Below are 115,343 nucleotides of genomic sequence, written 5' to 3'. Positions count from 1 at the left end.
ATGCGAATAAGCCGATCGGCACCGGCCCGTTCATCGTCGCGGACTACGAGAAAGGCACGCTCATCAAGTTCGTCGCCAACCCGCATTACTGGCGCGGCCCGCCGAAGCTCAAGGAGATCGACTTCCGCTTCATCGGCAACGACAACACCGCGCTCGCGGCGATAAAGTCGCACGACGTCGACTTCTATTATCGCGCCGCACAGTCGCTCGCGCCGAGTCTCAAGGGCATCCCCGGCACGCGAATCGTCCTGTCGCCGTTCACGCGCTTCGCCGATCTTGGCTTCAATGCAGACGTGCCCGCGCTTTCGGACGTCCGCGTCCGACGAGCGCTCGCGTACGGCACGAATCGGGACGAGCTCATCGCGAAGGTGACGGAGGGTGTCATGATGCCCGCCGATAGCGACCAGCCGCCATACTTATGGGCGCACGATCCGGACGTGACGAAATATCCGTACGACACGGCCAAGGCGGATGCGCTGCTCGACGCTGCGGGCTGGCGACGCGGGCCGAACGGGATGCGTGCGAAGGCCGGTGTGCCGATGCAGTTGACGCTCGTCGGCTTCACCGGTTCTGCGGTCATGACCGGCGTCGAGACCCTCGTCCAAGCGCAGTGGAAGCAGCTCGGCATCGACGTCGCGATCAAGAACTACCCGTCGGACGTGCTCTACGAATCGAAAGCGTCCGGCGGCATCGAACAGAACGAGAAGTTCGACGTCGCCGTGGAGCAATGGGCCAACGGCATCGACCCGGACGAATCGATCCTCTTCAAGTGCGATCTTGCGCCGCCGAACGGCTGGAACATCTACGCATTTTGCGATCATGCGCTCGACGCTGCCGAAGACGATGCCCTCGTGCAATACGATCAGAACCGGCGGAAAGCGGACTACGCGAAAGTGCAGGAGATCCTGACGAGCCGGGTGCCGATCCTCGTCTTGTGGTTCGAGCGCGATCAACACGTCATCAACACCGACTTCAAGAACTTCAAGCCCGCGCACGCCTCGACGCCGTTCTGGAACACGTGGGAATGGGAGATCTAGCGTCCGGCGCATGAAGCGAGCGACGGTACCCATCGCTTTGACGCTGCTGCTCGTGGCAGCGACGATCCCGCACACGGCCGAGGATTTCCGCTACGGCGAGTTCGCGCGATTCGGCGTGCCGACGTCGGTCGCGGCCGGCGCGCTCATCATCGTCTATGCGCTGCAGCTCAGCGGTATCGTGTTCGCCTGGCGCGGGATGAGCGTGGGGTTTTGGCTCTTGGCAGCAGGCGGGCTCGTGTGGTGTATCGGTGCGATCGCCGTCCACGGATCGGAGTTGTTCGCGAGCGAGCCGTACCGCAACGGCCTTGAGTCAAAGGCGCTTATCATCGCGATCATCGTCCTCGGCGCCGCGGTGGCTGTCGCCTCATCGATGCGCCCCCGCAGATGATGACCATAGGACACGGCACGCATTCAAGCGATGCGTTGATCGAACTGCTCCAACGCAACGGGATGCGCGTGTTGGTGGACGTCCGAGCCTTCCCACGCAGTCGTCACAATCCGCAATTCGACCGCGCAACCGTCGCCAAATCGCTCGAAGCGACCGGCATCGCCTACCGCTGGGCGCAGGCCCTCGGCGGGCGCCGGACGTCCACCGGCCCGTCACCGAACGTGGCTTTGCGGCATCCTGCATTTCGGGCTTACGCAGACTATATGCTCACAGCAGAGTTTCGACTCGCGCTGGACGACGCCATGCGCGAGGACGACGGCGCGCACACAGCCGTCATGTGCTCAGAGAGCGTCTGGTGGCGCTGTCATCGCCGGCTCATCGCGGATGCGGTGGTCTTGCTACGAGAACGGCCGGTCGCGCATATCATGCCCGATGGGAAGGTCGTCGCGCACCGGCCAACGCCTGGCGTGCGAAAAAACGAAGACGAACTGATCTACGACGTGGAAAGCCGATCGGCGGACTGACGTCCGCCGATCGGCTTTGAGAGCCGAGCTTCGCTCGGCCTACTACATCCAGTTTGACTAGGAGCGCCGCTTGCGCGCCGCCGCCGATTTCTTCTTGCGGCGCACGCTCGGCTTCTCGTAGTGCTCGTGGCGGCGAGCCTCAGCGAGCACTCCGGACTTCTGGCACATCTTCTTGAAGCGCTTGAGCGCGCTTTCGATCGATTCGTTCGGTCCGACTCTCGTTTCCATGGTTGAGGTCACCCCCTTTGCACTCGGTCTCGGACGCGAGATGCGGGCCGCATCGTGCCCGCACCTAGTCGCCTCGTAGACTCTTCCGGCGGCGCCGTCGGCCGCGATTTTCAACCCTGACGAGGGTTTTCGCCGAGACCGGTATCCCACCTATCTTGGGCATCGGCAGGCGGTTGCGACGGTGGTAGCGGCAGCCTCGCAACGGGACAAAATGCCGGAGGTCGATTGTGCGGGACGAGGGCGGGCGAGCGCGGAAGTGGGCGCACCGGGGGAATGCTGCAACGTCGACCATCGACCGGTTGAACGCCGATCTCAAAGACGCGATGAAGGCGCGCGACGCAGAGCGCACCGGCACGCTTCGCATGGCTATTTCCGCCATGAAGTATCGAACCATCGAACGCAACACACAGCTTTCCGATGAGGAGCAGCTCGACGTGTTGCGCAAGCAAGTCAAGCAGCGCAACGACTCGATCGAGGAGTTCACGAAGGCCGGGCGCCTCGATCTTGCCGACAAAGAACAGCGCGAACGCACGATTCTCGAAGAGTATCTGCCTGCGCGCATGTCGGGCGAGGCGCTGCAAGCGGCCGTCAAGTCGGCATTGGCCGGGCTCGCCGCCGATGCGAAATTCGGCGACGCGATGAAGGCCGCAATGGCCGCGCTGAAGGACCAGGCCGACGGCAAGGCCATCCAGGAAGCGGTCAAAGCAGAGATGAGCGCGAGGGGCGCGGCGTGATGAAGCGCGCGCGCAGGCGCGAGCGAGGCGCCAAGATGCGGGCTGCGTTCTTTGCTGCGTGTATCGTATTCGGTTCGGCGGGTCTGTTCGTGTCGGCCATCCACGGCCAACGCGCCTCTGCAGCCGACTCGCAGGCGTCCGTCGTCTCCGTCGACGTCGACGGTACGATCGACGCCGGCATGGCGCATCGTATCGAAGGCGCGATAGACCAGGCGAAGTCCAGCGGTGCACAGGCGGTGCTCCTTCGCATCGCCACCAACGGCGGATCGGTCGACGACGCGAACGCGATCAAAGACGCGCTCGAGGGAGCCGGCATCAAGACGATCGCGTTCGTACCCGATCGCGCGTGGTCGGCCGGCGCGCTCATCGCGCTCGTGTGCGATAAGATCATCATGGCGCCCGGATCTAGCATGGGGGCGACGCTGCCGATCGAGCTCGGTCCGAGCGGCGAGACACCGGTCGACGCGAAGATGATCGCCGCGATCCGCAGCGAGATGGAATCGCTCGCCGAGCAACACCATCGCGATCCGCAGATAGCGGCCGGCATGGTCGATCCGAACGTCGTCATTCCCGGGCTGAAGAAGAAGGGCGATATCCTATCGCTCACGCCGGCCGAGGCTATGGCGCATCACTTCATCGACGGCGTTTCGTCGACCGACGAAGGCGCTCTCGCCATCGCGGGCATCAAGGACGCGCCGGTCGTCGCATACGCGCCGACGCTTGGCGAGCAGATCGCTCAGTGGGCATCGGACCCGCTCATCTCCGGCCTGCTCCTCTCGATCGGCTTCCTCGGTTTGTGGATCGAGCTCCAGACGCGCTACTTCATCGCCGGGCTCATCGCCGTGCTCGCATTCGGCCTGTTCTTCGGTGCGCACATCATCGCCGGTGCATCGACGATAGTGATCGTCGGCCTTTTCGTCCTCGGCGTCATCGGGGTGCTATTCGAGCTCCACGTCTTGCCCGGCCACGGCGTCGGAGGAATCGTCGGCTCGCTTCTCATCATGGCGAGCATCGTGCTCGCGTTCGGGGCGGCGTATTGGCTGCTCGGCGTAGGCGTCATGGCCGCGGCGCTCGTCGTATCCATCGTCATCTTCGTCATCTTGCTGCGCTGGCTGCCGGAGAGCGAACTTCTCAAAAGGCTCGCATTCGCCAGCGCGCAGTCGACTTCGGAAGGATACGTCGCCGCGCCGACCCTTTCACACCTCATGGGGCGTGAGGGCGTATCGATCTCGCAGTTGCGGCCTGCCGGTTTCGCCACGATCGACGGCCAGCGCTACGAAGTGCAGACCGAAGGCGACTTCATCCCGGCGCAGACCACTGTTCGTGTGGACCGTGTAGCCGGTTCCAAGATCTTCGTCAAACGCACTTAAGGCAAGGGAGAGGGCATGGATCTCGTCGGACCCTTCGTAATAGTCATCGCTTTTGTCGCGATCATCGCGTTCTTCGTGTTCATCTACTACTTCCCGTTCGGGCTTTGGATCAGGGCGAGGGCCGCAGGCGTGCCGCTCGGCATCTTCAGCTTGGTACGGATGCGGCTCATAAGGATTCCGCCATCGGTGATCGTCGACGCCCTCGTCACTGCGAACAAGGCCGGCCTGCACATCAACGTCGACCAGTTGCAGGCGCACTACCTCGCAGGCGGGCACATCGACAACGTCGTGCTCGCGCTCATCGCAGCCCAGCGCGCTCAGATCCCGATGGAGTGGCAGCGCGCGACCGCGATCGACCTCGCCGGACGTAACCCGCTCGAGGCGCTGCAGACGTCGGTCAATCCGAAAGTCATCGAGACGCCGACATTCCAAGGCGTCGCGAAAGACGGCATCCAGCTCAACGTCAAAGCGCGGATCACCGTGCGCGCGAGCGTCGACCGGTACGTCGGCGGCGCGGGCGAGCCGACGATCATCGCACGCGTCGGCGAAGGCGTCGTCGCGGCGGTCGGCGGCAGCGCCGACTACAAGGAAGTCCTCGAGAACCCCGATCACATCAGCAAGACGGTGCTTTCGAAAGGGCTCGACGCCGGCACGGCGTTCGAGATCGTATCGATCGACATCGCGGACGTCGACGTCGGACGCAATATCGGCGCCGAGCTGCAGACGGCCCAGGCGGAAGCCGACCGGCGCGTCGCGCAAGCGAAGGCCGCCGAACGTCAATACGCGGCGCAAGCGCAAGAGCAGGAGATGAAGGCGCAGACGCAAGCGATGCGCGCGAAGGTGACCGAGGCCGAAGCGCTCGTGCCGACCGCAATCGCCGACGCGTTCCGCAGCGGCAATCTTGGTGTCATGGACTACTACCGCATGCGCAATGTCCTCGCGGACACCGACATGCGCAATTCCATATCGCAGGCGTCGGGCGGCGGTCAAGCGCCGACCACGCCGCCGCCGTCCGGACCTGCGCCGCCGCAGGGAACGTAACGCGCGATGCTCGCTGTCGCCGCCGCGATGCACTTAGCAGACTTCGGGAACTTTATCCCGTTCCTGTTCATCCTCTACGTCATCTACGCGATTTTCACGTCGGTGTCGAAGGCGATCAGGCAAGCGGCGCAATCGCAGCAGGCGGCGAGCTCGAGCGACACGTCGACTGCGTTGCAGATGACGGCGGCGGACGTACGCCTGGCGCTCCAGCGCCGACTGACGGCAGCCGCCGCGGCCCGCGCACAGGCGACGGCCGTACAAGCGGCTCAGAGCGCGCAGCCCGTCGCGCGGCCGGCGCCGATCGTTTCGATTTCGGCATCATCGACGTTGGCCAATCTCGGCTCCGGCGGCGACGCCTCGCAGATGCAATCCCCGCCCGACTTGTCGTTGCTGTTCGCGCCGACGCACGTGAACTTGTCGACGCTGCTCGCGAGCTTGCCGCCGGCGGCGCAAGCGATCGTCGCAAGCGCCGTCATCGGTCCGTGCGCGGCGCACCGCGGCGGCGGTCACACTCCTGAAGACTGGTGACGCAGACACGGGTCAGCATCGCCGACCTTGACGATCGGATACGGCTGTTCGGCGAATTCGACGGCGTGCTTCACGCCGTCGAGCGAGCGACCAACGCGGCGATCCACGTCGAGGGCGATGAGCTGGTGATCGCGGGCGCGCGCGATGCGACGGACAAAGCATCGAGCATCTTGCGTCGTTTGATCGACGCGGCCGACGCGGGCGAATTCTTGACCGCTGACGACGTCACAACAATGTCGACAAACGACGCTCAAACGCCCGACGATCCGCGCGATAAAGATGGGGAGCGGTCGAGATTTATCTCGACCGGAAGCGTGCTCGCGACGACGCGGCGCGGTCGCGCGGTCCGACCGCGTACAAACGGCCAGCGCGCATTCGTCGATGCCGTCACTTCGCACACGCTGACGTTTGCCGTCGGTCCCGCTGGCACGGGCAAGACGTTTCTCGCCGTGATCATGGCGCTTGCCGCCCTGCGTGCCGGCGAAGTCCAGCGAATCGTGCTGTCGCGTCCGGCCGTCGAGGCGGGCGAGAACCTCGGCTTTCTGCCGGGCGATTTCCAAGCCAAAGTCGATCCCTACTTGCGTCCGCTGTTCGATGCGCTGGGCGAGATCATGGAGCCGAATGCGATCGAAAGGGCGGTGGAGCGTGGCCAGATCGAAGTCGCCCCACTCGCGTATATGCGCGGCCGCACGCTCGCCGATGCTTTCGTCGTCCTGGACGAAGCCCAGAACGCGTCGCGCGACCAGATGAAGATGTTCCTCACTCGCATCGGCGCCAACTCGCGCATGGTCGTCTGCGGTGACGTGACGCAGATAGACTTAGTGCGTCGAAACGATTCCGGTCTCGTCCACGCGGCGAAACTATTCTTAGACGTCAAGGACATCGCGATCGTCGAACTGACCGAGGCAGATGTCGTACGCCATCCGCTCATCCGCGCGATCATCGCGGCATACTCGCTTGCGGATCGCTGAAATGCCGTGGCGCGAGGGGGTCGCCTTAAGCGGGCGTTCTGAGGCCGCGAAAGCGGCCGAAGACAGCGGCGGAAGGCAAGTATTTCCCGAATCGCCGCGTGCCCGCGAAGGCGACTCCCCTCGCGCCAAGGCGAAGACGACGCCAACTGCTGCGGTGCGCGGTGCGGCAAGATGGCGGATCGACGTCAAGCCGCTCAAGGCCGCGGTGATCGCGACGCTGAGGAAGGCGGCACCGCATATCGTCGGAGAGGTCGCCGTCATATTGACCGGTGACAAAGAGATCCGGCGCTTGAACAAGCGATATCGCGCCAAAGATAGCGCGACCGATGTGTTGTCGTTCGACGTCGACGACGGACTCAGCGCGGGCGAGCCTTTTGGCGACGTCGTCGTGTCGGTGGAGACCGCGCGGCGTCAAGCGCGCGCGTACGGCGCGCCGCTCATCGAAGAGATGCAGCGTCTGATCGTGCACGGCACGCTCCATCTGTGCGGATACGACCATCACGAGCGCCGCGAGGCGGCGCGCATGCACGGTCTGACGCGCCGGCTAATGCGAGATCTCACAGCGGAGGACGATCATCGCTAAACGGAGCTTCGCGAACGCGTTCGCCGATGCGATCGACGGGATCCGGCAAGCGTTTGTCGACCAGCCGAATTTTCGAAGGCAGCTCGGGCTCGCCGTCGTGGCGATCGGGCTCGCTGCGCTGCTCCGTTTCGACGCGATCCACTGGCTCGTGCTCTGCGCCGCGATAGGTCTCGTGCTCGCCGCGGAATTGTTCAACACGAGCCTCGAGCATATCGTCGATCTCGTCCAGCCGGACGATCATCCGCTGGCCCGTGCGGCGAAACACGCGGGCGCCGGCGCGGTGCTCATCGCGAGTTTGATGGCGGTCGCCGCGGGAATCTATCTGTACGGCGGCGCCGTGCTCTTGAGACTGGCGGGGCGGTGAGCGCCAGCTGTCGAAACGGTTGTGCATATGACCCTCGGGCACGTACGTTGAGCGATTCGTCGGGCAGTAGTCAGACCGGCGAAACGCCGGTCGATTTTTGACGATGATCTCGGACCCTCGTACGACCGCGCTGGTCGTCGTCGCCATCCTGGTCCTGCTCGCAGCGTGCTTCGCGGCATCCGAAGGCGCGTTGCTCGCGCTTTCCAGACTTCGACTGCTGCAGCACCGGCAGGGCGAGGACGCGAAAAACCTCGAGCGACTCGTCACCCACCGCAACGACTTTCTGACGACGATCCTCGTCGGCAACACGATCATCTTGCTCGCGTCCGATTCGCTCGCGACTTGGGCCGCGATCCAATACGGCATCTGGAAACCGGTGCTCGTGGCAACCGCCGCCATGACCGCCGTCATGCTCGTCTTCGCCGAAGTGCTGCCGAAGATGATCGTCGTCCAAGACCCGACGCATTGGGCGCGGCGCTTGGCGCCATTCCTCAACATCATGGCGCGGCTGCTCAGGCCCATCACGTGGGCACTCGTCGGCTTTACGAATTTCCTCATACGTCTGTTCGGGGGCGACCCGAACGCGCCGGGACCCTACGTCACGGAAGAGGACATCAAGGCGCTCGTAAGCGTCGGGGAGACGCACGGCGCGCTCGAAGAAGAAGAAAAGGAGATGATCCACTCCATCTTCGAGTTCGGCGATACGGTCGTCCGCGAGGTCATGACGCCGAGGACGGACATGATCTGCGCCGATGTCGAAGACCCGGTGAGCCGCGGTGTCGAGCTCGTCATCCGGGAAGGCTATTCGAAGCTCCCGGTCTACGAAGAGAACATCGACCACATCGTGGGAGTCGTCCACGATCGCGAACTGTTGCTCGCCGTCTCGCGCGACGAGGAGCATACGCTCTTGCGTTCGATTATGCGTCCCGTCAAAGCGATTCCCGAGAACAAGCCTGTGGATGAACTCATGCGCGAGATGCAGGCGGAGAAAGTCTCGGTCGCGATCGTCGTCGACGAGTACGGCGGGACTGCGGGACTCGTGACGATGGAAGACCTGCTCGAAGAGATCGTCGGCGAGATCATGGACGAATACGACGCGGAACAGCAAGACCTCCCGCCGGAGATCAAGGAAGCCTCGAACGGCGACGTCATAGTCGACGCGCGTATGAACATCGATGATGTGAACGAGAAGCTTGGACTCAATCTTCCGACCGAGGACTTCGAAAGCATCGGCGGATACACGTTCGGTCTCTTCGGGCGTGTCCCGATGCCGGGCGAACATCTCTCGATAGACGGCGGTCTTACGCTCGTCGTGGAAAAGACATCCGGCAGGAGGCTTTTGTCCGTTCGAATCAAGAAGCCGAGCGTCGACGCCGCCGGCGGTCAACACGGTCGGGAGGAAACGCGTGCCTAGACTTGACGATCCGCAACTCGAAACGCTGGCGATGCATGCGTGGGAGGCGCGGATGAACGCGTACGCCCCGTATTCGCAGTTCCACGTCGGCGCTGCCGTGTTGTCGGCCGACGGTCGCACGTTCACCGGCGCGAATGTCGAAAACGCATCGCTCGGTCTCACGATGTGCGCGGAGCGCGTGGCGCTCGGCGCCGCGATATCTGCGGGCGTGCGCTCGATCGTTGCGGTCGCGGTCGCCGGCGAAGGCCCGACAGGCATTCTGCCGTGCGGCGCTTGCCGTCAGGCATTGCTCGAATTCTCGCGCGGTGCGGTCGTGCTGCGTTGCCGGCCCGACGGCACGCACGAAGTGACGAGCCTATCAGCGCTGGATCCATCACCGTTCACCGGTGGGGTGGTCGAACTCGCAGGCATCTGATCCGCAGGCGGCACGCGATGCCGCTCGTCGTCTCCCGTCATGAGAACCTATTCCGTCGACGCCTTCGTCCTCCGTATGCGCCCGCTCGGCGAGGCGGATCGCATCTTGACGCTTTTCTCGGCCGAGCACGGCAAGCTGACGGCGGTCGCCAAGGGCGTCCGCAAGACGCAGAGCAAGTTCGGCGCGCGTCTCGAGTTCATGGCGCGCTCGGCCTTGACGCTCCATGCCGGTCGCAGCCTCCACGTCATCACGAGCGCCCGCCTGATCAGCACGGCGTGGGAGCGTGTCGTCGAGCCTGAGTTGTACTCGCTCGCGTCGTACATCGCCGAGGTGATCGACGGGCTTTGCGAACCCGACCTCGCGGTACCCGAACTTTTCGATTTGCTCATCGAGTTCCAAAGCGCGACCGCACAGCCGGCCGGAGAGGACGCGTCGTCGACGCGCTCGCTCGACGCGCTGCGCGTCGTCATGGAACTGAGGATATTGAGCGCGCTCGGATTCGCGCCGGAACTCGACGCGTGCGCGCGCTGCGGCACGCCGCTCGGGAGCCGGCCTTTCGCCGGCGGTAAGGCGGCGCTTTCACCGGAGGCGGGCGGACTCGTGTGCCGGCGTTGTCTCGACCTCGGATCGAGCGAAGAGGGCGACACGCGGCGATCGTTCCTCATCGTCAAGCTGACGAGCGCGCAGTTCGAGGCGCTTCGCGCGGCGCGTGATGCGTCGCTCGAGGAAGCGCTTGTGACGCCGGCGTTCGCCGCGCCCGAGCGCGCGACGCAGGCGTTCGTCCAACATCATCTCGGCCGAGCGTCGAAAGCGCTCGCCGCGGCCGGCGGACGGAGATGAGCGATGCGATCATGGCGCTGGATCTGGGCGCCGCTCGCATCGGGGTCGCAGTGGCCGAGCGTTTCGACTTGCCGGCGCTGCCGCTGGCGACGATCGCGCATACAAATCGCGAGGCCGACATCGGCGCTATCACGGCGCTCGCGCTCGAGCGCGACGCGACGACGCTCGTCGTGGGATATCCGCTCAGACTCGACGGGACTCGCGGGCCGGCAGCCGAGCGAGTCGATCGTTTCGTCGACGCGTTGCGTGCCCGCTTCGCGGGCGAGGTCGTGCTCGTCGACGAACGTCTGACGACCGCGGCGGCGACGAAGCGTTTGTCCGAGAGCGGCGTCAAGGGGTCGAGGCAGCGGCGCGTCGTCGATCGCCTCGCGGCGGTCGAGATACTCGAATCCTATCTTGCGAGGCGACGCGCGTGAAGAACGTCTGGCAGACGGTCGCCGCGATCGTCGGCGTCATCGTCCTCGTCGTCGCGGCGTTCGGCGCGGGGATCGGTTGGCTCGTCTACGGCGATACGCAGCGGCCGGCGGCTCCGGCAGACGTCCTCATCGGCAGCGGAAGCGATGTCGCGCAGATCTCGGCGCAGCTTCAATCGCAAGGCGTCATCGGCAGCTCGACGCTCCTCGACTGGTACTTCCGCATCCACGGCGGCGGCGACCGTATCGAAGCGGCGGAGTACCAGTTTCCCGCACATCAAACGCTTGCCCAAATCGCCGATCGGCTCGAGACGGGCGGCCGGTCGCCCACCGTATGGATCACGATTCCGGAAGGTTTCACCGCGACGCAGATCGCGCAAAAGCTCGGAGCCGCCGGGCTCGTGCCGCCTGTGCTCTTCGTGCGTGAAGCGCAGACGCGTACACTCGAACTCGGCGGTACGACGACGAACGGGCTTGAAGGCTATCTCTTTCCCGACACCTATCAGGTGCCGCGAGGTGCAGACGCCGACGAAGTCATCGACATGATGACGAAGCAGTTCGAAGCGGAGCTGCCGCCAGGCTATCTCGCATCGGCTCGCAAGCTCCGACGGACGGTGCCGGAGATCGTGACGATCGCCTCGATGATCGAACGCGAGGCGAAGGTCGACTCCGAGCGGCCGCTCATCGCCAGCGTCATCTACAACCGTTTGCGGATCGGGATGCCGCTCGAGATCGATGCGACGATCGAGTACGCGCTGCCGCAGCATAAGACGGCGCTCTCTTACGCCGATCTCGCGATCGACAGCCCGTACAACACGTACAAGCACACCGGATTGCCGCCCACCCCGATCAGCAACCCGGGGAAGGCGTCGCTCTACGCGGCGTTCCATCCGGCCTCGACGCCGTTTCTCTATTATGTGTACAAGGGCGAAGGGCACCACGCGTTTTCGACGACGCTGCAAGGGCAACAAGAGAACGAACGGCGGTATTTGCGCTGAGCGCGGCGGGCGGCGCGGCGTCCCAGGGCGAGGAAGCGTCCGCGCCGAATGAGCGGTCCCGGGAAGTGCCCCAGAGGAGAGCGCGCCGGTTTGAGCATCGAGAGCGGTAACGAAAGTCGGGCGACGCGCATCGAGCTGCAAGATCGGATCGTGCTCGAGACGCGCCCGCAGACGGCACCCGCCGGGGCGCCCGCGGAGCATTACGAATTCGAAGTCGTCGGCATCGTCGAAGACGCGCAATCCGCGACGCAGTACGCGGTGTGCTATAGTGAACGAGCCGACGAGTTCATCGTGACGAGCGAGAACGGCGAGCTGCTCGAGGACGACCAGCTCGCGCAAGAGATACTCGGCGATTTCCTCGACCAAGCGACGGACACGGAGGACGACGGCTCATAGTCATCCAGGTCGACGAGGCGCGCTCCGCAAGAGCGAAGGCGACGCGCAACATCCTCTTCCTGTCTGCAAGCGTCGGAGAGGGCCACACCGCGGCGGCGTGCGCCGTCCGCAGTGCGTTGGCGGACAAACTCCCGAACGCGAGGAGCGAGGTCGTCGACTCGTACCGGTATGCATCGCACGTCTTCCACCGCGTCGCGAGCAACGGCTACATCGGCATGGTGAAGCTGCTGCCGCAGCTGTACAAATATATCTACGACCAAGCCGAGCGCGCGACGAAGGTGTCCGCGTTCAAGTCGTGGCTCCACCACTATACGGCGCTCAACTTGCGCCAGTACGTCTCTGCGCTCGCTCCGGATGTCGTCGTGTGCACGCACGCGTTCCCGTGCGGCGTCATGTCGGAATACAAGCGCGAGTTCGCCGACGCGCCTCCGGTCGTCGGCATCGTCACCGATTTCGTCGTCCACCCGTTTTGGATCCATCGGAACATCGACGGCTACGCCGTCGCGACGGCGGAGATGCGGCAGGCGCTCATCACCCACGGCGTCACGCCGGATCGGGTCGAGGTCACGGGCATCCCGATCGACGGCCGTTTCGGCGGGCATCAGACGAAGGCCGAAGCGCGGCGCGCGATCGGCGTCGACCCGCATAAGACGACGCTGTTGCTCATGGGCGGCGGCCTCGGCATCGGGCCGCTCGAGAAGGCTCTGGCGCGCATCGATTCGCTGCGGCACGACGTGCAGACGGTCGTCGTCGTCGGCAAGAACTCGCGGCTCGAGCAGCGGCTCGCCGATGCGGCGCGGCGTATGCGAAAAGATGTGACGGTCGCGGGATTCGTACCGAACGTCTACGATTACATGCGCGCCGCGGACGTGCTCGTGAGCAAGCCCGGCGGGCTGACGAGTTCGGAAGCGCTCGCCGCGGGTCTGCCGATGGTCATGCTTCGTCCGCTGCCCGGCCAAGAAGAGCGCAACGCGCGATATCTGCAGGAGAGCGGCATCGGCGTTCGCGCGCAGACGTCGCGCGATCTCATAGACGTACTCGATCGTCTCTTGGCGGAGCCGATCCGAATGCAGCGGATGGCGCAAAACGCTCGGCGAATGGCGCTCCCGCACGCAGCCGGTGCGGTCGCGACGATGTTGGAGAACCTCGTCGTCGAATGATCCCGGCAGGCGGGATTTCACCCGCTGTGGTACACTAGCTAAGTCTTGTGGAGAGATGGCCGAGCTGGCTGAAGGCGGCGGTTTGCTAAACCGTTATAGTGCTATAAAGGCGCTATCGAGGGTTCGAATCCCTCTCTCTCCGCCACCGATCCAAAATAGCGCGCGCTCGTAGTTCAGTTGGATAGAATGCCAGACTACGAATCTGGAGGTCGGGGGTTCGAATCCCTCCGAGCGCGAGTGAAAAGCAGCCGCCGTCCCAAAGGCGGCTGCTCGTTTTACAGCCGAGCCTAAGATTTGTCCGCCGGCTAAATGGGAAACCTCCAGCGTGGAGCATTTCCCCAAGGGCCGAGAGTCCGAACATGCGGCGCGCAGACGCGTCCTCGCGTTTGTGGCCGGCGTCGCGATCGCGATCGTCGGCGTTTGCGCAGCTCTCGCTCTAGCATTTGCGCTGCCGAGCACACGCGCGCTAGTGGTGCGCGCGATCGCTTCGACGTATCTGTCGCTCAAGGGCTTCCATCTCGAGCACGCAGACGTCACGATGAACGACGGCGTCTTCGACGCGCGCGACATCGTGGTGACCGACGGGTCGCGCCCGTTCTTCGACACCGCCGAGCTGCGGATCACGTACGGCGAGTACGGACGCGCGCTCGGCATATCGAGCATCAGGGTCGTGCAGCCTCGCGTATTCATCCACCGCGCTGCCGACGGCTCCTACGATGTCGCGCGGCTTGCGGGCGGGGGCGGCACCTCGAACAGCACATCGCGGGGCTCGCCGTTTCGAGCGAAGGTCGACCTCGTCGCCGGTTCGGTCTACGTGGTGAGCGATGCGGCGCCGACCGCCCGTGTCGTCGAATTACGCGATGTCGCTTTCGCGGCGAACGTCGACCAGGGTGGGCGTTCAAGCGGCAAGGCAAGCCTCTCGTTCGGCGGTTCGACCTCGCCCTCGGGCGTGACGGCTGTGTTCGAGCAAAACGATATCGCCCGCATCGCGCGCGCGCACTTAGTCGTCCACGGAGCGCCGCTCGGGCCGCTTGTCGACGTTCCGGTGTCGAGCAGCGCGTTCGTCGTCGAGCGTGGCGTCGCAGATATGAAACTCGATGCGTACGCGGTCGGTTGGGATCCGTCGACGGGGCCGCAGTGGCGATTCATAAGCGCAGGCAGCGTGCACGACGGAGCGCTACGCACCCTGCCGCTTGCGAAGCCGATAACCGGCGTCGCAGGCCGGTTCTCAGTGTTCGACGGCACGCTCGAGTTCGAAGGCCTGCGCGGTTCGACGGGTGGCGTGCCGCTTGCCGCGGCCGGCTCGGTAGAATTGTTCCCCGATCTCCTGCTGGGGTTGAGGGCGCGTGCGGATGGTCCGTTGGAGGGCGTCCGGCAGTTGCTCCCATTCTCGTCGAAGCTGCCGCTGGCGGGTAAGGTCGCGATCGGCGTCGCGATCGATGGCCCACCGGCGAATCCGCACGCCAACATCGAGCTCAAAGGACTGAGACGGGTAAGGTACGGCGGGGTCCCGATCGACGGTCTCGGCTTGAGCGCATACTATCACGACGGACACGTCGCGCTGCAGAGCATGACGGCGCGTTATGACGGGTCGACCATAGGCGGCGACGGCGACATCGATCTCACCGCCGCTCCGGTCACGGGCCAATTCGTCGTTGTCGCTCGCGCCCCGTCGCGCGAGATTCCGTTTGTCGCGGACATCGACACGCGAGGCACGACGAGCGCACTCGTCGCGTTCGATGGTCCTCTCTTGCGGTTGTCCGGAAGCGGTTTCGCCGCGACGACCGGCGGCGAGCAGCGTATGCGCGCTCAAGTCGCCGCTGGGCCGGATGGGCTCGCGTTTTCGTCACGGCTCGAGGATCGCGCGGGCGGTGAGCTCGTCGCGCTCGGCGAGCTCGGCCATGATGTCGCTTCGCCGGCGGCGATCGACATCTACGCAACGCGCTACCACGCCCGGCTGAACGGCCATGCGGTCGCACCCGTAGGCTTCACGACGCATCCGATCGGTTTGCCGAACGCGGCCGCGACCGTGAACGGATACGCGGTTATGCGAGGCGCCGAGTCTATGCCCGGCGCCGCCGTTCGGATGTCGGCCGACTCACTTAAAATCGCGGGCACCTCGCTCGGACGCGTCGCCGTTGATGCGTACGGGCAGAGCGGCGCGCTGCGGATCGATCGCCTCGCGATCGACGGTCCGGGGATCCATGCCGCATCGGCGGGCGTCGTACGCTTGGCACCTGAGAAGGCGAACGGCATAGGCGTCGCGGCCGCCCTTCAGGGTCGTGCTCATGGCGATCTCGGTCGCATCGGCGGGAACAACGCCGCGCACGGCAGCGTCGACGGAGCGTTCAGTGCGATCGCTCACGGCTCGACGTGGATAGCCGACGTGACGGCGACGTCACCGGATCGTTCCGTCGAGGTGATGGGCGTGCCGGCCGAAAGCGTCCGCGCCCTGTTCGGCGGTGAAGGCGATCGGTTCGTCGTCTATGGGGCCGGCGCCGATGTCGCGGACGGACACGTGGACGTGCAGGGCACGGTGCCGGGTCGTGAGCGCGGGTCGCTTACCGTCGCCGTCCGCGGCATCGATCTTGCGCACCAGCACGCGATCGCGCTGCCGATCGCTTCCGGCGCGGTCGTCGCGATCGGGGTCGTCGGCGGAACCGCGAATGCTCCGGTCGCGTCAGGTGACGCGGCGGTTGCGAACAGCGACTACGCCGGCATGCCGCTCGACGCCGATACCGGTTTGACGTATAGCAGCGGCTCGCTCGACGTACGCGCGGCGCGGGTGGTCGGTGCCGGAAGCGTCGCGGAGATGAACGGCCGCATCAACGGGTTGAACTCCCGCGCACCGCAGGTCTCGATGGAAGCGTCCCTGCCCGCTGCGGATCTTGGGGTCTTGACCGGTGCATTCGCGCCGTCGTCGTCGCTCGGCGGCATCGGCACCGGGCGATTCCGGGCGAGCGGCGCGCTCAGCGATCCGACCGTCATCGGCGATTTCGACGTCGGTGCGGGAGCGGTACGCGGCGTCGGCTTCACGGACTTGCATGCGGGCATAGATGCGACCCGAGGCTCTGTGGCTGTGAATGACGGAGCCGTGACCTTCGGTTCGTCACGGATCGCGCTGTCGGGAAGCTTTAGCGGCTCCGGAACGGCGCTGCACGCGTCGAGCGCACACGTCGACCTGAACGACTTCAACGATTTCTTCAACGGAAAGGATGTGCTCGAGGGCCATGGTGCGCTCGACGTCGCGATCTCGAACGTTATCGGCGACAATGACGCGTCTGGCTCGTTCTCGCTCGCCGACGCGCGCGTGTCCGGCGTGCCACTCGGCGTCGTCGAAGGCCGCGTCAGTCGCGCCGGCGGAGATCTCGCTATCGCGATGACCCAGAACAGCGCCGTTTCCACGAGCAAGCTTGCGGTGCTGCTGCCGCCGCAATCGGGCCGGTTACCTGTCGTCGCGGTGCGGGGCGATGTGCAACGACTCGATATCGGAGCGCTCGCACCCTTCGTCGGCCTCGAGGACGACCGATTGCGCGGCATCGCGCACGGCGCGTTCTCCGGTTCGGCTTCGTCGGGCGACGTCCGCGGCGGGCTGACGTTCGGCGTGTCGGACGCGTCCGTACGCGGCGTCGCGATCCAAGAAGCATCGGGCGGTGTTGCAGTCGCCCATCGAGCGGTGGCGGTGCACGACCTGCGCGTCGCAATCGACGGCGCGAGCGCGACCGTCAACGGATCGGTCGACCAGCATCGGGCGATACGAGCGCATGCCGATGTGGCGGTGACGGACTTGAGCAAACTAGCGGCATTCGCGCCGCACCCGATGCCCGTGAGCGGATCCGCGACCGCGTCGATCGACGCGAACGGCGGGCTCTATCAACCGGACCTTCGTGTTCGCATGAGCGCCTCGCGGGGACAAGTGCGCCACGTTCGATTCGACTCGGTCGGGGCGGTCGCTATGTTCGAGCGCGGCATGTTGACGACCAGCGGATCGGTACAGTTGTCGAAGGGTCGCGGGACCGTGTCATTCGGCGGCTCGGTGCCTATCCAAACGAAGCCGTTCCGGATCGGGCCGAACGACAAGACGATCGCTTTCGATGCGCGACTCGACCGTATCGGCATCGGCGCCCTCGACTCGCTGTTCGCGGGCTCGGTCGCGGCAGGCGGACGTGCCGACGGAGATTTGAGGGTCCGAGGCACCGCAGGCAAACCGACGGTTGCGGGATCGCTCCAGCTTCGCAACGTCAGCGTGTCTTCCAAGTTCGACCGCGTACCGCTCACAGGGCTCGGCGCGGACGTAGACTTCTCGAATGACAGCATCGTTCTCAAAGCGCTTCACGCCGCCGTCGGATCGGGCACGGTCGACGCGCGCGGAAGCGCGCACATCGTGCCGGCGACCGCGATCCGGCGCTACGCTTCGCTCCAATACGCTTTCGGCACGCAGTTGCATGGCGCGCAGGTAGATGTGCCTGACGTGCTGACGGGGACCGTCGATGCGCAGCTCGGCATCACGAAGTCTGGCCCGGTGCCGTACCTGTATGGCGGCATGCAGTTCTCGCACACGACGATTCCGTTCACGACGATCGTGGCGCTCGCGTCGAATCACACGGCTGCTTCAGGGAATTCGGCGGAGGTGCCCGGACTGCCGCCTGTGCGGCCGCACCACATCGTCGTGTACGGCGGATCGGTCTTCGGCGACGATCTCGATCACGTCGAACGGCCGACTCCGCCGCCGGCGACTCCGTCGGCTATCGCGGTTGTGCCGTCGAGCGTCGGTTTGAACGTCCGCGTCATCGCCGGTCAAGACGTCGGCGTCAGCGGCATTTTGAACGTCACCGGCAAGGGCGAGGTCGATGTCGGCGGCACGACGTCGGCGCCGACGCTCGACGGCGTTCTCACCGCCGTGCGCGGTCAAGCGGGTTTTCTCAACACGAACTTCGAGCTCGTGGACGGGCGCGTTATGTTCAACAAGCGGCGTGGGCTGCTGCCCGATGTCTCAGCGGATGCGATCACGCACACGGAAGATGCCGACATCACGATCTCGACGTACGGCCGCGTCGACAATCTCCATACCGACATGACGTCAGACCCGCCGATGGATCGCGGCGCGATAGTCGCGACATTGCTCCACGTGCCGCAGATCAACTCGGCGCTCGCATCGTCGCACGGTGAAGAGCAGTACGCGCTCGGCGTTTCCCCGGGTAATCTCGTATCGGGGGCGATCGCGGGGCAGATCCTCAGCGCGCTCAACATCGGACTCGAGCAAGTGTTCAACCTCGAAGAGGTCGACTTCGGGCTCGACCCGTTCGGCCGGCCGACGCTTGAGGTGCGCAAGCAGGTGTCGCCACGCGCCTACACGCTGTATCGGACCACGTTCTCCGTGCCGCCGGCGCAGGCGCTCGGCATAGCGTATCAGGTGCGGCGTGCGCTTCAGGTGGAGTTGACGCAGTCGCAAACGACGCCGGGGATCCTCGGCACCTACGCGCTACCGCAGACGTCGCTTTTGGTGAAGCTGACGTTCCACTAAGGACGGCCTAGACGCGTTGTTTCAGCGCAACGCGGGTATACTATCGGCCATCACCACCGACCGATAGGAGGGGACTTGCATGGGAGATGACGTCAAAAAAACTGTCGACGACGCGAAAGACGCCGCGAGCGAGATCAAGCACCGCTCGGAGGCAGAGATCGAAAAGGCGAAACGCGACATCGCCGGCGACGACATGACGACAGGCGAGAAAGTGAAGTCGGTCGTGCATGAGGATGTCGAGCGGACGAAGGCCGACGTCGACAAAGCGAAGAGGGAAGTCCGCGACAAGATATAGTCGTTTGTCGCACCCGTAAATGCAACTCGACCGGCTGACCTCATGGTCCGCCGGTCATGTTTATGGTAAGGATTTTCGAGGCGGGGCGCGAAACGAGCGCTTCCGGCGCCTCCGTTCCTCTCGTCGTCATGCCTCGGTAGCTCAGTGGTAGAGCAGGGGACTCATAAGCCCTTGGCCGCAAGTTCAAATCTTGCCCGAGGCACCATTTCTTCGCAGGTCGATGGTGCGTTGGGGCCGTTTCTCGCAGACGCGTTCGACCGCGCGGTTACCGCAACGATCGAGAACTGGAAAATCGGCATTATCGCGTGCCTAGTAGTTGCTTCGGTGAGGCTACTCGACGACTCCACGAGGTATCACCTCGCATCACTCGGCGTCGCGCTCCTATCCGCGGCACCAGCTGTCGTGGTGGCCGGGAGGGCGATAGGTAATCGAGCGCCCGCCGCCGCTGGGAGTGTCATCCGGTTCCTTTGGTCGTATCTCGCGTGGTCTGTAATGTTCTTCGCTTCGTTGATCATGTTTTTTGTGGTCTTTGCGGGCGGTGTTATTCTTGCGGCCCTTTCGCACGGTGCGGCAGGACAGGCCGATTTCACGTCCTTGCCGGCAACCGTCTTTGGTGCAGTGCTAGCGTTTGTGGCCGTACTCGCGACAACGGCGTTGTTGAGCCGTTTGCTCCTCGCTCAATTTGCGGGCTTCGTCGAAGGGCTGGGCGTGCGCGCGGCCTTCCGTCGAGCGCTCGTGCTCACGCGGGGTTTGTACTGGAGAAACCTAGCGGTCGTTCTCGTCACAGTGGTCGCGACGGCATTGCCCGATTTGATCGCGTTCGGTATCGCTATCTTGACGTTCCGTATTTTCGGCAGCCCTTGGACAGAGGCTACCGATCAGTCACACATCCGCCTTGCGGCCACAATTGCATTACCCGCGAGATGGTATGGGATTGTCGCCTTCTTCGTCGCGATGTTGCGGTACTATGAGCGGTTGCGCGCTAGGCACGCCGAGGTGACGACCGGGGCCTGAGCGAATCGCAGATTTCCGTGCCTGCGCCCGTAGCTCAATTGGATAGAGTGTCGGCCTCCGAAGCCGAAGGTTGGTGGTTCGAGCCCACTCGGGCGCGCCATGGATGACGAATCCTACATGCGCCGGGCGCTCGAACTCGCTGCGGTCGCAAAGTCGCGTGGGGACGTGCCGGTTGGCGCGTTGCTCGTGCGCGACGGCGAGATCGCCGCTGTCGGCTTCAATCAAAAGGAAGCCGCGCACGATCCGACGGCGCACGCGGAAATCGTCGCGATCCGCCAGGCGGCTGCGCGATCGGGCGGCTGGCGCCTGAGCGGCTCGACGCTGTACGTGACGAAGGAGCCGTGTGTCATGTGCGCGGCGGCGTGCGTGGCAGCGAGGATCGACCGGATCGTGTATGGATGTCCTGATCCGAAGGGCGGCGGCGCGGGATCGGTCGTGAACCTCGCAAGCCACGAAAAGTTGAACCATCGGGTGACGGTAGAAGGAGGAGTGCTCGAAGAAGAAGCCGCGCAGATGCTGCGTGCGTTCTTCAAAGAGCGACGAGCGGAAGAATTGTCGTGAGATGCACGACGCGGTGTGGAGAGGTGGCAGAGTTGGTTGATCGCGCTCGCCTCGAAAGCGAGTAACGGCTTATACCCGTTCGTGGGTTCGAATCCCACCCTCTCCGGATCGGCTCAAAATAATGCAATTCTTGATCGCGTGTCTCGCCGCTTTCGTGATCGCTCCAACTCCTGCGGCTCAAAGCGCATCGTCGCCCCCACCCGACCTTAAGAACATGATGGTCTACGGGGAGGGGTTTGCGTTCTGGGTGCGTGAGCCGGATGGATGGGTAGGGCACGCACCATCCGACGTCGGTGTCGGAAACGCATCGTTCTACAAGTCTGGCGAAACCGCGAGGAACGCGACGACGATCATCTGGGTTCAGGTTATGGATTATGACGGGCCCGATGTTGCCGGCGACCTGACCGCAGACATGGGAAAATGGAAGACGAAGTACCCGAATATCTCGTTTGAAGACTTCGCGGCTTCGAATCCTGAATACAAGACGTTCGCCAAGTTGTATCTCATCCCAGGCGAAGACCCGAGCTATGCTGTCTACGTCGATCCCGGGCCCGCAGTAAAGCTATACTTCATCGTTTCGATGCAGCCAATAAAACGTCGAGCGATACCGGACGAGATGGCAGCGCTCGAAGAGGTCGTGGCTTCGTTGCGGTGGATGAGTTCCACCGTCTACCACTAACGCTACAGGAATGACGGGCGCATCGACCTGAAATTGCACCTTGCGAAACTCTGGAGAGGTGCTGGAGTGGTCGATCAGGCACGCCTGGAAAGCGTGTAGGCGCTAAAACCGTCTCGAGGGTTCGAATCCCTCCCTCTCCGTTCGCATGGGAGGCGATGACGGTCAGGACCCGCGCGACGAAAACCCGCTAATCCCGTCAGGACCGGAAGGTAGCAGCGGCGTGTGGGACCTTTCGGGTGCCGCGGCTCGTCCTGACTCGAGCCTCCCCTTATGACGTGTGTCGCTCGACGTGTCGCACCATGTGAGCGGGACAAAAGGACAGGTGTACTTCGGTGCGAACCTCGGGCACACCATCGTCATGACTGACGGTTGGCAGGCGTTCGTGAGCGGTTTGGCGCCCGCCGCAACGTCAGCGACCTTTGTACTGAGCGCCATCTTCACAATCGCCGCGCTCGTCGTCTATCACGTGACGACCGCGCGGTCCCGATCCGGTGGGGCGTCTTCGCGCCAGGGCACGCTACCCGTCGCGACGCCGCCGGATTTGTCGGATGTACGCCGACGGCTCGCCGCGCTCGAAGCGGCCACCGACGGCTCATTGCAAAACGTCGGGTTCGTCCGGTTCAATGCGTTCCCCGACGTCGGGTCGGAGCTGTCGTACGCGTTAGCGGTCGTCGACGGCAAGGGCGACGGATTCGTGGTCTCGAGCATCTACTCGCGCGAAGAGGTTCGCACGTATGCGAAGGCCGTGAGCGGATACGAGACCGACAAAGAGACGAGCGAGGAAGAGCGCAAAGCGCTCGGCATCGCCAAGGAGAGGTCCGGTCGGCCGCGCCAGCGCGGCTGAGGGCATGGAAGCCCGCGGAACTCGGGAGCGCCGAATCGGGCGCACGTCCAGCGGGGGAGAGAAGTGCTTAAGGAGCTGTTCTCGTCGACGAAGCGGATCGTCATCAAGATCATCCCGCACAGCTCGGAATCGATCTATAAGCTCGAGCTGTCGCACCGCCACCTGGCGGTGATCGCAGCCGGGCTTGTCGTTTTCCTCGCGGCGATGACGACCTTCCAGTTGGGTGCGGTGAGCGCCGCGAACGCGCAAGTGCGTAAGCTCCAAGCCGCGGATGCGCAGCAGCATCGCCAGCTCGCAGCGTTCACGAAGCAAACGCACGATATGATGAACCGTCTGAGCGTGTTGCAGCGCAACGAACGTGAGATCCGCAAGCTCGCTGTGATCGCATCCGGTGGGAAATCCTCGAGCACATCGAACGCGTCGACGAGCAAACCAGCGAAAGCTGCGACGGCGCCCGTCATACACGCTGCGGCGCCGCTGGCGGGAAGGCCGTCAGCCTCGGGGCCGGTTTCGTTTTGGGCCGGAGTGCGTTCGTGGTTGGCAAGCCGAAGCGCCGATGCGGTGACGTTCGCGAACGAGTCGACCGCGCTCGCATCGCTCAACGTGAAGCTCGAGAGCGCACTCGCGGAATCGCGCGACCTTGAGGCCAGAGCGACTGAGGCTGCGCAAGCGAAGGTCGCTGCCGATCTCGCACGTCAGCGCTTCTTGGATGCGATACCATCGATGTGGCCGACGGACGGATACGTCTCGTCGGGTTTTGGTTATCGCAACTACCCGGATACGGAATTCCATCCGGGGCTTGACATCGTCAACGACTACGGATCGCCGGTCTATGCGACCGCTGCGGGAGTCGTCGAAGAAGCGGGTTGGGATTACGGCTACGGATACAAGATCGTCATCGATCACGGCAACGGCTACGAGACCTGGTACGCGCACAATTCGCGGATGCTCGTGAGTCCTGGTCAGTCCGTACGCAAAGGCGAGCAGATAGCGGAGATCGGCACGTCCGGTTTTGCCACGGGGCCGCATTGCCACTACGAGATCGTGCTTTGGGGCAAACCGATCGACCCGACTCCGTTCCTGAACGGCATCCCCGCACAACTCGCGACGCGCTAGCGCCCGCGCTCATCGCGCAAAGGTCGAGCGCCCCGCCCAACGAATCCGTCGAACATGTCAACCCGCGCGGCGTCGCAGCGCACGAACGCAAACGTGCGCAATTTCTGCATCATCGCCCATATCGATCACGGCAAGACGACGCTGTCTGACCGGCTGCTCGAGCTGACCGGCGCGCTCGCCGCGCGTGAGATGCAAGAACAGACGCTCGACTCGATGGATCTCGAGCGCGAGCGCGGCATCACGATCAAGGCGCACCCGGTGACGCTCCAATACCGGGCGCTCGACGGCGAGATATACGAGCTCAACCTCATCGATACGCCGGGGCACGTCGATTTCACGTACGAGGTATCGCGCTCGCTCTCGGCGTGTGAGGGAGCGCTCCTGGTCATCGATGCGGCGCAAGGCATCGAGGCGCAGACGCTCGCGAACTATCATCTGGCAACCGAAGCGAAGCTCGCGATCATCCCGGTCATCAACAAGATCGATCTGCCGTCCGCCGATCCCGACGGCGTCATCCGCGACGTCGAGGACACGCTGCTCATCGAGCGCGAGCGTTGCATCAAGGCGTCGGCGAAGGAAGGCATCGGCATCCGCGAGATCCTCGAGGCGATCGTGGCGCACATCCCGGCGCCGATCGGACGCGAGGACCATCTGCGAGCGCTCGTCTTCGATTCGCATTACGACGCGTATCGCGGCGTCATCTGCTACGTGCGAGTCGTCGACGGGATGCTCCAAGCCGGTTCGCGGATCCGCTCGATGGCGCAAGATCGCGTATTCGAGGTGTTGGAGGTCGGCACGTTCCGGCCGGATATGCGGCCGGTTCCGCGGCTTGACGTCGGCGAGGTCGGCTACGTCATCGCGAATATCAAGAGCGTGTCTGAGGTCGCCGTCGGCGATACGGTGACGGGCGCGGATTCGCCGGCCCACGTGCCGCTGCCCGGTTATCGTAAAGTGACGCCGATGGTGTACTGCGGGCTGTATCCGAACGAGGGCGTCGACTACACCGACTTGCGCGAGGCGCTCGAAAAGCTCAAGCTCAACGATGCGGCGTTGTCCTTCGAGCCAGAGTCGTCGATCGCGTTGGGGTTCGGTTTCCGCTGCGGTTTTCTAGGGCTGCTCCACATGGAGATCGTCCAGGAGCGGCTCGAGCGCGAGTATACGCTGTCGCTCATAGCGACGTCGCCGTCGGTCGTCTATCATGTCTTCACGACGGCCGGCGAAGAATTGTGGATCGACAATCCCGCGAAGCTGCCGCCGGTGCCGAACATCCGGCGCATCGAAGAGCCGTACGTCAAGTGCTCGATCATCACGCCGGCCGATTACATCGGGCCGATCATGGACTTGTGCCAGACGCGTCGCGGCACGATGATCGCGATGGACTATATCTCGCCGGCGCGCGTCATCTTCACGTATGACCTTCCGCTCGCGGAGATCATCATCGATTTTTTCGACCAGCTGAAATCGCGGACGAAGGGCTACGCGAGCTTGGACTACGAGCTCATCGGCTATCGAGAGGGCGACCTCGTGCGTCTCGACATCCTGTTGAACGGCGAATCGGTCGACGCTTTGTCGTTGATCATCCACCGCGATAAGGCGTCTACGTGGGGCCAGCGGCTTGCCGAGCGACTGAAGGAAGTGATCCCACGCCAGATGTTCGACGTGCCGATCCAGGCGGCGATCGGGAACAAGATCATGGCGCGAGAGACCGTCAAAGCGATGCGCAAGAACGTCCTGGCGAAATGCTACGGCGGCGACATCTCGCGGAAGCGCAAGCTGCTTGAGAAGCAAAAAGAAGGCAAGAAGCGCATGAAACAAGTCGGCAACGTCGAGCTGCCGCAGGAAGCGTTCATGGCGGTCTTGCGCCTCGACCGCGACTAGTGCCTGGTTTTCTCGATCCTGCTATTGCCATTCTGATCGCCTCGCGCAACGAAGATAAGGCGCGCGAGCTCATCGAGTTGTGGGGTCCGGTGCCGCCGCGCCTCGCATTGCCGCCGCCGGCGTATCCCGATGTTCCAGAAACAGCCGGTACCTATGAGGGCAACGCGCTCTTGAAGGCGCGTGCGCTTGCGGATCTGTGCGGCGGACCGGCGTTGGCTGATGATTCGGGGATCGAGGTCGAGGCGTTGGACTGGGGGCCGGGCGTGTTGTCCGCGCGTACGCCGTCGCCTGAATCGACATGGGCAGAGCGCAACAGGTATTTGATCAAAGCGGCAGATGCTTATGAGTCGCGACGAGCTCGCTACGTGTGCGTGTGCGTTCTGGCCATCCCCGGCTTTGAGCCCGTTGTCGCACGCGGCCAGGTCGAGGGCTTGATTGCCGATGCGCCTCGCGGCTCAAATGGATTCGGCTACGATCCCATCTTCGTGTATCCGTCCTATGACGGTAATACCTTTGGCGAAGTCACGTCGGCGATGAAGCATGCGGTCTCTCACCGCGGCCGTGCACTACGTGCCTTGCGCGCGGCGTTGGTGCCCCGATCGGACCGCTGAGAAATTTCCGTATCCCTCTTAGTATCGGGCTAGACAATCGAACATGTGCGCGTGATGTGCAAGCATGAAACAGATGGTCTTGCTTTCGGTGGTCGCGCGGGTAAAGCGGTGCCCGAAGTGCTTGAAAGATAAGCCTTTGTCGGCTTATTCCAGCCGTACCATAGCTAACCCGCAGCCCTGCTCCTATTGCATCCCCTGTCAGCGCAGCTACTCGAGAGCGCATTATGCACGAAACAAAGAGCTCCACAACTCTCGACGATACGCGCGAAATAAGGCTTCACGTCGATCGATAAGAGAGTTCATAGTCGACTACCTGTCTCAACATCCTTGCGTCGACTGTGGCGAACGAGACTTGATCGTCTTGGAATTTGATCACGTCCGAGGCGTCAAGCAAGGCGACATCAGCCGCATGATCAACAACCGCGTCTCGATTTCGCAGGTCGAGATGGAGGTGGCAAAATGCGACGTTCGCTGCGCGAACTGTCATCGGCGAAGAACCGCAAGGCAACGGAATTGGCAATTGCGAATACGAGGAAATGTCGGGCGGTAGCTCAGCCTGGTAGAGCGCTCGCCTTGGGCGCGAGAGGCCGCACGTTCAAGTCGTGTCCGCCCGATGGCAATATGTCAGAGACAAAACGGGTAAACTGATACTCGCATGACGTTCAGGCATTTCGGCATTTACGCAACTCTCGCGCTAGCGACCATGGCCGGTGCCGCCTCCGCGGCGACGACGAATATGCTCGCCAACCCGGACTTCGCCCAGGTCAGCACGTCTGGCGAGCAGACAGTCTTGAACGGCGCCGGAGCGACCGGTGATTCAGCGGCTGCCCACTGGACCGTATACAACACCGGAAACGGGAGCACGACGACCGAGCTCATGCCTTCGACGCGCGGCGGTGGCAAGTCGATGATCCATGTCGTGACAACCGACGACAAACCGAATAGCGGTAGCGGACTAGTTCAAGCATTTCTCCCGATTGGAACCGGGCCGGGGCACGTGACTTCGAGTGCCTGGGTCTTCGTCAAGACCGGAACGGTCTTCATCGGCACGGGTAACGGCGGCAACACCGGCATCGACGCGCGCAGTTCCGTCACCGGCAAGTGGATCGAGTTGAAAGCGCGCAACGGTGTATCGCCGGCAAACATGTTCATAATCTACGGGCAGAGCCCGGGCGCGGATTTCTATGTCGACTCGGCGGCCGTCGAGGCGCTTGCGCCCGGCACGCCGACATCGGTCAGGGTGACGAAAGCGTACCTCGAAGCGGATCCGATCGAGTACGTCGGCCACTGTCCGACGACGATCCATTTCTATGGAACCGTTACAGTCAACGGACCTGTGACCGCACTGTTCTCCTTCAGGCATAGTGACGGCTCGCGCGTTGCGCTGCCACCATTCAAGTTTCACGACTCTGGCAGTTACGCCGTACAGACGGAGTGGCGTGTCGGCAACTACTACGCGCCGTCGCACGTTTATCCGGGGTGGGTCGAGATCGAGATCGCTCAACCGAACGCGCTGACGTCGAACAAGGCGAGATTCTCGGTCACGTGTAAGAATTCGTAGTTGGGCGCCCGTAGCTCAGTTGGATAGAGCACCCGCCTTCTAAGCGGGTTTTGTCGGGAGTTCGAGTCTCCCCGGGCGCGAGTCACCCTCGACCAGGGCGCAATTCGCGCCGCAACGAAATCCCTCGCTTGGCTCGTCTGGTGAATGTAGCTCAGCTGGTTAGAGCGTCGGTCTGTGGCACCGAAGGTCGCGGGTTCGACCCCCGTCATTCACCCCACGCGTCCGTCGCCCGTGCGCCTGTAGCTCAACTGGATAGAGCATCAGCCTTCGAAGTTGAGGGTTGGCGGTTCGAGCCCGTCCAGGCGCGCAGCGTGCCCCGTTAGCTCAGTGGTAGAGCATCCGGCTTTTAACCGGTTGATTCGAGTTCGATTCTCGGACGGGGCATTTTCACACGACGGACAACGCGAAGCGCGGATAGGAATCGCCGCGCGGAGCGGTCGAATGCAGTGCGCCGCATGCGTCGTTAGCTCAACTGGTAGAGCAGCAGACTCTTAATCTGTTGGTTGGGGGTTCGATTCCCTCACGACGCACCAGAGCATAAAACGTGGATCGGCAAGTCGCCGGTCCACGTCTTCCATATCAGGATCGCGGAGCAAACGACGCGATGAAGCTCGCTCGTTTTTGGGCCAGGCAGTCCGCGGACGCGACCGACCGGCGGGGTCGGCGAATCCGCGCGGCAGCGCGCGGCTGGTCGAACGAGAGCATTGAGGGCGCGGCCGCGATGGCGCTGCAAACCGCGCAGCGCGTTGTCGCCATCATCGCAGACGGTCGTACCAAACTGCAGCGATATCAATACGGCGACCGGCCGATCCCCGAGCCTATCATCCAGCAATTGGGTGGTGCGTCGACGGCGATCGTGACGCGGAACGTGTACGGCGCGCTTGTCCTCAACACGAATGATCTGATGTTCATCGATGTCGACTCCGACGACGCGCCGCCGAAGCCCGTCACGACGATAGCTTCGGGCTTGATGTCGCTGTTCGGCAAGAAGCAGCAACCGGTGGTTCAGCAAGCGAGCACGCCGATCGAGGACTCGATAGCGCAAATCGCTGAGACGAAGGGTCTCTCGCTCCGCCTCTACAAAACCGCTGGCGGCTATCGCTCAATCGTCACGAACCTTGCACAAAGCGCTACGGACGAGACATCCATCGCCCTGCTGCGCGAGTTCGGATCCGATCCGATCTACGTGCACCTATGTAAACAACAGGAATCGTTTCGCGCGCGCCTCACGCCAAAACCCTGGCGCATGAAGATGTGGGAACCGCCGGTCACCTATCCGTTCCAGACGCCGCAAGAGCAGCAGCGCTTCGACCGCTGGAACGCGGGCTACACCACGGCGAGCGCGCGCTTCGCGTCCTGCCGTTTCATCAAAGCGATAGGCAACGGCGAACCCGTGCCCGGATTCCAAGAATTGATCGAGTTCCACGACACACAGACCAAAGCCGAGATCGACCTCCCGCTCGCCTAAGCAAGCGACCCGCCAAACGCGGGAGAACCCCGACTCGCCCCGAAACACCGTGGCGACCATGCAGAAACTCGCTTGGGGCATTCTCGCCGCAGCGCTCCTCGGATCGGCGACCGGCGTCGCGGCAGCGCCGCGGCAAGCACGCGTCGCGCTCAAGCGCCGCACCGTAGCGAACATCGGCTCGCTACTCGGACGCTATCAACGCTGGGTGAACGAGTCGCGCGTCGACGCGGTGCTCGCGACCGACAACCTCAAGACCGCGATCGGCGGCGATCCGAACCTCGGCAAGCGGCGCATCTGGGTCGACGCGCACGGCGCGACCATCCTATTACACGGCGTCGTGGAGAACGACGCGGAGTGGCGCTTCGCCGACAAGCTCGCGCGAGCGGCATCACCCGACGGTTCGGTGCGCAATCTGCTTCAAGTACGTCCGCACTCCACTGGCGTGTGATTGGGGAGGCCGTCTCCGGTCGAGCAAAAGCTCGACCGCTGTAAGTTCGGTCGAGTTGTAAAAGTGCGATGGGCAAGTGGCGGAACTGGCAGACGCGCTGGATTTAGGTTCCAGTGGGGCGACCCGTGAAGGTTCGAGTCCTTTCTTGCCCACACCGACCAAACGAAACGGCCGAACTCAGTGGCCGTGATCCTCGGGGTATTTGTCCGGGCCGAGCGCGCGCACACGCGCTTGTGTGATCCAAGCGAACACTGCGACATATAAGGCGCCGCCGATCACCAAGACCGTGCCTAACATCGCCCCGCCCGTCATGTGTGCGGCGTTCGCCGCGACACGGCGTTTCCCCGCAAGGAAAACAGGTCCACCCGCATAACATGAGACTGACGTCGGCGCAAGCCGACGCTCGCGCATGCAGCGCGGAAGTAGCTCAGCGGTAGAGCATCGCCTTGCCAAGGCGAGGGTCGCGAGTTCGAATCTCGTCTTCCGCTCCAGCCCGTTCCTAAATCCCTCGGAGGTTCGCTTCGAAGCGCAGTGACAGCCACGGTCCGTAAACTCGCGCCGACCGAAGTCGAACTCGACATCGAGGTCTCGGCGCCCGACTTCGAAGCCGCCCGCGAGCGCGCGTTTCGCAAGCTCGTCAAACAATATCGACTTCCGGGTTTTCGTCAGGGCCACGTTCCGCGTCCGATCTTCGAGCGCCACGTCGGCACCGAAGCGATCGATCATCAAGCGGTCGAGGACGTCGTGCCCGACGCATACTCTCGCGCCCTCAAAGAGCACAACCTCGATCCGGTCGACCGTCCGCACATCGACCTCGAGCGCCTCGACGACGGCAAATCGCTGAGAATCAAGGCAAAAGTAAGCGTCCGTCCCGACATCACGCTCGCCGATTATCGGGGCCTCGCTCTCGAAAGCCACCCCGTCAGCGTGACGGAAGAAGAAGTCGAACGCAGCCTCCAGGCCTTACGCAAACGCGCCGCCGAGCTCGAACCCGTCGGGGAGCGCGGCATCGAAGCGGGCGACGTCGTCACGATGGACTACGTCGGCACGATCGACGGCGAACCGTTCGAAGGCGGCAGCGCGACCGATCACACGACCGAGGTCAACAGCGAGAAGTTCGTCCCCGGATTCGCCGAGCAGCTCTACGGCGCGAAGCCCGGCGACAAGCGGACGCTCAAAGTCACCTTCCCGCCGCACTACCACGTCGAGACGCTCGCCGGCAAAGAAGCGACTTTCGACGTGACGATTCACGATGTGCGTCAACCGGTGTTGCCGAATCTCGACGAGGCCTTCGTCAAGAAAGTATCCGAGCACGAATCCGTCGACGCGCTGCGCGCCGACATCCGCAAACGGCTCGAAGCGGTCGGCGACGCCCAAGCACGCGAAGCGGTGCAGAAGCAACTCATCACCGAACTGCTCGCGCGTCACGATTTCCCGCTGCCGGCCGTGCTCGTCGACCGCGAGGTCGAGAGTCTGCTCGCCGATGCGAAGAACTACATGCAGAGCATCGGGCGCTCGTGGGGCGAGTATCTCGCGGCAAAGGGTGTCGACGAACAAGGCCTTACCGCCGAATACCGAACGGAAGCGGAGCGCCGCGTGAAGACCGCACTCGTGCTCGAAGAGATCGCGCGCGCCGAAGGCATCGATGTGACGACGAAAGATCTCGAAAGCGAGCTCGACCATCTCGCCCGCTCATATGGACGCAGCCGCGACGCCATGATCGACGTCGTGCGGCGCAACACAGGTTTCGGCCCGCTCATCGATTCCGTTCGCAAGCAGAAGACGATTGAGTTCTTGCTCACGCAGGCGGATATCCGAACCGCGCAGGGTAGCCTGGCGGGACAGTCGTAAGGTCCACCAGGCTCACAAGCGCCGGAAAGGTTCACACTAAATGGGACATCTCGTACCGATGGTGGTCGAGCAGACCGCTCGCGGAGAGCGCGCCTTCGACATATTCTCGCGGCTGCTGAAGGAGCGTATCGTCTTCGTCACAGGCCCGATCGACGACAATCTGGCCAACCTCGTCATCGCCCAACTCCTGTTTCTGGAAAAGGAAGATGCCGATAAAGACATCGAGATGTACATCAATAGTCCCGGCGGGAGCGTGACCGCCGGGCTTGCTATCTACGACACTATGTCGCTCGTGCGGCCCGACGTCGCGACCCTCTGCGCGGGACTGGCTGCCAGCGCAGCATCAATCCTGCTCACCGGCGGTGCCAAGGGCAAGCGTTTTGCGCTGCCCTACTCGAAGATACTCATTCACCAACCGTGGGTACAGCAGGTGGGCGGTCAGGCGACCGACCTCGAAATCTACGCGAAGGATCTCATCAACACGCGCCGGCAACTCGCGAACATATATGTCGAGACGACGGGGCAACCACTCGAGAAGATCGAGCGCGACATGGAGCGTGACTACCACATGACGGCGCAGGAAGCCGTGGACTACGGGATCTGCGACGTGGTCATGAATCGGCAGACGCGCGAGACCGCACCGACCAAACCGACCACCTAAGCAGCGCGAAGAGGAAGAGACCGCTTGTTCAGATTCGGCGACGAGAAAGGCCAGCTCAAGTGCAGCTTCTGCGGCAAATCGCAGGAGCAGGTGCGTAAGCTCATCGCCGGCCCGGGCGTCTATATCTGCGACGAGTGCATCGAGCTCTGCAACGAGATCATCGAGGAAGAGCTCTACAAGAACGTCGACGAGAATCTCCGGCTCCGCAACATCCCGAAGCCGAAAGAGATCAACCACATCCTCAACCAGTACGTCATCGGGCAAGACCGAGCGAAGAAGTCGCTTGCGGTGGCCGTCTACAACCACTACAAGCGCGTGAACTCCGCGCAGGGTACCGGCGGAAGCGACGACGTCGAGCTCCACAAGAGCAACATCCTTCTCGTCGGCCCGACCGGTTCCGGCAAGACGTACCTCGCGCAGACGTTGGCGAAGATACTCGACGTGCCGCTCGCGATGGCGGACGCCACCTCGCTCACCGAAGCGGGCTACGTCGGCGAAGACGTCGAGAACATCTTGCTCAAGCTCATCCAGGCCGCCGACTACGATGTCAAGCGCGCCGAGAAGGGCATCGTCTACATCGACGAGATCGACAAGATCGCGCGCAAGAGCGAGAACCCGTCGATCACGCGCGACGTCTCCGGCGAAGGCGTCCAGCAAGCGCTGCTCAAGATACTCGAAGGCACGACGGCGAACGTGCCCCCGCAAGGCGGCCGCAAACACCCGCACCAAGAATTCATCCAGATCGATACGACGAACGTCTTGTTCATCTGCGGCGGCGCGTTCGACGGCCTCGAGCGCATCATCGAAGGCCGCGTCGCGAGCCAATCACTCGGTTTCCGCGCCGTTCCCGAAGGCAAGTCAGAGCGTCGCACGACGCGCCTGCTGCAGCAGCTCCTGCCCGAAGATCTGCTCCGCTTCGGCCTCATCCCAGAGTTCATCGGCCGCCTTCCGATCGTCGTCACCCTCGACGCGCTCGACGAGCTCGCGCTGCGCCGCATCCTCACCGAGCCGCGCAACGCGCTCGTGCGCCAATATCAGAAGATCTTCGCGATGGACGGCATCGAGCTGACCTTCACGAAGGAAGCGCTCGTCGCCATCGCCCAGCGCGCGCAGTTGCGCAAGACCGGCGCACGCGGCCTGCGGTCGATCCTCGAAGAGGTGATGCTCGACGTCATGTACGACCTGCCGTCGTTGACGAACGTCAAAAAGTGCATCATCAACAAAGAAGTCATCGACGGCGTTCAGACACCGGTGCTCATCCCCGGTCCGCAGAGCAAGGACGTCCCCGCCTAACGTTCCAGCTGCCCCGACGATGCTGGAGCGGTCGACCTTTTCGGTCGACCGCCGCGGTTTTAAACTCGGTGAGGGCGAAGCGACGGGAGTTCCATAGCCCGCTCCTCGAGGGGTAGTCGGTATGCGTTCCGGAATGAAGCGATAATGCTGACCATGATGTCCATAGACGACGTACGGGCGGCTGCGCAACGCATCGAAGGCGTCGCGCACCGGACGCCTGTCGTCACGTCGGCGGCACTCGACGCGATCGCCGGTCGGCACCTCTTCCTCAAGTGCGAGAATTTCCAGCGCGTCGGCGCGTTCAAGTTCCGCGGCGCGTACAACGCGCTGAGCCGTCTTTCCGACGATGAGCGCGCCCGCGGCGTCGTCGCCTTTTCGTCCGGCAACCACGCGCAAGGCGTCGCGCTAGCGGCGAAGCTGCTCGGCATCCGGGCGACGATCGTCATGCCCGAGTATGCATCGCAGATCAAACTCGAGGCGACGCGCGGCTACGGCGCCGATGTCGTCACCTACAAGCGTGGCGAAAGCCGGGAGGCGATCGCCGAACGGATCAAGGGCGAGCGTGGGGGCACGATCGTGCCGCCTTTCGATCATCCGGACATCATCGCCGGTCAAGGCACGGCAGCGCTGGAACTGCTGGAAGATGTCCGGGACCTCGAAGTGCTCGTGACGCCGGTCGGCGGCGGTGGCCTCATCTCGGGCAGCGCGATCGTCGCGAAAACATTGCGCCCAGGCTTGAAGATCGTCGGCGTCGAGCCCGAAGCGGGCGACGACTGGTCGAGATCGCGCCGCGCGCGCAAGCCGGTCGCGATCCCCGAGCCGGACACGATCGCCGAAGGCTTACGCACGACGTCGCCCGGCGACATCACGTGGCCGATCGCCGACAAGCTCGTCGACGATTTCGTCACCGTCAACGATGACGAGATCCGCAACGCGATGCGCCTGCTCTTCGGGCGCACGAAGATCGTCGTCGAACCCGCAGGCGCGGTGCCGGTCGCCGCGGCGCTCGCCGGCAAAGCCGGAGACTTCGGCGCCCGTGTGGGCATCATCATCAGCGGCGGCAACGTCGACGCCGACACGTTCGCGAAGCTCATCGCGGCGTCGTAAGACGTAGCCGGCGCCTCCGCACCTGTGCGCCGCAGGGTGCGCGCAATCTCGCCCGAACTTCGAGGCCATGACCGAGCTGCGCGAGCCGATGCTCGACAAGTACGACCCGGCCGCGATCGAACGGCGATGGTACCAGACTTGGGAAGCGGAGAAGGCGTTCCACGCCGAGCCGGATCCCGAGCTCAAGCCGTTCGTCATCGCGATGCCGCCGCCGAACATCACCGGACGTGCCCACATGGGCCACGGCTCGACGTACACGCCGCAAGACATCCTCGTCCGCTGGAACCGCATGCGCGGCAGGAACGCCGTCTGGCTGCCGGGTCAAGATCACGCCGCGATCGCGACGCAGAACGTCGTCGAGAAAGAGCTCGCCAAGGAAGGCAAGACGCGGTTCGACCTCGGCCGCGACGCGTTCATCGCACGCGTGTGGGAGTGGCGGCGCGAATACGGCGACGTCCTTTACGAACAGTTCCGCGCGCTCGGCTTCGGGCCCGATTGGGATCGAGACCGCTTCACGATGGACGAAGGCATGAGCCGCGCCGTGCTCAAGGTCTTCGTCGACCTGTACGCCGAGGGGCTGATCTACCGCGGTACGCGCCTCATAAACTGGTGCCCGCGCTGCGCGTCGACCCTATCGGACAGCGAAGTCGAACGGGAGGAGCGTCAAGGCACGCTCTATTTCGTCCGCTACGCCGGCGTCGATGGAGCTCCCGACGCCGTCATCGCGACGACGCGCCCCGAGACGATATTCGCCGACGTCGCGGTCGCGGTCCATCCCGACGACGATCGTTACCGGGCGCTCATCGGCAAGCATGTCATGCGTCCGCTGATGCCGGCGCCGATCCCCGTCATCGCCGACGCGTCGGTCGAGCGCGAATTCGGAACCGGCGCGCTCAAGATCACGCCGGCCCACGATTTCACCGACAACGAGATCGGCGAACGCCACGGCTTGCCGCAACCGTCCGTCATCGGCTTCGACGCGAAGCTCACCGGCGATGTCGAGCCTGAATTCGCCGGGCTCGATCGGTTCGACGCGCGCGAGCTCGCCGTCCGCCGATTGCGCGAACGCGGTCTGCTCGTCCGCGAAGAAGCGCACGCGACGTCGATCGGTATCTGCTATCGCTGCGACACGCCGATCGAGCCGCTCTTGTCGCTGCAGTGGTTCGTCAAGATGAAGCCGCTCGCAGAGCCGGCGCTTTCGGCATCTAGAGAAGGCCGCGTGAAGTTCGTCCCCGAGCGGTACCAGAAGACGTACGAAGATTGGCTCGAGCGGATCCGTGATTGGAACATCTCGCGCCAGATCTGGTGGGGCCACCGGTTGCCGGTCTGGTATTGCGGCCTCGACCACGCGACGGTCGCGCTGTCCGAACCGGAGAAGTGCGCCACGTGCGCCCGTACCGATCTCCGTCGCGATGAAGACACCCTCGACACGTGGTTCTCCTCAGGCCTCTGGCCGTTCTCGATCCTCGGCTGGCCCGAGAAGACGAAAGAGCTCGAGGTCTGGTATCCGACGCAGGTCCTCGTCACCGCGCGCGAGATCATCTTCCTCTGGGTCGCGCGCATGGTCATGCTCGGCATCCATTTCTTGGGCCGCGAGCCGTTCTCGACCGTCCTCATCACGCCGGTCATCCTCGACGAGAACGGCCAGCGCATGAGCAAGTCACGGGGGAATAACCTCGACCCGCTCGATCTCGTGCGCGACTACGGCGCTGACGCGACGCGTTTTGGCATCGTCAACCAGATGCACGCAGGTCAAGACGTGCGTTTTTCCGTCGGGCGCTGCGAAGACGCGCGAAAGTTCTGCAACAAGTTGTGGCAAGCGGTCCGCTTCGCGCTGACGACCTTCCCGGAGCTCGGCGAAGCGCGCGAACCGCTCTCGTGCCCCGACGTCCAACTGACGCTCGCCGACCGCTACATCCTCGACGCGCTCGCACAAACCGTCCAGCGCGTCGACGCCGCATACCGCGACTTCGACTTCTCCGAAGCGTCGGACGCGATCCGCAGCTTCGTCTGGAACGAGGTGTGCGACGTCTACATCGAGATCGCGAAAGACCGCGTACCGACGCGTGCGTGCATCCTCGGCCGCGTGCTGACCGGCGCGCTCCAGCTGCTGCATCCGATCATGCCGTTCATCACCGAAGAGCTCTGGCAGCGGCTGCCGCACGAGGTGCCGCGCATCGGCAAGTCCGCCTGGCCGGACGGCGCTGCTGCCTGGATCGACATAGGCTCTCGCTCCGACATGGCGCAGGTGCTCGGCTTCGTCGACGCGGTGCTCGCGCTGCGCGGCGTTCCAAAACTTCCGTATCGCGAACTCCGAGACGTCTTCGTCGATGGCGCCTCGCCCGAACTCGTCGGCTTGCTGCAACGCGAGTCCGAGATCGTCGAACGCCTCGGCCGCGCGAGCGCTGTCCGCTCGATCGGCGACGGCGAGTTCCCGAAGCCGGAGAGCGCGCTGTCGAGGCGCCTCGGCGCGGCGCAAGTGTTCCTGCCGGTCGACGCGGGGGTCATCGAGCGCGAGCGCACGTCGCTCGACAAGGAGATAGAGAAGACCGAGCGCGAGATCGACGTCATCGAGCGGAAGCTTGCATCCGAAGGTTTCGTGCGTAAGGCGCCGGCCGAGGTCGTCGAGGGCGAACGCCGGCGGCTGGAAGAGTTGAGGCGCACGTTCGAACTCGCTCGCGAACGCCGCGTGACGCTCTAGCGGAATGGCTTTGTAGCGGTCGAGCTTCAGCTCGACCGCAGACACGCTTCCAAGTGAGGCCGTGACGGTCGACCGTAAAGGTCGACCGCTCCAAGCTGCTTACCGCAAGGCCGCGGCGGTCGAGCTAAAGCTCGACCGCTACATGTGTTCCTCACAGGGCCGCGCCGGTGGGGCGACGAAGAACACCGCTCATGGCCACGACGAAAGCGCCCACGCTGCGGGAAAAGCTCGTCGTGTTTTCGTCTGCCGAGCTTCAGCGCACCGTCGAGCGGCTCACGCATCAGATCATCGAGCCGACCGGCGCGACGCGCGACCTCGTCCTCATCGGTATCCGCAAGGGCGGCGAGAACCTCGCGCGCCGCATCCAAGCCGAGATCAAACGCCGGACCGGCGTCACCGTGCAGACCGGCTTCCTCAACATCACCCTCTATCGCGACGACGACGCGCCGCGCGAGATGCCCGAGAGCGATATAACGAGCGACGTGACCGGCAAGGACGTCGTCATCATCGACGACGTGCTCTTCACCGGCCGCACGGTGCGCTCGGCCCTCGACGCGATCACCGACCTCGGGCGGCCGCGTGCCGTCCGGCTGTGCGTCCTCATCGACCGCGGCTTACGCGAGCTGCCCATCCAAGCCGACTACGTCGGCAAATTCGTGCCGACGGCGTCGGACGAAAGGGTGGTCGTCGAACTTCGTCCGGAGCCGGACGACGCAGATCGCGTCGTCATCTGCGAAGCGGCATGACGGCGGATCGCTTGCTCCTCGACCTCGATGACGCGCAACGGCCGCTCATCGAGGCGTTGATAAAGCGTGCGCTCGAGTTCAAGCGCGGCGTCGCCGATGCGTCGCTTCGCCTCAAGGGCAAGATCGTCGTCGGCATGTTCTTCGAAGCGAGCACGCGCACCGCGACGTCGTTCGCCCAAGCGACGCACAAGCTCGGCGGGACGTGGCACGATTTCCACCCCGAGACGTCGTCGCTCGGCAAAGGCGAGACGCTCGAGGATACGATGCGCACGATCCAAGCGATCGGCGCGGACGCGCTCGTCGTCAGGCACTCGGAGAGCGGCTTTCCACACGCGCTCGCGCGACATTTCAGCGCCGCGATCCTCAACGCGGGCGACGGCTGGCACGCGCACCCGACCCAAGGCTTGCTCGACGCGATGACGCTCGTCGAAGAGTTCGGCGCGCTCGACGGCCGCCGTCTCGTCATAAGCGGCGACATCCGCCACAGCCGAGTCGCGCGTTCGAGCGCGCGCGCCGCACATCTCCTCGGAGCGCACGTGACGCTCTGCGCGCCTCCGCTCTTGCTCCCGCCGACCTCGCCGGGCTGGGGCTTCGCCGAGCTGTCGACCGACCTCGACGCCTGTCTCCCGCGCGCCGACGCGGTCATGCTGCTGCGCATCCAAAAGGAGCGCGCCGACGGCGCCGAGCTTCCGCCCGCGGAAGATCTGATCGAAGGCTACGGCATCGATGATGCACGCGTCGGTCGGATGGCGCCTCACGCGATCATCATGCATCCGGGGCCGGTCAATCGCGGCGTCGAGATCTCCGGTGCGCTCATGGATGATCCGCGGAGCCGGATCGAACGCCAGGTGGAGAACGGCGTCTACGTCAGGATGGCGGCGCTCGAACGCTGCCTGCGCGCCGCCGCGAGCGCTCGTCCGCTCCATCCGGCCGACTCGGCGGGGACCGTCCGTTGAAAAGCCGCGTGCCGAATCGCGATTTCGTCGGGGCACGCGTCGTCGATCCGACGCTCGGCCTGGATGCGATCCGCACGATCGCCGTCCGCAACGGCGTGATCGCCGCGATCATCGACGGAGCGCCGGCAGAACCGGATCTCGACGCGGAGCGCGTCGACTGCGCGGGGATGGTGCTCTGCCCCGGCTTCATCGATCCGCACGTCCACCTGCGCCATCCCGGCGATCCGCAAAAAGAGACCCTGGAGACCGGCCTTGCCGCCGCCGCCGCCGGCGGATTCACCGCCGTCGCCGCGATGCCGAACACGAGACCGCCCATCGACCGTGCCTCGTCAGTGTCGCAGCTCATCCGCGCCGCGGACGCGATCGGCGGAGTGCGATGCTATCCGATCGGGAGCGTCACGATCGCGCGCGCGGGAGAATCGATAGCGGCGCTCCGCGGTATGGCGAAAGCGGGAGCGGTCGCGTTTTCCGACGACGGCTCGACGACCGCGTCGCTCAAGGCTTTGTACCACGCGGCAAGGCTCATCGCCGACCTGCCGCAGCCGTTCCTATCGCATTGCGACGACCCGGCATTCGACGGCGCCCTCATGAACGAAGGCGTGATCAGCGATCTGCTCGGCGTCACCGGCACGCCGAACCTTGCGGAAGCCGCGATCGCTGCGCGCGACCTGCTCGTCGCGCGCGTCACAGGCAAGCGCTGGCACCTGTGTCACGTCAGCGCGCGCGAGACGATCGACGTCCTCCGCTGGTCGCGCTCGACGGGCGTCGACGCATCCGGCGAAGCGACGCCGCACCACGTCCGGTGCACCGACGAGCAGCTGCTCGGTTTCGATGCCGCGATGCGCGTCAATCCGCCGCTACGGTCGGCGGCCGACGTCAAGGCGCTCAAGGCAGCGGTCGTCGACGGCACGATCGACATTTTCGCGAGCGATCACGCGCCGCACGCGCCCGATGAGAAAGAACCGCCGCTCTCGCATGCGTGCGTCGGTTTTTCCGGACTCGAGACGGCGGTCGCGGCGATGTTCGACACGTTCCGCGACGTGCCGATCGCGACGCTCGTCGCCAACTTCTCGACCAACGTCGCACGGCTGCTCGGCGTCGACGGCGGCACGCTCGCTCCCGGCTCGCCGGCGGATATCACTGGGCTGCATCTCGACCGACCGTGGACGGTCGACCCCACGCTGTTCGTGTCGAAAGGCCGGGCGACTCCGTTTGCCGGCCAGACCTTCGACGTCAAACCTGCGATGAGCGTCGTCGGCGGCTCCATCGTGTTCGCTTCGCGAAAAGCGGTGAAAGCATGAACCGCCGCGCGGTGCTGCTGCTGGCGGACGGTAGCGCGTTCGAAGGGACCGGCATCGGTCCCGACGGCGCGTCGACCGGCGAGGCGGTGTTCTACACCGGTATGACCGGCTACGAAGAAGCGCTCACCGATCCGTCGTACGCCGGACAGCTGCTCGTCTTCACGTACCCGCTCATCGGCAACTACGGGATCGATCCGGCCGTCGAGCAGCACGATCGCATTTGCGCATCCGGCGGCGTCTTCAAACGCGTCAGCCGTCACCCGAGCCACTGGCGCAGCACGGGTTCGCTGCCGGAGTGGTTCGATGCACAAAGGGTACGCGGAATCGAAGACGTCGACACGCGTTCGCTCGTCATCCGCTTGCGCGAATCGGGGACGATGCGCTCGGTGCTCGCCGTCGGCGACGAGGCCGTCGCACGGGCGAAGGACGTTCTGCGCGAATACGTGGGCGAGCCGTTGGGAACGCCTGAGCTCGTCGAGGGCGTCAGCGTCCGGTCGAAGCTCCAGATCGGCAGGAGCCGGCTGCGCGTTGCGCTGCTCGATTGCGGCGTCAAAGAGAACATCGCGGGGTCACTGGAACGAGCAGGCGCGGAAGTCATCGAACTGCCCTACGATTCGTCGTTCGACGACATCCTCTCAGCCGGGCCGGCGGGCCTCGTCGTTAGCAACGGGCCCGGCGACCCCTCCGAGCTCGGCCGCGTCGTCGACACGCTCAAACGCGCCGTCGACCACGAGAAGCTTCCTATATTCGGCATCTGCCTCGGTCACCAGCTCCTCGCGATCGCGCTCGGCGCGAAGACATATAAGATGAAGTACGGTCACCGTGGTGGCAACCAGCCGGTCCAGCGGTGCGACACCGGCGAGGTGCTCATCACCGCGCACAACCACGGCTACGCCGTCGACGCGGCCTCGCTGCCTCGCGGCGTAGCACAAACGCTCGTCAACCTGAACGACGGCGTCAACGAAGGCTTGCGGCACGAGGAGCTGCCGATCGAGTCCGTGCAGTTCCACCCTGAAGCGTCGCCCGGCCCGGGCGACGCATACGGCCTATTCGCCAAGTTCCTCGCGAGCATCGCGTCATGACGTCCGACGCGCGGCGCTGCGTGCTCGTAGTGGGGTCGGGGCCGATCGTCATCGGCCAGGCGGCGGAGTTCGACTACGCCGGCGTCCAGGCGTGCCGCGCGCTGCGTGAAGAAGGCTGCCGGGTCGTCCTCGTCAATTCGAATCCAGCGACGATCATGACCGATCCGGAGATGGCCGACGCGGTCTATCTCGAGCCGCTCGTGCCGTCGCACGTCGAGGCGATCATCGCGCGCGAGCGGCCGGATGCGATGCTCGCGACGCTCGGCGGTCAGACCGGCCTCAACCTTGCGGTCGCGCTCGCCGAACGCGGCACGCTCGAGCGCTACGGCGTCGAGCTGCTCGGCACGCCGTTGCGGACGATTCGCCTCGCCGAAGACCGCGATCTCTTCAAGAAGGCGATGATCGCGATCGGCGAGCCCGTGCCGGACTCGGTCGTCGTCAACGAGGTCGAACCTGGCCTCGCCTTCGCCGACGAAAAAGGCTTACCGCTCATCGTCCGGCCGGCATACACGCTCGGCGGTACCGGCGGCGGCATCGCCTACGACCGCGAGCAACTGCGCGAATTCCTCGAGAGCGGGCTGCGCGCGAGCATCGCGCGTCAGGTGCTGCTCGAGACATCGCTCCTCGGTTGGAAGGAAGTCGAGTACGAAGTGCTGCGCGACGGCGCCGGCAACTGCATCGTCGTCTGCAACATGGAGAACATCGATCCGGTCGGCGTCCACACCGGCGATTCGATCGTCGTCGCGCCGTCGCAGACGCTCTCCGACCGCGACTACCAGCGCCTGCGATCCGCGTCGATCAACATCATCCGCCACCTCGAGATCCAGGGCGGCTGCAACATCCAGTTCGCGCTCGATCCGCACAGCGACGAATATCGCATCATCGAAGTGAATCCGCGCGTGTCGCGTTCGTCCGCGCTCGCGAGCAAAGCCACCGGCTATCCGATCGCGAAGATCGCGACGAAAGTGGCGCTGGGGCAGCTGCTTCCCGACATCCCGAACCCCGTCACGGGGGTCACGAAAGCCGCCTTCGAGCCGACGCTCGACTACTGCGTCGTCAAGATCCCTCGTTGGCCGTTTGACAAGTTCCCGCTCGGCGACGCGCACCTCGGCAGCCAGATGAAGTCGACCGGCGAGGTCATGGCGATCGGGCGCACGTTCGGACAAGCGCTCATCAAGGCCGTACGCGGGTGCGACATCGGCCGCGACGCGCTCACCGGCCATGCCATCGAGCAGTGGAGCGACGACGAGCTCGACGACGTGCTGCGCCGGCCGACGCACGAACGGCTCTTCGCCGTCGCCGAATGCCTGCGGCGCGGCCGGACTGTCGAAGGCATCTCCGAGCTTACGACCATCGACCCGTTCTGGCTCGAAGAGCTGACCGAACTCGTCAAAACGGAGACCGACTTGCGGTCGGCTGAAGCGAGTGACGAGGCGATCGTACGCGCGAAGCGACAGGGCTACGCCGCGGCGACGATCGCGCGCATGACCAAGCGGCCTCTGGGTCAGGTGAAGGCGGCCGGCGGCGCGACCGCGGCGACGACGTATCGCGTCGTCGACACGGCAGGCGCCGAATTCCCGGCGCGCACGCCGTACTATTACGCGACGGTCGGCGAAGCCGAAGAGCTGCGGAAGACCGGCCGTCGCACGGTCGTCGTCGTCGGCAGCGGACCGATCCGCATCGGTCAGGGCATCGAGTTCGATTACTCGTGCGTCCACGCGGCATGGGCGCTGCACGAAGCGGGCGTCGCATCCGTCGTGCTCAACAACAACCCCGAGACCGTGAGCACCGACTTCGACGTGTCCGACGTCCTCGTGTTCGAGCCGCCCTGCGTCGACGAGGTCGAGCACGCCGTTCGCGCGACGCACGCGGAAGGCGCCCTCCTGTCCTTCGGCGGTCAGACGCCGATCAATCTCGCTCGCGATCTGGAGAAACGCGGAATCAAATCGCTCGGCAGCGGCCAGAAAGCGCTCGCTCTCGCCGAAGACCGGCGCAAGTTCGACGGAGTGCTCTCGTCGCTCGGCGTCGCGCGTCCCCCGGGCAAGACGGCGCTCTCGTTCCGCAAGGCGCGCGAGATCGCGCGCGAGATCGGTTTTCCCGTACTCGTCCGTCCGTCGTACGTGCTCGGCGGCCGTGGCATGGAGATCGTCTACAACGAGGGCCAGCTCGCCGCGTATGCGGAGAGCGCGCCGCCGATCCTACCGCACGCCCCGCTGCTCGTCGACAAATACCTCGCCGGCGTCGAGGTCGAGGTCGACGCGGTCTTCGACGGCGACGACATCATCATCCCTGGGATCTTCGAGCACGTTGAACGCGCCGGCATCCACTCCGGCGATTCGATGGCGGTCTATCCGACCCAGACCATCGGTCCGGAGATGGAGGCCCGCATCGCAGACGTGACGCGCCGCCTCTGCGCCGAGCTCGGCATCAACGGCCTCATCAACGTCCAGTACATCGTGCACGACGGCGAGCTGTTCGTCATCGAGGCGAACCCGCGAGCGAGCCGCACCGTGCCGATCATCGCGAAGCTCACCGGCGTGCCGCTCGTCGCGGCCGCGACTCGGGTCGCGATCGGCGAGAAGCTCCGCGACATGGACCTCGAGCTCGGGCTATTGCCGCGCCCCGACTTCGTCGCGGTTAAGATACCCGTCTTCTCGTTCGCCAAATTGCGGCGCGTCGAGACGATCCTCGGCCCGGAGATGAAGTCGACCGGTGAAGCGCTCGGCATCGACGCGACGTACGCGGGCGCGCTGCTGCGCGGCATGCTCGGCGCGGGCATCAATCCGCCGCCGCCCGGCGGCCGCATCCTGTTCTCCGTCTCCGATGCCGAGAAGTTCTCGTCGCTTTCGATCGCTCGCGCGCTCATCGACATGGACTTCCGCCTCTACGCGACCCCGGGGACCTGGTCGCTGCTCGGCGATCACGGCATCGACGCGACGCGCGTCAACAAGATCGCTGAGGGATCGCCGCACGTCCTCGACCTCATCGGCTCGGGCGGCGTCGATCTCGTCATCAACGACGCGGCGACGACCCCGCAGTCGCAGACGGACGGCTATCGCATCCGGCGGGCGGCGGCGGAAGCGGGCGTCGCGTGCCTGACGTCGCTCGACACGGTCCGGGCGCTGCTCCTCGCGCTCGAGAGCAGATCCGGCGACGGCGAGATCACCGTCCGCTCGCTCCAGGAGTACGTCCGCCCACGCCTCGCGCTCGCGACGCCCGCCGGCGCCCGCAGCCGCTAGGGCACCGCGTTGCGCTCGCGGCTCATCCACGTCGCGATCGGTTTCGTCGTCGCGTTCGTCGTGCTCGCGATCGCCGACGCTCGCGTGCAGATCGCGCAGCGCAGCTTCATCGAAAGCCACGAGGGCGATCCACGCCACAGCGTGTCGATCTCGCAGCGGGGCACGCTCTTCGATTCCTCCGGCGTGCCGCTCGCGAAAAGCCACGGGGACCGTCGCGTCTATAGCGCCGGCAGCGCGCTCGCGCAACTCGTCGGTTATGCCTCGCCCGTCTACGGCGAGTCTGGCTTGGAAGCCGGACTCGACTCTATCGTCTCATCCAAGTCGGCAGGTTCGAGCTCGATCCTCGCGCCGTTCGACTCATCGACGACGACCGGCACGAGTCGTGGCGGCGACGTCGTCCTCACGCTTCGAGGCGATATCGCCGCAGTCGTCGACCGTGCGTTGCCCCAAGACATCCGCGGCGCGGCGGTCGTCTTGGATCCGAGGACCGGCGCGGTGCTCGCGATCGTCAACCGGCCGACCTTCGACCCGAATCGCCTCGAAAAAGATTGGAAGGGCTTGCGAGACCGGTCCGACGCGCCGCTGCTCGACCGCGGCGCCGCCGGTCTCTACCCGCCCGGCTCGACGTTCAAGATGTTCACCGCGAGCGCGGCGCTCGACGCGGGCGCCGTCACGCCCGACGATAATTTCTACGACCCCGGCTACTTCCTCATCGACGGTTTTCGCATCCGCAACGACGAGGATGAGGTGACGGGCACGCAGTCGGTGACCGGCGCGTTCGCGCTCTCGAGCAACGTCGACTTCGCGCAGATCGGCGTCAAGCTCGGCGCGCCGGGCTTCTACGAATACCTGAAACGCTTCGGCGTCGGCGAGCCGCTCGACACGCCCGTCTCCGTCGTCCAAGACAACGTGCCCCCGCAGAACTCGATCATCGATTCCGAGCTCGCGCAGATGTCGTTCGGTCAAGGGAGCCTCGTGGTCACGCCGCTGCGCATGGCGCTGATCGGTTCGACGATCGCCAACGGCGGCGTGCTCGAACCGCCGCAGTTCGTCAAGCAGATCCGCGTTCCGGGCAAGCCGCCGGTCACGATTCCGCCGCCGACAGGGGCGCTCGTCATATCGGCGGAAACCGCAGACGAAGTCCGCACGATGATGATCGCAGCCGTGCGTTACGGCACCGGCACTGCGGCCGCGCTGCCGAACGTCACGGTCGCAGGCAAGACGGGCACCGCGACGCATCTCGGTGGGCCGCCGGACGCGTGGTTCGTATGCTTCGCGCCGGCGGAAGCGCCGCGGCTCGTCGTCGCGGTCGTCGTCGAGAACGCGGGATACGGCGGCGTCGTGTCGGCGCCGATCGCACGCGCCATCCTCGCTGGCGCGCTGCCGCTCTACCCGCGCTGACGGGGTTAGGACTCAGTGCCAGAGACGATCTACAACAACCGCTATCGCCTCGACGCGAAGGTCGGCGAGGGCGGCATGGCGGTCGTCTACCGCGGATACGATCTGCTGCTGCGACGTCAGGTCGCCGTGAAGGTGCTGCGTCCGCAATTCGCCGCCGACGACGAATTCGTCCAGCGCTTCTACCAAGAAGCGCAGGCGGCCGCGAAACTCTCGCATCCGAATATCGTCAACACGTACGATGTCGGCGAAGTCGGCGACTCGCATTACATCGTCCAAGAGTTCGTCGGCGGCGAGACGCTCGCGGCGCTCATCGCGCGCGAGAAGAAGCTGCCCGAATCCGCTGCGATCCGCTATGCGATGGGCATCTGCGCGGCGCTCGGCGCCGCTCACCGCGGCGAGCTCCTCCATCGCGATATCAAGCCGTCGAACGTGCTCATCACGCCGGAAGATACGGTCCGCGTCGCCGATTTCGGTATCGCCCGCGCTGCGAACGCGCAGACGGTGACGAGCCAGGAGAACGTCCTCGCTTCGGTGCCGTACGGCGCGCCGGAGCACCTGACGGGTCAGGCGCTTTGCGAGGCGAGCGACCTCTACAGCGTCGGCGTCGTGCTCTACGAGATGATGACCGGGAAGCGGCCGTACGACGCGGAGACGGCGATGGGCGTCGCTATGGCGCATGTCAACGCGCCGGTGCCCGACCCGGTGGCTGCAGGCGCGACGATCAGCCCGCAGCTGCGCGAGATCATCATGCGGCTGCTCCAGAAATCGCCGAAAGACCGATATCAGACGGCCGGCGAGGTGCTCGTCGCGCTGCGTGCGTGCCTCGGGTTCGGGCCCGACGGCGACCAGCACGGCGGTTCGCGCAACGGCGAGACCGATACGGCCGTCATAAGGCGCAAGAAAGCGGCAGCCGACGCGCGGCGGCGCTGGTTCGCATCCCTCGACGAATCATCGCCGTCGGTGTGGAACTCGCGTCGTGCGATCATGCTCGCGAGCACGATCGTGGCGCTCATCATCGTCATCGTCATAGCGATCGCGATGCGGCAGAACATCGTCGCCGGTCCGCGCGTGCCCGATCTCACGGGCAAGACGACCGCGGACGCCGTTGCGGCGCTCCATGCAGCCGGCTTCGACGACGTCGTCGTCAAGTCGCGGGTCGACGCGCAAACGGCGGCAGGCCTCGTGTCCGGTACGGAACCGGCGGCGGGTTCGGCCGTCGCCTCGGGCACCGCCGTTATCCTTTATATGAGTGCGGGCCCGCCGACGCAGGGTTTGTCGAGCGTCATAGGGCGCGACGTCAAAGGCGCGATCGCCTTCCTTTCGCAAAAAGGCTACGTCGTCAAGCTCGGTCCGGCCGTCCACAGCGCGAACGTTCCGAAAGGACTCGTCGCGAAGACGAACCCCTCTCCCGGTGCGAAGCTGCCCATCCACGGAACTGTCGTGCTCTACCCAAGCGGCGGCCCGTTCGCGGTCTCCGTGCCGAACCTCGTCAACTTGAGCGACTCCGACGCGCGCAAGCTCGTCACGAAGGCCGGGCTCACGCTCAAAGTGAGCCAGGTGATACCAAACGTCAACATCCCGCCGCAGACGATCATGGACCAGGATCCGAGCGGCGGTTCCCAAGCGCCGCCGGGATCGGTCATCACCGTCGAGGAGAGCGGCGGACCGAATTCCATCACGGTTCCGAACGTCGTCGGCGGTTCGGTCGACGACGCGCGCGGCACGCTCCAGCAGGCGGGGCTCACCGTCGGTTCCGTCGCCCAAGTCGAAGATGCGACGACGACTCCCGGAACGGTCGTGAGCCAGAATCCGCAAGCGGGCTCGCAGACGGGAGCCGGCACTGCCGTCGACCTGTACGTCGCGGTGTCGCCGGCTGCGCCCAGTGCGGCTCCGAGCGCAGCCCCGACCGCGAACGCGCTGCCGCCGATCCCCAACCTCGTCGGCATGACGCTCGAAGACGCGACCGCGGCGTTGACGAAGATCGGTTACACGGTCGGACACGTGACCGTTCTCACCGGCAGCCCGCCGAACGCAAAGGTCGTCAGCACCGAACCGGAGCCGGGCGCCACGACTCCGCCGGGATCGACGTCGGTCGATATCGTCCTCGGTCCGGCGCCGCACTGACATGTGGGAAGCGCTCACCGCGATCGGCACGATCGGTTCCGCGATCGTCATAACCGTCACCGTCCTATTGAGCGCGCGCCAGGTGCGCGCAACGGTTGATCAGCTCGAGCAGGTGCGCAAAGCCACGCAGTTCGACGCGGCGCGGACCGTGTTGCTCGACATGGTCGATCCAGCGTTCGTGACGGCCTATCGATTCGTGTATCTGGACCTTGAAAAGCACATGGCGGACGACTCGTTTAGGCGCGAACTCGCCAACGTCGGTACGGCCGACGAGAAGGTCCACAAGGAGCTCGTCGTCATGCGGACGCTCGATCGCATCGGCGCGTACGTGAAGTACGGCCTCGTCGACGGTGATATCATCTACTCGACGTACTACGGCAGGATCGTCGTCTGCTTCGAGCGGCTGCGTGAGGTCATGGCCGTCCACCGCGACATCGCCGGAAGAAGCATGTACGCGAACCTCGAATTCCTCTACGATGACTGCGGCCGCTGGCTGGCTGCGAACGGGATCGCCATCGACCTGCCGGCCGTCATGGAGCGCGTCGCCGCGTATCAGGCGAGGTATCCGGCACCGCCGATTCCGAGCGGAGCCGACTGACGTGCGCGTCCTCGGCGTCGATCCAAGCCTCCACATCACCGGCTACGGCGTCGTCGAACGCAACGGCTCGGGATTGAGGCTTATCGAAGGCGGCACGATCACGCCGGGAAAAAGTTCGGGATTGTCGGAGCGTCTCGCGGAGCTGCAACGCGGCATCGAAGACGTCATCTCGACGTTCCGGCCTGACGTCATGATCGTCGAAGAGGTCTTCGCGCGGACGGCGTACCCGCGCACGGCGATCCTTATGGCGCACGCACGAGGCGCGCTCGTGTGCGCCGCAGCGGTCGCTGGTCTGCCGGTCTACGATTACGCCGCGACCGCGGTGAAACGCGCGCTCGTCGGCCGCGGCGGCGCGACGAAAGACCAGGTTGCGGCGATGGTCGTCCAGGCGCTGAAGTTGCGCAAACCGCCGGCGCCGGCGGACGTCACGGACGCGCTCGCGCTGGCGATCGCGTACTTGCGAAGGACGAACGGACGCTGATGTTCTCGCGCATCGAAGGCAAACTCGCGGAGCTGACGGAGGAAGCGGCGCTCATCGACGCCGGCGGTCTGAGCTATGAGATCATGCTGCCCGCGTGCGTGCGCGAGAAGGTCGCGAATGTCCGGCCCGGGGGCCCGATAAAACTCGAAGTGTTCTCATACATGCAGATCGACGGCAACCGCGGCTCGGCGATGTACGTCGGGTTCACCAACGCGATCGAGCGCGAGTTCTTCGAAGCGCTACTCACCGTCGCGAGCGTCGGGCCGAAGACGGCAGCTCGAGCGTTTTCGAAACCGATGGCCGAGATCGCGCGCTATATCGACGCCGGCGACACGGCGAGCTTGCGGCGTCTGCCCGGCATCGGCGAGCAGAAGGCGAAAGACATCGTCGCCAAGCTGCAAGGCAAGGTCGCGCGCTTCGGTCTCATCCGCGGCGAGCCGGAGAAGAAGAAGGAGCCGGCGCCCGATTTCGTCGCCGAAGCGATCGACGTGCTTCTGCAGCTCCAATACAAGCCGCAAGAGGCGGAAAGGATGGCGCGCGAAGCGCTCGGCAGCAACGGCAAGGTGACGACGGCGGAAGAGCTGCTCACCGAGATCTACCGCAGGCAGCAGAAACCCTAGATCGCCCCTGGCGGGAGCCGTCGAAAGCGCGTATCGAATGTCGCGGCTGGCGGCGCTGGCTCGTCGGATTCTTCGAGCCGTCTCCTGAGACGATGCTGGAAGTCCAGGTTGCGTACGATATCCTCATTTGCGCGCCCTTGTCGTATCGCACGGATCGCATCGAACGTCCACCAACATACAAGCGCGTGGAATGGGAGCTGGAGGCTGGCGAACAAGCCCGAGAACGGATCAGGGTTGGGCATGAAGAGAAATGCCGCATCGACCGTCACAAAGACGATGGCGAGTACGGCCGCCCATATCACGCGCCTGTGTACGCCGAACGACAACGCGAAGAACGCAGCAACCGCGCCGTACTTCAGTGGCGCGGCTATCGCACTCGCTCGGACCAGTTCCATCTGGACGGCATACGTGACGATTCCCGAGCCGAGAAGCATAGTCGGAAACGTACCCATGCGATATCCGACGCTAAGGAAGACAGCCGACGCCAACCCGAAGGCGCCCAGCACGAATAGCGAGAGCGTGGCCCAGTTCGACCGTTCCGATAGCGCCATGGCTCGTCAGGGGGACGGCGGCGGAGCTGGTCCGTCGGCCGTGGGATTCGCGTGCGGCATGACCATCGTGCGGCTCTCGACCGGCATGCGGTTGATCGCGATGGAGGCCTGCGCTCCGAGGAACAGCACGTAGAGCACGAACGCGTGGAAGGCTGCGGCGATCCAATCCTGCGCGACTAAGAAGATCACGCCGTCGAGCGCGTAGAGCACCATGCCGAGGATGAACGCCCATGTGTGGCGGCGCGACGCGAGGAAGCCGAGGATCGCGAAACCGCCGATGACGCAAACGTCGATGACGATCGCTGCCGTCGGTCCGAACGCCGGCGCGGCCTCGACCGCACCCGAGCCGAGGACGAACTCGTAGTTCGACTTGGCCGCGAATACGTTGACGACCGACAGGCCGGCGATCCAATAAAACCAATTAGCCGAGCGTGCTAATCGCTGCTCCAGCACCGGGTTCATGGCGGGTGGTTCGCTGTCCGCGCCCGCGGAGACCTTGGGCGAAGGGCGCGCACCGCGAGAGCGGAAACCAGTCTCCCGACATGCCGCGTAAACCGACCGTCCGGGGTGAAGAGCAGCGCGAAGAGCCGCAGCCGTCCCGTCACGCCGTCGTCAGCGCGACCGAGACGATCGAAGACGAGATAATCACCGTTACGCTCCGGCCGACCGGCTTCGAGCACTACGTCGGGCAACACGGGATCGTCGAGAACATCAAGGTCTCGATCGAGGCGGCGAAACGCAGGGGGGAACCCCTCGAACACGTCCTGTTGCATGGCCCGCCAGGCCTCGGCAAGACGACGCTCGCGAACATCGTGGCACGCGAACTCGGCGCGACGTTCCGCCAAGTCTCCGGCCCGACCCTCGAAAGGCCCGGCGATCTCGTCGGCATCCTTACGAACCTCGAGCGCGGCGACGTGCTCTTCATCGACGAGATCCACCGCCTGAGCCGCGTCGTGGAAGAGTTCCTCTATCCGGCGATGGAGGACTTCGCGATCGACTTCATGGTCGACAAAGGCGCGTACGCGAAGACGATCAAGATCAACCTCCAACGCTTCACACTCATCGGCGCGACGACGCGCGCAGGCATGCTGACCGCGCCGCTGCGCGATCGCTTCGGCATCGTCCATCATCTCGAATACTACACGCCGGCAGATCTGACGAAGATCGTCGCGCATTCGGCGACCGTGCTCGGCGTCGCGATCGACGCCGGCGGATGCGAGGAGATCGCGGGCCGCGCTCGCGGAACGCCGCGGATCGCGAACCGGCTGCTGCGTCGCGTCCGCGACTTCGCCGAAGTGAAAGCCGACGGTCGCATCGATCGCGAGATCGCCAAAGCCGCCCTCGAGCTCGAACGGATCGACCTTCTCGGCCTAGACGCCCTCGATCGCGCGTTCTTGAACGCGCTCGTCGTCCAATATCGCGGCGGTCCCGTGGGCATCGGTGCGCTCGCTGCAAGTCTCAACGAAGAGGAGAACACGCTGATCGACGTCGTCGAGCCGTATCTCATCCAGATCGGTTTCGTGCAGCGGTCGGCGAACGGCCGGCGCGCGACACCCCAAGCCCGAGCGCACATCGGGCACGACGACACCGGGCAGCCACGCCTGCTGTGAAAGCCGCGCTCGCGGCGCTTCTCGTCGTCTTGTGGGCGGCCCCCGCGCTCGCCGACGACACGCCGATCCGCGTATCGCTGCTTCGCGATCAGTTCCGCACCGTTCTCTCCTCTGAAGGCGGGCTTACCGTGAGGCCCCCGAACGTCTCGAGCGGAAGCCCGTACGTCGAACCGGACGTCACGACGGTGCTCGACGTGAGGCCGAACGCCGATGGCCTGCTTCTCGCGGGCGCTATCCAAGCCGGCAGCGCCATCGTCGTCGCTCCAGCCGATCCTCGTTATCCGCTCGCGATCGACGGCACGGTCTATCGCGGCGCAGCGATCGTCCAGGCGACTTCCGACGGCTCGATCGACATCATCAACGTCGTCGACCTCGAGCGTTACCTCGACGGCGTGGTCGGGAGCGAGATGGACCCGTCGTGGCCGCGAGCCGCACTTCAAGCGCAAGCCATCGTCGCGAGGACCTATGCTGTCGCGCATCTGGGCACACGCGAGTGGCTCGGCTACGATCTGCGTGCCGGCGAGCAAGACCAAGCATATAAAGGAGTCGCGGCGGAGACTCCCACCGTCGAATCGGCGGTGAGCTCGACGCGCGGAAAGATCCTCGTGGCGGGCGCCGATGTCGTGCACGCGTATTACTCGAGCTGCGATGGAGGGTATACGAGCAGCGGCGACGCGCTAGCCGACCCGGAACCCTACCTCGTCGCGCATCAGGATCCGTATTGCACGACGTCGCCCGACGACGGATGGAGCGCTTCCGTCGACGCGCAGACGTTCACGTCGGCCCTTCGCGCCAGCTTCGGCGACATCGGCTCGATCGGTTCGATCGCGGTCGTATCGCGCGACGAATCGGGTCGTGCGCTGAGCGTGTCGATAAACGGAACCAAAGACGCGCGGGTGATACCGGCGACGACGTTCCGCGCGCTCGTCGGGAACCACGTCGTGCGCAGCACGCGCATCGATTCGATCTCCTTGCGCGGCGGTGTCATCCGTATCTCTGGTGAGGGGTTCGGCCACGGCGTCGGCATGGCGCAGTGGGGCGCTCGCGGCATGGCGGAAGCGGGTAAGACGGCCGACGAGATCCTCGAGTTCTACTACCACGGCGTCCAGTTCGCGAGCATCGCGGACCGGCTCGCGACGAGGTAGCGATGGTCCAACGCCGGCGATGGGAGCGATGCCGCAAAGAGCTCCCCGTCATCATCGACCCAGGTGGCCCTAAGCCGATCGATGCGACGACGCTCGACATATGCGAGGGCGGCATCGGCCTCTTGTGCGGCGAGCCGTTCGCGCTCGGGTCGAAGCTGCGGTTCGCGATCGCGCAGATCGCGGACGGCGCGATGACCGGCGTCGTCAGGTGGTGCACGCCGTCGAAGACCGACGACCGCCAGATCGTCGGCGTCGAGCTCGAAGCGCTCAGCGCGCTGCATCGCGACGCCTTGGCGGACAAGCTTGCGTTATGGCGATCGCAGGCGGCGGACGAGGATGGATGACGAAACGCCCGCCGATTTCCGCACGGATGCCTTCGATTACGTACTTCCCGAAGCGCTCGTAGCGCAGCGACCCGCCGATCGTCGCGACGCCTCGCGGCTTCTCGTGCTGCCTCGCAAGGGGCCGATCCGTCACCTGCGTTTCGCCGACATCGCCGAGGTCGTCGAGCCGGGCGATCTGCTGATCGCGAACGACGCGAAAGTGCTGCGCGCGCGATTTCAACCCCGGCGCCGCGAAGGCGGTCGAGCCGAAGTGCTTCTGCTCCATCCAAGCGCGGAGCCGGACTGCTGGGAGGCGATGGCGCGCCCAGGCAGGCGCATCCGCAAAGGCGACCGCCTTTCGCTCGGCTCAGATTGCGGAATCGAGATCGTCGACTGGGCGGCCGGCGGCAACCGCATCGTCCGATTTTACGGCATCGGCGTCACCGAAGCGATGGCGCGCTTCGGTGATCTGCCGCTGCCGCCGTACATCCACGCGCCACCGCCGGACGCCGACGAGCGCTACCAGACGATCTACGCGGCGGCCGAGGGTTCGGTAGCGGCGCCGACGGCCGGCCTTCATTTCACCGAGGACACGATCGAGGCGCTGCGGCGGCGAGGCATCGGCTGGACGACGATCACCTTGCACGTCGGCGCAGGGACGTTCAGGCCGGTCAAGACCGACGACCTCCGCGCGCACCACATGCACGCCGAGCGCTATGAGATCCCGGTCGCTGCGGTAGACGCGAAAGAGGTGACGCGTTCCGCTGGAAAGCGCATCATCGCCGTCGGCACGACCGTCCTGCGTGCGCTCGAGGCATCGGCCCGCGCGGACGGTACCATCGAGTCCGGCGAACGCGAGACGTCGATCTTCATACATCCGCCGTATCGCTTCCGGACCGCTGATGCGCTCTTGACGAACTTCCATCTCCCGCGTTCGACGCTGCTCATGCTCGTCAGCGCCTTCGCCGGCCGGGAACGCGTCCTCGCGGCGTACGCCGAAGCGATCGCAAACGCGTACAGGTTCTACTCGTTTGGCGACGCGATGTTCGTCGAACGAGCCCACGTCGAAGATTGAGAGGCGAGCGGACCGCTAAGCTTTCACCGGCTCGACGAGGACCGTCCGGAAATCCGTGTACCAGACGAGCCCAGGTCTGCTTCCGCCTTGCTTGCGCACGTGTTTGCGCTGCGTGAAGTCGACTTCGACCTTCGACGCGGCGGCGGCGCGGCTTTGACCGGCGGCAAGCGCCGCCGCCGCGATGATCTGCTCGTCGCTGGGCCTGTCGCGGGGATCGCGGAGCTTGAGGATGACATGCGCTCCGGGAACGCCGCGCGCATGAAACCACAGGTCGTTCGGCGCGCCGACGGTGAACGTCACGCGCTCGTTATCTTTCGGCGATCTGCCGACGTGCGCGACCGCTCCGCCGGGCACGTCGACGACCCGCGACGCGGCGCGCTTCGACGCCGAACGTTTGGCGGTCGCGCGGTTGCGGCCGATCGCATCTGCGATCTCGTCGCACATCGCGGCGAGGGCCGCCGGACTATCGGATGCGGCGCGGTCGAGCTCCCATAAGAGCGATTCCCAGAACGCTCGGTTGCGCTCGAGCACGCCAAGACGCTGCGCGACGCGAGGCATGCCGCTCTTCGCTTTCTTGTAGCGGCGGAAGTACGCGGCTGCATTGTCCTTCGGCGCGAGGGCCGGGTCGAGTTCGACGCGCAACCCCTCCGGCGTCACGAGCGCGTCGGCTCGCGGTTCGATGTCGGCGAGATACGTATAGATCGCGTCGCCGGCTTCTTTCAGACGTTCCGCCTCGATGGCTCGCCGCTGCGCCGCCTCGAGCGAAGCCCGCTCCTTATCACATCGCTCGATCATCGTGAGCAGTCGCTTGCGCAGCGCATCCTCAGCCGGCGCCATGCGTTTCCTGTCGCCGCTCGATTGCGATCGTACGCAGGCCTCGTTGAGGTCGGGCAAGGTTTGCATATCGCCCGGCGGCCATGATAGCGCGACGAGGTGGACGACGTCGAGAACGGCGCCCGAACCCCATGCGAACACGGGTGCCGTGATGTCGGCGGCTGCGGCTGCGACCCGTTCGCGCAGCGGCAGCCAGATCTGAAGTAGCCGTTCGGATAACGGCCGCCCGGCATCGCGTTGCGTCGCGCGCTCGACGACGTCGCGCGCTAGCGGCGGCGTGCACGAGACGTCGAACTCGCCGAGCAGCCGCGCGATCACGCGCGGTTGGAGATCGCTTTCCGCGTCGATCGCCAAAGCGAATGACGGCGTATCGAGTTTCGGTGTGCGAGGCGGCGGCAGCCGATACGATTCGCCGACCTCGATACTGCGGGCGCCGTGCGCGCCTTCGAACTCCTTCGCCGCGGCGAGGATCTGCCAGCGCTCGTCATCACCGGGTCGCAGCACGAGGATGTTCGCCTTGTTCGGCTCGAGCTCGAACGCGACGCGATGGCGGGCAGGCACGCCAAATGCGGAACGAGAAACGACGTCTAGGAATACGATGCGGTCGTCCGGGACGGCTTGGACGGATTCGACGGAGCATCCGCGCAGCAGCGGAGCCACGCCCCCGGCCCAACCTCCGGCGACGTTTTCGTTTTCCGGCTCCGGATCGGAGTGCAGTGCCAAGAGCGGACCATCGGGTCCGAGCGTGGCGCGCAAGATCGCCTCGAGGCCGCGGCGATAGCACGCGATCCGCATGCCGCCGTCGCCGGCAGTGACGCTCCGCACGCGGGCACCGGTGAGAGCGTCTCGAAGCTCCGCCGCGAGACGCGCGACGAGCCAAACGTCGAGCGTCACGGACCACCTGACGGCCGCGCGTTGACGAGGACGGATTGCCAGCCGACAACCTTGCGCCGGTCCCACGCGAACCCGTATTGCTCGTCGTCTCCGGACCCTCGGGGTCGGGGAAGGACAGCCTCGTCGACGCGCTGCGTGCGGCGGAGCCGAAGCTCGCGTACTCCGTCTCGGCGACGACGCGACCGTCGCGGCCGGGCGAGGTCGAAGGCCAGCACTACTGGTTCCTCGAGCGGAACGAATTCGAGCGCCGAAGATCGGCGGGCGAATTCCTCGAGACCCGCGACTACGCCGGCAATCTTTACGGCACGCCGAAAAAGCCGATCGAAGATGCGCTGGCCGCCGGCCGCGATCTCGTCATGAAGCCGGAAGTCAACGGCGCGATGGCGATCAAGATCGTATACCCGCAAGCGGTGCTCGTGTTCCTGACCGTTCCGTCGGCGGCCATCCTGCGCGAGCGGCTCGAGCAGCGACGCACGGAATCGCCGGAGACGATCGAAGAGCGCGTCGCGATCGCCGCGCGCGAAGCGGACGCGATCGGCAACTACGAGTATCTCATCGTCAACGACGATTTCGACGCCGCGCTCGAGAAGCTGCGCGCCGTGCTCATCGCGGAGCGTTTGAAGATCGCTCGCGTGCGCGGACGAAGCGCGCTCGACGGCTCGTCGTGATCGGCGAAAGGCAAGTCTTGTAAACATGTGTGGCATCGTCGGTTATATAGGCCCGCGCAACGTGACCGGGGTTCTGCTCGACGGCCTGCGCCGCCTTGAGTACCGCGGTTACGATTCGGCCGGCGTCGCGCTCGTCGAAGGCGACAAGCTCGTCGGTACGAAGCGCGTCGGCAAGCTCGGCAATCTCGAGGAAGCGCTGCGCAAGCATCCGCTGACGGGCACGGCGGGTATCGGCCACACTCGTTGGGCCACCCATGGACGCCCATCGGATACGAACGCGCACCCGCACCTCGACTGCAAGCAGCGAATCGCGGTCATCCACAACGGGATCATCGAGAACCACGCGATGCTGCGCGCGGATCTCATCGAAAAGGGCCACACGTTCTCGAGCGAGACCGATACGGAGGTCGTCGCGCACTTGCTCGAGGACGTCTACGCCGGCGATATCGTCGACGCGGTGCGCAAGGTGCTCGGCCTCGTCCGCGGTGCGTACGCGCTCGGCGTCCTCTCCGCGGATAACCCGGAAGAGATCGTCTTCGCGCGCAACGGCGCATCGCCGCTCATCGTCGGCATCGGCAAGGACGAGATGTTCGTCGCGTCCGACATCCCGGCGATACTCGAGTACACGCGCAAAGAGCTCATCATTCAGGAGGGCGAGATCGTCGTCATCCGACGCAACGGCGCGTCGATCACGACGTTCAACGGCGAACATGTCGACCGCGAGGTGACGCACGTCGCGTGGGACGTGCGCAGCGCGGAAAAGGGCGGCTTCAAGCACTTCATGCTCAAGGAGATCTACGAGCAGGCGAAGGTCGTCAAGGACACGCTCGCGGGTCGCCTCGACGAACAGGGAGGCGTGAAGCTGCCGGATATCGGCATCTCGGACGATCGGCTCCTCAAGATGCGCAAGGTGACGATGTTCGCGTGCGGCACGGCCTATCACGCGGCCGTCTACGGGATGTACCTTATCCGCCAGCTCGCGAAGCTGCCGGTCGAGCTCGAGCTCGCCTCCGAGTTCCGCTACTCCGATCCGGTGGTGGAGAAGGATACGCTCGCGATCGCCGTGTCGCAAAGCGGCGAGACCGCGGATACGATGGAAGCCGTCCGGATGGCGAAGGCCGGCGGCGCCACCGTCCTCGGCGTCTGCAACGTCGTCGGTTCGGCGCTCGCGCGCGCCGCGCACGGCACGCTCTACACGCACGCGGGGCCTGAGATCGGCGTCGCGGCGACGAAGACGTTCGTGGCCCAGTGCGTCGCGATGGCGCTGCTCGCGCTGCACCTCGCCAAGGTCCGCGGCACGGCCGATCCGGACGTCTTGCGTGAGGTCGGCCTATCGCTGCGCGACCTGCCGTCGCTCGTCGACCAGGCGCTCAACACGAATGAAGATGCTATCGCTGCGGCGCGCCGATATTCGAAAGCGACGTCGATCTTGTTCCTCGGACGGCACGTCAACTACCCGATCGCGCTCGAAGGCGCGCTGAAGCTCAAAGAGATCTCGTACATCCACGCCGAGGGCTATGCCGCCGGCGAGATGAAGCACGGACCGATCGCGCTTCTCGACGAGAACGTGCCGACCGTCGTCATCGCGACGCGCGGTCCGGTGGAAGAGAAAGTGCTGAGCAATATGGCCGAGGCGAAGGCCAGGGAAAGCCGGGTCATCGCGGTCGCGAATCCCGGCGACCACGAGGTGCTCGAGATAGCGGACGACATCTTCGAAGTGCCGGCGACGCATCATCTGATCGCCCCGATCGTCAACGTCGTACCGCTTCAGCTGCTCGCGTACCACATCGCCGACCGCAAGGGGTGCGACGTCGACCAGCCGCGCAATCTCGCGAAGACGGTCACGGTCGAGTGACGCGTGCACGATCCTAACTCGCGCTCGGACGGACGAGCCGACGACGCGCTGCGGCCGGTGACGCTGCAGCCCGACTTCCTTCGTTTCGCGGAAGGTTCGCTGCTCATCGCGTTCGGCGAGACGAAGGTGCTGTGCGCGGCGACCGTCGAGGACCGCGTGCCGCCGTTCCTCAAGGGCCAAGGCGTCGGGTGGGTGACCGCCGAGTACTCGCTGCTGCCGCGGTCGACCGCGCAACGGACGCCGCGCGAGGCTTCGCAGGGTCGCATCGGCGGCCGGACGCATGAGATCCAACGGCTCATCGGCCGCAGTCTGCGCTCCGTCGTCGACACGAAAGCGCTCGGCGAGCGGACGATAACCATCGATTGCGACGTCATCCAGGCGGATGGCGGCACGCGGACGGCCGCGGTCACCGGCGCCTTCGTCGCGCTTTGTCTTTCGCTCGCGCGCTTGCGTCAGGAGAACAAGCTTCGCGGCTGGCCGGTCATCGACTGGCTGGCGGCCGTTTCGGTCGGGCTCGTCGGCGGCCGCCCCGTTCTCGACCTCTCGTACGCGGAGGATTCGCAAGCGCAAGTCGATATGAACGTCGTCATGACCGGGGAGGGCAAGTTCGTCGAACTGCAGGGCACCGCGGAAGGGTTGCCGTTTTCGCGCCAGGAGCTCGACCGTCTGCTGGGACTCGCGCGGTCCGGCATCGATACCTTGATCGCGCTCCAGCGCGAAGCGCTCTCCCGCGTGGACGTGCCGGTTTTCGGGCGCAAGCCTGCGGCCTCGGCCAATGCGGTGAAAGGCGCGACGTCGTGAACGCGCAAGCCATCGAGCTCCTCGCTCTGCTCGACGATTTCCACGTCACCGACAGAGCGCTCGTACGATCGCGCGATCGCGCACGGTCCCGGGCCGGTGATGCCGATGCGCTCGCCTCGCTGAAGAAGGAGATGCACCGTTATTTCGCCGCCCTCGCGCGCGAGTCGGTCACCCATCTCGCCGACCTCGACCGCCGCCTCGACGACCTCTATCAACGCCAGTACAACGCGCAGGCCGAGCGGGGCGCGGCGCAGCGACGGCTGGAAGCGGCGCGCCGCGTCCTCGATGCGCTCGGCGACGCCGGCGGGGGTTCGTCTCGATGAGCGCCGTGGCGCCGCGCCGGGCGGGCCCCTTCTCCGGCGTCAACCGGTTCTTCGAATACGCGGGCGGGCTCGCGACGATGTTCGGCGAGGTCTGCCGTAACGTCGTCACCCTGAACTTCCGACCTGTCGAAGTCATACGGCAGGCGTACTTCCTCGGCGTCGAGTCGTGGACGATCGTCGTGTTGACCTCTCTCTTCACCGGCTTGGTGATATCGCTCGAAGCGGCCTCGCAAGCCGTGAGTTATGGCCTGTCGCAGTTCGTCGGTGGGAGCGTCGCCTTCGGCGAGGTCCGCGAGCTGGGGCCGATGCTCACCGGCATCGTCTTCGCCGGCCGCGCGGGTGCGGCGATCACCGCTTCGCTCGGCTCGATGGTCGTCACCGAGCAAGTCGAAGCGCTCCAATCGATGGGCGTCAGCGCGGTGAAGGTCCTCGTCACCCCGCGCCTATTGGCATCGCTCATCACGGTCCCGATGCTCACTGTCTTCGCGGATATCGTCGGTGTCTACGGCGGCTATTACATGGCGTGGCTGCGGGTGCACATGTCGCCGTACACGTATTGGCACTCCGTGCAGACGACGATCATCTTTTCCGATTTCTACAAAGGTCTTGAGAAGGCCGCGGTCTTCGGCGTGCTGGTCGCGCTCGTCGCCGGTTACGAAGGCTTCCGGGCCGAAGGAGGGGCCGAAGGCGTCGGCCGGGTGACGACGCACGCGGTCGTCACCGGGATCATCCTCATCTTCGTGTTCAACTTCGCGCTATCGTTCGTGCTGTTCCCATGATCGACGAGAAACAGTCGCGAGAGCTGGTGCCCTCGCCGCCTCCGCCGGACGTCGCGATCAGGCTTCAATCCGTCGAGCTGCGCTACGGCGAGAAGATCGTGCTGTCGGATTGCTCGCTCGATTGCATCCGCGGTCATACGACGTGCATCATCGGACTGTCGGGCGCCGGCAAGTCGACGATCCTGCGCGTCGCGAACGGGCTGCGCCGGCCGACCCGCGGCTGCGTCTTCACGCTCGGCTCGGAGATCAGCAGGCTGCCGGAGACGGAGATCCTCGAGATCCGTAAACGGATCGGTTTCGCTTTTCAGTACAACGCGCTCTTCGACTCGATGTCGGTCTCAGAGAACGTCGCCTTTCCGCTCTACGAGCTCACCGATCTGGAGGACGACGAGATCAACGAACGGGTCAAGAACGCGCTCGAATCGGTCGGGCTCGATGGAGAGGGTGACAAGTTGCCCGGGGAGCTTTCCGGAGGCATGCAAAAGCGAGCGGGGTTTGCCCGCGCCATCGTGAACGAGCCTGAAATCATCATGTTCGACGAGCCGACGACCGGTCTGGATCCGATCATGACGAACATCATCACCGAGACGATCAAGAACATCCAGCACAAGCTGAAAGTGACGTGCCTCGTCATATCGCACGACTTGCCGTCGGTCTTCGCGATCGCGGACGAGATCGCGTTGCTTTTCGAGGGGACGATCATCGAGTACGGCTCGGTCCCCAAGGTGCGACAATCGCCGAACCCGATCGTCCAGCAATTCTTGCAAGGGAGCGACGTTGGCCCGATCCCCGTTTAGCCGATCGATGAGCACGCCGGCGTGAGCACGCAAGCGCGGGTCGGCATCTTCACGCTCTTGGCGCTCGCGGGCGTGTTCGCGGCGTACTACTTCATCACGAACTACGCGCTATCGCATAACGGGTATAAGGTCGGCCTGCGGTTCCACGACGTCGGCGGCTTGCAGGAGGGCAGCACCGTTCTGCTGTCGGGTGTCCAGGTCGGAGAGGTGACGACGGTCGATCTGCTGCCGGATCAGACCGTCGAGGTGACGTGCACGATCAACAACGGCGTCACGATTTATCGCGACTCCTTGTTCGTCGTCGCAATCACGATCACGGGCGCCACGACGCTGACGATCGAACCGCCGACGCAGCGCCAGGTCGCGATGATCATGCCGCAGCAGCCCCTGCCCTTGGATCAGCAGCCTTGGGGCACGCTGCCGCCGACGCTGACCGACCTCATCAGCGCCGGTCAAGAGCAGTTGAAGAACTTCTCGAAGACGATGGCGGTAGTCAATCGCGAACTGCCGGCGCTCGCGAGGAAATTCTCGCTCGTCGCGACGCATACGGACAGTCTCGTGCAAGATGCCGACTCGAGCCTTACGACGCTGACCGCCCAGATGCAATCGACCGTCACGGCGTTGAACGAGACCATCCGTACGACCGGCGGCAACATGGACGCGCTCACGGGCAATCTCAACGGGCTCGTCAGCGAGGACCGCCCGCGCCTCCAGAAGCTCGTCGACCGCCTCTCGTCGACGGCCGATAACCTGAACAAGACGATGGCGGGGATCGCCTCGATCGCGCAAGATCCTCTCCTGCACGACGGCCTCATCGGCACCGTGCAGAACGTCGAGGGCGCGACGGCGAAGCTCAAAGCGATGGCGACCGAACTCGAGAGCGTCACCGGCGATCCGAAGACGGAGTCGGAACTGAAGCAGACGGTCGCGAATCTCCAGTCCGTGACGGCGAAAGCCGACGCGATCCTCGGACAGTTCACGACGGCCGGAACGGAACCCAGTCCGGTGCAGCCGGGCGCTTCGCAACCGCTTCCTTCAGGCGCGACACCGGCACCGGGCGCGTCCGGCGGAACACATCCGTTGCCGCGATTCCAGCTGGGTAGCGGGTTATTCTCGCAGCCGCTCGTCCAAGCGGATGTACGAGAGACCTGGGGCACGCACGGCGGCGGACCCGCCAGCGACCTGAATCTGGTCTTGCTGCCCAAAGCGAAGACGCATCTCTCGGTCGGAGCGAACGATCTCGGCTATTCGACGACGTACAACTTCCTGCTCGACCACAACTCGAAGGATCTCCAGCTCGGGGCGGGCGTCGAATACTCGAAGCTCGGGATCGCAGCGCTGTTCCGGCCGTTCGGCAGCCCGATCGGGATCGACGCCCGGGTCTACGATCCGAAGCATCCGACCCTCGACTTGTACGGCGATCTACGGTTGAGCGAACGTTTGCAGCTGTTCTACGGCGAGCGCTATCTCTGGAACAACACCCAGACGAAGACGCCGTCCTTCGGCCTCGAGATCAAGTACTGAGGGTGTGAAAATGTGGTAGGCCGAGCGAAGCTCGGCTCGAGATAAGCATGAGTGTAGAGAAGTCGGTCCACATAGAGACCCTCGCCGTCCACGCCGGAGCGCAGCCGGAGCCGGCGACCGGCGCGGTTTCGCCTTCGATCCATCTGTCGACCATCTTCGAGCGCGACGCCGACGGCGGGTACTCACGCGGCTACAGCTATCAAAGGAAGGCGAATCCGACTCGCGGCTCGCTCGAGACGGCGCTCGCCGTCATCGAGGGCGGCGCGGCGGCAGCCGCTTTCTCGTCGGGATCGGCCGCGACCGCGACGATCATGCAAACCCTCTCGCGCGGTGACCACGTGATCCTACCCGGTGACGCATACTACGGTACGCGCGTCATCTTGAACGACTGCCTGACGCCTTGGGGCCTCGAAGCGACGTACGTGGAGATAGGCGATCTCGAGGCGGTGAGCGCGGCGGTGCGGCCGAACACGCGGATGATCTGGGTCGAGACGCCCTCGAACCCGATGCTGAAGGTGGCGGATATCTCGGCAGTCGTCAAGATCGCGCACAAGGCGGGCGCGATCTGCGTGTGCGACAATACGCTGGCAACGCCGATCCTTTCACGTCCGCTCTCCGACGGGGCGGATTTCGTCGTCCATGCCACGACGAAATATATCGGCGGCCATAGCGACGTGCTCGGCGGCGCGGTGATCGCGAGAGAAGAAGGGCCGAGATTCGAGCGCCTTCGCCATCTCCAGCACGCGCTCGGCGCCGTGCCGTCGCCGTTCGATTGTTGGCTGGCTCTGCGCGGCATGCGCACGCTGGCGTTGCGCGTGCGAGCGCAATCGGGTTCGGCGCTGGAACTCGCGCTGTTTCTCGTTGGGCATCCGAAGGTCAGCGCAGTCCACTACCCGGGCTTGAAAAGCGCGCCCGGCCACGCGATCGCTGCGAGGCAGATGAGCGGGTTCGGTGGACTGCTTTCGTTCCAAGTCCGAGGGGGCGAGCCAGCGGCGATGGGCGTCGCGGCGCGTTGCCGGGTATTCACGCGCGCGACGAGCTTCGGCGGATCCGAGAGCCTCATCGAGCATCGTGCGTCCATCGAGGGTCCGGGCACGACGACGCCCGCCGATCTCCTGCGCGTCTCAGTCGGCCTCGAACATCCAGCCGACCTGATGGAGGACTTGAAACAGGCGCTTTTATAAACTGGGGAGCGGTCGAGATTTATATCGACCGCAGACGAGCTTGCCCATGATAGACCGCGGCGGTCGAGCTGAAGCTCGACCGCTCCCCAAAATAATGCTATAGGAATATCAAGCCGCGGCGGATGCCGTCGGTGACCGCTTCGGTGCGGCTCGAGGCGTGGAGCTTCGTCATGATCGAACCGACGTGGAATTTCACCGTATGCGCGGAGACGCCGAGTTTCTTCGCGATCGCCTTGTTCGGCAGTCCGCCCGCCAGCATGCCGAGGACTTCGATCTCTCGCGGCGTGAGCACGCCGCCGTCGACGTTGGAACGGACAGGCGCAGGTTGATCGAGCGCGTCGGGGTGGAGGACGACGAGTCCCACCGCAACCGCGCGGATCGACGCTTCGATCTCTTCTCGCCCGGCCTGGCGCGGCAAGGACGCCCACGCTCGGTGCCGGCCGAACGCCTCATCCGACGGCTCGTCCGAGAGCAGCACGACGCCCGGTGCGTGGAGCGCATCACCCATTACCGATAGCCACCGGGCGATGTCGTCGGCGTCGTTCGGACCGGCGTCGATGAGCACGACGTCGGGTGTCGAGGAACGCACGAGATCGGCGAGCTCATCGGGTGTCGCGGCGCGACCGACCAGGTCGAACCCGTCGATACCCGCCACGATGCTGGCGACGCCCGCACGGGCGACGTCGGAAGACCCCGCGATCGCGATCCGCGTCATGCCGCTTTCTGGGCCCTCGACGCGTCGCCGATGAAGACTTCGATTCCGCCGACGCGCTCACCGTCGAGCAGGTCGAGCCGGATCGATCCACCGACCTCGCTGTCGTCGACGGCAGCCGCGAGATCGTCGGGCGAATCGAGCAACGCTCCGCCGACCCCGATGACGATGCGGCCGGGCATGAGATGCGCACGATCAGCGGGTGAGCGATCGGCCACGTCGGTGATGAGCAGTCCGAGACGTTGCTCTCCCATCACGGGCACTTGGACCGGCTGCGCGACGATGCCGATGTACGGCCGTTCGGACGGCGACGCGATGAAGCGGCGGACGACGTTCGACGCGATAGCGACGGCGAGTCCGTTGACGACCATCGAGTTGACGCCGACGATCCTGCCACTGGCATCGGCGAGAGGACCGCCTGAATTTCCCGGAAGCAGCAAGAGGTCGGCGACGACCCTACGAGCGGTCCGATCGACGCTGTGGATGATGCCGCTGGTCAGTGCGCCGACGAGATCGAGCGGGTTGCCGACGGCGAGGACGAGTTCTCCGGGTCGCAGCGCACGCGCGTCACGGAACTCGACCACCGGCAGGTCGCGAGCGTCGACGCGGATCACTGCGAGGTCGCGCTCTCGAGCCTTCGCGACAACTTCTCCGTTCAGTTCGCGGCCGTCGTGGAGGACGACTTTCGCACGCTTGCCGTGCGCGACATGCGCGTTCGTGACGATCGTGCCGTCGGATCGCGCGATGAGCCCCGAGCCTCGGCCGTTGCCGGGCACCACTTGCACCGTCGAGCGCCGCAGCCGTCCGGCGATCGCGGCGAGATCTGCGTCCAGTTCGGTCACGTTGTTCTGGTTGCGTTCGAGCATTTGAGAGTCCTTATGGTCGTACTGGCTAGATCGCGGCGGTCGAGATAAATCTCGACCGCTCCCAGGTTATTCGTCGTCCGCTATTCGTCGTCCGAGCCGGCGCGTTCGCCGATTGTGACGGACACTTGCGTGAGCGCGCCGGCGCGGATCACGCGCAGCGAGGATTGCGAGCCGACTTTGTCCGGCCCGAGCAGGCCGTGGACATCCTCGACATCGGAGACGGCGCTGCCGTCGATGCCGACGAGGACGTCGCCGATCATGACGCCGCTTCGATCCGCCGGACTCCCGGGCTCGACGGCGACGACGATCGCGCCGCCGGTACGCGCCAACTGCAGCGTGCGCGCGATCGATTCAGGCACGCGAACCGGCTGCAATCCAACGCCGAGGTAGCCGCGGGCGATTCGCCCTTTCGTCAGGAGGGCATCGGCGACGCGATCGACGGTCGACGGCGGCAGCGCCACCGACCAATGTCGGGTCAGGCCTGAGGTGTTGATGCCGATCAGGCGCCCCGCCGCGTCGACGAGCGGACCACCCGAGAACCCAGGGTAGAGCGTCAAGTCGGCGCGGATAAAGCGATCGACGCGCCCGCCGCGCCATGTCGTCCAAGAATCCGACAGCGCGCTCATGACGCCCATGCTGGCTGAAGGACCGTCACCGCCGGGTCGGGCGACGGCGATGACAACGTGCCCGATGCGCAGCGCGTCCGACGGTGCTCGTTCCGCGACCTGAGCCGCCGCCGAGTCGATTTTTAGTATTGCGAGATCCGTGCTGCCATCGCGGCCCGCGAGCCTTGCGGCGACGCGCGTGCCGTCGGGCAGGGTTACCCCGATCTCCTCGTCTTGCTCGAGGGCGTGGTCGGTCGTGACGACCACCCCCGGTCGCCAGAGCACGCCGCTCGCTCCGAAGCGCCGCCCGCCGTGGACGGTGACGACGGATCGTGCGGCGGTCGCGACGGCGTTGCCCAGATCGTCGGAAAGGTTGGTCAGTGCGGACATTTCTCTGCGTCTCCTCGTGGAGCGGTCGACCCTGCGTCGACCGCCTTGCTCTACCGTGTATGATGCGACGCGCACCGCCTCGATGCATCGGCCATCCGGGCGATGACGGCCTAGACAAGAGGATAGGTCCGACGGAAGGGAGGCGGAGTTCGCCCGCCACACAATCCGATCATGACCGTGGTCTACGTGGTGCTCGGGGCGTTCGGCGTTGTCTGGGTGCTCAACGATATCTTCAAGCAAGTGCTCGTGCCGCGTGCCGTCCAGGGCGTGAACCGCATCAGCGTCTGGTTCGCGCGTCTTGTCTTTATCACGATGAGGCGAATCGCAGCTGCGACGCCTGTCGAGTGGAGAGAAGACATACTCGGCCCGCTCGCACCGCTCTATTTCATCATGCTCCTCGGCATCTGGCTGTTCGCTCTCGTCGTGTCGTACTCGCTCATCCTCTGGGGGTTGCGCTATCAGGTCCAGCCGCCGCTCCCCGATTTCGGCTCAGCGCTCTATTTCTCTGCGACGAGCTTGCTCACGATCGGCTACGGAGACTTCGTCGCGACCGGCGGATGGACGCGCGCCGTGTCGCTGTTCGCCGGCGCGAGCGGCATCGGCACGGTCGCGGTCGCTATCACGTTCTTGTACTCGATCATCGGCGCTTTCCAGCAGCGCGAGCGCTTCGTCGTCATCCTCGACACGCGTGCCGGTGCGCCCGCATCGGGCGTGGCGCTCCTCGAAACGTATGGCGCCCTTGGGATGACGCGCGACCTATCGGCGCTCTTCCGCGACAGCGAGCTGTGGGTGGCCGACGTCATGGACAGCCACCTGGCGTATCCGATCCTCATGGCGTTCCGCTCGAGTCACAAGGACGAGTCGTGGGTCGCCGCGCTCGGGGCATTGCTCGATGCGGCGGCGCTGCTCGTGACGGTCACGCTTCCAGACGATGCGCCCATCGGCGAAGCGCGGCTTTTTCTCGACGTCGGCATGCACCTGACGCACGATCTCGAAGAATATTTCGATCTGCCTGGCCGTGCCCCGGAGACGACGACGTCCGCGGAGCGCGAGATCATCCGCTCGCGCTTGACGCGCGCAGGGTACCTCATCCGCGACGATGCCGACGCTTGGAACCAGTTCGACCAGTTGCGCGCGCAATACGTGAGGCCGCTTGACGGTATCGGCCGACGCTGGCTGCATGCGACAGCGCAACTGATCGGCGAGCGCACAGCATTGCCGGGCCATAACTAGCGCGACGTATCCTCGCGGATACAACGTGTAGGGAGGTCGGGCGAATCGTGAAATGGAAGCGCCTCGGCCCCTTATCGGCGCACGCCGAAAGGAGCGCATGATGCGAGACGTCCTCAATCCACCTTCGACCGCCATCGATTTCACCGATTGGTACCGCCGCAATCGCGAGCGTTCGACCATGCTCTTCGACATGGTCGATGCGCAGGCGTACGCGAGCCGGCCGATCCCGCTGCGCCACCCGGTGCTCTTCTACGAAGGGCATCTGCCCGCGTTCAGTTTTATCACGCTCGCTCGCGACACGATGGGCGTCAAGTCCGTCGATCCCGAGCTCGAACGGCTTTTCCAGCGCGGCATCGATCCGGCCGATGCGAAGGCAGCCGCGGCCGCGACGCGTTCGTCGTGGCCGGATCGCGACGAGATACTCGCCTTCGGCAAAGCGTGCGACGACGTGATCGTCGACTGCCTTCGACAGGCGGAGTCGGCGCCGGCAGGCAGCCGAGCGGTTCAGGCGGCCTATACGATCCTAGAGCACGAGCAGATGCATCATGAGACGCTTCTCTACATCTATCATCGCGTGCCGCTCGAGCACAAGCGCAAACCTAGCAACGGCGCCGCGCCCGCAGATGGAGCGTTACCGCGTAACGAGGTCGTGCGTATCGCGGCCGGAGCGGCGACTCTCGGAGCCAAGCGCGACGCGATCCCGTTCGGCTGGGATAACGAATTCGAGGAGCTTCGGGTCGATGTTCCGGCGTTTTCCGTCGATACGCACAGCGTGACGAACGCCGACTATCTCGAATTCGTCAACGCCGGGGGTCCGCCGCCGCCGTTCTGGGTGCAGCGCGGCGACGAGTGGCGCATCCTCGGCATGTTCGAGGAATTACCGCTCCGTCGCTCGTGGCCGGTTTACACGACGCGCGATCAGGCGATCGCGTACGCGACGTGGAAAAATGCCCGCCTGATGTTGGAGGCCGAGTATCATCGCGCGGCGTTCGGCACGCCCGGCGGCGACGAACGTGCGCTGCCGTGGGGTGATGGCGCTCCAGCGGCAAAATTCGGCGCATTCGATTTTGCTACATGGGATCCGGAACCCGTGGGGTCGCATCCCGCGGGAGCGAGCGCGTGGGGCGTCAACGACCTCATCGGCAATGGATGGGAGTGGACCGCGACGCCGTTCGGACCGCTGCCCGGCTTCGAGCCGATGGTGACGTACCCGCAGTACTCAGCCGACTTCTTCGACGACCTCCACTTCGTCGTGAAGGGCGGTTCGCCGGTGACGGCGCGCGAGCTGATCCGCCGCAGTCTCCGCAACTGGTACCGCTCGGCATACCCGTACATCTACGCGAAGTTCCGGTGCGTCCGCTGACGCTCGCCGCATGAGCGAGCGCCGCATGCTCGTCCTTTCGGAGGCCGACATCGCTGCGGTTCTTCCGATGGCGGACGTCATCGAGGCGGTCGAGAGCGCACTTCGGGCGCAAGCGCAAGACAAAGTCATCCAGCCGGTCAGGGTCGCCGTTCGCACGAGCACCGGCATGTTCGGCTCCATGCCGTGCGCTATCGACGGTACGGGTCTCGGCGCGAAGCTCGTCACGTTCTTCCCCGACAACGCGAAGCTCGGACTCCATACGCACAACGCGATCATCGAGCTCTTCGATCCACAGACCGGCGTGCCGTCTGCATTGCTCGACGGCCGGCTCATCACCGAGATGCGCACGGCGGCGACATCGGCGATCGCGACGCGCGCGCTCGCGCGCGAAGGGTCAACTGTCGGCGCGATGATCGGGACTGGCGTCCAAGCCCGGTCGCATGTACAAGCCCTCCAGGCGATAGGCATGCTCCGCGAACTCCGCGTCTGGGGCCGCACGCGCGACAACGCGAAGAAACTCGCCGATTGGGCCAGCGGGCTCGGCATCAAGGCGACGGTGTCGGCGACGATCGGGGAGGCGTGTCTCGGTGCGCATGTCGTCTGCACGGTGACGCCGTCGACGATTCCGATCGTGGATGAAGCAGATATCGAGCAGGGGACCCACGTCAATGCGGTCGGGTCGAGCGCGCCTTCTATGCAAGAGCTGTCACCGAGTCTTGTCGGCCGCGCGCGCCTCTTCGTCGATACGGTCGAAGGCGCGATGCGCGAGTCCGGCGACATCCTCGCCGCGATCCGCGAGGGCAAGCTTCCCGCCCAGCCCGACCTCGTTCGCCTCTGCGATGTCGTCGTGAAGCAGGCGGAGGGTCGCCGGTCGGCGGACGAAACCACGATCTTCAAATCGCTCGGCATGGCGATCGAGGACATCGCCTGCGCGGCTGTGGCCGTCGAGCGGGCTAAAGGCAAGAAGATCGGAACCGAAATAGCGGTCTAAGAGGCGTCACAACCGGCCGACCGGCGGTGCTCTAAGGGCGTAGCAGGGCGCGACCGGGAGGCGAAGCGATTGGCCTGGGCCTTGACAGTCGAAGAGGCGATGCACGTGCGGACGGATGCGGACGCGTTCGAGTCGTTGTACCTCGCCGAATATCCACGCATCCACTCGATCGCGATGCGGACGGGTCTCGATGCGAGCGAGTCCGAGGACGTCGCGCAAGAGGCTTTCACCCAGTACCATCGCTCGCACGCGGCGGATGCGCCGTATGCGGCCGCGTGGCTGCGCCGGGCCGTCGTGCATCTCGCGTTCAACACGATCCGCTCGCGGCGGCGTCGCGCGGCACGCGAGGAGCGCGACCATCGGACGGACGAGCCGCTCACGCTCGGCACGGCGACCGAGACGGATCCGCCATCCCGGCTCGAACATGCCGAGCGATCAGCTGCCGTTCGCGCTGCGATGAGCAAGCTGTCGGAGCGATACGCCTCGGTGCTCGCCCTGCGCTACTCAGGGATGTCGTATGCCGAAGTCGGAGCGGCGCTCGGCATTCCGGTCAACCATGTCGGATCGGTGCTTCGCCGGGCGGAATCGGCGTTCAAGAAGGAGTTCGAATATGCGTCACGCTGATGAGGGCGCGCTGCGCCGAATGCTCGACGAGCCGTTCGCGGTGTCGTCCGACCTGAAGCGTCACATCGATAGCTGCGCGCAGTGCCAAGCGCGAGCTGCGATCGTCGCCGACGAGGCGGAAGCGGCGAGAGCTGCTCTCGGAACTTCGACGGCCAGCGGCGTCGACGCGGTCTCGGCGTATAGCCGGTTCATCGCGCGCAAGAAGACATCCATTCCGAGCGTTTCGTCGGGACTGCAGCGCCTTATAGGTCCCCTGCGGCGACGATATGTCGCACCCGCGATCGGTGCGCTTGCAGCTGCCGTCCTCGTGGTCGCGTTCGTGTTCACGCCCATGGGCACGCTCGCGCAGAGCTTTTTGACGATCTTCGAACCGCACACGTTCGTCGCGATCAATATCTCAAAGGGCGAGCTCCAGTACATGCCGGATCTCAAGTCCTTCGGCACGATGGCGCAGCAGGGCGCGACCGCGCATCGCGAAGTCGCCACAGCAGCGCTAGCATCGGCGCTGACGCACATCCCAGCGCGCCTGCCGTCATACGTGCCGCCGAACTTGTCACGCGAGGCGCATTACTACGCGATCTCGCCGGTCTCTGCAGCCTTCCAGTTCAGCGCCGCTCGAGCGCGAGCGTACGCAGCATCGGTCCACAAACCGATACCGCCGATGCCGCCGGGTCTCGATGGGAGCGTCCTCACGCTCCACGCCGGACCGATGATCGTCGTCACTTACGGCGCCCAATTGCCGTCGGCACCGATGCGCCATAGCGCTACCGAACAAGTTCGCTCGGGTGGAACGATCGACGACAAATCGTCGGACGCGAACACCCGGGTCGAGCGCGAGCCCAGCGATGACATCTCGAACCTGCCGCCGCTCGTCGTCGTCGAGGCGGTCGCACCTCGGGTCTACTCGACGGGAGCGACGACGCGCGAGATCGAGGACTACCTCCTCGCGATGCCGGGAGTAGCGCCGCAGCTCGCCGACGAAATCCGCGCCATCGGAGACCCGAGCACGACGATGCCGATACCGGTTCCCATCGACAAATCGTACTCGCAGCAGGTAGCGATCGACGGCGCGCAAGGTCTTGCGATCGGCGACAACACGGGCGTCGGGGGCATGATCGTCTGGCAGAAGAACGGCATCGTCTACGGAGTATGCGGCGGCATGCAGCAGCGGCAGCTCATGGAGATCGCGCAATCGCTTCGATAGGCGCATGACGGCGGCCGTGTCGCGCGAGGGGTCCGCATCAGCAGGCCCCTCGCCCGCTATTCACACGGTCGATCTCGCGAAGCAGTACGGGGACGTCGCCGCGCTCGCGGCGCTCTCGATGAGCGTTCCGCGCGGCGAAGTCTTCGGGTTTCTCGGACCCAACGGCGCCGGCAAGACGACCGCGGTGAAGCTCTTGCTCGGTTTGACGTTTCCGAGCGGCGGCGAGGCATTCGTGCTCGGTGCGCCGGTCGGCGATCGCGAGACGCGCCGCAAAGTCGGATATCTGCCCGAGCTCTTCCGATACCAAGATTGGCTCAGCGCGCGCGAGGTGCTCGGCTTCCATTGCGTGCTGGCAGGCGTTTCGAAAGGCGCGCGGACGAGACACGTCGACGACGCGCTCGAGACGGTCGGCCTCGCGAAACGCGCCTCGGACCGCGTCGGATCGTATTCCAAAGGAATGCAGCAGCGTCTCGGCCTCGCGGTCGCGCTCATCGGCGAGCCCGAGCTCATCTTGCTCGACGAGCCGACGTCGGCGCTCGATCCGGTCGGGCGTCGCGAAGTGCGCGACGTACTTCATGCGCTCAAGCGTCGCGGCGTGACGGTGTTCCTCAATTCGCACCTGCTCACCGAGGTGGAGCAGGTCTGCGATCGCGTGGCGATCGTCGACCGCGGTCGCGTCATCGCCATCGGGCCGCTTGCAGAGATAACGGGCGACGGCTGGTCGGTGCGGATAAAGATGGAGGCGGCATCGCCGGCGTTCCTCGAGACGCTGAAGCCATTCGGTCAGGCGGCAGAAGAAGAAGGAGGCCGGGCGATCGTCCTCCGCGGCGTGACGCCCGGACAAGTCCCTGACGCGGTCGCCGCTCTCGTGCGCGCCGGCGCGCGGATAACAGCGGTCGAGCCGAATCGTCGGTCGCTCGAAGACCAGTTCATCCGATTGCTTCATGGATCCGCTGATGCCGCTGCTCGCGATCGCTAGCCTGACGCTGCGCGAAGCGGCGCGGCGTCGCGTCATCCTGGCGGTCGGGTTGCTTTCGCTCCTCGTCATCGGGCTTTCGGGATGGGGCTTCGAGCGCTTGCATGCGATGTCGATCGTCGAGGGCCGCCCATCGCCTTCGCAGGCGGCAGCGACGTACGCGATCCTCGTCATCATGCTCGCGCAGATGTTCAGCTTCGTGCTCGCGGTCGGGGCGGCGTTCCTCGCAGCGCCGTCGATCGCGGGCGAAGTCGAATCCGGCGTCGCGCTCGTCGTCCTTCCGCGGCCGATCCGCCGCAGCGACGTGCTGCTCGGCAAGTGGCTCGGGCTTTCCGTGCTGCTCGCCTTGTACGCGTTTGGCGCAGGCGGCCTCGAGCTCATCGTCGTGCGCCTCATCACCGGCTACGTGCCGCCTCATCCGATCGTCGCGCTCGGATTCATCGCGTTCCAGGCGATCGCGCTGCTGACCCTTGCGCTCGCGCTTTCGACGCGACTCGCCTCGATCACCGGCGGCATCATCGCCCTCGTCCTCTACGGCGTGTCGTGGCTCGCGCAACCAGGATCGACCGCCGCCGCGATATTCCACAATGAAGGTCTGCAGCACGCCTGTACCGCCATTACGCTGCTCGTTCCGACGGGAGGTCTCTGGCGCGGCGCGGCGTTCGCGCTCGAGCCCGTTCTCATCGCCGCGATGAGCGGCACGACACAGGGCGCCAACCCGATCACGGTGTCCACCCCGCCGACGGGGCCATTTCTGATATGGTCGGCCGGCTGGATCGTCGCGGTCTTACTGCTCGGCATCTGGAGCTTCAACAAGCGCGACGTTTAGCGTAGCGGTCGAGCTTTAGCTCGACCGGAGACGAGTCCCGCAACGTCAAGACCGCGAGGGTCGACCTGAAGGTCGACCGCTACATCAGCGAAGGTTCACAGGGCGCTCCAAGAATCTGTGGCTATGCTGGCAAAGATGCTCGACATGGACGGCAACGGCGCCAAGGTCCTCGCGATCGATGACGAGCGCAACATCCGCGAGATGCTGCAGCTCGGGCTCGAGCGCAAAGGCTTCATCGTCAAGGTGCTTGCCGACGGCAGAGCTGTCGGCGAGGTCATCGACGGCTGGCAGCCCGATGTCGTCCTGCTCGACGTCATGCTCCCGTTCGCCGACGGCTTCTCGCTGCTGCCCGCGATCCGCAGCCACACGCAGGCGCCGATCATCATGCTCACGGCCAAAGGCGACGTCGACGACAAGATAACGGGTTTGCAGCTCGGCGCCGACGATTACCTGGCGAAGCCCTTTGCTCTCTCGGAGCTCATCGCGCGCATCACCGCCGCGTTACGCCGGCCGACGATGAGCGCCCAACCCGAACGGCTGCAGCATGCCGACCTCTCGGTCGACGTGAAATCGCGTGACGTGCGCCGCGGCGGTGCGAAGATCGCGCTGACGAATCGCGAGTACTCGCTGCTCGTGACTCTGCTGCGCGAGCCGCACCGGATCTTCAGCAAAGAACAGTTGCTCGAGATCGTCTGGGGTCACGACTACGAAGGCGAGATCGGCGTCGTCGAGACGTACATCTCGTATCTGCGCGCGAAAATCGACGGCGGTCAGGGCCGCAAGCTCATCCACACCGTGCGTTCGGCCGGCTACTCACTGCACGCCGACGCCGCGGACTAAACCGTCCGCGATCGGCAGTCGCACGCGGACCTGCGTGCCTTTTCCCGGCCCGCTTTCGAGATCGACGTCGCCGTCGGCACGCACGGCGATCCGCTTGACGATCGCGAGGCCAAGGCCGGAACCGGGCACCGAGCCGCGCTCGTCGCCGCGGGAGAATCGGTCGAACGCGCGCACGCGTAGTTCAGGCGGCATTCCCGGACCGTCGTCGGTCACAGTCAGGATCCCGTAACGATCGTCGCGCGTCGTCGACGCGACGACATGCGAGCCGGGCGCATACTTGATCGCGTTGTCGACGAGGATGCCGACGATCTCGCGGACGTCCGATGCCGAGCCGGCGACGCTGACATCGGGGTCGAGCTTCGTCGCGAGCGATGTCGTGCCGCGAAGCGGTTCGAACGACTGGACGGTGTCGGCGACCACTTGCGACAGATCGACCGACTCTCGGCGTTCCGGCGCCACCGCGTCGAGCCGTGCGAGCATGAGCATGCGCGTGATGAGGCGGCGCATGCGCTCGCCTTCGACGGCGACGGAGTCGAGAATGCGTTGCGCGAGCGCTTGTTCGGCGATCGCCCCCTGGCGCAGGACGTCGACGAAACCCATGACGACTGTGAGCGGCGTCCGCAGTTCGTGGCCGGCGTCGGCGACGAACTGGCGGAGATTCGCCTCAGCCTCGGCGCGTAAACGGATCGATGACGCAAGCTCATCAGCCGCCGCATTGTAGGCGCCGACGACGCCCGGGCTCGATTCGTCGCCGAACATCTCGAGGCGTGCGTATTCCCCGACGGCGAGACGGCGAAGCGCGGACTCGATTGTCGTGACCGGCGCGAGCGCTCGGCGCAGGGTCCGGCGCTGAACGAGGAACGACACGAGGATCGCGATGACGAACAGAGCGATCATCGAGATAGCATACCAACGCTCTACGTTCATGACGGGATCGTCTTCAAGCTGGAAGACGAACATCGTGTCGGCGACGTGCAGGACCGCTGATGGCGACTCGAACGGCCCGGACGGGCTGAGGATCTGCGTCGGCACCATGAGTCCGAAGGGCGGCGGCACCGGCAAGCGCGGGTCGGGTTCTGGTGGGCGCGGCATGCTCTGGCTCGACACGGAAAGACCGCGCGCCTTCGCCGCAGCGGTGATCGATGTCGTCAGCTGAACCTCGCTCGCGCCGGCAGCGCTGAGCGACGCCGCCATTCGCCCGAGGCCCGAAGCGGCATCCGCGAGCTGCACATCCCCGTAGTTGACGGCTGACGTGCTCAGATGGAGCGCGAATGCGGAGATCCCGACCGCGAGAACGAGCCAAAGCGCGACGAGCGCGCAGTGCGCGGCGATCGCGGCGACGGGGACGCCCTGCTTTGCGGTCATGTGTCTATCGGACCAAATCCGCCTTAGAGGGCCCTGTGAAACGAAGCGGCCGGCAGAAGAAGAAGACGGCCCGTCACACGCTGCCGTAAGGTGTCGGTCGTATACTCGCTCCTATGAGAAACCTCATCCCGGCGATATTCGCCGTCGCCGTCATCAGCCTTCCTCTGGGTGCGGTCGCCGGCGAAGCGCCCGCTCCGATGCCTCCGATGCCTCCCCCGCCCGGCATGGGCATGGCCTTCGATCTCGATGGCCAGAACCTCACGCCGGCCCAACAGCAACAGATCCATCAGATCATGGATCAGTCGCATCAGCAGATGCAGCAGTTGATGTCGCAGGCTCGTTCGAGAGTCCTCGGCTCGATCACGCCCGCTCACCGGCAGCTGCTCGCGCAGATCGTCGGCAATCTTGCGGTCTCTCCGAACCCCGATTGGGATGCTGCGACGAAGCAGTTGAACGCAGCGCTCTCGCCCGGCGAGGCGCAGGCGGTGCTGTCGACGCATCAGGCAGCGATGCAACAGATGATGTCGATCATGCAGTCGACGCATCAGCGCATGGAAGCGGTGTTGACTTCGCAGCAGCGCAGCTCCATGTCCAGCGGCCATGAGAACGAGCAGACCCACGATCGGATGTATTTCAAAGGTCCATCCGGCTCACCGACCGCCGGCGAGATCCTGCTCCATCTCAGCGAGATGGGCGGCGACCACATGTTCTTCACCGAACGACACATAGAATCGACGACGACCACTCACTGACGTAGACCAAAAAAAGCCGAGGGCGACTGCCCACGCCCTCGGCTTCCTCTCGACGATTTCTCTCCCCGCCCAGGAGCGGCCGGCCTTCCACGGGACCGGTCGCTCCGTCATTTCACGGCGTCAGGTGTCTTTGTCTCGCGGATGCGCGTCGTCGTACGTCTGACGGATGTGTTCGAGCGAGACGTTCGTGTAGATCTGCGTCGTGCTCAGATTCTCGTGACCGAGCAGCTCTTTGATGACGACGAGGTCGGCGCCATGCTCGAGCAGATGCGTCGCGAACGAGTGTCGCAACGTATGCGGCGAGGCGTAGCGCTCGATGCCCGCTGCCTTCTTGAGCGCGCGGAACATGTATTGCACCATCCGCGTCGAGAGCCGGTTGCCGGATTTGCTCACGAAGAGCGCATCGGTCTGCGACGCAGGCCGGATCGCAAGCCAGCGATTGAGCGCGCGAACGGCGGTCTTGTTGACAAGTGTCATCCGTTGTTTGTTGCCCTTGCCGGTGACGCGCAGCGTCCGTCGCTCGCGATCGACGTCCGCCGTATTGAGCCCGACAAGCTCGGCGACTCGGATGCCGGCGGCGTAGAGCAGCTCGAGCATCGCATGATCGCGGGCGTAGAGGAATTCGTCGTCGGTATGGACCTTGGCGGCCAGCAGTTTGGCGACTTCGCGCTCGGTCAGCACCTTCGGCAGGGTCTTGGGCTCCTTGGGCGGCTTGAAGTCCGACAGCGGGTCGTCCGACCGTTTTCCGGTCCGTTTGAGGTATTTGAAGAAGGCCCGCAGCGAGGCGATCCGCCGCCGGACAGCCGCCGCTGAGTATTTGCGTTGGCCCATGAGCGTCATGACGTAGCGGCGGGCGTCGCTGAGGTCAGCCTTGGCCAGCCGTGCCTCGTCGCGGCCTTTATCGAGGAACCGGGCGAAGTCGTCCAAATCGCCCGTGTAGGCCACCGCAGTGCCCTGGGAGAGGCCCCTCTCGAGGCGGATATAGGCCGAAAAGGCGTCGATGAGGGCCGGGCGTTTTTGAGTGTCGCTCACTTCGTATAATAACTGTTTCACGAAATAGCCGGATTCCTGCAAACCCTCATCCGCCTTTGATGGATCGCACGATGACGTCAGCGCTCACGCTTCTGCCGACGCGAGTACTCGCCGCAGGCGGCAACGAAACGTCGCGACCATGAAGCGTATTGCGACACTTGCATTGTTCGCTTTGCTCTTTTCGACAGCGACTTCATTGGCGGACGGCGGTGGAGTCCGCGGCTACGTTTATGCGAACGGCCCGGCCGCCGGGGCCCTGGTGGTCGCTACCGGGCCTGCGGGGACGATCCAGACTCAATCGGACGCGAACGGTTTCTATGCATTCTTAGGCCTTCTGCCTGGAGACTATCAGGTGATAGCAAGCAAGGAAGGCTTTCACTTGAACGACTGCTCGGGGCAATCAATCGCAATCACTTCGGACCAAGTCCGAACGCGGGATGTGTATTTGGATCCCGACACAATAATGGGACTCTGTAGGCCGCCGCCCCCATCATTGCTCGCCCCGGATGACACGGCGGACGTCTACGACGTCCACTGATCTTAATCGTCGTATAACGGCCGTCGCGCCGTTTTGGCTGATCCTCGCCGCGGCGACGGCGCTACGGATCGTCGAAGCAGTGAGACGACCGCTTCAGGTCGACGAAGCGCTCACGCTCGACATGGCCGGGCTGCCGCTTCGTCAGGGCATCCCGCTCATGGGTGCCGATGTCCACCCGCCGCTCATCCTCGTCATCCTTCGTCCGTTCGAGGCACTCAACGCGCCGGACATCGTGCCGCGCCTGTTCATGGTCGCTCTCGGCGTCGCATCCGTCGTCCTCGTCTATGCGATCGTGAACTTGTGGGCGGGTCGAACGCCGGCGCTCATCGCGATGGCGCTCGCCGCCGTGATGCCGACGATCGTCTTCTACGACACCTGGGTGCGCATGTACGCGCCCTTCTCCACCTTCGAGCTCCTCGGCTGGTATTTCTTGTCGCTCGTCGTCGTGCGCGATGACCTGGCGGTCGGCGCACGTCGGGCACTGTGGTGCGGTTGGGTCGCGTGCACGATCGCATCCATGTATCTGCTGTATCTCGCACTGTTCGTGCTCGCCTCGCAGCTTATCTGGATCGCGATCCGCGAGCGGACCGCGCTGACAAAGGCCGTCGTCGGAGCGGTCGTCGCGTGCGTCGCATTCCTTCCGCAATTGGCCACCTTCACCCACCAGATGTCGTTCGGCGGACAGTCGTGGCCGTGGGGTCTTGAGCACCCCGCCGCAGCGATCTTCCGGATCCCCGGGGAGGCGTTGCTCCACCCCGAGACCGACGTTTGGCTCGATCCGATCCACATCATCGCCGTCATCGGTCTAGCCGTTGCTCTCGCCACCACCCTCTTCTTCTCTCGCGGCACGGCATTGCCGTGGCTCGGGCTATCGTCGGTGCTCGTCGTGCTCGTGAGTCTTGCGAAACATGAATCACTGTACCTCGACCGCTACTTCTTGATGCTCGGCTACGCGGCGTGCGCGTGGCTCGGCGTCGCGCTAGCGCACCTTGCTTCTATGCGACGTCCTGCCGCGCTCGGGGTCGTCGGGATCGTCGCCGCCGTTGCGGCGTACGGGATCGTCCGAGCGACCGATCCGTATTTCTATACCGCCGACTGGCCGGCTATCTGGAGTTTCGTCATGGCGCGCGCTTCGGCGAGCGATGCCGTCGTCGCCGAGCAGCCGTCCTCGTTGCTCGTCCTGAAGCGTATCGCGCCGTCCACGCCGTTCGCGCAGATCGGCGTCGACGGCGGCGGACCAGTCGCGGCTGCGAAAACGGAGAAGATCAGGGGCTACAAGCGGGTGTGGCTCGTGCTCTTCGGCGCAAGCGCCGTCGATCCGAACGATGATCTCATCAAGGATCTGAACCCCTACTATCGCATCGATGGAGTCGAGCGGTTCAACCGGGCGACGACCGGCGAGACGGTGACCGTCGCGATACTCGATCGGAAATGATCAAACGCATCGACCCCAGCTACGCGATGCTCGTCGTCGCTTTGGTCATCGGAGCCGCGACCCGGCTCATCGGTCTGACCTCGAGCAGCATTTACGTCGACGAGATCCACACATTTCAAGTGGCCACACAACCGCTGCGCGATATGATATCGATCCTAGCCGCTACAGATTATCATCCACCGCTCTTCTATGCGATCACTCATTTCCTCGTCGGGCTCCACATGCCGAGCGATCGATGGCCGCACGAATGGTATCGGTATTTCACCGCGCCGTTCGCCCTCGTGACGATCGTCGCGACGTGGGCGATCGCCAGAAGGCTTTTCGGCCCCGTGGCTGCCGGCGTCGCCGCGCTGATCATCGCGATCGACCCGACGTCGATCCTCTGGGACCGCATCTACAGGATGTACGTCGTATTCGACGCGCTCGTCGCGGTCTCGTGGTGGTTGCTCATCGAAGCGGAGCGCGCGGAAGGCCGGCGACGGATCGTTCTATGGGCATTGTTCGCGCTCTGCGCGATAACCCAGCCGTATCTCCACTACCTCGGAATCCTGAACGTAGCTTGCCAGTTTCTCTATGGTCTAGCGAAACGTCGCTCGGCATGGCCTGCCGCCGCCGGCGCTGTGCTCGCCGGTCTAAGCTTCTTGCCGTGGCTGCCATACATGCTCAGGCAGCTCCCCGGCGGTGGCCTTGTGGCGGGCACGGCGTCGCTGCCAATCGAGTGGTGGACGATCGCCCGCGACGCCGTGCTCGACGGAACACCGCTCGCGTGGATCCGAGCGCCGGGCTTTGATGTCGTCGTGACGTTCATCGTCGTGGCGATGTGCGTCTGGGCCGCGTGGTCAGCCCGCCGGACGGTTCTCCCGTTCTGGCTGCTCGTCGCGGCCCTCCAGGTCGTCTTGAGCCTCATCAGCGGCAAGTTCCTCGCCGCGCCGCGTTACTTGCTGCCCGTCCTTCCCGTGTTCGCGATCGGCGTCGGCCAAGTCGTCGACCGGCATCTTCTTCTGCCGAATGTGCGCATCGCGGCGTTCGCGGTCGGCGGAGCGATTTTTGCCCTGCTCGCATTCTGCACGACGAACGTGCTTTTCGATCCGCTGTATCAGTTCCCCGATTGGAACTTGGTGCAGTCGATCTTCGAGCAGCGCGAACAACGCAGCGATATCATCGTTTTCGATCAGGGCTACATGGACGAGATCTCCGGTGCTTACGGTTCGACGTACGTCGATCACCCCGAACTACCCATCGTCGGGCCGACTTCCGTCTCAGCGCTAGCAAGATGGCTGAGCGATAACCCCAAGACGCGCGTTTGGTACATCGAAAATCAGTACTACTACGTCGACCCGAACCGGCGGGCGATATCGTACCTCGAATCGATGCGCCCGCAACTCGGCGAGTGGCTCGAACCGCGCGTCGAACTCAGCAACCGCGTCTACGTCGTTCTTTTCGGCCCCGCGCACAGGTTCAGTCGGAACTAGCGGTGCCGGCGCGACGAGATAACGCCCGAGTTCATCCCCGTCATGGTGAGACCGCCGTGGAAACGCGCGTGCTCGACCTTCATGCACCGGTCGTAGACGACGAATAATCCCGCCTCGTCGGCGATGCGGATCGCCTCGTCGTTGATGACGCCGTACTGGAACCAGATCGCCTTCGCACCGACGGCGATCGCATCGCGCGCGACCGCTACCACTTCTTCTTTCCGTCTGAAGACGTCGACGACGTCCGGAGCTCCGTGCACCTTCGCGCATGCCGATAGCGACGGGTAGCACGCGTCGCCGTCGATCGACGCAGCATTCGGATTGACTCCGTACACCTCGAAGCCGTGCGACAGCAGATACCGATAGACGAAGTAGCTCGGGCGCACGTGGTTCGGACTCGCCCCGACCATGAAGACGGTCTTCGTCCGTTCGAGCAGCTCGCGGCGTTCCGCAGGGGTGCGAAGGATCAACGCGCCGCCGCTCCGGCGGCTTTGCCGGCGACTTCGAGCGCCCGGTCGAGATCCCAGATGAGATCGTCGACATCCTCGAGGCCGACCGAGACGCGAACCATGTCCGGCGTGACGCCGGCGCGCTCCATCTCGTCCTCGCTGAGCTGCGCATGCGTCGTCGAGGCAGGGTGTATGACGAGGCTCTTCGCGTCGCCGACGTTGGCGAGATGGCTCCAGAGCTGGAGCGACTCGATGAACGCCACCGCAGCAGTTCGGCCGCCGCGCAGTCCGAAGGTGAAGATCGAGCCCGCTCCGCGCGGCAGGTACTTACGCACGAGCTCGCGCTGCGGGTTCGACGCCGAACCAGGATAACGCACCCACGCCACACCGTCGTGCTTTTCCAGATGGGCGGCGATCGTCGCGGCGCTTGCCGTTTCACGCTCCATGCGAATGGCGAGCGTTTCGACTCCTTGGATGAGCAAGAACGCGTCGAACGGCGACAAGCAGGGGCCGAAATCCCGCAGCACCTCAGCTCGCGCCCTCATGAGGAACGCGTATTCGCCGAACGTCTCGGTGAACAGCATGCCGTGATAGCCGGGGCTCGGCTCCGACAAGAGCGGATGCTTGCCGGCGCTCCATGGGAATCTGCCCGACTCGACGACGACCCCCGCCATGACCGTGCCGTGCCCGCAGATGAACTTCGTCGCCGAGTGGACGACGATGTCGGCACCGTGCTCGATCGGTCTGCACAAATACGGTGACGCGAACGTATTATCGACGATGAGCGGCACTCCGGCCGCATGCGCCACCTTCGCGAGCCCTTCGATGTCGCCGATCGTGCCCTGAGGATTGCCGATCGTCTCGACGTAGAGCGCCTTCGTGTTCGGCCGGATCGCGGCGCGCATGCCATCCGGTTCGCCGCCGGGCACGAGCGTCGTCTCGATCCCGAGCCGCTTGAACGCGACCGAGAACTGCGTCACCGATCCGCCGTAGAGGTTAGCGGAGCTGACGATGTGGTCGCCGTTTTGCGCAAGCGAAAGCACGGCGACGAGCTGCGCCGCGTGTCCGGACGACGTCGCTACCGCGCCGAGTCCGCCCTCGAGGCTTGCTATCTTCTCCTCGAAGGCCGAGACCGTCGGATTGCTGATGCGCGAGTAGATGTTCCCGTACGTGCGCAGCGAGTAGAGGTTCGCGGCGTGCTCGGTCGACTCGAAGACGTAGCTCGCGCTCATGACGATCGGAGTCGTGCGCGCGCCGGTGATCGGATCCGGCGGCGTTCCGGCGTGCAGGGCTCTTGTGGAGAATCCGAAGTCTCGATCAGCGGCCATGAGGGCTGCTGTCTAGACGGTCGTGCGCAGGACTTCCTGCAGCGTCGTCGCCCCGTCGAGCATGCGCTGGACCGCATCGTCGCGCAGGTCGGCGAACTGCTGGACGTTGACGACGTAGTCGAGCAGTTGCGTCGAGTCGGCCGCCTTTGCGATGAGCCGGCGCAGGCCTTCGTCGATGATGACGACTTCGTGGACGGCCATCCGGCCCTTGAAGCCTGTGCCGTGGCATTGATGGCAACCCTTGCCGCGGTACAGCTCTTTTGGTGCGACGAGCGGGAGGATCTCTTCGAGCAACACCGCCTCGTCAGCGGGGATCTCGTACTTTTCTTTGCAGCGCTCGCAGATGCGGCGGACGAGCCGTTGACCGACGACCGCGATGAGCGAGGAGCCGATGAGCGCCGGGTCGACGCCGATATCGATAAGGCGCGCTATCGCTTGCACCGCCGTGTTCGTGTGGAGCGTCGAGAAGAGCAAATGGCCGGTGAGCGCCGCGCGCACGGCGAGATCGGCGGTCTCTCGATCGCGGATCTCACCGACGTAGATGATGTCGGGATCTTGGCGGAGGACCGAGCGGAGAATCGACGAGAACGTCACGCCGCGCTTCGTCGCGATCTCGACCTGGTTGACGCCTTGCACGCGGTATTCGACCGGATCCTCGATCGTCGTGATGTTCGTCGCGCCGTCGTTGATCTCTTGGATCGCCGCGAAGAGCGTCGTCGACTTACCGCTGCCGGTCGGGCCGCAGCACAAGATCATGCCGTGCGGCCGATGGATCATCGGCTCGAGCAGCTCGAAATTGCGCTCGGAGAAGCCGATCGCGCGAAGCGTCTTGTACGACGGGTTCTTCTCGAGCAGACGGATGACGATCTTCTCGCCGTCGACGGTCGGGATCGACGCGACGCGAAGGTCGAAATCTTTGCGCGCGTAGCGCATCGACGCTCGCCCATCTTGAGGCACATGGCGGATCGTGATGTCCATCCGGCACATGATCTTGATGCGCGAGACGACCGCCGGATACGCCGCCTTCGGAAGCGTTCGGATCGAGTGGAGGACGCCGTCGAGCCGGAACCGGACAAGCGTCTTGTCCGTCTGCGGTTCGAGATGGATGTCGCTCGCGCCGTCGTCGACCGCTGAACGGAGCATCGAGTCGACGATCGAGACGATCGGGGTCGCATCAGACAGCTTGCGGAGCGTCTCGAGATCCTCGACTTCGTTTTCATTGAACGACTCGAGGGCGGCCATGCCGGGAAGGAGGTCGAGCAGCCGGTCGGCGGACTGCAACCGCGCGCCTTGATAGACATCGCGTATCGCAGTCTCGACGTCTTCGATGAGCGCGAAGCGAACCTCGACCTGTTGGTGGTTGCGCATCTGGAGCAAGTCGAGCGTCGGCAAGTCCATCGGATCGGCCATCGCGACGACGAGCTTGCCTTCGTCGCGCGCGATCGGAATGACGTTTTGCGTCGAGGCGACGCTCGCCGTCACCGCGTCGGAAACGCCGACGCTCGGACGGTCGCGTTTCAGGTCGATGAAGGGTACGTCGTAGACCGCGCCCATGAACGCGTCGTAGAGGTCGTCGTTGATGATCTTCGCCTCGATGAGCGCGTCTTGAAGCGACTTGCCTTCGTATAGACGCGAGAACAGGACGCGATCAGTATCGGAAGGCGACAGCTTGTGGACTTGTTCGATGCGGCGCAAAAGCCGCATGTAATAAAGGTGGTGCGCGGCCGGGAGACTCGCGGCGGCGCGTCCTTCCGCGGGAGCTTTGCCCGAGCCGTCGACGACGCCGAGGAACTGCGGCTGGCCGCCCGGCGCGTAGATCGCCTCGAGGAGCGCGAACCGCTCCGAACCGTTGAGGGCGCCGAAACGGATGCCATACGTCTTCGAGGCGGTGCCGTTCGGCCCGTGCTGCCAGACGATCTCGATGTCGGCCCTGACCGTCTCACCCTGGCCGACCGTGACGAGCGCGTAGCCCTTGTCGCCCACGGTCAGCTGGTCGGACGTGGCAAGACGAAGACCGCCGAGGCTCACGTCCGATGCAGTACCGGACGCCATCTTTCCATCGTCGGTCTGGATAGAAACGGATACGCGCATCCGGCGCCGCTGATACCGGCGCCGAGCAGCTGCCTCACCGGCGGGCGATCGCTTCATCATCCTTGATTATAACATCGGCCGGAAAGCGACCGGCGCCCCAACCCCGTCCCGCATGGGCCTATCGGCGATGAGCCTTTTTCCTTGTCAGACGGCCGCTCCAAGGGCGTCGACGAGCTCCTTGACCGCCGCGGCGCTCTTCTGCAGCGCAGCCTGTTCGTCGGCCGTGAGCTTGATCTGGATGACCTCGACGAGGCCTTTTGCGCCGAGCTTGCACGGCACGCCGACGAAGAGGTCTTTGATGCCGTATTCGCCCTTGAGGTAGGCCGCGCACGGTAGGATCTTGTTCTTGTCCTTGAGGATCGCGTCGACCATGTCCGCGATCGAGCGCGCCGGAGCGTAGTAGGCGCTGCCCGTGCCGAGCAGGTTGACGATTTCAGCCCCGCCCTGCGCCGTACGCTTGACGAGGCGGTCGATGGTCGCCGCATCCATGAGATCGGTGATCGGGATTCCCGCGACGGTCGAGTAGCGCGGCAGCGGCACCATCTGGTCGCCGTGTCCACCCAGCACGAACGCCCCGACGTTCTCGACGCTTACGTCGAGTTCGGACGCGATGAAGGTCGCGAAGCGGGCCGAATCGAGGACGCCGGCCATCCCGAGGATGCGCTCGCGGGGGAAGCCGCTCGTCTTGCGGGCTACCTCGCACATCGCGTCGAGCGGGTTCGTGACGATGATGAGGATCGCGTTCGGCGACAGCTTCACGGCGTTCTCGGTCGCGGTCGCGACGATGCCGGCGTTTACCCGAAGCAGGTCGTCGCGGCTCATTCCGGGCTTGCGCGGCAGGCCGGCGGTGATGACGACGATATCCGAGTTCGCGGTCGGCCCGTAATCGTTCGCGCCTTCGACGCGCACGTCGCTTCCTTCGACCGACAGCGACTGGAGCAGATCGAGCGATTTGCCCATCGGCACGTTCGGGATGATGTCGACGAGGACGACGTCGGCGAGCTCTTTTGCCGCGATCCAATGCGCCGTGCTGGCGCCGACGTTCCCGGCTCCGACGATGGTGACTTTCTTGCGCATGGCGCTCCTCGTTGACTGTGAAAGTGTGACGATGGGCTTAGCCGACCAGCGAGCAAAACCGCGAAAGGCTGTGACTTTTACTGCAATCTCGCAAGGCGCTCCTTGGAGTGCGCTGTCGCGAAAGCACCGAAAATCCCGTTATATCTATCGAGCGATGCGCTTCGCATCCGCCGAGCACCTATCGAAGAGGACGAACGTGCCCACGAGCACTCCTGAGAACGGAGCCGGACTGCGCAACGCGGTCGTCGGCGACACACGCCTGTCGTCGATCGACGGTGCGGCAGGCAAGCTGACGTACTGCGGCTTCGACATCCACGACCTCGCCGTCAATTCGAACTTCGAAGAGGTCGCGTACCTGCTGTGGTATCGCGCGCTGCCGTCGCGCGCGAACTTCGATCGGTTCACCGTTGCGCTCGCGCAGCGGCGAGAGCTGCCGGCGCCGCTTCTCGCGCTGCTCAAAGAACTGCCGCCGCAAGCGGTCCCGATGGACGTCCTCCGCACGGCGGTCTCGGCGCTCGGGCTCTTCGATCCGGCCGTCAAAGATATGTCGCCCGCCGCGACGCTTGAGAAGGCGATGCGGCTCACCGCGATGTTGCCCACCATTCTCGCCGCATACCATCGCATCGGCCAAGATCGAGAGCCGCTGGCTCCGCGCCCCGATCTCAACACGGCCGCGAATTTTCTTTACATGATGTTCGGAGCCGAGCCGGATCCGGCGGCTGCCCGCGCCCTCGATGCGGCGCTCGTGCTCCACGTTGATCACGGGATGAACGCATCGACCTTCTCGGCCCTCGTGACGGCCGCGACGCTCTCCGACATGTACGCGGCGATCACGTCTGCTATAGGTACGCTCAAAGGTCCGCTCCACGGCGGCGCCAACGAAGGCGTCATCGAGAACTTGCTCGACATCGGCTCCGTCGACGCGGTCGACGCGTGGGTCGCGCGCAAGTTCGCCGCGCACGAGAAGATCATGGGGTTCGGCCACGCCGTCTACCGCGCGTACGATCCGCGAGCGACCGAACTGAAGCGGATCGCCAAAGACATGGGGCCCCGCGCCGGCACCACGAAGTGGGTCGATATGACCGAGCGTATGGAACAAGCCGTCTGGACGCAGAAGCAGTTGTATCCGAACGTCGACCTATACAGCGCGTCGGTCTATCATACGCTCGGGATCCCGACGCCGTACTTCACGCCCGTCTTCGCGATGAGCCGCATCGCCGGCTGGTGCGCGCACGTCATGGAGCAGTACGCCGACAATAAGCTCATCCGGCCGAGCGCGAACTACGTCGGCGCCACGGACTCGGTGTATATCCAGCTCGGCGAACGAGCCGCTGACGTAAAAGTGTAGTCGGCCGAGCGAAGCTCGGCAGCCGACCTTCGGTCGGCCTACTACTTCAATCGAGCGATTGCGACATCGCGAAGGGCATCGTCGGCGTCGCGCTGCCGCCCATCGGCTCGACGCTGAAAGCGACGACGTCACCCTTGCGGACAGGCATCGGCATGTGCATCATGCTCGTCTTGCCGGCGGCCACCATCCCCGCGCTGTGGACCTTGCCGCCGCGGATCACCCAGACTTCGAACGTCTTTCCTTGCGGCATCGATGGCATCGAGGCGACGAGCATCGCCGGCTTGTTCCCGAACGGCTGCGCCAGCGTGCAGTGCCACCAGTGCGACGGCTTGCCGCCGCTCATATCCCATACTTTGCGAGCGGCGGCGATCTCGACGATCGCACCTTTGTTCAGCGCGAGCTCGTCGCGCATCGCGGCCATCTGCGCCGAGGCCGACGCCGCTTGCGCGTCCATCCGAGAGCGCTCGATCATCGCGGAGACGTTGAGCGAGACGCCTGCGAGAAATACCGCCGCCGCAAGGCCGGCCCACCACGGTGTGCTCGCCCGCATGACGGCGCGGCGCTGCGAATTGCGCAGCACCTGGCCTGCCGCCGCTTCTCCTCGCGCTTGCGCGAGCAGCCTGCTCCTGAGCGCCGCCGACGGCGTCATCGGTTCGCACGCGAGCGGCAGCGTCGCCGCGAGCCCGCTCATTTCGGCGAGGTCGGCCGCGCACGATGCGCACGAGGCGCAATGCTCTTCAACCACCTTCTGCTCGCTGGGCGACAGCGCGCGAAGCGCGTACGCAGCGGTGAGATCGAGCACGTGATCCGATTCGATCATATGCCGCTCACCCCCAATTCCGGTGTTTCGAGCATCGCTTTCAGCTTCTGAAGACCGATCCGCATCCTTCCCTTGACCGTGCCGAGCGGCACGCCCATCAAGTCGGCGATCTCTGTTTGCGAGTAGCCCGAGAAGTACGCGAGCTCGATGCTCTTCTTCTGCTCGACGGGCAACCGCTCGAGCGCGTCGCGAACCGTCGTGCCGCGCACGTCGCTCCATACCTGCTGCCAGGGTCCGGGCTCGGCGCCGAAATCTTCCGGGATCTCGTCGATCGAGACGGAGTTCGCACCCGACGCGTGCGAGCGCAGCTTGTCGATCGAACGGTTGCGCACGATCGCCATGAGCCACGTCTTCGGGCTGCCGCGGTCAGGTCGATACGACTTCGCCTGACGCCAGACCGACAGGAACGCGTCCTGGACGACGTCTTCGGCGACGCCGCGTTCGCCGACGATCCGGTACGCGAGCGAATACGCGACCTTGCCGTAGCGGTCGTAGAACGATTCGAGCGCGCCGACGTCCTGGCGGCCGAGCGCCTCGATCAGCCGGTCGTCTGCGATGTCACGCGGCAAATTGCATGCTCCCGCCCTAGTATACGATGGCATGCCGCCGTCGGATGCGTGTGCTGGGGCGGAAGGACTCGAACCTTCGCATGGCGGCTCCAAAGGCCGCTGCCTTACCAGCTTGGCTACGCCCCATCACGCGACGCCCGTTCTTCTGGTAGCGCCGCATCGCATCCCGCAGGTCAGACGGTCGAGCTAAAGCTCGACCGCTACAAAATCATGTGTGGTCAAAAACAAAACGCCGGCTCGACGGCCGGCGTTCGCATACGGCGCCGTCGATCTACGGCGTCTCGGGCTCCGACTGTTGCATCGCCGGGCGCCACGGTTGTGCCGGTGCCGGCGCCGCTGCGGCAGGCTCGCTCGACGCAAACGATGTCGCCGGAGACGTCGTCGGCATGACGAGGCGCCGCTGGTTGAGCATCGCCATCGCTTGATCGGCGCGATTCGCGGCCAGACAGGCCTGCAAGCCTTGCCAGATTCGATACGTGAGATAGAGACGGATGAGGAGCGCGATCGGGCTGAAGAACTGGATGAGATTGACGGCGGTGCGGATCACGTAGAGCACGATGCCTGCGACGAATGCCCACGGATGTCTCTGGCCCGCGAAGTACCCGAGCACGACGAACGCGGCGCCGATGAGCAGGTCGACGACGGCGATCGTCGCTCCGGCGGCTGCAAGCGCATCGCTTCCGGCCTGATACGCCTGATACGCCGACAGCAGCTGCAAGCCGGCGATGATATAGAACCAGATCGAAACGCCGCGGATCTTGGCGTGTTGGATCGTCTTGTCGCTCGCCGCATTCGCGACGCTAGGTCCATTCTTCACGGTCACATCCTCCGCTCACGTACGTTATCGGCTGGGGTTCTGAAGATGCGTCCGTGCGGCCCAGCGTGAGCGGCGTCACATCGGCGCCGCGCCAACCGAGATCAGTGGATGAGCCGTCGAGCCCCGATGTAGCGCGACGCGTAGTAATCCATGGAGAGTTCGTCGATGCGTACGCCGTCCGACGCAGATGCGTGGACGAATCGGCCGCCGCCGAGATAGATGCCGACGTGCGACGCGCCGGGTGCGTACGTCTGGAAGAACACGAGATCGCCGGGCTGCAGATCGCGAGTCGCAACGGGCCGGCCGACTTCGAACTGGCTATCGGCGGTGCGCGGTACGTCGATGCCGTTATGCTCGAAGACCGCGTACACGAAGCCCGAACAGTCGACGCCGCCGAAGGACGTGCCGCCCCAGACGTACGGCACGCCGATGTAGCGCAGCGCGGTGTGCGTCACGCGCTCATCGAAAGCGAGGATGCGCCGTGCGACTTCGAAACTTACGGAGACGGGCGGCGGCGGCGCTTCGCCGGTGTGCGTCGCAAACCAAACGGCGTTCTTCATCGCTCCGGGTTCGGGCGTCGAGACCCGCTGCGCGACAACAGTCTTGGAGTGCCGCACGCTTGCAGATGCGTGACGCGCGGCGACCTTCGTCGGTCTTACCTGCGCGGTTCGCAGCACGACGGATTCACCGATCTGCAAAATGCTGGCGTCGGTGAGGTGGTTGAGCGCCTCGAGCTGCGCGACTGAGACGTTATTCGCCCGCGCGATGGTCCAAAGCGTATCTCCGGCCACAACTGTGTGGACGAGATTCGCAGCCCCAGCGGGCATCGCACAAACGGCGACAAAGGCCGCGAGAACGCTAAAAACAGCGAGAGATCGCAACGGTACCTCTTCCGAACGCCTACGGGGTTAGCTGACGGGTTAGCGCGGGAAAGATCGCGCCTCCGCGCTCATCTGCGCGGACTCACCCCAACCGATGGGTCCCCCGTTTCGTGGCCGGCCCTCAGGGCCTCACGAACTCGGCGACTTGGTCTGGCCTAGCTGCGGCAGCCCGTCCTGGGCGCCTTGACCGGCCTTGCGATGGATGGCAGGCTCGCGGGTCTGCCTGACTACCTCCATGGTAACTGGGAGGGCGGCGCGGTCTCAATGCCGCGCATCACTAGGGTCTTTTGCCGGGGTTCGCGCGGCCGTACCAGGCCGTCCTCTTATGGCGTCCCGTAAAACGGTTCTATGTGATTGACGGGGCCGCAGCAACGATGCGGTCGGCGATCGACTGGGCTATCGTCCGCATTTCGGACTCGTCTTGCCCTTCGATCATGATACGGATGAGCGGCTCGGTGCCTGACGGCCTCACAAGGATGCGACCCTTGCCCCGCATCGATTTTTCGGCCGCGGCGATCGCATCGCGAACGCCGTCGCGCTCGACGCACCGCTTGTCGTCGACGCGGACGTTGACCAGGATCTGCGGATATGTCTGCATGCGCTCGCGCAACGCGCGCAATGCGCCGGCCTTGGCCGCGAGCGACAGCAGCCGCACAGCGGTCGCGATGCCGTCACCCGTCGTGTTCGCCTCGAGGTCGATGATGTGCCCCGACTGCTCGCCGCCGATCCTGAACCCGCCGCGCTGCATCGCCTCGAGGACGTAGCGGTCGCCGACTGCCGTCCGCACGAGCTTCGCGCCCATCGCGGCGATCGCCAGCTCGAGGCCGAGATTGCTCATGACCGTCGCGACGATCGTCTTGTGCGGCAGCTCGTCCGAATCGAGCAGTTCCTTCGCCCAGATGGCGAGCACGTGATCGCCGGTGACGACCTCCCCGCCTTCGTCGACGAAGAGAGCGCGGTCCGCATCGCCATCGAACGCGACGCCGATGCTGTTCGGGTGCCGCGCGACGGCGCGGCGCAGCGACGTCAGATCTGTCGCGCCGCAGCGGACGTTGATCCGGCCGCCATCGTCCTTGCAATGGAGACGGATGACGCCTGCTCCGAGGCGCCGTAAGATGCGCGGCGCGAGATCGTAGGCAGACCCGTAAGCGCCGTCGACGACGACCGTGAGGCCGGAGAGATCTCCGCCGAGGGCGACGCAGTGATCGGCGTACGCCGCCACGTCGCGCGTCCGGTCGCCGATCGTTCCGATCTGCTTTCCGGTCGGGCGCGGCAGCTCGTGATGCGCCTCGACATGCCCGGCGATCTCATCCTCCAGCGTGTCGGGTAGCTTGCAGCCGTCAGCGGCGAAGAACTTGATGCCGTTATCTTCGATGGGATTATGTGACGCGGAGATCATGACGCCGGCCGCGGCTTCGAGCTGACGCGTCAAGAACGCGACCGCCGGAGTCGGGACGATGCCGAGCTTCCAAACGTCGAGCCCGATCGAGCATACGCCGGCGCTGAGCGCGTTTTCGAGCATCGGTCCCGAAAGCCGCGTGTCGCGCCCGACGAGGATCGGACGCCGCTCACCGTGCGCGGCGAGCACGGAAGCGCCGGCGCGGCCGAGCGCAAAGGCGAGCTCCGGCGTGAGAAATTCGTTCGCGACGCCGCGGACGCCGTCGGTGCCGAAGAGGCGGTTCATTTCGGTGTCGTACCGAGGTCCGGCGAGGTCGAGCCGGTCGGCGCGGTCACGCGGACGACGCCGAGAACGGTGACGCCACGCACCGGCTGCAATGCGCCGTCGATCGGATCCGGTTTCATGACGGCAGCAAAGCCGGCGGGCAGCGCGCCGGGTTCCGGCACGACGACTTGGACCGCGACGACTTTCGCGACCGTCGATGCGCCGCCAGCCACTTCGATGGTCGAAGGCGCGACCACGGCGTTTGCCAGCAAGGTCCCGCCCGCGCCGCGCGCGAGCACTGGGACCGCTCGAAAGGCGTACCGATCGATCGAGACGACCGCTTGATCGGGAGTCACTACCTTAACCTTATCGGCATCGCGCCCGACGACGTTCACCGCGAACGAGTAAACGCCGGTCTGACGTCCCGAGCAATCGACGAATGCGGAGAGATCCGAGACGGTTGCGCTCTCGACGTCGGGTCGCGGGCCCGAAAGGTCGACCCTCACCGTCTCGACTTGAGGGGCCGCGACGAACCCAGCGCCGAGCCCGCGCACCGCTAGCGGCAGTTCGAGCGTCTTCGAAAAGACGTCTTGCGAGCTGCCGAAATAGTTCAGCGTGAACCACAGCGCGACCGAGACGACGACGGCCGTCACCTTAAGGCCGAAGTTGCGTCTTACCGAATCGATCAGCAGCGCCATCCGCTCTGCCCCATAGCATCCTCACCCTGTCGATGAACGAGACGTTCTGCGCCGTCGATGCCGGCGCCATCGCCTGCAGGAGCGCCGAAGTCGCGTCCTCGGCACCCTTGCCTACGAGTGTCAGACGACCTGCGCGCGCGATCTCGATGTCGCCCGTCTCCTCCGACACGAGCAGCACGATCGAATCCGTCTGCTCCGTCAATCCAAGCGCCGCCCGGTGCCGCGTGCCGATGCGGCGGTCGACGGTCGCCTCCGAGAGCGGCAAGAAGCAACCGGCCGCGACGATGCGGTCGCGGCGAACGATGACCGCGCCGTCGTGGAGCGGCGTCTTCGGCGCGAAAAGCGTCAACAGCAACTCGTAGGAGATCCGCGCGTCGAGCACGCGGCCGCTCTCGACGTACTCCTCGAGGCCGGTGGCGCGCTCGATGACGATGATGGCGCCGATCGCGCCGCGCGCAAAATTAGCGGCCGCTCGTCCGACGATCCCCGCGACCTCGCCGTCGGTGCCGGCGCCGTGGTGCGCGCCTCGGCCTTCGAGGAACTCACCGGTGCCGAGCAGCGCAAGCGCCCGGCGCAGCTCCGGCTGGAATACGACCGGTATCGCGACGCCGGACGCGATGAGCAAACCGTTGAAGATCGAGAGCATCGTCCATAGGTGCAGTCCCTGCGCGATGAGCCGAAGCACGAGCAGGAGCGCGATGCCTTGCAATATCTGCACGGCGCGCGTTCCGCGGATGAGCAAGAGCACGACGTAGACGACGTAGGCGGTGAGCACGACGTCGAGGACATCGGTCCAGCCGAACGTGATGTGCGGCAGTTCCATCGATACGCTTAACGCGCGCGGTCGTCGGGCAAGTGCGTCTCCAACACTTGCGCCGGCGTCGCGTTCAGTCCGGTCTCGAGCGACAGCGTGTCCAAGAGCGCATCGAGCGGCACGTGCGACAGCAGCGCGGTCATCCCCAACCTGCCCCCGTAGCGACGCGCCTCGATGTCGAGCACGGTGAGCGTTCGGACGATCGGCGACTTCGCCGCGTCGCCGAACTCGAGGATGACGACGGACGCACCATCGGCAGCGGACACGGCAGCGTACGCGCCTACCTCAGAAAATCCGCTCTCCGCCCCACCGACGGCGGCGCACGCTTTGACGAGCCCATGCTCGGGAACATCTTCGAGCCGCGCTTTGAGGACAAGCGTCGGGCGAGTCAGCTCGAGCGCAACGCCTAGGCAGTCCGATCCGCCGTACGGCAGCATCGGCGCGGCTTGACCGACCGCGAGACCTTTGCGCCCCCACGGCATCGGCCGGTCGAACGCCCACGCAGCCGCCGGCTTGTCGCGGCGAGCCACGAAGACCGGCGCTGCGAACGAACCGTGCATGTGCACCGCGAGGCTTCTGATCGGTTCGTCGGCGAATACGGCCGGCTCGTCGAGCATGATGTCGAAGCGAAACGCTCTGCCCGCGGCCAGCCCTTTGCCGATCTTGTCCGACAGCGGCTCGAGGACCCCGATGAAATCGTCTGCACCAGCGCGGAAGCTCAGCGCGGACGCGTTGACGTCGTGGTCGTTGTGGGCCGCGAGCAACGTGCTGCCAGCTTCGATCGAAGCGGCGATGTCGTCGAGGACGTGCGGCGGAAGCGGCGGACTTGCGATGAGTCTGACGATCGCGTTATTCACAAGCGCGCAATCGTTCACCGCAGCGACTTTGCCACCTCCAGATGTCCCGTGCTCGCTTGCCCGCGACGGTCGCCGCATGGTATGATGGTGCGGATTTTTGGCGTCACGCTCGACGCCCACACGCAGACATCCGGAAAGGGACTTCGTGCCGAACATAAAGGCAGCGATCAAGTGGACTCGCGCTTCTGAGAAACGACGGCAGCGCAATCAGGCGGTCACGAGCAAGCTCAAGACGCTCGGGAAAAAGGCCGGCGGAGCCGGCGCGACCGACGCCGACCGCACGGCCGCGGCCTCGGCGTTCGACAAGGCCGCCGCGCGCGGCATCATCCATAAGAACAAGGCGAACCGCAAGAAGTCGCGGCTCGCGAAACGGGCTAAGAGCGCGAAGGCGTAAGCCGTGCGCGTCGCCGCGGCCGGACTGCTGGCAGTCCTCGCCGCGCTCTTCATCGTGCAGCGCCCGAGCGCGAATGCCGATGAGTCCAGTCCGTTCCCGAGCCCGTCGCCGAGCGCAAGCGCCGGCGTAGGCAGCGGCGGCTACGCGCTCTTCGGCGTCATGACGTTGAACGGATCCGGCGGGATCGTGCCGGCGTCGCCGACGCCCGCACCCTTCAAAGCCGCGGGGTCGACCGGATACGAGCTAGAGCTGCAAGGCCGCCTCTCCGATTCGTATTTGGCGACACTTCATTTCGAAGACGTCAACATCCACGGCGACGACTCATCGGTCGAATCTCGCCTCGATGTGAACGGACTCTACCAGTTCTCGAAGACGCCGCTCGCGATCGGAATCGGCTACGCGGCGCTACAGCGATCGACCGCGCACGCCACGTCGAGCGGTTTGGGTCTCGGCCTCACCGTGCTGCCCGACTTCGCGCGCAGGATCTCGCTCTACGGGTCGGGGTTCTACTATCCGTCGCTTCCATCGGGCACGACGCGCGGCGGTCTGACCGTGCTCCGGCTCGGACTCGCATTCACGCCGCCCGGCACGTCGGGGCTTTTCGGTCGCATCGGATTCTCGGATCAGAATTTCTCAGCGGCGAGCTTTTCGCCGCGATCACTGTCGGGCGTCGAGATCGGCGTCGGCGCCACGTTCTAAGTAGTTCACTTCGAGCTGACTAGGGAGCGGTCGAGATTTATCTCGACCGCTCCCATTTCGCTCTAAGTCGAGCTAGCGGGGGTCGACGATCGCGGTCAGGCGGACGCCGCTCGGGATGCGATGTGCGCGGGCCGCATCGACCGAGCCGAGCAGATCTTCCTCGGAATCGGCTTTGAGAGCGATGCGCATACGATATTCGCCGCGGGCTTTCGCGACCGGTTCGAAGGCGGGACCCAAGACCTCGACGCCGTCCGCGCGGTCACGCAACGCCTGCGCGATCGCGCTTGCCGTGCCCGATGCCGCCGCGGCGTCCGGCGAAGCGACCGACAGGTACGCGAGCTTGCCGAACGGCGGGTAATGCAGCTCGCGTCGCAGCGCCAGCTCTTTCGCCGCGAATGCATCGTAATCGTGTCGAGCCGCCAACTGGACGGCATAGTGATCCGGCGCGTAGGTCTGGACGACGACGCGCGCTCCCGGCGACGCGCGACCTGCACGGCCGGCGACCTGTGTCAGTAGGCCGAACGTGCGCTCGGCAGCGCGAAAATCCGGCCGATTGAGATCGATGTCCGCTGCGACGACGCCCACGACCGTCACGGTGGGAAAGTCAAGGCCCTTTGCGATCATCTGCGTGCCGACGAGGATGTCGGCATCGGCGCCGAACGTCTCCAGTAGTTCGCGGTGCGAGCCGCGCGTACCGGTCGTATCGGAATCCATGCGGACGATTCGCGCGGCAGGGAACAGCGCTCGCACTTCTTCTTCCACGCGTTGCGTGCCGAAGCCGAACGGCTTGAGGTCCTCGGAATTGCACCGTGGGCAGCGCACCGCGACTCTGTACGCGTCACCGCAGATGTGGCAGCGCATCGAACCATCGGCGACGTGCACCACAAGCGATATCGAACACCGCCGGCACGCCGGCGCGTAACCGCACGCGCGACAGAGGAGCAGTCCGGCGTAGCCGCGCCGGTTGACGAACAGCAAGGCCTTCTCGCGCTGCGCGAGCGCCTGCTCGATCGCGCCGACGAGCGCCACACCGAGCGGCCTGCGCGTCCGCGATCCCGACTCACCCGACATGTCGACGATCTCGACGGGCGGCAGCGGCGCTGCGGTCGCGCGGTCGCGCAGCCGCAGGTGCCGGATGCCGCCTCCCAAGGCCTCTGCGTACGATTCGAGGCTCGGAGTCGCCGAACCGAGCACGACGGCGCCGCCGACGTTGCGCATCCGCTCGCGCGCCACCGCAGCGGCGTCGTACCGAGGCGCGACGTCCTGCTTGTACGATGGCTCGTGCTCTTCGTCGACGACGATGAGGCGCACGTCCGGCAGCGGCGCGAAGACGGCGGAACGGGCGCCGACGACGACGTCGATTGAACCGTTCGCCGCAGACGCCCAAACGCGGGCGCGATCGCCGTCCGACATAGCGCTGTGCACGACGGCGACGCGCGATCCGAAGGGCTGCGCGATGCGACCGGCGGTCTGCGGCGTCAGCGCGATCTCGGGCACCAGGACGATCGCGCGCCCACCGCTCGCACGCACCTGCTCGATGGCTCGTGCGTAGACGAGCGTCTTGCCGGAGCCGGTGACTCCCTGGAGCAAGACGACACCGCCTTCGCGTACGCTTTCGCCGATCGCCTCGATCGCGTCTCGCTGTGCCGCAGTCGGAACGAGGGTCGTGCGCGGATGTGCGGCAATCTCGAGCTCGGCGGTGACCGCGGTTTGGCGCATCGAACAAACGCCGGCCTCGACCGCGCGTTTGATCGTTTGCGGAGTCGTCGAGGCTGCGCGCACGAGTTCGGCGAGCGGCATACCGCGACCGTCTGCCGGAAGCGCCGCGACGATCCGCTTTTGCGCCGCGTTGGACGCACGCTCCGGATGAACGACGGCGATGATCCTGATCGTTTTCGGCGCCTGCGGCTTCGGAGATGGTCGATCGACGCGCTCGATCACCCGTGCGCGGATAAGCCGGTCGAGTTCTCGCAAAACGGCCGTCAACGAGATCCGTACGCCCGCGTCTCGCATCGCCCTCAGCGCAGCGAGCGCCGCGAACGGCTTTTCCCCGAATCGCTTTGCGAATATCTGGTAGGCCGAGCGAGGCTCGGCTGAGGCGGGTTCGGCATTGGTTCCGGCTCCATCGTCAACCGCAACGACGAATCGATAAAGCGCCCCGCTCGCGCGCGACGATCCTTTGCCCGCCACCGCGGCGATGGCTTCTCGGTAACTGCACGCGTAGCGCTTGTGGAGCCAGCCGGCGAGGCGCACGAGCGACGGGTCGAGCGAGCGCGGTTCTTCTTCATCCGATTCGATCGGTTTGAGCGATTCCGGATCGACCGCGGCCCGTCTCTCGGACACGATCCATCCGCCGACGGAGCGGCCCCCGAAGGGCACGCGCACGCGCGCTCCGATGCGCGCTTCAGATCCGCCGACGAGATATGTGAAAGCTTCCGCAAGCCGAGCCGCCGGCACGTCGACGACGACGTCGACGCAGTCGATGCGACTCATCCGGTGAGTTCGGTTCCGGTCGGCGGCGACATGCAGCTCTCGATGGCCCGCAGCGCGATCGCCGTGTCGACCTCGACGCCGTGCCGGACATCACCGAGCGATACGGGCAGCACGAATCGCACGCGGCCGTCGACGACCTTCTTGTCGCGCGCGATGCCGCTCAGGATCGCGTCCGCTTTGACCGCCCGCGCGAACACGGGAAGTCCGACGCGGCGCATGACGTTCAAGACGCGGACGTGATCAGCAGGCGGCCAGTCGCCGCGCGTCCTCGACATGAGGCCGGCGGCGCGAATGCCGACCGCGACCGCCTCGCCATGCGGCATGCGGTAGCTCGTCGCCGCCTCGAGCGCGTGCCCGACGGTATGGCCGAGATTGAGGACGGCGCGGCGTCCGGTCTCGCGCGGGTCGGCCGCGACGATCTTCGCCTTGACGCTCGCCGCTTCTGCGACGATGCCGCGCCACCACTCCGGCGATGCGCTCTCGGGCATCGCCGCGATGCGCTCGAGCAGACCGGGGTCCGCGATGATGGCGCATTTGATCGCTTCCGCAAGCCCGGTGCGTCTCTCGCGTTCGGGGAGCGTCTCGAGCGAACGGACGTCCGCGACGACCGCGACCGGATTCCAGAACGCGCCGACGAGATTCTTGCCGGAACGAAGGTCGACGCCGGTCTTGCCCCCGATAGCGGCGTCGGCCATCGCGAGGATGGTCGTGGGGACGACCGCCCATGACAAGCCGCGCATGAACGTCGCGGCCGTATACCCGACAAGGTCGGTCGTCGTGCCGCCGCCCACGGCGACTACGAGCGTTGACCGCTCCGCGCCTCGTTCGACGAATGCTTCGTATAAAGATGCCGCGGAATCGAGGCGTTTGGTCCGCTCGCCGGCCTGAATCGCGATCGGTTCGGCGAGCGAAAAACCCGCGCTTTCGAGGCCGCCGGCGATCGCGCGTGCTCGGTCAGCTACGCGTCGGTCGCAAACGACGATAACCCGGCGTCGATCGCCGACGAGTCTTGGCAGCGTCAGCGCCGCGTCTGCTGCGATGACGATCGGATAAGGGAGGCCGTCGACGACGATATCGGCGCTCACTTGGTCACCGGCTCTTCCGCCGCAGCCTTGCGCTTGTACCAGCGCGCGATGATGTGCGCGATCGCCGACGGCGAGCGCGAGTCGACGGAGATCGAGAGGTCGTTATCGGCGTACGCGGCGGAACGTTCGGCCATGAGCGAACGGATCGTCTCGAGCGTCGGAACCGGACCGAGCAGCGGCCGGTGCGTGCGATGCGCGACGCGGGCGTACGCGGTCTCTGCCTTGATCGCCAGGTTCACGATGCAGCCGTTTCGCCGCATGATCGCCCGGTTCGCCGGATCGAGGATGGCGCCGCCGCCGACGGCGAGCACGAGCGGACCGCCTTCACACAGCCGCGCGATCGTCTCCGACTCGCGCACGCGGAAAACCGCTTCGCCTTCGCGCTCGAACAGCTCCGCGATCGGCCCGTGGACGCGCTCTATCTCGACGTCGCTGTCGACGAACGGGATGCGCAGCAAGCGCGCGAGGCGGCGCCCGGCAGTCGTCTTCCCGGCTCCCATGAATCCGGTGATCGTGACGTTCACGCGGACAGATTTCGCGCTCGCTGCGACGACTCCCAGGCGCGACTATGTCAAGGTCTTATTCTGTAGCGGTCGAGCTTTAGCTCGACCGAAAACGGCCTCGCGTTGGGTGGTCCGCGGCGGTCGAGGTAAACCTCGACCGCTACAACGGTTTAGAGACGAGGAGCGGTTTGATGCCCTGGAACGACGTGTAGACGCGATAGTCGCCCGGCGGCACTTGCAGCTGGTTGAGGTTGTTGATCGTCCAATCGGCCGTGTACACTTTTGTCTGGCCCGGAGCGAGGCGAAGCTTCGTCGGCTTCTTCGAATAGTTGTGGAAATACGATGAACGCCAGACCTCGAGCGGCACGACGAACCAGCCGCCGATGAACGTGTAGATGCGCCGCACCGTGAACTCGCACTGCAACGCGCTCGGGAAATCGAGGTTCATCGGAAGCGCCGAGTCGTTGGTGATCGCGAGCCGCAGCTCGACCGTGCCTAACTGCGGCAGCGAGTCGGTCGGGTGCATCGTCTGCGGGTCGATGACCGAGAGGTCGTAGTTGAGGCCCGCCGGCAAGCCTGGATCGTTCTGGTCGAAGAACCGAGAGAGCTGCTGCGGCAGGACGGGCTCACCCGCCGCCTCACGGTTGAGCGCCGCGAGGCCCATGACGATGACGAATGCGAGCGCGGCCAGCGTAAGCAGAACGCTGAACGGCGACGATTGGCGGCGGCGCGGAAGTGGTGCCAAGGTTACCCTGTTGTTCGGCCCCCCGGGATCGAGGATCCGGTCGAGCACACCCGCAGACGCGTTCACTCCGATGCGTCCGCGGCGGCGTTCAGTAGCTCAGCGGCTTCATCCCAGAGCGAGCGCAGTTCCTCATATAATGCATCGGCCGATTCGGGACGGTGGTTTAGGAAAACCGCGTCCGTCAGCGGGCGTTTCGCGCTCGGGAGCGCCTCGGAGACCCACGCCAGCGCCTCGTCCGCCAGGTCCACGTCACCGGCGGCCTGTGCGTCCGCCAGCGCCCGCAGGCCCTGTTCGGCAGCCGCTTGTTCCTTGTGGCATTCCCGGTAGCACCTGCCGAGCAACAGCCGGTTGCGGGGCTGCGGGTTGGTTCGCACGACCCGCTCGAGGCACAGAGCGGCTCCGGCCATGTCGCCGGCGTCCATGAGCTCTCGGGCCTTGCGCATCGCATATGTCTGGTGCTGCTCGATCGGCGTGATGTTCTGCTCGGGCCGTGTCGAGGCTGCTTCGGCCGGCGCTAGGATGACGCGCAGCTGTTCCGCGAGCGGCTCGTCGATCGCCGCGAGTCCGATCCACGCGTCGCCGTCGTCCGGATCGACGTCGAGGATGCGCGTGTATATGGAAGCAAGCCGATCTTTGACGTCGGCGCGGCCGGGGGCGAGCGAAAGGAGCTCGCAGCACGCCGCTGCCTCTTGGCCGAGCTTGCCGCGCGTACGATAGATGTCCGCCAGATGCTCTATGCCTTCGACGAGCAGCTTCGGGTCGTGCGCGCGCAAGAGCGACACGAGATCCGTCGCGTTCTCGAGCGACGACGGCTCGAGGCCGATGAGTCGCTTCGCAGCCGGGATCGCTCGCGCGAGATCGCCCGCCGCGACGAGCCGGTCGACGGCGCGCCGCAGCCTGTCGACCGCGAGATCACCGCGCTGCGTCCGTTCGTACAGCGCCGAGACGTCGATGAGATCCTCGGCGTCGTCCGGATGGCTCTGCAGGCGTTCTTCAAATTCGGCGATCGCTTCGCCCATGCGACCGGCATCCGCCAGCGCTCGGCAATGCGCCCGACGGATATCCTTGTCATCCGGGAACGCCTCCGAGGCCGCTTCAAGGGCATCGATGAGTTGATCGTCGGGTGCGGCTGCGATCGACAGCTCGGCAAGTTTGCGCGCGGAGTCGAGCCGCGACGGGCTCGCCTTCGGTTTCGCAGACGCCTTGCCGCGCTTTTTCGGCGCTGGCTTCCACGCGGCGACGGCGGCCTGAAGTTCGCTTTGCTTCACCGGTCGTTCGACGCCTCGGAGCGATTCGGTAGCCGCTTCACTTTCGGGCCTTCTGTAGCACCGAGCTTCGACTTCACCGACTTGATGCGATCGGCGATGTCGCGGAACGTGCAGTCGCGGGCGTACAGCTCTTCGTACGAGGAGAGCGACAGCGCAAGCGATTCCGGATCTTTCTTGCCCTCGTACAGGTCGCCGAGGTTGTACAGCGCGTCGTTGTATTGATGCTCCGGATAGCCGGGCGTTTCGATCGCCTTCTGGAAGCGCTTCGCAGCGGCGGTGTCGAGGCCCTGACGGCGCAGGCACAGGCCGATCGCGTTGAGGCACAAGACGATGAACTCGGTCTCGCGCTGGATCGACTGCAGGATGACGAGCGCTTCCTCGACGCGGCCGAGCTCTCGATACGCGATGCCGAGCCGGTACTTCGCGGCGACCGAGCCGGTGTCGGCGTCCTTTTCGAGCCGTTCGACGAACTGATCGATGAAGTCGCCGTTGTTCTCGTCGAAGCGCGCGAGCGCGATGAGGAGCTCGACGGCTTGCTCGACGTCGCCGCGCGCCGCCTTGACGAGGCACAAGCGATAGCGCGTCGCCGTATGTCCCGGCCGAAGCTCCGCCGCGTTATCGAGCAGCTGCTCCGCCGTGGCGAGATCGGGGAATTGATCGGTCAGCAGGCACGCGAGCTGGTAGCAGGCGTCCGCGTTGTACGCGTTCTTCTCGACCGCGGCTCGATATGCGTCCGCGGCTTTCTCGTACTGATGGCGGGCCAAGAACACGCTGCCGCGCGACGCCGCGTCGACGGATCCTTGGGCTTCGACCGCCCGCTCCTTCGCGGCCGCGATCCGGTCGCGCAAAGGTTCTACCTCCGCCGCGAGCACCGCCGCTTCACGCAGAAGCGCGAGGGCGTCGGCGGCGTTCGACCACGTGAGCAGTTTTTCGGCCGCCTCGAGCAGCTGCTCGGCCGCTCCGCCGATGTCGCCCACGTCTTTGAGCAGTGACGCCAGCTCGCGACGATACGGCACCGGGTTGTCGGCTATCTCGGCCAGCTTGCGGCAGACACGTTCGAGGTCGGCGGCGGAGCCGGCGGCGCGATATGCCCCGAGCGCCTCATCGAGCGACTTGCGCGCGTCATCGGTCTTGCCTGCGCGTTCGTAAGCGCGGGCTACGAGTTCGAGCGATTGCCCGTCACCGGGGCGCGCCGCGAGCAGTCTCGGCGCGAGCTCGACGGCTTTGTTCGCGTCGTCGCCCACGAGATATTGCGCGATTGCCTGCGAGAACGCGAGCCCCGCGGCCTCGATGTTGCCGAGCTTTTCGTGTACTTCGCCCAGTTCTTGACGGAAGCTCGGATCGCCCGGGAAACGTGCGACGAGATCCGCGTACGCTTCGAGCGCCTTCGCGGGCTCCTGCGCGAATGCATAGTGCGCGTCGTCGCGCGCGAGTGCGGCGGCGGTGCCTTTGTCCGCAAAGGTGAGGAACAATTGGCCAAGGCGCTGGTGGACGAGCCCCGTCTTCGACGGGTCGGCGGCAGCGAGCGTGCGATACGTCTCGCGCGCCCCTGACGCGTCACCGAGGTCGCGCGACAAGTCGGCGACGGCCAATAGATACGGGGCGGGTTTGGCCTCGAGGTTGGCGCGCGCGCGAGCGACGCGCAACGCCTCGACCGAACGGCCCTCGTGGATGAGCCCTGCAAGCTCGGCCGCGACCTCGAACGGCATCTCGCCGTCCGCGGCGAGCGTCTCGATGGTGCGCAGCGAATCGGCGCACGCCTCGGCCGGAACAACGGCGACGACCGCCTCCGCGTACGACTCGTCCGTCGCGCGCCGGCGCTGCTCCGGGGCGGGCGCTGACGCCGCCGCGGCGGACGCCGCCGCGACTTGTGCGTGAGCGGCCGCTGCCTCTTCGCGCGCTTTCGCCGCTTCATCTTTGAGGCGCGCGCAATCCGCGCGCATGCGCTCAGCCTCGACAGAAGCCTCGGTCCGGCCGTGCTCGGCTTCGCGCCAAGCCGCTTGCGCGGCCTCGAGCGCGCTGCGCTGCGCGGCGACCTTTGCGGTCACCTCGGAAAGCGCCGCATTCTCTGTCGCGAGCAACTTGACTTGAGCGTCGGCGTCTTTGCGGGCGTCTTCGATCGCAGCTAGTCGCGACGACAGTGCTTCGGCATCCGCTTCGCGCTTCGCGCGGAGCGCTTCCGCTTGATCTGCGGCCAGCGCAGCGGCCTGGCGCTTTTCTTCCGCCGCTGCCGCGAGGGATTTCGAGCGGGCGTAGGCCTCATCGGCCTCGCGCTTGCGGGCCTCGGTCGCTTCGAGTGCGGACGTCGACTGCGCGAGCGTAGCAGCCGCCGCGGCGGTCGCCGTCTCGATCTCTTTGAGCTTCGCTGAAGCCTGCTTCAGTTTTCCGGCATCGGCTGCGCCGGCCGTCGCCGTCTTGACCTGTTCGCGAAGCGCTTCGAGCTTGGCTTCGGCCGCGGCAGCCAAAGCGCTCGCATTCTCGCGACGAGCCTCGGCGTCGGCGGCATCCTTGCTCGCCGCGGCGAGGCGCTTCGCGATCGCGTCGTTTTCGGCCGCAGCTTGGGCTTGGATCGCCTTCAGCTTGGCATCGCTCTCGGCTGCTTGCGCTTGGATCGCTTTGAGCTTCGCATCGCTCTCGGCTGCTTGCGACTCGAGGGTCTTGAGCTTCGCTTCGTTCTGGGCAGCGGCCGTTGCGGCCGCCTCGCGGCGCGCTTCGGCTTCCGCAGCTTCGCGCTTCGTGTCGGCGACGCGCTGAGTCGCGGCTTCCGCATCCGCAGACGCCCGACTGTGCAGACCTTTGAGCTTCGCTTCGGCTGCCGCAGCCTCGGCTGCCGCAGCGCTCGCCGCGTTGTGGTCGTCTTTGAGCTTCTTCGTCGCAGCCTCGAGCGCGGCAAGTTCTTTCTTACGCTCCTCGGCGGCTCGCGTGACATCGGCCAGCGATGCTTCTTCCTGCGCGCGACGCGATGCGATCTCGGCGAGCTCAGCCTCTATCTCGGCGCGGCGCTTTTCCGCGGACGCGGCGACGGCGGACTCGCTTTGCCGCGCCTCATGGAGCGCCGTCGCAGCGGTCTGCGTCTCGTTTTCGATGTCGCGCTTGCGCCGCGACAGCTCATCAGCCTGAGCGCGACTGCGCCCGATCGCCTCATTGAGCGTCGCGAGCTCGGCTTCGGCTTGCGCCTTCGCGGTGAGGGTCCCGGCACGCGCCGAGACCGCAGCTTCGGCCTCGTCCTTGGCGCGAGCAAGACCGGCCTCGAGCTCGAGGCGTGCGCCGCTGAGCTCTTCGATCTCCTTTTGGAGTTTGAGGCGCTTCTCGTCGAGCGCGGCGACCGCTGCAGTGTCGACGACCGGCGCCGCCGGAGCGCTTCGTGGCGCATCCGCCGCAGCCGAATGAGCGGGCTGCGCGACGACCGTCGAAGGCGCGGTTTCGACCGCGGCCGCCTCAGCTGATCCGTCGAGCGCGGCGGCCTCTTCCGCCGCGGCCAGCGCGTCTGCGGCACGATCGTTGATGTCGTCGAGCATGAAGCGCGCTTTTTGGTTCGCACCGTCGAGCGCGAGGACCATGTGGCACAGTTGCTGTGCGGTGCCGAGCTGTTCGACGTCGCGCGCCATCTCGGCCGCTTGAAGGTAGTAGCCGAGCGCCTCCGGGACCATGCCCTTCGTCTGATGGAGCTGGCCCATGTGCACGACCGCTTGCACGTGCGTCTTCTCGCGATCGAGCACTTTCTTGAACGCCAGGATCGCCTGATCGTACTGTCCGTTCGCTTGATAGATGCAGCCGGCTTCGAAAAGCGCGGGGATGTGCTTGAGGTTCGACTTGCGCAGGACGTCGATGAATTTCGCCAGCGCGTCCTGCGTGCGGCCCTCGACGACATCGGCTTGGCCCATCTGGAAGATGACATCGAGGTTCGCAGGGTCGAGCGCATGCGCTTGTGCGAACGCTGCGCGCGCTTTCGGCATGTCGCCCGAGTCGTACAAGAACCGTGAGCCCGCGTCGAGCAGCAGCTCGACCGCCTTCGGCTTATCGCCAGCGGTCGCGATGATGCCCGCGGCCTCTACTCGGTCTTCGGCGGAGCAGTCGGGCAGCGCCGCTGCGCGGCGCGCGCTCGCCGACGCGGTTTCCAGATCGCCGCTCTGCGCCGACGCGCGTGCGGCAGCGATGAGCGCATCCGCTCTGCCGTGGCTCTCGCCTCCCGCACTCGCTGGGATCGACCCCACCTTATCCTCCGAGCCCCTTGAAGAGCGTGTCCGCTCCGCGCTGCGACGCGTCGAAATGCTCTCTCGACTCCGCGGCCGAATCGCCGCCGTACTTCTCCGACACCGCGTCGGCCAGCGCGAGGCACAACATCGCTTCGCCGATGACCGATGCAGCCGGCACCGCGCAGACGTCGCTGCGCACGATCGTCGCCGGCGCTGCCGCTCCCGTCGACAGGTCGACGGACGCGAGCGGCTTCATCAGCGTCGCGATCGGTTTGACCCGGACGCGCACGACCAGATCCTCCCCGTTCGACATGCCGCCCTCGATGCCGCCGGCGCGATTCGTGCCGCGCGCGATGCCGCCGCCGCTCGGCTCGAACGTGTCGTGCGCCTTGCTGCCGACGTACTCGCCAGTCGTGATGCCTTCTCCGATCTCGACCGCCTTGACGGTCTGAATGCTCATCATCGCTGCCGCTATGCGCGCGTCAAGCCGATCCCAAGGCTGCCGGTTGCTGCCGATCCCGACCGGCATCCCCATCGCGCGAAGCTCGAACGCCCCGCCGAGCGTGTCTCCATCTTTCTTCGCGCGGTCGATCCTTTCGACCATGAGCGCCGACGCCGAAGCGTCCGGACACCGCACGGGAGAATCGGCCACATTATCACTATCGGGCAGGCGACCTAAGTCCCCCGCGCGCACCTCGCCGATTTGAAAAACGAAGCCGTTCACTGTGATGCCGAACACACCCAAATACTGCCTCGCGATCTCGCCGAGCGCGACGCGCATCGCCGTCTCGCGTGCGCTCGCGCGCTCGAGCACGTTGCGCAGATCGGCGTGCCGGAATTTCAGGCCGCCTGCATAGTCGGCGTGTCCTGGCCGCGGCCGGGTGATCGGCGGCCCGCTTCCCGTCAGCGGATCCATGAGCGCGCGGACGTTCTCGTGATCGCGATTGCGGATGACGAGCGCCAGCGGCGATCCTAGCGTCACGCCGCCACGGAGGCCCGCGAAGAACTCGACGGTGTCGTGTTCTATCTGCTGGCGTCTGCTTCGGCCGTGACCGCCTTGACGCGCGGTCAGCGCCGCGTCGATGGCCGCTACGTCGAGCCGCAATCCTGCCGGAATGCCGTCGATGATGCCGACGAGCGCCGGTCCGTGCGACTCGCCCGCGGTGAGATACCGGATCATGCCGTTTCCGGTCGAGATGAATCTCGACCGCTCCCATGTCGTCATGCGGACAAGAAAACCGCCGGCCCTGAGGCCGGCGGGTTCGTCGTCCCTGAGGTCAGTTCGCGGTCATTGCCGCTCGTTGATGATATGCGGCGTGATGAGGAATACGACCTCGTTGTGGAGCTTCGTCGTGTTGATGTTCTTGAAGAGCACCCCGAAGACCGGGATGTCGCCGAGCAAGGGGATCTTCGAGATCGACTTCGTCATCTCGTCGTCGATCATACCGCCGAGCACGATCGTCTCGCCGTCCTTGACGCGCAGCGTCGAGTCGGCCGAACGCTTGTTCAAGATCGGGAACTGCTGCACGAAGCCCGTGATGACGCTGCGCTCCGTGTGCAGGGTCGTCGTGATGTAGCCGTCGGTATTGATGACCGGCGTGATGTTCATCTTGACGCCGATGTCGACGAACTGCGCTTGGAACTGGCCCGCGCGCGGATCGTAGTAGACGATCGGGTACGTCTGACCGATGAGGATCGAGGCCGGCAGGTTATCGAGCGCCGAGACCTTCGGATCCGCGAGCAGCTGCGCTTCGTTGTGCGTGATGAGGTAGTTGAGCTGCGCTTGGATGAAGAGCTCGTTGCGCGTGAACGGCTGCAGCGGGATCGGCTGGCCGAGGTACTGCGTCGCCGGCAGCGTGAAGGTGGTCCCAGGCGGCGCGCCGAGCGGGTTCTCGAGGAACGCGAGAGCCGACGAGCCGGTGTAGTTGACGCCTGTGTTGTCCGTGTCGTTGGTGCGCGTGATGTCGATGACCTTGACTTCGAACATCACCTGCGGCGCCGGAATATCCGACAACGCGAGGAAGTTGCGCGCCGACTGGATGATGTCGGGCGTTCCGGTGACGAGCAGCGTATCCGTCCGCGCGTCGACCGTGAAGTTGTTGGCCGGGATGACCGTCGCGAGCTGCTTCTGCAGGTCGACGGGGTTCGCGTACTTGATCGGGAACGCGACGGACTGCGTCGCGACTTGCCCGGCTTGTCCGAACTGCGCCGAAAGATCCCCTGGCGTGCCCACGACGTAGACGTTGCCGACCTGGCGATAGTCGAGTCCGTTCGTGCGCACGATGAGGTCGAGCGCCTCTTTGAGCGGCACGTTATGGAGATCGACGGTCGTCGTTCCCTTGACGTTCTGCGTCGCGACGATGTTCTGACCGCTCTGTTCGGCGAGCACCTTCAGGACGTCGATGATGTCGGCGTTTTTGACGTCGAGCGTCACCGTTCCGGCCGAAGCCGAGCCGTAGCTCGACGATCCGCCCGGACCCATGTTCTGCGACGACGGCATCACGGATGAGCCCGGCGCATGATGGTACGGCGCGTAGTGCGATCCCTTGACCGGCACTTTGCAATAGAACTTTCCGCCCGGCAGCCACGGGTTCTGCGTCGCCGACGGAGCCGGCGCAGCGAATGCGACCGTCTGCGGTTTCGGCGCCGGATGCTGCACAGGCTTGGAAGCGACGGGCGCAGCGACGACGGCCGGCTTCGGAGCAGGCGGCGCGTGCACGACCGGTTTCGGTTGCGGCGCGGGAGCTTGCGCGGGCTTGACCGCTACGACGGCGGGTTTGCTCGCGGGCTTCGACGCGACGACCGCCGGTTTCGGGGCGAGCGCGGACGTCTGCCGGGTCTGGGCCGCGCGCGCCGCGGCGACGGCTTGCGCCGTCGGCAGCGTGTACGCGACTTGCGATGTCGGAAGGCGCAACGTCAGGCTCTTGTTGCCGGCGCCGGCTTTAAGATCGTACTGCGGCGTGCCCTGCGCCTCGACGACGATCCGCATGATCGCCGGCGACGAGGAGAGCTGGCCGAGTCGAACCTGCCGGATCGAGCCAGACGAAAAGCCGATGACCTTCGTCTGCCCGTCGTACGACGCCGGTGAGACGTCGATGACGAGATCCTGCAGGTTCTGCTTCGAATCGACCGCCAGCCGCTGCACATGCGTGCTCACGGAACCGGTCGCCGCGACAGAGACGGTGAACGCGCCGTCGGTCTTGCCGTACGATACGTCGGTCACCATGTTGCCTGCAGCGCTGCCCGGCTGCGGTGCGACGACGCTGCTCATAGCGATGACGCTGCTGAGCAGCCACGCCGACACCGACCGAAGATGCCGTAACATTGCCTATCCCCCTAGTGTGAACGTACGCTCGGCCGCGGGCGACCCCGTGTAGACGAGCGTGACGAAGTCAGGTCCGATCGCGGCGACGCGGAACAGCGAACCTACCGAGTCGCCTTGCCGGACGATGTACGATTGATCGTTGACCGCGACGATCGCGGTATAACCTTGGCCGCGCACGACACCGGTCAGCGCGACGCCATCCCAAATCGTGTGTGCCTGACCACCCGGGCCAAAACCGGGCAGTGTCGGAATCGACGGGAACGTCGAGACGGCGACCGGCTTGCTCGGCGGCGGCGCGGCTGCGGCCGGACCGTAAAGGGCGACGAACGGATCAGGTCTGCCGGCTCCCGGCACCTGATGGGCGCGCTGCACCGGCACCGGCGTCGACACAGGAGGCGGAGGCGTCGCGGTGATGAGCGACTGCGACACCGTGACGGCCGGCGGCGGCGGCGGCGGTTGCGACGAGCACGCCGCGATAGCGAGCGCAGCGCCGGCGGCGATAATCGCGAAGCTTGTGCGGTTCATCGCCTATCCTCCGTTGCCCGTGGTCCGGGCGCCGGATCCCGGAGGAGCCGGCGGCGGTACCGTGCCCTGCGTCGGGCTGAGACGATATGCGACGATCGGCAGCGTGATCGTCAGCGTCGGCGTTTCGCCGACGCCTACATGCGTCGAGGGCGCCAACGTGACGTTGCCGACGCCGATGAGTTTCGGGAACTTGTTGAGGTCGTTCAAGAACGTCTCGAGCTGCGCGTACGTGCCGGCGAACTCCATGTTGATCGGCACCTGCGTGAACGACTGGTTCAAGTACGCGATCGCGTTCGCGCGCGCCGAACTCGGCGCCGAGGTGCCGACCTTGCCGCCCGCGGTGTTTGCCGGCTGCGTACCGGCGGGTGCGTTAGGACCGGGGATAGGCGTCGCGCCGGTCGCGGTCGCCACGCCGTTCGTCGTGTTCGCTTGCGCATTCGCCGAACCGGCGGCGGCGCGCGCGCTGTTGATCGGCGCGACGGCGCTGATGTTCGGGTTGACGGTCGCGATCGGCCCCGGCGTCGGCGAGGACCCCGGTGCGGGAGTCGGAGGCGCCTGCGGGGTCACCGCGGTGACCTGGAGGCCGTCCTTCTTCGCGAGGTCTTCGATCTGCTTGAGGTACGACGGGATGTAGACGCGCGGGTCGGCCGTCAGCTCGACGCCCGCGAGCCGCGTCTGGATCTGTTTTGTCAGCGCGAGATATTGCGGCTTCTGGTCGGCGACGCGCTTGAGATCGCTGTACGACTGCTGGTCTTGCGCGAGGCGCGCTTGCGACGCGCTGTACTGCTGCTGCAGCGGCTGCACGATCGTGAAGAACGCGAGCAGGCCGATGACGACGATCAGCGCCGCGATGAGTAGGGCCCGGTTCAGCGGGTTCGAGAGGAACGTCATTGTCCGATCACCGCCTGGCTCAAGTCGCCGCTCATCGAGAACGTGACGTCGCCGCCTTCGCTCGGGTGGCTGGGGTCCGCGGGCTGCATCCGCGTCGTCGAGAGCGTCGCGTTGCCGAACATCGCCGACGAGTCGAGGTTGAGCATGAGGTTCGCCACGTCGCGGTATGTCGACGTCTTGCCCTCGAGCGCGACGTTGCCGCCGGTCGTCGAGTGGTTGACCGTCACGTTGTTGAACCACACGCCGGTCGGCGTGTTGTCGCTCAGGTCTTTCAGGATCTCGGAGAGCTGGATCGGGCTCTGCTTGATGCGCTCGAGCAGGTTCGCTTTCGCCTCAAGGTCTTGCACCTGATCCCGGAGGTCGTCGACTTCCTTCACTTGCGCCTGGACCGCGACGAGCTGCTGCTCCTGCGTCGTGATCTGATCGTTGAGCGCGGAGATCTTGTGGTTCATGACCGCCATGAAGCCGAAGATCGCCAAGATCTCGACGACGATGAGCCCGAGCCCGATCGCGAGACCGCGATCGAAGACGACGAGCCGCTGCTTCTGCGCAGACGGGAGGAGGTTTATGTTGATGACCGACATCGCTTGTCTTGCGTCCCCCGCTGTCCTTACGCCGAGACGGGCATGCGCCCGCCCTCAGGAGCCAGGTCGCGCAACGCCAGCCCTGCGGCGACGATGAGCGACGGCCCGATGTCGCTGAGGTATTCCGCCGGGAAATCGGCGGGATTGTACGCGCCCTGCGCGAGCGGATTGGCGATCGAGACCGGCAACCCGAGCTCGTGGCCGAGGAACGCGTCGAGATTCGAAAGGCGCGCCGTGCCGCCGCCGAGGATGACTGACTCGATGACCTCGCCGCGGAAGCGCGTGCGGAAGTAGTCGAGCGATTTGTGGATCTCGGTGACGAGCTCGGTGAGCGGCGGCGTGATGACGTTGAAGATGCGCGTGACGGTCGGCGGCACCGGCGCCGTGTCGCGCTGCGACAGGATCGCCGCCTTCTCGCGCTTCATCGTCTCGGCTTCGTCGATCGAGATGTTGAGGCCGGTGGCGATCGCCTTCGTGAACGCCGCGCCGCCGATCGGCACGTTGCGCGTGAACGGCACGAAGCCCGCCTTCGTGATGTTGATGCTCGTCGTCGACGCGCCGACGTTGATGATCGCGATGTTCTGCTGGAAGCGCGGATCGTCGGCCGGTATCATCGCGCGCACCATCGCGAACGGTTCGACCTCGACGACGCCGGCGGTGAGGCCGGCGAATTGGATGGCGCTCGCCTGCGACAGGACGAGATCTTTTTGCGCGGCGACGACGAGGACGTCCATGTTCTGCCCGTCATCGGCTTTGCCGAGGATCTTCGCATCGATCTGCGCTTCGTCGACCGAGTACGGCAAGAAGCGCTCCGCTTCGTACTTCGTCGATTCGCGCAGCTCGCGCTCGCTCATCGCCGGCATCGTCACCTGGCGCACGACGACGGTCGGGCCGGCGACGGCAGAGACGGTGCGCTTCGCGGTGAACGCGCCCTCGCTGATCAGTTGGCGCAGCGCTTCGCCGACGAGCGGCGGATCCGTGACGACGCCGTCTTTGATCGAGTTCGCCGGCGTCTGCACTTTGTACACGTGCTCGAGCACCGGACCATGCGGTGAGGGAGCGAACTGCGCCGCCTTCAGTTCGAAAGAACCGAAGTCGACGCCGATCGTGCGCTGGCCGCCTTTTGTGAAAAGTCTACCGAGGAACGACATCAGTGCTTCCTCTAGCCGACATCCATTGCCGACATCCCAATGGCCATGACGAACGAAGCGTCGGACATGACCTCATATCAATACCTATCGGCATGCGTGGGACGCATTTTAGAACGTACATTTGCGTGTGCTACCTAACGGGACGAAGGGAGCGGTCGAGATTTATCTCGACTGGTCGAGCGAAGCTCGACGTTCCTTACCAGCGACCGCCCGGGTCAAGCCTACGTCAATGCAAAGGGGCCCGGCTATGACCGGGCCCCCACAAAACCATCCGACGTCTTCTTCACTCGCCGGCCGGACACATCAAGCCCGGTCCCTCGCGGCTTTAGCCGAGCATCGTCTGGAGTCGCGCGTGGTCGACGACGACGATGTTCGCCGTCCGCATGTCGATGAGCCGCTCATCCCAGAACTTGTTGAGCATGCGGTTGACGGTCTCTCGCGTCGTGCCGATCATGTTCGCCATCTCTTGGTTCGTCAGGCGAAGCGTCAATCGCGTGCCGCCGTCGACCTTCTCGCCGAAGTTCCGCTCGAGGTTGAGCAGCAGCGAGGCCAAGCGCGTGCGGATGTCCTGATATGCGTTCGCCTGGATCGCTTGATTCGTCGCGCGTAGTCGCGACGATAGCGCGCCGACGAGGCTCAAGCACATCGCCGGATTGCGTCCGAGCAGCTCGAGGAAGTCTTTGCGGGCGAGGATCGCAACATCCGCGTCGCGGAGCGCTTTGATCGTCGCCGACCGTGGCGAGGCGTCGAGGACGCCCATCTCACCGAAGAAGTCGCCCTCTTTGAGGATCGAGAGGATCGTCTCTTTGCCGTCGTTGCTGACGCGAGTCACGGCGACGTTGCCGCTGATGACGACGAACAGCGCGTCACCGGGGTCGCCTTCGTACACGAGCACCGCGTGCTTCGCGTAGCGTCGCGCCTGCATGAGCGCGGACACCGCGACGAGGTCGTCGTCGGAGAATTCCGCGAAGAGCGGCACTTTCTTGAGCATCGCTGCATCTATGGGTCGATCGAAGGTTCGCTGCACGACGTTTCGCCTTTTCGATTTGCTTCTCGGCCGCGCGAAGGATGCGGGTCCGTCGCGTCGCCTTCAGCCGCGTTCGATACAAAGAGTATCGGCAGACACAGGCCGTTCGTGAGCGTCTGTCGAGCTAGAGCTCGACCGCTACAAGGACGCTCCATGCGACTGAACCCAATGGCGGTACGCCTCGAAGGGCGCGAAAGCGACCTGCGGCGCGAAGACCAGCGCGAGCCCTGCGATCACGAGGAATGGGCCGAATGGGAGCGCGTCCCGTCTTCCGCGACTTCCCGCGACGAGGACCGGTAGCGCGATAGCGGCTCCCGCAATAAACGACGCAGCGACGAGCGCCACGGCCGTGCTCGCTTGCAGCGCGAGACCGAGAGCCGCTGCGAGCTTCACGTCGCCGAGCCCCATCCCGCGACCGCGCGTGGCCAAGTAGATGAGCAGGAAAGCGCCGCCGGCGATCGCCGCACCTTCGAGCGCATCGAGCATGCGGTGCTGCGTGGCGCTGAACGCGAACGCGAGGATCGCACACGGCACGACGAACGCATCGGGGATGAGCAGATGATCGAGATCGAAGAACAGCACGGCGACGAGCACGGCGCCCAAAAGCGACGCGGCGATACACGCGAGAGTCGGGCCGTACTCGATCGCGGAGAGGGCGAAAAGCGCACCGACGACGAGTTCGACGAGCGGGTAGCGGACCGAGATCGGTGCTTTGCACGAACTGCATCTGCCGCCGAGCGCGAGCCACGAAACGACCGGGATGTTCTCGAGCGGACCGATACGGTGACCGCACGCGGTGCACCGCGAGGGCGGAAATACGACCGATTCGCCGCGCGGCACGCGGTAGATGACGACGTTGACGAACGAGCCGACGAGCAGTCCGAAGAGCGACGCTGCGAGCGGGAAAAACGCTAGCGCGACGTCAGAAGGCAAATCACTTCGCCTGGATTCCCGAGTTCTGGGCGTAGACGATCGACCCGCCGCCAGGGTTTCCCGGCAGGTTGAGCGTCGTCGTCGTGTCGTGGCCGCCGGAATCGCTGACGATGTACAAGCCGTACGTGCCGGTCGCGGTGTTGATGTTATAGTTCGACCCGTTGACCGGATCCTTCGGCGTGATCGCGAGATACGGCGTGCCGAGCAGCGTGCTCGTCACGGAGCCGCCTGGGCCGTACGAGCCCTGATGGTCGACCGCATATTCCTCGAGCCCCGTCGCGATCATCTTCACGTTGCCCTCGCAGCCGGACGTCTGCGCCTCGGCGCGAGCGTGGATGAAGTTCGGGATGAGGATGGCGGCTAAGATCGCGATGATCGCGATGACGACCATCAGCTCGATGAGCGTGAAGCCTTTGTAGCTGGCGCGCAGTTGCACGTCGTTGTGACCCTCCACACGGTTAATGCCCAAACGGTCGAAGCCGCGGACCGGAGCGTGCCCGGTGTGACACCCGTCGCAGCCGGGGCAGCGCAGCGCGCCGCGTCGAAAAACTGAAGGGCCGGCTTTGCGCCGGCCCTTTCCAGTCTCGTGATCCCGCTTTGTTACTTGGCTTGGATGCCCGAGTTTTGGTTGTAGATGATCGACTGACCGCCGGGGTTGCCCGGAAGGTTGCCGGTCGTCGTCGTGTCGTGTCCACCGGTATCCGTGATCTGGTACGAGCCGTACGAGCCCGTCGTGGTCGTGACGCTGTAGTTCGACTTGTTGACCGGATCCGACGGGGTGACGCCGAGGTACAGCGTGCCGAGCAGCGTGCTCGAAACCGTGCCGCCCGCGCCGTACGTGCCGTTGTGGTCGACGGCGTACTCTTCAAGCGCAGTCGCGATCTGCTTTTCGTTGCCTTCGCAGCCCGACGTCTGCGCTTCAGCGCGCGCGTGCAGGAAGTTCGGGATGAGGATGGCG

Annotated in this window: 107 protein-coding genes, 15 tRNA genes, 1 other RNA gene and 1 riboswitch (1 of these 124 running past the window's edge); of the genes, 85 read left to right on the top strand and 38 right to left on the bottom strand. The window is 65.2% G+C overall.

The window, feature by feature from the left end; translation table 11 throughout:
- The 3 genes in view from VFO25_04610 to VFO25_04600 are tightly spaced (at most 10 nt apart) and all read left to right on the top strand, a layout consistent with a single transcriptional unit that may run on beyond the window.
- Positions 1-1,037 carry the 3' portion of a peptide ABC transporter substrate-binding protein gene (locus VFO25_04610; protein HET9342175.1) on the top strand. Its footprint begins 592 nt before the window's first position, so only the last 1,037 of its 1,629 coding nucleotides appear in the window; the start codon falls outside the window, past its left edge; its stop codon occupies positions 1,035-1,037.
- 10 nt (positions 1,038-1,047) lie between these two features.
- Positions 1,048-1,425 (top strand): hypothetical protein, encoded by a 378-nt coding sequence (locus VFO25_04605; GenBank protein HET9342174.1) that lies wholly within the window; start codon positions 1,048-1,050, stop codon positions 1,423-1,425.
- On the top strand, positions 1,422-1,949 hold the full coding sequence (locus tag VFO25_04600) for a DUF488 domain-containing protein (protein ID HET9342173.1): 528 nt from the start codon (positions 1,422-1,424) through the stop codon (positions 1,947-1,949). Before VFO25_04605 ends, VFO25_04600 begins: the two co-directional genes overlap by 4 nt.
- 57 nt (positions 1,950-2,006) lie before the next feature.
- On the opposite strand, the gene rpsU is transcribed toward VFO25_04600, so the two are convergent.
- Positions 2,007-2,177: a 30S ribosomal protein S21 gene (gene rpsU / locus VFO25_04595; protein HET9342172.1), complete on the bottom strand. Its 171-nt coding sequence runs from the start codon at positions 2,175-2,177 to the stop codon at positions 2,007-2,009.
- Positions 2,178-2,476: 299 nt separating this feature from the next.
- On the opposite strand from rpsU, the gene VFO25_04590 reads away from it, so the two are divergent.
- The 56 genes from VFO25_04590 (at position 2,477) to ruvA (ending at position 49,564) form a co-directional block, all read left to right on the top strand.
- Positions 2,477-2,911: a GatB/YqeY domain-containing protein gene (locus VFO25_04590; GenBank protein ID HET9342171.1), complete on the top strand. Its 435-nt coding sequence runs from the start codon at positions 2,477-2,479 to the stop codon at positions 2,909-2,911.
- Positions 2,911-4,281 (top strand): NfeD family protein, encoded by a 1,371-nt coding sequence (locus tag VFO25_04585; protein HET9342170.1) that lies wholly within the window; start codon positions 2,911-2,913, stop codon positions 4,279-4,281. The genes VFO25_04590 and VFO25_04585 overlap by 1 nt, the downstream gene beginning before the upstream one ends.
- A 15-nt stretch (positions 4,282-4,296) precedes the next feature.
- Entirely contained in the window at positions 4,297-5,322 is a 1,026-nt protein-coding gene (floA, locus tag VFO25_04580; GenBank protein HET9342169.1) for a flotillin-like protein FloA, read from the top strand.
- A 6-nt stretch (positions 5,323-5,328) separates the two neighbouring features.
- Entirely contained in the window at positions 5,329-5,850 is a 522-nt protein-coding gene (locus VFO25_04575; protein HET9342168.1) for a hypothetical protein, read from the top strand.
- Positions 5,847-6,821 carry a PhoH family protein gene (locus VFO25_04570; GenBank protein HET9342167.1) on the top strand — a complete coding sequence of 325 codons (975 nt, stop codon included), beginning with the start codon at positions 5,847-5,849 and terminating at the stop codon, positions 6,819-6,821. The genes VFO25_04575 and VFO25_04570 overlap by 4 nt, the downstream gene beginning before the upstream one ends.
- The gene (gene ybeY, locus VFO25_04565; GenBank protein ID HET9342166.1) at positions 6,808-7,404 is read left to right on the top strand and encodes an rRNA maturation RNase YbeY; all 597 of its coding nucleotides are present in this window, start codon (positions 6,808-6,810) and stop codon (positions 7,402-7,404) included. Before VFO25_04570 ends, ybeY begins: the two co-directional genes overlap by 14 nt.
- A complete protein-coding gene (locus VFO25_04560) occupies positions 7,376-7,768 on the top strand; it encodes a diacylglycerol kinase family protein (GenBank protein HET9342165.1) in 393 nt (130 codons plus the stop codon). The genes ybeY and VFO25_04560 overlap by 29 nt, the downstream gene beginning before the upstream one ends.
- Before the next feature lie 103 nt (positions 7,769-7,871).
- On the top strand, positions 7,872-9,182 hold the full coding sequence (locus tag VFO25_04555; protein HET9342164.1) for a hemolysin family protein: 1,311 nt from the start codon (positions 7,872-7,874) through the stop codon (positions 9,180-9,182).
- Positions 9,175-9,597 (top strand): cytidine deaminase, encoded by a 423-nt coding sequence (locus VFO25_04550; protein HET9342163.1) that lies wholly within the window; start codon positions 9,175-9,177, stop codon positions 9,595-9,597. The genes VFO25_04555 and VFO25_04550 overlap by 8 nt, the downstream gene beginning before the upstream one ends.
- A gap of 39 nt (positions 9,598-9,636) precedes the next feature.
- Entirely contained in the window at positions 9,637-10,437 is an 801-nt protein-coding gene (gene recO, locus VFO25_04545) for a DNA repair protein RecO (protein HET9342162.1), read from the top strand.
- Positions 10,438-10,448: 11 nt separating this feature from the next.
- Complete coding sequence (ruvX, locus tag VFO25_04540; protein HET9342161.1) at positions 10,449-10,853, top strand: Holliday junction resolvase RuvX; 405 nt, start codon at positions 10,449-10,451, stop codon at positions 10,851-10,853.
- The gene (gene mltG, locus VFO25_04535) at positions 10,850-11,848 is read left to right on the top strand and encodes an endolytic transglycosylase MltG (protein HET9342160.1); all 999 of its coding nucleotides are present in this window, start codon (positions 10,850-10,852) and stop codon (positions 11,846-11,848) included. Before ruvX ends, mltG begins: the two co-directional genes overlap by 4 nt.
- A 90-nt stretch (positions 11,849-11,938) precedes the next feature.
- Positions 11,939-12,244, top strand: a complete 306-nt coding sequence (locus VFO25_04530) for a hypothetical protein (protein HET9342159.1) — start codon at positions 11,939-11,941, stop codon at positions 12,242-12,244.
- A complete protein-coding gene (locus VFO25_04525) occupies positions 12,241-13,404 on the top strand; it encodes a glycosyltransferase (protein ID HET9342158.1) in 1,164 nt (387 codons plus the stop codon). Before VFO25_04530 ends, VFO25_04525 begins: the two co-directional genes overlap by 4 nt.
- A gap of 49 nt (positions 13,405-13,453) precedes the next feature.
- Positions 13,454-13,549 (top strand) — tRNA-Ser (locus VFO25_04520).
- A 17-nt stretch (positions 13,550-13,566) separates the two neighbouring features.
- Positions 13,567-13,640 (top strand) — tRNA-Arg (locus VFO25_04515).
- Between the two features lie 89 nt (positions 13,641-13,729).
- A complete protein-coding gene (locus VFO25_04510; protein HET9342157.1) occupies positions 13,730-18,928 on the top strand; it encodes a translocation/assembly module TamB domain-containing protein in 5,199 nt (1,732 codons plus the stop codon).
- Positions 18,929-19,007: 79 nt separating this feature from the next.
- Positions 19,008-19,223 (top strand): hypothetical protein, encoded by a 216-nt coding sequence (locus VFO25_04505; GenBank protein ID HET9342156.1) that lies wholly within the window; start codon positions 19,008-19,010, stop codon positions 19,221-19,223.
- 130 nt (positions 19,224-19,353) lie between these two features.
- Positions 19,354-19,428: transfer RNA gene (locus VFO25_04500), tRNA-Ile, on the top strand.
- A 23-nt stretch (positions 19,429-19,451) separates the two neighbouring features.
- A complete protein-coding gene (locus VFO25_04495) occupies positions 19,452-20,237 on the top strand; it encodes a hypothetical protein (protein HET9342155.1) in 786 nt (261 codons plus the stop codon).
- A gap of 23 nt (positions 20,238-20,260) precedes the next feature.
- Positions 20,261-20,337: transfer RNA gene (locus tag VFO25_04490), tRNA-Arg, on the top strand.
- A complete protein-coding gene (gene tadA, locus VFO25_04485) occupies positions 20,337-20,798 on the top strand; it encodes a tRNA adenosine(34) deaminase TadA (GenBank protein ID HET9342154.1) in 462 nt (153 codons plus the stop codon). Before VFO25_04490 ends, tadA begins: the two co-directional genes overlap by 1 nt.
- A 17-nt stretch (positions 20,799-20,815) precedes the next feature.
- A tRNA-Ser gene (locus VFO25_04480) sits at positions 20,816-20,904 on the top strand.
- A gap of 15 nt (positions 20,905-20,919) precedes the next feature.
- On the top strand, positions 20,920-21,477 hold the full coding sequence (locus VFO25_04475; GenBank protein ID HET9342153.1) for a hypothetical protein: 558 nt from the start codon (positions 20,920-20,922) through the stop codon (positions 21,475-21,477).
- A 52-nt stretch (positions 21,478-21,529) separates the two neighbouring features.
- A tRNA-Ser gene (locus tag VFO25_04470) sits at positions 21,530-21,617 on the top strand.
- Between the two features lie 20 nt (positions 21,618-21,637).
- An RNA gene (gene ffs / locus VFO25_04465) (signal recognition particle sRNA small type) lies at positions 21,638-21,737 on the top strand.
- Between the two features lie 41 nt (positions 21,738-21,778).
- Positions 21,779-22,321 (top strand): DUF4446 family protein, encoded by a 543-nt coding sequence (locus VFO25_04460; GenBank protein ID HET9342152.1) that lies wholly within the window; start codon positions 21,779-21,781, stop codon positions 22,319-22,321.
- Between the two features lie 63 nt (positions 22,322-22,384).
- Positions 22,385-23,437: a M23 family metallopeptidase gene (locus VFO25_04455; GenBank protein ID HET9342151.1), complete on the top strand. Its 1,053-nt coding sequence runs from the start codon at positions 22,385-22,387 to the stop codon at positions 23,435-23,437.
- Between the two features lie 54 nt (positions 23,438-23,491).
- Positions 23,492-25,315, top strand: a complete 1,824-nt coding sequence (lepA, locus tag VFO25_04450; protein HET9342150.1) for a translation elongation factor 4 — start codon at positions 23,492-23,494, stop codon at positions 25,313-25,315.
- A complete protein-coding gene (locus VFO25_04445; protein HET9342149.1) occupies positions 25,315-25,926 on the top strand; it encodes a non-canonical purine NTP pyrophosphatase in 612 nt (203 codons plus the stop codon). Before lepA ends, VFO25_04445 begins: the two co-directional genes overlap by 1 nt.
- 540 nt (positions 25,927-26,466) lie before the next feature.
- A tRNA-Pro gene (locus VFO25_04440) sits at positions 26,467-26,540 on the top strand.
- 41 nt (positions 26,541-26,581) lie between these two features.
- On the top strand, positions 26,582-27,487 hold the full coding sequence (locus VFO25_04435) for a hypothetical protein (GenBank protein HET9342148.1): 906 nt from the start codon (positions 26,582-26,584) through the stop codon (positions 27,485-27,487).
- Between the two features lie 4 nt (positions 27,488-27,491).
- Positions 27,492-27,567, top strand: a tRNA-Arg gene (locus tag VFO25_04430).
- 60 nt (positions 27,568-27,627) lie between these two features.
- A tRNA-His gene (locus tag VFO25_04425) sits at positions 27,628-27,704 on the top strand.
- A gap of 16 nt (positions 27,705-27,720) precedes the next feature.
- Positions 27,721-27,794 (top strand) — tRNA-Arg (locus VFO25_04420).
- Between the two features lie 6 nt (positions 27,795-27,800).
- A tRNA-Lys gene (locus VFO25_04415) sits at positions 27,801-27,871 on the top strand.
- A gap of 73 nt (positions 27,872-27,944) precedes the next feature.
- A tRNA-Lys gene (locus VFO25_04410) sits at positions 27,945-28,020 on the top strand.
- Positions 28,021-28,208: 188 nt separating this feature from the next.
- Entirely contained in the window at positions 28,209-28,955 is a 747-nt protein-coding gene (locus tag VFO25_04405) for a hypothetical protein (protein ID HET9342147.1), read from the top strand.
- A 58-nt stretch (positions 28,956-29,013) separates the two neighbouring features.
- Positions 29,014-29,403, top strand: coding sequence for a BON domain-containing protein (locus VFO25_04400; GenBank protein HET9342146.1), 390 nt, complete (start codon positions 29,014-29,016; stop codon positions 29,401-29,403).
- 70 nt (positions 29,404-29,473) lie between these two features.
- A tRNA-Leu gene (locus tag VFO25_04395) sits at positions 29,474-29,555 on the top strand.
- Positions 29,556-29,819: 264 nt separating this feature from the next.
- Positions 29,820-29,894 (top strand) — tRNA-Gly (locus tag VFO25_04390).
- Between the two features lie 40 nt (positions 29,895-29,934).
- On the top strand, positions 29,935-31,254 hold the full coding sequence (tig, locus tag VFO25_04385) for a trigger factor (protein ID HET9342145.1): 1,320 nt from the start codon (positions 29,935-29,937) through the stop codon (positions 31,252-31,254).
- A gap of 58 nt (positions 31,255-31,312) precedes the next feature.
- Positions 31,313-31,915, top strand: a complete 603-nt coding sequence (locus VFO25_04380; protein HET9342144.1) for an ATP-dependent Clp protease proteolytic subunit — start codon at positions 31,313-31,315, stop codon at positions 31,913-31,915.
- A 24-nt stretch (positions 31,916-31,939) separates the two neighbouring features.
- Positions 31,940-33,208 (top strand): ATP-dependent Clp protease ATP-binding subunit ClpX, encoded by a 1,269-nt coding sequence (gene clpX / locus VFO25_04375; protein ID HET9342143.1) that lies wholly within the window; start codon positions 31,940-31,942, stop codon positions 33,206-33,208.
- Between the two features lie 153 nt (positions 33,209-33,361).
- The gene (locus VFO25_04370; GenBank protein ID HET9342142.1) at positions 33,362-34,315 is read left to right on the top strand and encodes a pyridoxal-phosphate dependent enzyme; all 954 of its coding nucleotides are present in this window, start codon (positions 33,362-33,364) and stop codon (positions 34,313-34,315) included.
- Between the two features lie 67 nt (positions 34,316-34,382).
- Positions 34,383-37,016, top strand: coding sequence for a valine--tRNA ligase (locus VFO25_04365; protein HET9342141.1), 2,634 nt, complete (start codon positions 34,383-34,385; stop codon positions 37,014-37,016).
- Positions 37,017-37,207: 191 nt separating this feature from the next.
- A complete protein-coding gene (gene pyrR / locus VFO25_04360) occupies positions 37,208-37,762 on the top strand; it encodes a bifunctional pyr operon transcriptional regulator/uracil phosphoribosyltransferase PyrR (GenBank protein HET9342140.1) in 555 nt (184 codons plus the stop codon).
- The gene (locus tag VFO25_04355; GenBank protein HET9342139.1) at positions 37,759-38,718 is read left to right on the top strand and encodes an aspartate carbamoyltransferase catalytic subunit; all 960 of its coding nucleotides are present in this window, start codon (positions 37,759-37,761) and stop codon (positions 38,716-38,718) included. The genes pyrR and VFO25_04355 overlap by 4 nt, the downstream gene beginning before the upstream one ends.
- A gap of 8 nt (positions 38,719-38,726) precedes the next feature.
- Positions 38,727-40,019, top strand: coding sequence for a dihydroorotase (locus VFO25_04350; protein ID HET9342138.1), 1,293 nt, complete (start codon positions 38,727-38,729; stop codon positions 40,017-40,019).
- Positions 40,016-41,101, top strand: a complete 1,086-nt coding sequence (carA, locus tag VFO25_04345; GenBank protein ID HET9342137.1) for a glutamine-hydrolyzing carbamoyl-phosphate synthase small subunit — start codon at positions 40,016-40,018, stop codon at positions 41,099-41,101. Before VFO25_04350 ends, carA begins: the two co-directional genes overlap by 4 nt.
- Positions 41,098-44,340 carry a carbamoyl-phosphate synthase large subunit gene (gene carB / locus VFO25_04340; GenBank protein HET9342136.1) on the top strand — a complete coding sequence of 1,081 codons (3,243 nt, stop codon included), beginning with the start codon at positions 41,098-41,100 and terminating at the stop codon, positions 44,338-44,340. Before carA ends, carB begins: the two co-directional genes overlap by 4 nt.
- Positions 44,341-44,349: 9 nt before the next feature.
- Complete coding sequence (locus tag VFO25_04335; protein HET9342135.1) at positions 44,350-45,741, top strand: penicillin-binding protein 2; 1,392 nt, start codon at positions 44,350-44,352, stop codon at positions 45,739-45,741.
- A gap of 15 nt (positions 45,742-45,756) precedes the next feature.
- Positions 45,757-47,865, top strand: coding sequence for a Stk1 family PASTA domain-containing Ser/Thr kinase (gene pknB, locus VFO25_04330; GenBank protein HET9342134.1), 2,109 nt, complete (start codon positions 45,757-45,759; stop codon positions 47,863-47,865).
- Position 47,866: 1 nt separating this feature from the next.
- The gene (locus VFO25_04325; protein HET9342133.1) at positions 47,867-48,463 is read left to right on the top strand and encodes a hypothetical protein; all 597 of its coding nucleotides are present in this window, start codon (positions 47,867-47,869) and stop codon (positions 48,461-48,463) included.
- Position 48,464: 1 nt separating this feature from the next.
- Complete coding sequence (ruvC, locus tag VFO25_04320; protein HET9342132.1) at positions 48,465-48,944, top strand: crossover junction endodeoxyribonuclease RuvC; 480 nt, start codon at positions 48,465-48,467, stop codon at positions 48,942-48,944.
- Complete coding sequence (gene ruvA / locus VFO25_04315; GenBank protein HET9342131.1) at positions 48,944-49,564, top strand: Holliday junction branch migration protein RuvA; 621 nt, start codon at positions 48,944-48,946, stop codon at positions 49,562-49,564. Before ruvC ends, ruvA begins: the two co-directional genes overlap by 1 nt.
- Here ruvA and VFO25_04310 read toward each other — a convergent pair.
- Together VFO25_04310 and VFO25_04305 are read right to left on the bottom strand one after the other, a co-directional pair.
- Positions 49,561-50,115, bottom strand: coding sequence for a hypothetical protein (locus tag VFO25_04310; GenBank protein ID HET9342130.1), 555 nt, complete (start codon positions 50,113-50,115; stop codon positions 49,561-49,563). The two genes, ruvA and VFO25_04310, sit on opposite strands and share 4 nt — an antisense overlap.
- 6 nt (positions 50,116-50,121) lie before the next feature.
- Positions 50,122-50,577, bottom strand: coding sequence for a hypothetical protein (locus tag VFO25_04305; GenBank protein HET9342129.1), 456 nt, complete (start codon positions 50,575-50,577; stop codon positions 50,122-50,124).
- An 80-nt stretch (positions 50,578-50,657) separates the two neighbouring features.
- Between VFO25_04305 and ruvB the strand changes: the two genes are divergently transcribed.
- The 4 genes from ruvB to queA are packed head-to-tail and all read left to right on the top strand — an operon-like array spanning position 50,658 to position 54,268.
- The gene (ruvB, locus tag VFO25_04300; GenBank protein ID HET9342128.1) at positions 50,658-51,725 is read left to right on the top strand and encodes a Holliday junction branch migration DNA helicase RuvB; all 1,068 of its coding nucleotides are present in this window, start codon (positions 50,658-50,660) and stop codon (positions 51,723-51,725) included.
- Complete coding sequence (locus VFO25_04295) at positions 51,722-52,870, top strand: SpoIID/LytB domain-containing protein (GenBank protein HET9342127.1); 1,149 nt, start codon at positions 51,722-51,724, stop codon at positions 52,868-52,870. The genes ruvB and VFO25_04295 overlap by 4 nt, the downstream gene beginning before the upstream one ends.
- A 2-nt stretch (positions 52,871-52,872) precedes the next feature.
- Positions 52,873-53,214 (top strand): PilZ domain-containing protein, encoded by a 342-nt coding sequence (locus tag VFO25_04290; protein ID HET9342126.1) that lies wholly within the window; start codon positions 52,873-52,875, stop codon positions 53,212-53,214.
- Positions 53,207-54,268: a tRNA preQ1(34) S-adenosylmethionine ribosyltransferase-isomerase QueA gene (gene queA, locus VFO25_04285; GenBank protein HET9342125.1), complete on the top strand. Its 1,062-nt coding sequence runs from the start codon at positions 53,207-53,209 to the stop codon at positions 54,266-54,268. The genes VFO25_04290 and queA overlap by 8 nt, the downstream gene beginning before the upstream one ends.
- 15 nt (positions 54,269-54,283) lie before the next feature.
- On the opposite strand, the gene VFO25_04280 is transcribed toward queA, so the two are convergent.
- Complete coding sequence (locus VFO25_04280; protein ID HET9342124.1) at positions 54,284-55,996, bottom strand: NFACT family protein; 1,713 nt, start codon at positions 55,994-55,996, stop codon at positions 54,284-54,286.
- Positions 55,997-56,031: 35 nt separating this feature from the next.
- Between VFO25_04280 and gmk the strand changes: the two genes are divergently transcribed.
- Genes gmk through VFO25_04240 form a run of 8 tightly spaced genes read left to right on the top strand, consistent with a single transcriptional unit; the run spans position 56,032 to position 63,927 of the window.
- Positions 56,032-56,664 (top strand): guanylate kinase, encoded by a 633-nt coding sequence (gene gmk, locus VFO25_04275; GenBank protein ID HET9342123.1) that lies wholly within the window; start codon positions 56,032-56,034, stop codon positions 56,662-56,664.
- A gap of 25 nt (positions 56,665-56,689) precedes the next feature.
- Positions 56,690-58,519 carry a glutamine--fructose-6-phosphate transaminase (isomerizing) gene (gene glmS / locus VFO25_04270; protein HET9342122.1) on the top strand — a complete coding sequence of 610 codons (1,830 nt, stop codon included), beginning with the start codon at positions 56,690-56,692 and terminating at the stop codon, positions 58,517-58,519.
- Positions 58,520-58,522: 3 nt separating this feature from the next.
- On the top strand, positions 58,523-59,320 hold the full coding sequence (gene rph, locus VFO25_04265; GenBank protein HET9342121.1) for a ribonuclease PH: 798 nt from the start codon (positions 58,523-58,525) through the stop codon (positions 59,318-59,320).
- Positions 59,317-59,643 (top strand): hypothetical protein, encoded by a 327-nt coding sequence (locus VFO25_04260; GenBank protein HET9342120.1) that lies wholly within the window; start codon positions 59,317-59,319, stop codon positions 59,641-59,643. The genes rph and VFO25_04260 overlap by 4 nt, the downstream gene beginning before the upstream one ends.
- Positions 59,644-59,648: 5 nt before the next feature.
- Complete coding sequence (locus tag VFO25_04255; protein ID HET9342119.1) at positions 59,649-60,422, top strand: ABC transporter permease; 774 nt, start codon at positions 59,649-59,651, stop codon at positions 60,420-60,422.
- Positions 60,423-60,448: 26 nt separating this feature from the next.
- Positions 60,449-61,219 carry an ATP-binding cassette domain-containing protein gene (locus VFO25_04250; protein ID HET9342118.1) on the top strand — a complete coding sequence of 257 codons (771 nt, stop codon included), beginning with the start codon at positions 60,449-60,451 and terminating at the stop codon, positions 61,217-61,219.
- Between the two features lie 21 nt (positions 61,220-61,240).
- On the top strand, positions 61,241-62,743 hold the full coding sequence (locus VFO25_04245) for an MlaD family protein (GenBank protein ID HET9342117.1): 1,503 nt from the start codon (positions 61,241-61,243) through the stop codon (positions 62,741-62,743).
- 47 nt (positions 62,744-62,790) lie between these two features.
- On the top strand, positions 62,791-63,927 hold the full coding sequence (locus VFO25_04240; protein ID HET9342116.1) for an aminotransferase class I/II-fold pyridoxal phosphate-dependent enzyme: 1,137 nt from the start codon (positions 62,791-62,793) through the stop codon (positions 63,925-63,927).
- Positions 63,928-64,024: 97 nt separating this feature from the next.
- Here VFO25_04240 and VFO25_04235 read toward each other — a convergent pair whose 3' ends face one another.
- From VFO25_04235 to VFO25_04225, 3 genes are all read right to left on the bottom strand, one after another.
- Positions 64,025-64,642 carry a response regulator transcription factor gene (locus VFO25_04235; protein HET9342115.1) on the bottom strand — a complete coding sequence of 206 codons (618 nt, stop codon included), beginning with the start codon at positions 64,640-64,642 and terminating at the stop codon, positions 64,025-64,027.
- Positions 64,639-65,505 (bottom strand): trypsin-like peptidase domain-containing protein, encoded by an 867-nt coding sequence (locus VFO25_04230; GenBank protein ID HET9342114.1) that lies wholly within the window; start codon positions 65,503-65,505, stop codon positions 64,639-64,641. The genes VFO25_04235 and VFO25_04230 overlap by 4 nt, the downstream gene beginning before the upstream one ends.
- A gap of 80 nt (positions 65,506-65,585) precedes the next feature.
- Positions 65,586-66,500 carry a trypsin-like peptidase domain-containing protein gene (locus VFO25_04225; GenBank protein HET9342113.1) on the bottom strand — a complete coding sequence of 305 codons (915 nt, stop codon included), beginning with the start codon at positions 66,498-66,500 and terminating at the stop codon, positions 65,586-65,588.
- Positions 66,501-66,671: 171 nt separating this feature from the next.
- Here VFO25_04225 and VFO25_04220 point away from each other — a divergent pair, with 171 nt between their 5' ends.
- The 8 genes from VFO25_04220 (at position 66,672) to VFO25_04185 (ending at position 74,560) form a co-directional block, all read left to right on the top strand.
- Positions 66,672-67,733 carry a potassium channel family protein gene (locus VFO25_04220; protein HET9342112.1) on the top strand — a complete coding sequence of 354 codons (1,062 nt, stop codon included), beginning with the start codon at positions 66,672-66,674 and terminating at the stop codon, positions 67,731-67,733.
- A gap of 97 nt (positions 67,734-67,830) precedes the next feature.
- Positions 67,831-69,096, top strand: coding sequence for an SUMF1/EgtB/PvdO family nonheme iron enzyme (locus VFO25_04215; GenBank protein ID HET9342111.1), 1,266 nt, complete (start codon positions 67,831-67,833; stop codon positions 69,094-69,096).
- A gap of 10 nt (positions 69,097-69,106) precedes the next feature.
- Complete coding sequence (locus tag VFO25_04210) at positions 69,107-70,087, top strand: ornithine cyclodeaminase family protein (protein HET9342110.1); 981 nt, start codon at positions 69,107-69,109, stop codon at positions 70,085-70,087.
- 69 nt (positions 70,088-70,156) lie between these two features.
- A complete protein-coding gene (locus VFO25_04205; GenBank protein HET9342109.1) occupies positions 70,157-70,711 on the top strand; it encodes a sigma-70 family RNA polymerase sigma factor in 555 nt (184 codons plus the stop codon).
- On the top strand, positions 70,698-71,915 hold the full coding sequence (locus VFO25_04200; GenBank protein ID HET9342108.1) for a hypothetical protein: 1,218 nt from the start codon (positions 70,698-70,700) through the stop codon (positions 71,913-71,915). The genes VFO25_04205 and VFO25_04200 overlap by 14 nt, the downstream gene beginning before the upstream one ends.
- Positions 71,916-71,919: 4 nt before the next feature.
- A complete protein-coding gene (locus VFO25_04195) occupies positions 71,920-72,894 on the top strand; it encodes an ABC transporter ATP-binding protein (GenBank protein ID HET9342107.1) in 975 nt (324 codons plus the stop codon).
- The gene (locus VFO25_04190; GenBank protein HET9342106.1) at positions 72,860-73,720 is read left to right on the top strand and encodes an ABC transporter permease; all 861 of its coding nucleotides are present in this window, start codon (positions 72,860-72,862) and stop codon (positions 73,718-73,720) included. The genes VFO25_04195 and VFO25_04190 overlap by 35 nt, the downstream gene beginning before the upstream one ends.
- A gap of 123 nt (positions 73,721-73,843) precedes the next feature.
- Positions 73,844-74,560, top strand: coding sequence for a response regulator transcription factor (locus VFO25_04185; protein ID HET9342105.1), 717 nt, complete (start codon positions 73,844-73,846; stop codon positions 74,558-74,560).
- On the opposite strand, the gene VFO25_04180 is transcribed toward VFO25_04185, so the two are convergent.
- The gene (locus tag VFO25_04180) at positions 74,534-75,925 is read right to left on the bottom strand and encodes a HAMP domain-containing sensor histidine kinase (protein HET9342104.1); all 1,392 of its coding nucleotides are present in this window, start codon (positions 75,923-75,925) and stop codon (positions 74,534-74,536) included. The two genes, VFO25_04185 and VFO25_04180, sit on opposite strands and share 27 nt — an antisense overlap.
- A 113-nt stretch (positions 75,926-76,038) precedes the next feature.
- Between VFO25_04180 and VFO25_04175 the strand changes: the two genes are divergently transcribed.
- Positions 76,039-76,677 carry a periplasmic heavy metal sensor gene (locus tag VFO25_04175; protein HET9342103.1) on the top strand — a complete coding sequence of 213 codons (639 nt, stop codon included), beginning with the start codon at positions 76,039-76,041 and terminating at the stop codon, positions 76,675-76,677.
- A gap of 120 nt (positions 76,678-76,797) precedes the next feature.
- Here the strand turns inward: VFO25_04175 and xerA are convergent, their stop codons facing one another.
- Positions 76,798-77,730 carry a site-specific tyrosine recombinase/integron integrase gene (gene xerA / locus VFO25_04170; GenBank protein ID HET9342102.1) on the bottom strand — a complete coding sequence of 311 codons (933 nt, stop codon included), beginning with the start codon at positions 77,728-77,730 and terminating at the stop codon, positions 76,798-76,800.
- 596 nt (positions 77,731-78,326) lie between these two features.
- Between xerA and VFO25_04165 the strand changes: the two genes are divergently transcribed.
- Positions 78,327-79,682: a glycosyltransferase family 39 protein gene (locus VFO25_04165; GenBank protein ID HET9342101.1), complete on the top strand. Its 1,356-nt coding sequence runs from the start codon at positions 78,327-78,329 to the stop codon at positions 79,680-79,682.
- Positions 79,679-81,154 carry a glycosyltransferase family 39 protein gene (locus VFO25_04160; protein HET9342100.1) on the top strand — a complete coding sequence of 492 codons (1,476 nt, stop codon included), beginning with the start codon at positions 79,679-79,681 and terminating at the stop codon, positions 81,152-81,154. Before VFO25_04165 ends, VFO25_04160 begins: the two co-directional genes overlap by 4 nt.
- Here VFO25_04160 and VFO25_04155 read toward each other — a convergent pair.
- From VFO25_04155 to mdh, 4 genes are all read right to left on the bottom strand, one after another.
- Positions 81,151-81,624, bottom strand: coding sequence for a CoA-binding protein (locus tag VFO25_04155; protein ID HET9342099.1), 474 nt, complete (start codon positions 81,622-81,624; stop codon positions 81,151-81,153). The genes VFO25_04160 and VFO25_04155 overlap by 4 nt on opposite strands.
- Positions 81,621-82,931: an O-acetylhomoserine aminocarboxypropyltransferase/cysteine synthase family protein gene (locus VFO25_04150; protein ID HET9342098.1), complete on the bottom strand. Its 1,311-nt coding sequence runs from the start codon at positions 82,929-82,931 to the stop codon at positions 81,621-81,623. Before VFO25_04150 ends, VFO25_04155 begins: the two co-directional genes overlap by 4 nt.
- 12 nt (positions 82,932-82,943) lie before the next feature.
- Positions 82,944-85,079 (bottom strand): GspE/PulE family protein, encoded by a 2,136-nt coding sequence (locus tag VFO25_04145; GenBank protein ID HET9342097.1) that lies wholly within the window; start codon positions 85,077-85,079, stop codon positions 82,944-82,946.
- An 87-nt stretch (positions 85,080-85,166) separates the two neighbouring features.
- A complete protein-coding gene (mdh, locus tag VFO25_04140) occupies positions 85,167-86,099 on the bottom strand; it encodes a malate dehydrogenase (GenBank protein ID HET9342096.1) in 933 nt (310 codons plus the stop codon).
- 196 nt (positions 86,100-86,295) lie between these two features.
- Here mdh and VFO25_04135 point away from each other — a divergent pair, with 196 nt between their 5' ends.
- Positions 86,296-87,447: a citrate/2-methylcitrate synthase gene (locus VFO25_04135; protein HET9342095.1), complete on the top strand. Its 1,152-nt coding sequence runs from the start codon at positions 86,296-86,298 to the stop codon at positions 87,445-87,447.
- 46 nt (positions 87,448-87,493) lie between these two features.
- Here VFO25_04135 and VFO25_04130 read toward each other — a convergent pair whose 3' ends face one another.
- The 9 genes from VFO25_04130 to VFO25_04090 all read right to left on the bottom strand — a co-directional run bounded on the left by VFO25_04130 (position 87,494) and on the right by VFO25_04090 (position 94,566).
- Positions 87,494-88,267, bottom strand: coding sequence for an anti-sigma factor (locus VFO25_04130; protein ID HET9342094.1), 774 nt, complete (start codon positions 88,265-88,267; stop codon positions 87,494-87,496).
- A complete protein-coding gene (locus VFO25_04125) occupies positions 88,264-88,836 on the bottom strand; it encodes a sigma-70 family RNA polymerase sigma factor (GenBank protein ID HET9342093.1) in 573 nt (190 codons plus the stop codon). Before VFO25_04125 ends, VFO25_04130 begins: the two co-directional genes overlap by 4 nt.
- A 53-nt stretch (positions 88,837-88,889) precedes the next feature.
- Positions 88,890-88,962 (bottom strand) — tRNA-Gln (locus tag VFO25_04120).
- 145 nt (positions 88,963-89,107) lie between these two features.
- Complete coding sequence (locus VFO25_04115; GenBank protein HET9342092.1) at positions 89,108-89,653, bottom strand: hypothetical protein; 546 nt, start codon at positions 89,651-89,653, stop codon at positions 89,108-89,110.
- A gap of 101 nt (positions 89,654-89,754) precedes the next feature.
- Positions 89,755-90,534 carry an NlpC/P60 family protein gene (locus tag VFO25_04110; protein HET9342091.1) on the bottom strand — a complete coding sequence of 260 codons (780 nt, stop codon included), beginning with the start codon at positions 90,532-90,534 and terminating at the stop codon, positions 89,755-89,757.
- Position 90,535: 1 nt separating this feature from the next.
- A riboswitch (cyclic di-AMP (ydaO/yuaA leader) is annotated at positions 90,536-90,687 on the bottom strand.
- A 193-nt stretch (positions 90,688-90,880) separates the two neighbouring features.
- Positions 90,881-92,218, bottom strand: a complete 1,338-nt coding sequence (glmM, locus tag VFO25_04105) for a phosphoglucosamine mutase (GenBank protein ID HET9342090.1) — start codon at positions 92,216-92,218, stop codon at positions 90,881-90,883.
- On the bottom strand, positions 92,215-92,895 hold the full coding sequence (locus VFO25_04100; protein ID HET9342089.1) for a CdaR family protein: 681 nt from the start codon (positions 92,893-92,895) through the stop codon (positions 92,215-92,217). The genes glmM and VFO25_04100 overlap by 4 nt, the downstream gene beginning before the upstream one ends.
- Entirely contained in the window at positions 92,852-93,718 is an 867-nt protein-coding gene (gene cdaA / locus VFO25_04095; protein HET9342088.1) for a diadenylate cyclase CdaA, read from the bottom strand. Before cdaA ends, VFO25_04100 begins: the two co-directional genes overlap by 44 nt.
- A gap of 8 nt (positions 93,719-93,726) precedes the next feature.
- Positions 93,727-94,566 carry a hypothetical protein gene (locus VFO25_04090; GenBank protein ID HET9342087.1) on the bottom strand — a complete coding sequence of 280 codons (840 nt, stop codon included), beginning with the start codon at positions 94,564-94,566 and terminating at the stop codon, positions 93,727-93,729.
- A 145-nt stretch (positions 94,567-94,711) separates the two neighbouring features.
- Between VFO25_04090 and rpsT the strand changes: the two genes are divergently transcribed.
- Entirely contained in the window at positions 94,712-94,960 is a 249-nt protein-coding gene (gene rpsT / locus VFO25_04085) for a 30S ribosomal protein S20 (GenBank protein HET9342086.1), read from the top strand.
- Between the two features lie 3 nt (positions 94,961-94,963).
- Positions 94,964-95,659, top strand: a complete 696-nt coding sequence (locus VFO25_04080; protein ID HET9342085.1) for a hypothetical protein — start codon at positions 94,964-94,966, stop codon at positions 95,657-95,659.
- 72 nt (positions 95,660-95,731) lie between these two features.
- Here the strand turns inward: VFO25_04080 and priA are convergent, their stop codons facing one another.
- The 16 genes from priA to VFO25_04000 all read right to left on the bottom strand — a co-directional run.
- Positions 95,732-98,152 carry a primosomal protein N' gene (gene priA / locus VFO25_04075; protein ID HET9342084.1) on the bottom strand — a complete coding sequence of 807 codons (2,421 nt, stop codon included), beginning with the start codon at positions 98,150-98,152 and terminating at the stop codon, positions 95,732-95,734.
- The gene (gene aroB, locus VFO25_04070; protein ID HET9342083.1) at positions 98,149-99,237 is read right to left on the bottom strand and encodes a 3-dehydroquinate synthase; all 1,089 of its coding nucleotides are present in this window, start codon (positions 99,235-99,237) and stop codon (positions 98,149-98,151) included. The genes priA and aroB overlap by 4 nt, the downstream gene beginning before the upstream one ends.
- On the bottom strand, positions 99,234-99,761 hold the full coding sequence (locus VFO25_04065; GenBank protein HET9342082.1) for a shikimate kinase: 528 nt from the start codon (positions 99,759-99,761) through the stop codon (positions 99,234-99,236). Before VFO25_04065 ends, aroB begins: the two co-directional genes overlap by 4 nt.
- A 139-nt stretch (positions 99,762-99,900) precedes the next feature.
- Positions 99,901-100,485, bottom strand: coding sequence for a BsuPI-related putative proteinase inhibitor (locus VFO25_04060; protein ID HET9342081.1), 585 nt, complete (start codon positions 100,483-100,485; stop codon positions 99,901-99,903).
- Between the two features lie 62 nt (positions 100,486-100,547).
- Entirely contained in the window at positions 100,548-101,753 is a 1,206-nt protein-coding gene (locus VFO25_04055; protein ID HET9342080.1) for a BTAD domain-containing putative transcriptional regulator, read from the bottom strand.
- Positions 101,750-105,967 carry a tetratricopeptide repeat protein gene (locus VFO25_04050; protein HET9342079.1) on the bottom strand — a complete coding sequence of 1,406 codons (4,218 nt, stop codon included), beginning with the start codon at positions 105,965-105,967 and terminating at the stop codon, positions 101,750-101,752. The genes VFO25_04055 and VFO25_04050 overlap by 4 nt, the downstream gene beginning before the upstream one ends.
- A 1-nt stretch (position 105,968) precedes the next feature.
- A complete protein-coding gene (aroC, locus tag VFO25_04045; GenBank protein HET9342078.1) occupies positions 105,969-107,129 on the bottom strand; it encodes a chorismate synthase in 1,161 nt (386 codons plus the stop codon).
- A gap of 108 nt (positions 107,130-107,237) precedes the next feature.
- Positions 107,238-109,274 (bottom strand): secretin and TonB N-terminal domain-containing protein, encoded by a 2,037-nt coding sequence (locus VFO25_04040; protein ID HET9342077.1) that lies wholly within the window; start codon positions 109,272-109,274, stop codon positions 107,238-107,240.
- Between the two features lie 3 nt (positions 109,275-109,277).
- Entirely contained in the window at positions 109,278-109,799 is a 522-nt protein-coding gene (locus tag VFO25_04035) for a hypothetical protein (GenBank protein HET9342076.1), read from the bottom strand.
- Positions 109,800-109,802: 3 nt separating this feature from the next.
- Positions 109,803-110,690: a type 4a pilus biogenesis protein PilO gene (gene pilO, locus VFO25_04030; GenBank protein HET9342075.1), complete on the bottom strand. Its 888-nt coding sequence runs from the start codon at positions 110,688-110,690 to the stop codon at positions 109,803-109,805.
- The gene (locus VFO25_04025) at positions 110,687-111,274 is read right to left on the bottom strand and encodes a PilN domain-containing protein (GenBank protein HET9342074.1); all 588 of its coding nucleotides are present in this window, start codon (positions 111,272-111,274) and stop codon (positions 110,687-110,689) included. The genes pilO and VFO25_04025 overlap by 4 nt, the downstream gene beginning before the upstream one ends.
- A gap of 26 nt (positions 111,275-111,300) precedes the next feature.
- Positions 111,301-112,425, bottom strand: a complete 1,125-nt coding sequence (pilM, locus tag VFO25_04020; protein ID HET9342073.1) for a type IV pilus assembly protein PilM — start codon at positions 112,423-112,425, stop codon at positions 111,301-111,303.
- 325 nt (positions 112,426-112,750) lie between these two features.
- Entirely contained in the window at positions 112,751-113,452 is a 702-nt protein-coding gene (locus VFO25_04015; protein ID HET9342072.1) for a Crp/Fnr family transcriptional regulator, read from the bottom strand.
- A gap of 138 nt (positions 113,453-113,590) precedes the next feature.
- Positions 113,591-114,385, bottom strand: a complete 795-nt coding sequence (locus VFO25_04010) for a prepilin peptidase (GenBank protein ID HET9342071.1) — start codon at positions 114,383-114,385, stop codon at positions 113,591-113,593.
- Position 114,386: 1 nt separating this feature from the next.
- Positions 114,387-114,821, bottom strand: a complete 435-nt coding sequence (locus VFO25_04005; protein ID HET9342070.1) for a prepilin-type N-terminal cleavage/methylation domain-containing protein — start codon at positions 114,819-114,821, stop codon at positions 114,387-114,389.
- Positions 114,822-114,985: 164 nt separating this feature from the next.
- Positions 114,986-115,343, bottom strand: a 358-nt coding sequence (locus VFO25_04000) for a hypothetical protein (protein HET9342069.1), incomplete at its 5' end; no start/stop codon positions are given.

The sequence above is a fragment of the Candidatus Eremiobacteraceae bacterium genome (genome assembly GCA_035710745.1).
GTDB lineage: Bacteria > Vulcanimicrobiota > Vulcanimicrobiia > Eremiobacterales > Eremiobacteraceae > JANWLL01.
Note: the sequence above shows the minus strand (reverse complement) of the source record. Positions and strands in the feature narration are given on the sequence as shown.

Bases quoted from the DNA above. Each gene is read 5' to 3' on its own strand.
- VFO25_04585 (HET9342170.1), top strand. From the start codon at position 2,911: ATGAAGCGCGCGCGCAGGCGCGAGCGAGGCGCCAAGATGCGGGCTGCG.
- cdaA (HET9342088.1), bottom strand. From the start codon at position 93,718: ATGGAACTGCCGCACATCACGTTCGGCTGGACCGATGTCCTCGACGTC.
- ruvX (HET9342161.1), top strand. From the start codon at position 10,449: ATGGCGCTGGATCTGGGCGCCGCTCGCATCGGGGTCGCAGTGGCCGAG.
- VFO25_04215 (HET9342111.1), top strand. From the start codon at position 67,831: ATGATGCGAGACGTCCTCAATCCACCTTCGACCGCCATCGATTTCACC.
- VFO25_04150 (HET9342098.1), bottom strand. From the start codon at position 82,931: ATGGCCGCTGATCGAGACTTCGGATTCTCCACAAGAGCCCTGCACGCC.
- VFO25_04305 (HET9342129.1), bottom strand. From the start codon at position 50,577: ATGAACCCGGTGCTGGAGCAGCGATTAGCACGCTCGGCTAATTGGTTT.
- VFO25_04325 (HET9342133.1), top strand. From the start codon at position 47,867: ATGTGGGAAGCGCTCACCGCGATCGGCACGATCGGTTCCGCGATCGTC.
- VFO25_04200 (HET9342108.1), top strand. From the start codon at position 70,698: ATGCGTCACGCTGATGAGGGCGCGCTGCGCCGAATGCTCGACGAGCCG.
- floA (HET9342169.1), top strand. From the start codon at position 4,297: ATGGATCTCGTCGGACCCTTCGTAATAGTCATCGCTTTTGTCGCGATC.
- VFO25_04225 (HET9342113.1), bottom strand. From the start codon at position 66,500: ATGTCCGCACTGACCAACCTTTCCGACGATCTGGGCAACGCCGTCGCG.
- VFO25_04605 (HET9342174.1), top strand. From the start codon at position 1,048: ATGAAGCGAGCGACGGTACCCATCGCTTTGACGCTGCTGCTCGTGGCA.
- carB (HET9342136.1), top strand. From the start codon at position 41,098: ATGACGTCCGACGCGCGGCGCTGCGTGCTCGTAGTGGGGTCGGGGCCG.
- VFO25_04130 (HET9342094.1), bottom strand. From the start codon at position 88,267: ATGATCGAATCGGATCACGTGCTCGATCTCACCGCTGCGTACGCGCTT.
- VFO25_04370 (HET9342142.1), top strand. From the start codon at position 33,362: ATGATGTCCATAGACGACGTACGGGCGGCTGCGCAACGCATCGAAGGC.
- VFO25_04475 (HET9342153.1), top strand. From the start codon at position 20,920: ATGCAATTCTTGATCGCGTGTCTCGCCGCTTTCGTGATCGCTCCAACT.
- queA (HET9342125.1), top strand. From the start codon at position 53,207: ATGGATGACGAAACGCCCGCCGATTTCCGCACGGATGCCTTCGATTAC.
- ruvA (HET9342131.1), top strand. From the start codon at position 48,944: ATGTTCTCGCGCATCGAAGGCAAACTCGCGGAGCTGACGGAGGAAGCG.
- VFO25_04380 (HET9342144.1), top strand. From the start codon at position 31,313: ATGGTGGTCGAGCAGACCGCTCGCGGAGAGCGCGCCTTCGACATATTC.
- glmM (HET9342090.1), bottom strand. From the start codon at position 92,218: ATGAACCGCCTCTTCGGCACCGACGGCGTCCGCGGCGTCGCGAACGAA.
- tadA (HET9342154.1), top strand. From the start codon at position 20,337: ATGGATGACGAATCCTACATGCGCCGGGCGCTCGAACTCGCTGCGGTC.
- VFO25_04230 (HET9342114.1), bottom strand. From the start codon at position 65,505: ATGCTCGAACGCAACCAGAACAACGTGACCGAACTGGACGCAGATCTC.
- VFO25_04025 (HET9342074.1), bottom strand. From the start codon at position 111,274: ATGTCGGTCATCAACATAAACCTCCTCCCGTCTGCGCAGAAGCAGCGG.
- VFO25_04355 (HET9342139.1), top strand. From the start codon at position 37,759: ATGACGGCGGATCGCTTGCTCCTCGACCTCGATGACGCGCAACGGCCG.
- VFO25_04290 (HET9342126.1), top strand. From the start codon at position 52,873: ATGGTCCAACGCCGGCGATGGGAGCGATGCCGCAAAGAGCTCCCCGTC.
- rpsU (HET9342172.1), bottom strand. From the start codon at position 2,177: ATGGAAACGAGAGTCGGACCGAACGAATCGATCGAAAGCGCGCTCAAG.
- VFO25_04100 (HET9342089.1), bottom strand. From the start codon at position 92,895: ATGGCGCTGCTGATCGATTCGGTAAGACGCAACTTCGGCCTTAAGGTG.
- VFO25_04035 (HET9342076.1), bottom strand. From the start codon at position 109,799: ATGAACCGCACAAGCTTCGCGATTATCGCCGCCGGCGCTGCGCTCGCT.
- VFO25_04040 (HET9342077.1), bottom strand. From the start codon at position 109,274: ATGTTACGGCATCTTCGGTCGGTGTCGGCGTGGCTGCTCAGCAGCGTC.
- VFO25_04210 (HET9342110.1), top strand. From the start codon at position 69,107: ATGAGCGAGCGCCGCATGCTCGTCCTTTCGGAGGCCGACATCGCTGCG.
- VFO25_04400 (HET9342146.1), top strand. From the start codon at position 29,014: ATGCAGAAACTCGCTTGGGGCATTCTCGCCGCAGCGCTCCTCGGATCG.
- VFO25_04180 (HET9342104.1), bottom strand. From the start codon at position 75,925: ATGACCGCAAAGCAGGGCGTCCCCGTCGCCGCGATCGCCGCGCACTGC.
- VFO25_04505 (HET9342156.1), top strand. From the start codon at position 19,008: ATGGGAGATGACGTCAAAAAAACTGTCGACGACGCGAAAGACGCCGCG.
- VFO25_04220 (HET9342112.1), top strand. From the start codon at position 66,672: ATGACCGTGGTCTACGTGGTGCTCGGGGCGTTCGGCGTTGTCTGGGTG.
- VFO25_04185 (HET9342105.1), top strand. From the start codon at position 73,844: ATGCTGGCAAAGATGCTCGACATGGACGGCAACGGCGCCAAGGTCCTC.
- VFO25_04575 (HET9342168.1), top strand. From the start codon at position 5,329: ATGCTCGCTGTCGCCGCCGCGATGCACTTAGCAGACTTCGGGAACTTT.
- VFO25_04235 (HET9342115.1), bottom strand. From the start codon at position 64,642: ATGACGCGGATCGCGATCGCGGGGTCTTCCGACGTCGCCCGTGCGGGC.
- priA (HET9342084.1), bottom strand. From the start codon at position 98,152: ATGAGTCGCATCGACTGCGTCGACGTCGTCGTCGACGTGCCGGCGGCT.
- VFO25_04555 (HET9342164.1), top strand. From the start codon at position 7,872: ATGATCTCGGACCCTCGTACGACCGCGCTGGTCGTCGTCGCCATCCTG.
- glmS (HET9342122.1), top strand. From the start codon at position 56,690: ATGTGTGGCATCGTCGGTTATATAGGCCCGCGCAACGTGACCGGGGTT.
- VFO25_04405 (HET9342147.1), top strand. From the start codon at position 28,209: ATGGCGCTGCAAACCGCGCAGCGCGTTGTCGCCATCATCGCAGACGGT.
- VFO25_04190 (HET9342106.1), top strand. From the start codon at position 72,860: ATGGATCCGCTGATGCCGCTGCTCGCGATCGCTAGCCTGACGCTGCGC.
- pilO (HET9342075.1), bottom strand. From the start codon at position 110,690: ATGACGTTCCTCTCGAACCCGCTGAACCGGGCCCTACTCATCGCGGCG.
- VFO25_04175 (HET9342103.1), top strand. From the start codon at position 76,039: ATGAGAAACCTCATCCCGGCGATATTCGCCGTCGCCGTCATCAGCCTT.
- VFO25_04365 (HET9342141.1), top strand. From the start codon at position 34,383: ATGACCGAGCTGCGCGAGCCGATGCTCGACAAGTACGACCCGGCCGCG.
- pilM (HET9342073.1), bottom strand. From the start codon at position 112,425: ATGTCGTTCCTCGGTAGACTTTTCACAAAAGGCGGCCAGCGCACGATC.
- VFO25_04240 (HET9342116.1), top strand. From the start codon at position 62,791: ATGAGTGTAGAGAAGTCGGTCCACATAGAGACCCTCGCCGTCCACGCC.
- carA (HET9342137.1), top strand. From the start codon at position 40,016: ATGAACCGCCGCGCGGTGCTGCTGCTGGCGGACGGTAGCGCGTTCGAA.
- VFO25_04435 (HET9342148.1), top strand. From the start codon at position 26,582: ATGACGTTCAGGCATTTCGGCATTTACGCAACTCTCGCGCTAGCGACC.
- ruvB (HET9342128.1), top strand. From the start codon at position 50,658: ATGCCGCGTAAACCGACCGTCCGGGGTGAAGAGCAGCGCGAAGAGCCG.
- VFO25_04600 (HET9342173.1), top strand. From the start codon at position 1,422: ATGATGACCATAGGACACGGCACGCATTCAAGCGATGCGTTGATCGAA.
- VFO25_04195 (HET9342107.1), top strand. From the start codon at position 71,920: ATGACGGCGGCCGTGTCGCGCGAGGGGTCCGCATCAGCAGGCCCCTCG.
- VFO25_04145 (HET9342097.1), bottom strand. From the start codon at position 85,079: ATGAAGCGATCGCCCGCCGGTGAGGCAGCTGCTCGGCGCCGGTATCAG.
- lepA (HET9342150.1), top strand. From the start codon at position 23,492: ATGTCAACCCGCGCGGCGTCGCAGCGCACGAACGCAAACGTGCGCAAT.
- pyrR (HET9342140.1), top strand. From the start codon at position 37,208: ATGGCCACGACGAAAGCGCCCACGCTGCGGGAAAAGCTCGTCGTGTTT.
- VFO25_04310 (HET9342130.1), bottom strand. From the start codon at position 50,115: ATGGCGCTATCGGAACGGTCGAACTGGGCCACGCTCTCGCTATTCGTG.
- recO (HET9342162.1), top strand. From the start codon at position 9,637: ATGAGAACCTATTCCGTCGACGCCTTCGTCCTCCGTATGCGCCCGCTC.
- aroC (HET9342078.1), bottom strand. From the start codon at position 107,129: ATGATCCGGTATCTCACCGCGGGCGAGTCGCACGGACCGGCGCTCGTC.
- mdh (HET9342096.1), bottom strand. From the start codon at position 86,099: ATGCGCAAGAAAGTCACCATCGTCGGAGCCGGGAACGTCGGCGCCAGC.
- VFO25_04160 (HET9342100.1), top strand. From the start codon at position 79,679: ATGATCAAACGCATCGACCCCAGCTACGCGATGCTCGTCGTCGCTTTG.